This is a genomic window from Luteimonas huabeiensis HB2, from assembly GCF_000559025.1.
Taxonomy (GTDB): Bacteria; Pseudomonadota; Gammaproteobacteria; order Xanthomonadales; family Xanthomonadaceae; genus Luteimonas; species Luteimonas huabeiensis.
Window position 1 is genome coordinate 1 of record NZ_JAAN01000045.1, and the last position, 109,932, is coordinate 109,932.

At 72.3% G+C, this 109,932-nt stretch carries 89 protein-coding genes, 2 tRNA genes, 3 rRNA genes and 1 pseudogene; 37 read left to right on the forward strand and 58 right to left on the reverse strand.

Translation table 11 applies throughout. The annotated features are described in order from the left end of the window. Nucleotides 1-1,368 (reverse strand): ESPR-type extended signal peptide-containing protein (locus Z164_RS0117700; protein ID WP_269079020.1); only part of this gene is annotated, 1,368 nt, incomplete at its 3' end. A gap of 211 nt (nucleotides 1,369-1,579) precedes the next feature. Between Z164_RS0117700 and Z164_RS0117705 the strand changes: the two genes are divergently transcribed. Continuing rightward, nucleotides 1,580-2,956, forward strand: a complete 1,377-nt coding sequence (locus Z164_RS0117705) for a sensor histidine kinase (protein ID WP_024892014.1) — start codon at nucleotides 1,580-1,582, stop codon at nucleotides 2,954-2,956. Here Z164_RS0117705 and Z164_RS0117710 read toward each other — a convergent pair. From Z164_RS0117710 to glnA, 4 genes are all read right to left on the reverse strand, one after another. Next, on the reverse strand, nucleotides 2,941-3,639 hold the full coding sequence (locus tag Z164_RS0117710; RefSeq protein ID WP_043690805.1) for a response regulator transcription factor: 699 nt from the start codon (nucleotides 3,637-3,639) through the stop codon (nucleotides 2,941-2,943). The two genes, Z164_RS0117705 and Z164_RS0117710, sit on opposite strands and share 16 nt — an antisense overlap. Before the next feature lie 79 nt (nucleotides 3,640-3,718). After that, on the reverse strand, nucleotides 3,719-5,080 hold the full coding sequence (locus Z164_RS0117715) for an ammonium transporter (protein WP_052338515.1): 1,362 nt from the start codon (nucleotides 5,078-5,080) through the stop codon (nucleotides 3,719-3,721). Then, the gene (locus Z164_RS0117720; protein ID WP_024892017.1) at nucleotides 5,064-5,402 is read right to left on the reverse strand and encodes a P-II family nitrogen regulator; all 339 of its coding nucleotides are present in this window, start codon (nucleotides 5,400-5,402) and stop codon (nucleotides 5,064-5,066) included. The genes Z164_RS0117715 and Z164_RS0117720 overlap by 17 nt, the downstream gene beginning before the upstream one ends. A 643-nt stretch (nucleotides 5,403-6,045) precedes the next feature. Beyond that, a complete protein-coding gene (gene glnA / locus Z164_RS0117725) occupies nucleotides 6,046-7,455 on the reverse strand; it encodes a type I glutamate--ammonia ligase (RefSeq protein ID WP_024892018.1) in 1,410 nt (469 codons plus the stop codon). A 234-nt stretch (nucleotides 7,456-7,689) separates the two neighbouring features. Between glnA and Z164_RS0117730 the strand changes: the two genes are divergently transcribed. From Z164_RS0117730 to Z164_RS23140, 3 genes are all read left to right on the forward strand, one after another. Further along, nucleotides 7,690-8,487 (forward strand): undecaprenyl-diphosphate phosphatase, encoded by a 798-nt coding sequence (locus Z164_RS0117730; RefSeq protein ID WP_024892019.1) that lies wholly within the window; start codon nucleotides 7,690-7,692, stop codon nucleotides 8,485-8,487. Between the two features lie 103 nt (nucleotides 8,488-8,590). After that, a complete protein-coding gene (locus Z164_RS0117735) occupies nucleotides 8,591-9,418 on the forward strand; it encodes a DUF4377 domain-containing protein (RefSeq protein ID WP_024892020.1) in 828 nt (275 codons plus the stop codon). A gap of 259 nt (nucleotides 9,419-9,677) precedes the next feature. After that, complete coding sequence (locus Z164_RS23140) at nucleotides 9,678-10,001, forward strand: IS481 family transposase (protein ID WP_024892021.1); 324 nt, start codon at nucleotides 9,678-9,680, stop codon at nucleotides 9,999-10,001. Nucleotides 10,002-10,249: 248 nt separating this feature from the next. Here Z164_RS23140 and Z164_RS22670 read toward each other — a convergent pair whose 3' ends face one another. The 13 genes from Z164_RS22670 to Z164_RS0117805 form a co-directional block, all read right to left on the reverse strand. Beyond that, entirely contained in the window at nucleotides 10,250-10,639 is a 390-nt protein-coding gene (locus Z164_RS22670) for a hypothetical protein (RefSeq protein ID WP_152541034.1), read from the reverse strand. Continuing rightward, entirely contained in the window at nucleotides 10,636-15,552 is a 4,917-nt protein-coding gene (locus Z164_RS21540) for an RHS repeat-associated core domain-containing protein (protein ID WP_152541037.1), read from the reverse strand. The genes Z164_RS22670 and Z164_RS21540 overlap by 4 nt, the downstream gene beginning before the upstream one ends. A 169-nt stretch (nucleotides 15,553-15,721) precedes the next feature. After that, the gene (locus Z164_RS0117755; RefSeq protein WP_024892022.1) at nucleotides 15,722-16,336 is read right to left on the reverse strand and encodes a YbhB/YbcL family Raf kinase inhibitor-like protein; all 615 of its coding nucleotides are present in this window, start codon (nucleotides 16,334-16,336) and stop codon (nucleotides 15,722-15,724) included. Nucleotides 16,337-16,350: 14 nt separating this feature from the next. Continuing rightward, nucleotides 16,351-18,426: a tetratricopeptide repeat protein gene (locus Z164_RS0117760; RefSeq protein ID WP_024892023.1), complete on the reverse strand. Its 2,076-nt coding sequence runs from the start codon at nucleotides 18,424-18,426 to the stop codon at nucleotides 16,351-16,353. 82 nt (nucleotides 18,427-18,508) lie between these two features. Further along, complete coding sequence (locus tag Z164_RS0117765; protein ID WP_024892024.1) at nucleotides 18,509-19,510, reverse strand: YheT family hydrolase; 1,002 nt, start codon at nucleotides 19,508-19,510, stop codon at nucleotides 18,509-18,511. After that, a complete protein-coding gene (locus Z164_RS0117770) occupies nucleotides 19,500-20,351 on the reverse strand; it encodes a lysophospholipid acyltransferase family protein (RefSeq protein ID WP_024892025.1) in 852 nt (283 codons plus the stop codon). The genes Z164_RS0117765 and Z164_RS0117770 overlap by 11 nt, the downstream gene beginning before the upstream one ends. Nucleotides 20,352-20,436: 85 nt before the next feature. Next, a complete protein-coding gene (locus Z164_RS0117775) occupies nucleotides 20,437-20,895 on the reverse strand; it encodes a hotdog fold thioesterase (protein WP_024892026.1) in 459 nt (152 codons plus the stop codon). A gap of 52 nt (nucleotides 20,896-20,947) precedes the next feature. Then, a complete protein-coding gene (locus tag Z164_RS22880) occupies nucleotides 20,948-21,112 on the reverse strand; it encodes a hypothetical protein (protein WP_160170702.1) in 165 nt (54 codons plus the stop codon). A gap of 36 nt (nucleotides 21,113-21,148) precedes the next feature. After that, entirely contained in the window at nucleotides 21,149-21,355 is a 207-nt protein-coding gene (locus Z164_RS0117785; protein ID WP_024892027.1) for a hypothetical protein, read from the reverse strand. Nucleotides 21,356-21,624: 269 nt separating this feature from the next. Then, nucleotides 21,625-23,661 (reverse strand): phospholipase D family protein, encoded by a 2,037-nt coding sequence (locus Z164_RS0117790; RefSeq protein WP_024892028.1) that lies wholly within the window; start codon nucleotides 23,659-23,661, stop codon nucleotides 21,625-21,627. Next, nucleotides 23,658-24,239, reverse strand: coding sequence for a YceI family protein (locus Z164_RS0117795; protein WP_024892029.1), 582 nt, complete (start codon nucleotides 24,237-24,239; stop codon nucleotides 23,658-23,660). Before Z164_RS0117795 ends, Z164_RS0117790 begins: the two co-directional genes overlap by 4 nt. Beyond that, nucleotides 24,236-24,715, reverse strand: coding sequence for a SixA phosphatase family protein (locus Z164_RS0117800; protein WP_024892030.1), 480 nt, complete (start codon nucleotides 24,713-24,715; stop codon nucleotides 24,236-24,238). Before Z164_RS0117800 ends, Z164_RS0117795 begins: the two co-directional genes overlap by 4 nt. Before the next feature lie 100 nt (nucleotides 24,716-24,815). Next, a complete protein-coding gene (locus Z164_RS0117805; protein ID WP_024892031.1) occupies nucleotides 24,816-25,451 on the reverse strand; it encodes a ParA family protein in 636 nt (211 codons plus the stop codon). A gap of 139 nt (nucleotides 25,452-25,590) precedes the next feature. On the opposite strand from Z164_RS0117805, the gene Z164_RS0117810 reads away from it, so the two are divergent. Then, nucleotides 25,591-27,078: an AAA family ATPase gene (locus Z164_RS0117810; RefSeq protein WP_024892032.1), complete on the forward strand. Its 1,488-nt coding sequence runs from the start codon at nucleotides 25,591-25,593 to the stop codon at nucleotides 27,076-27,078. Nucleotides 27,079-27,165: 87 nt separating this feature from the next. Here Z164_RS0117810 and Z164_RS0117815 read toward each other — a convergent pair whose 3' ends face one another. After that, nucleotides 27,166-28,191, reverse strand: a complete 1,026-nt coding sequence (locus Z164_RS0117815; protein ID WP_024892033.1) for a hypothetical protein — start codon at nucleotides 28,189-28,191, stop codon at nucleotides 27,166-27,168. Between the two features lie 36 nt (nucleotides 28,192-28,227). Further along, nucleotides 28,228-29,937: a gamma-glutamyltransferase gene (gene ggt, locus Z164_RS0117820; protein ID WP_024892034.1), complete on the reverse strand. Its 1,710-nt coding sequence runs from the start codon at nucleotides 29,935-29,937 to the stop codon at nucleotides 28,228-28,230. Between the two features lie 400 nt (nucleotides 29,938-30,337). Here ggt and Z164_RS0117825 point away from each other — a divergent pair, with 400 nt between their 5' ends. The 4 genes from Z164_RS0117825 to Z164_RS0117840 all read left to right on the forward strand — a co-directional run bounded on the left by Z164_RS0117825 (nucleotide 30,338) and on the right by Z164_RS0117840 (nucleotide 35,007). Then, the gene (locus Z164_RS0117825; protein WP_024892035.1) at nucleotides 30,338-31,882 is read left to right on the forward strand and encodes a Tle-like phospholipase domain-containing protein; all 1,545 of its coding nucleotides are present in this window, start codon (nucleotides 30,338-30,340) and stop codon (nucleotides 31,880-31,882) included. Nucleotides 31,883-31,946: 64 nt separating this feature from the next. Then, nucleotides 31,947-32,678 carry an ankyrin repeat domain-containing protein gene (locus tag Z164_RS0117830; protein WP_043690833.1) on the forward strand — a complete coding sequence of 244 codons (732 nt, stop codon included), beginning with the start codon at nucleotides 31,947-31,949 and terminating at the stop codon, nucleotides 32,676-32,678. 104 nt (nucleotides 32,679-32,782) lie between these two features. Next, a complete protein-coding gene (locus Z164_RS21545; protein WP_024892037.1) occupies nucleotides 32,783-34,135 on the forward strand; it encodes a Tle-like phospholipase domain-containing protein in 1,353 nt (450 codons plus the stop codon). Nucleotides 34,136-34,350: 215 nt separating this feature from the next. Further along, nucleotides 34,351-35,007 (forward strand): ankyrin repeat domain-containing protein, encoded by a 657-nt coding sequence (locus Z164_RS0117840; protein ID WP_024892038.1) that lies wholly within the window; start codon nucleotides 34,351-34,353, stop codon nucleotides 35,005-35,007. Between the two features lie 6 nt (nucleotides 35,008-35,013). Here Z164_RS0117840 and Z164_RS0117845 read toward each other — a convergent pair whose 3' ends face one another. Continuing rightward, nucleotides 35,014-35,643, reverse strand: coding sequence for a tetratricopeptide repeat protein (locus tag Z164_RS0117845; protein WP_024892039.1), 630 nt, complete (start codon nucleotides 35,641-35,643; stop codon nucleotides 35,014-35,016). A 209-nt stretch (nucleotides 35,644-35,852) separates the two neighbouring features. Between Z164_RS0117845 and Z164_RS0117850 the strand changes: the two genes are divergently transcribed. Further along, complete coding sequence (locus Z164_RS0117850; protein WP_024892040.1) at nucleotides 35,853-39,626, forward strand: indolepyruvate ferredoxin oxidoreductase family protein; 3,774 nt, start codon at nucleotides 35,853-35,855, stop codon at nucleotides 39,624-39,626. 186 nt (nucleotides 39,627-39,812) lie between these two features. Then, nucleotides 39,813-41,192, forward strand: coding sequence for a type II toxin-antitoxin system HipA family toxin YjjJ (yjjJ, locus tag Z164_RS0117855; RefSeq protein ID WP_043690817.1), 1,380 nt, complete (start codon nucleotides 39,813-39,815; stop codon nucleotides 41,190-41,192). A gap of 225 nt (nucleotides 41,193-41,417) precedes the next feature. Here yjjJ and Z164_RS0117860 read toward each other — a convergent pair whose 3' ends face one another. Further along, a complete protein-coding gene (locus tag Z164_RS0117860; RefSeq protein ID WP_024892042.1) occupies nucleotides 41,418-43,076 on the reverse strand; it encodes a M28 family metallopeptidase in 1,659 nt (552 codons plus the stop codon). A 73-nt stretch (nucleotides 43,077-43,149) separates the two neighbouring features. After that, a complete protein-coding gene (locus tag Z164_RS20970) occupies nucleotides 43,150-44,298 on the reverse strand; it encodes a DNA topoisomerase IB (RefSeq protein WP_052338518.1) in 1,149 nt (382 codons plus the stop codon). 77 nt (nucleotides 44,299-44,375) lie between these two features. Between Z164_RS20970 and Z164_RS0117870 the strand changes: the two genes are divergently transcribed. Both Z164_RS0117870 and Z164_RS0117875 read left to right on the forward strand, forming a co-directional pair. Beyond that, the gene (locus Z164_RS0117870) at nucleotides 44,376-44,705 is read left to right on the forward strand and encodes an I78 family peptidase inhibitor (protein WP_024892043.1); all 330 of its coding nucleotides are present in this window, start codon (nucleotides 44,376-44,378) and stop codon (nucleotides 44,703-44,705) included. A gap of 93 nt (nucleotides 44,706-44,798) precedes the next feature. After that, a complete protein-coding gene (locus tag Z164_RS0117875; RefSeq protein ID WP_024892044.1) occupies nucleotides 44,799-45,107 on the forward strand; it encodes a hypothetical protein in 309 nt (102 codons plus the stop codon). Between the two features lie 103 nt (nucleotides 45,108-45,210). Here the strand turns inward: Z164_RS0117875 and Z164_RS0117880 are convergent, their stop codons facing one another. The 16 genes and pseudogenes from Z164_RS0117880 to Z164_RS0117955 form a co-directional block, all read right to left on the reverse strand. Beyond that, nucleotides 45,211-45,657 carry a hypothetical protein gene (locus Z164_RS0117880; protein ID WP_152541044.1) on the reverse strand — a complete coding sequence of 149 codons (447 nt, stop codon included), beginning with the start codon at nucleotides 45,655-45,657 and terminating at the stop codon, nucleotides 45,211-45,213. Then, nucleotides 45,654-46,403, reverse strand: a complete 750-nt coding sequence (locus Z164_RS23445; protein ID WP_081770259.1) for an RHS repeat-associated core domain-containing protein — start codon at nucleotides 46,401-46,403, stop codon at nucleotides 45,654-45,656. The genes Z164_RS0117880 and Z164_RS23445 overlap by 4 nt, the downstream gene beginning before the upstream one ends. Further along, a complete protein-coding gene (locus Z164_RS0117890; RefSeq protein WP_024892047.1) occupies nucleotides 46,400-47,395 on the reverse strand; it encodes a transglutaminase family protein in 996 nt (331 codons plus the stop codon). The genes Z164_RS23445 and Z164_RS0117890 overlap by 4 nt, the downstream gene beginning before the upstream one ends. A gap of 543 nt (nucleotides 47,396-47,938) precedes the next feature. Then, a complete protein-coding gene (locus tag Z164_RS0117895) occupies nucleotides 47,939-48,724 on the reverse strand; it encodes a hypothetical protein (protein WP_024892048.1) in 786 nt (261 codons plus the stop codon). Nucleotides 48,725-49,065: 341 nt separating this feature from the next. Continuing rightward, nucleotides 49,066-50,418, reverse strand: coding sequence for a lytic murein transglycosylase (locus Z164_RS0117900; RefSeq protein WP_024892049.1), 1,353 nt, complete (start codon nucleotides 50,416-50,418; stop codon nucleotides 49,066-49,068). Continuing rightward, nucleotides 50,415-51,386: an L-histidine N(alpha)-methyltransferase gene (egtD, locus tag Z164_RS0117905; RefSeq protein ID WP_321166291.1), complete on the reverse strand. Its 972-nt coding sequence runs from the start codon at nucleotides 51,384-51,386 to the stop codon at nucleotides 50,415-50,417. Before egtD ends, Z164_RS0117900 begins: the two co-directional genes overlap by 4 nt. Beyond that, the gene (gene egtB, locus Z164_RS23450; protein ID WP_024892051.1) at nucleotides 51,383-52,660 is read right to left on the reverse strand and encodes an ergothioneine biosynthesis protein EgtB; all 1,278 of its coding nucleotides are present in this window, start codon (nucleotides 52,658-52,660) and stop codon (nucleotides 51,383-51,385) included. The genes egtD and egtB overlap by 4 nt, the downstream gene beginning before the upstream one ends. 48 nt (nucleotides 52,661-52,708) lie before the next feature. Further along, the gene (locus Z164_RS0117915) at nucleotides 52,709-53,086 is read right to left on the reverse strand and encodes a YchJ family protein (RefSeq protein WP_024892052.1); all 378 of its coding nucleotides are present in this window, start codon (nucleotides 53,084-53,086) and stop codon (nucleotides 52,709-52,711) included. Further along, nucleotides 53,086-53,691, reverse strand: coding sequence for a GTP cyclohydrolase I FolE (gene folE / locus Z164_RS0117920; protein ID WP_024892053.1), 606 nt, complete (start codon nucleotides 53,689-53,691; stop codon nucleotides 53,086-53,088). The genes Z164_RS0117915 and folE overlap by 1 nt, the downstream gene beginning before the upstream one ends. Before the next feature lie 54 nt (nucleotides 53,692-53,745). Continuing rightward, nucleotides 53,746-54,195 carry a hypothetical protein gene (locus tag Z164_RS20975; protein ID WP_024892054.1) on the reverse strand — a complete coding sequence of 150 codons (450 nt, stop codon included), beginning with the start codon at nucleotides 54,193-54,195 and terminating at the stop codon, nucleotides 53,746-53,748. Nucleotides 54,196-54,197: 2 nt separating this feature from the next. Next, entirely contained in the window at nucleotides 54,198-54,554 is a 357-nt protein-coding gene (locus tag Z164_RS21550) for a hypothetical protein (protein ID WP_024892055.1), read from the reverse strand. Between the two features lie 177 nt (nucleotides 54,555-54,731). Beyond that, nucleotides 54,732-56,183, reverse strand: a complete 1,452-nt coding sequence (locus Z164_RS0117935) for an efflux transporter outer membrane subunit (RefSeq protein ID WP_201769613.1) — start codon at nucleotides 56,181-56,183, stop codon at nucleotides 54,732-54,734. After that, entirely contained in the window at nucleotides 56,180-56,929 is a 750-nt protein-coding gene (locus tag Z164_RS0117940; RefSeq protein WP_024892057.1) for an SDR family oxidoreductase, read from the reverse strand. Before Z164_RS0117940 ends, Z164_RS0117935 begins: the two co-directional genes overlap by 4 nt. A 32-nt stretch (nucleotides 56,930-56,961) precedes the next feature. After that, nucleotides 56,962-60,126, reverse strand: coding sequence for an efflux RND transporter permease subunit (locus tag Z164_RS0117945; protein WP_024892058.1), 3,165 nt, complete (start codon nucleotides 60,124-60,126; stop codon nucleotides 56,962-56,964). Nucleotides 60,127-60,262: 136 nt separating this feature from the next. Beyond that, nucleotides 60,263-61,471: pseudogene (locus Z164_RS20985) on the reverse strand (efflux RND transporter periplasmic adaptor subunit). Continuing rightward, nucleotides 61,468-62,259, reverse strand: coding sequence for an SDR family oxidoreductase (locus tag Z164_RS0117955; RefSeq protein ID WP_024892059.1), 792 nt, complete (start codon nucleotides 62,257-62,259; stop codon nucleotides 61,468-61,470). Before Z164_RS0117955 ends, Z164_RS20985 begins: the two are co-directional and overlap by 4 nt. Before the next feature lie 354 nt (nucleotides 62,260-62,613). Here Z164_RS0117955 and Z164_RS0117960 point away from each other — a divergent pair, with 354 nt between their 5' ends. From Z164_RS0117960 to Z164_RS0117970, 3 genes are all read left to right on the forward strand, one after another. Next, nucleotides 62,614-63,654, forward strand: coding sequence for a LysR substrate-binding domain-containing protein (locus Z164_RS0117960; protein ID WP_024892060.1), 1,041 nt, complete (start codon nucleotides 62,614-62,616; stop codon nucleotides 63,652-63,654). Nucleotides 63,655-63,755: 101 nt separating this feature from the next. Next, nucleotides 63,756-65,618 (forward strand): DUF885 domain-containing protein, encoded by a 1,863-nt coding sequence (locus tag Z164_RS0117965; RefSeq protein ID WP_024892061.1) that lies wholly within the window; start codon nucleotides 63,756-63,758, stop codon nucleotides 65,616-65,618. A gap of 77 nt (nucleotides 65,619-65,695) precedes the next feature. Further along, a complete protein-coding gene (locus Z164_RS0117970; RefSeq protein WP_024892062.1) occupies nucleotides 65,696-66,130 on the forward strand; it encodes a YcxB family protein in 435 nt (144 codons plus the stop codon). A gap of 239 nt (nucleotides 66,131-66,369) precedes the next feature. Here the strand turns inward: Z164_RS0117970 and Z164_RS0117975 are convergent, their stop codons facing one another. Continuing rightward, a complete protein-coding gene (locus Z164_RS0117975; RefSeq protein WP_024892063.1) occupies nucleotides 66,370-67,755 on the reverse strand; it encodes a serine hydrolase domain-containing protein in 1,386 nt (461 codons plus the stop codon). Between the two features lie 86 nt (nucleotides 67,756-67,841). Between Z164_RS0117975 and Z164_RS0117980 the strand changes: the two genes are divergently transcribed. The 4 genes from Z164_RS0117980 to Z164_RS0117995 all read left to right on the forward strand — a co-directional run bounded on the left by Z164_RS0117980 (nucleotide 67,842) and on the right by Z164_RS0117995 (nucleotide 71,007). Then, nucleotides 67,842-68,303, forward strand: coding sequence for an Rrf2 family transcriptional regulator (locus Z164_RS0117980; RefSeq protein ID WP_024892064.1), 462 nt, complete (start codon nucleotides 67,842-67,844; stop codon nucleotides 68,301-68,303). Further along, nucleotides 68,296-69,186 carry an NAD(P)/FAD-dependent oxidoreductase gene (locus Z164_RS0117985; RefSeq protein ID WP_024892065.1) on the forward strand — a complete coding sequence of 297 codons (891 nt, stop codon included), beginning with the start codon at nucleotides 68,296-68,298 and terminating at the stop codon, nucleotides 69,184-69,186. Before Z164_RS0117980 ends, Z164_RS0117985 begins: the two co-directional genes overlap by 8 nt. An 80-nt stretch (nucleotides 69,187-69,266) precedes the next feature. Further along, nucleotides 69,267-69,815: a DUF1190 domain-containing protein gene (locus Z164_RS0117990; RefSeq protein ID WP_024892066.1), complete on the forward strand. Its 549-nt coding sequence runs from the start codon at nucleotides 69,267-69,269 to the stop codon at nucleotides 69,813-69,815. 10 nt (nucleotides 69,816-69,825) lie between these two features. Next, on the forward strand, nucleotides 69,826-71,007 hold the full coding sequence (locus tag Z164_RS0117995; protein WP_024892067.1) for a glutathionylspermidine synthase family protein: 1,182 nt from the start codon (nucleotides 69,826-69,828) through the stop codon (nucleotides 71,005-71,007). 41 nt (nucleotides 71,008-71,048) lie between these two features. Here the strand turns inward: Z164_RS0117995 and Z164_RS0118000 are convergent, their stop codons facing one another. From Z164_RS0118000 to Z164_RS0118015, 4 genes are all read right to left on the reverse strand, one after another. Next, nucleotides 71,049-71,573 carry a ClbS/DfsB family four-helix bundle protein gene (locus tag Z164_RS0118000; RefSeq protein WP_024892068.1) on the reverse strand — a complete coding sequence of 175 codons (525 nt, stop codon included), beginning with the start codon at nucleotides 71,571-71,573 and terminating at the stop codon, nucleotides 71,049-71,051. Between the two features lie 97 nt (nucleotides 71,574-71,670). After that, entirely contained in the window at nucleotides 71,671-72,384 is a 714-nt protein-coding gene (locus tag Z164_RS0118005) for a hypothetical protein (RefSeq protein WP_024892069.1), read from the reverse strand. 177 nt (nucleotides 72,385-72,561) lie between these two features. Further along, on the reverse strand, nucleotides 72,562-72,771 hold the full coding sequence (locus Z164_RS0118010) for a hypothetical protein (RefSeq protein WP_024892070.1): 210 nt from the start codon (nucleotides 72,769-72,771) through the stop codon (nucleotides 72,562-72,564). 62 nt (nucleotides 72,772-72,833) lie between these two features. Then, the gene (locus Z164_RS0118015) at nucleotides 72,834-73,301 is read right to left on the reverse strand and encodes an FKBP-type peptidyl-prolyl cis-trans isomerase (protein ID WP_024892071.1); all 468 of its coding nucleotides are present in this window, start codon (nucleotides 73,299-73,301) and stop codon (nucleotides 72,834-72,836) included. 289 nt (nucleotides 73,302-73,590) lie between these two features. Between Z164_RS0118015 and Z164_RS21555 the strand changes: the two genes are divergently transcribed. Next, the gene (locus Z164_RS21555) at nucleotides 73,591-74,067 is read left to right on the forward strand and encodes a hypothetical protein (protein WP_024892072.1); all 477 of its coding nucleotides are present in this window, start codon (nucleotides 73,591-73,593) and stop codon (nucleotides 74,065-74,067) included. Nucleotides 74,068-74,305: 238 nt separating this feature from the next. Next, nucleotides 74,306-75,688: an ATP-dependent RNA helicase DbpA gene (gene dbpA / locus Z164_RS0118025; protein ID WP_024892073.1), complete on the forward strand. Its 1,383-nt coding sequence runs from the start codon at nucleotides 74,306-74,308 to the stop codon at nucleotides 75,686-75,688. Nucleotides 75,689-75,712: 24 nt separating this feature from the next. Here dbpA and Z164_RS0118030 read toward each other — a convergent pair whose 3' ends face one another. Together Z164_RS0118030 and Z164_RS0118035 are read right to left on the reverse strand one after the other, a co-directional pair. Continuing rightward, nucleotides 75,713-76,732, reverse strand: coding sequence for a PTS sugar transporter subunit IIC (locus tag Z164_RS0118030; protein ID WP_024892074.1), 1,020 nt, complete (start codon nucleotides 76,730-76,732; stop codon nucleotides 75,713-75,715). Nucleotides 76,733-76,840: 108 nt separating this feature from the next. Beyond that, nucleotides 76,841-77,230 (reverse strand): barstar family protein, encoded by a 390-nt coding sequence (locus Z164_RS0118035; protein WP_024892075.1) that lies wholly within the window; start codon nucleotides 77,228-77,230, stop codon nucleotides 76,841-76,843. Nucleotides 77,231-77,334: 104 nt separating this feature from the next. Between Z164_RS0118035 and Z164_RS0118040 the strand changes: the two genes are divergently transcribed. The 5 genes from Z164_RS0118040 to Z164_RS0118060 all read left to right on the forward strand — a co-directional run bounded on the left by Z164_RS0118040 (nucleotide 77,335) and on the right by Z164_RS0118060 (nucleotide 82,682). After that, nucleotides 77,335-78,072: a helix-turn-helix domain-containing protein gene (locus Z164_RS0118040; RefSeq protein WP_201769614.1), complete on the forward strand. Its 738-nt coding sequence runs from the start codon at nucleotides 77,335-77,337 to the stop codon at nucleotides 78,070-78,072. 53 nt (nucleotides 78,073-78,125) lie between these two features. Next, nucleotides 78,126-79,085, forward strand: coding sequence for a DMT family transporter (locus Z164_RS0118045; RefSeq protein WP_024892077.1), 960 nt, complete (start codon nucleotides 78,126-78,128; stop codon nucleotides 79,083-79,085). Between the two features lie 212 nt (nucleotides 79,086-79,297). Beyond that, nucleotides 79,298-81,070, forward strand: a complete 1,773-nt coding sequence (locus tag Z164_RS0118050; protein ID WP_024892078.1) for a hypothetical protein — start codon at nucleotides 79,298-79,300, stop codon at nucleotides 81,068-81,070. 122 nt (nucleotides 81,071-81,192) lie between these two features. After that, nucleotides 81,193-81,624: a DUF3597 domain-containing protein gene (locus Z164_RS0118055; protein WP_024892079.1), complete on the forward strand. Its 432-nt coding sequence runs from the start codon at nucleotides 81,193-81,195 to the stop codon at nucleotides 81,622-81,624. Nucleotides 81,625-81,815: 191 nt separating this feature from the next. Continuing rightward, nucleotides 81,816-82,682 (forward strand): hypothetical protein, encoded by an 867-nt coding sequence (locus Z164_RS0118060; RefSeq protein WP_024892080.1) that lies wholly within the window; start codon nucleotides 81,816-81,818, stop codon nucleotides 82,680-82,682. Nucleotides 82,683-82,701: 19 nt separating this feature from the next. Here the strand turns inward: Z164_RS0118060 and yczR are convergent, their stop codons facing one another. After that, on the reverse strand, nucleotides 82,702-84,144 hold the full coding sequence (yczR, locus tag Z164_RS21560; protein ID WP_024892081.1) for a MocR-like transcription factor YczR: 1,443 nt from the start codon (nucleotides 84,142-84,144) through the stop codon (nucleotides 82,702-82,704). 61 nt (nucleotides 84,145-84,205) lie between these two features. Between yczR and yczE the strand changes: the two genes are divergently transcribed. Together yczE and Z164_RS0118075 are read left to right on the forward strand one after the other, a co-directional pair. Then, complete coding sequence (gene yczE / locus Z164_RS0118070) at nucleotides 84,206-84,916, forward strand: membrane protein YczE (protein ID WP_024892082.1); 711 nt, start codon at nucleotides 84,206-84,208, stop codon at nucleotides 84,914-84,916. Between the two features lie 92 nt (nucleotides 84,917-85,008). Continuing rightward, entirely contained in the window at nucleotides 85,009-85,560 is a 552-nt protein-coding gene (locus Z164_RS0118075; protein WP_024892083.1) for a DUF2058 domain-containing protein, read from the forward strand. Between the two features lie 90 nt (nucleotides 85,561-85,650). Here Z164_RS0118075 and recD read toward each other — a convergent pair whose 3' ends face one another. The 3 genes from recD to recC are packed head-to-tail and all read right to left on the reverse strand — an operon-like array spanning nucleotide 85,651 to nucleotide 94,573. Further along, a complete protein-coding gene (gene recD, locus Z164_RS0118080; protein ID WP_024892084.1) occupies nucleotides 85,651-87,576 on the reverse strand; it encodes an exodeoxyribonuclease V subunit alpha in 1,926 nt (641 codons plus the stop codon). Then, complete coding sequence (locus Z164_RS0118085) at nucleotides 87,573-91,178, reverse strand: UvrD-helicase domain-containing protein (protein WP_024892085.1); 3,606 nt, start codon at nucleotides 91,176-91,178, stop codon at nucleotides 87,573-87,575. The genes recD and Z164_RS0118085 overlap by 4 nt, the downstream gene beginning before the upstream one ends. After that, nucleotides 91,175-94,573, reverse strand: coding sequence for an exodeoxyribonuclease V subunit gamma (gene recC, locus Z164_RS0118090; RefSeq protein ID WP_024892086.1), 3,399 nt, complete (start codon nucleotides 94,571-94,573; stop codon nucleotides 91,175-91,177). Before recC ends, Z164_RS0118085 begins: the two co-directional genes overlap by 4 nt. Before the next feature lie 83 nt (nucleotides 94,574-94,656). Between recC and Z164_RS0118095 the strand changes: the two genes are divergently transcribed. From Z164_RS0118095 to Z164_RS0118125, 7 genes are all read left to right on the forward strand, one after another. Then, entirely contained in the window at nucleotides 94,657-95,877 is a 1,221-nt protein-coding gene (locus tag Z164_RS0118095; protein WP_081770262.1) for an MFS transporter, read from the forward strand. 153 nt (nucleotides 95,878-96,030) lie between these two features. Further along, nucleotides 96,031-96,816: an ABC transporter ATP-binding protein gene (locus Z164_RS0118100; RefSeq protein WP_024892088.1), complete on the forward strand. Its 786-nt coding sequence runs from the start codon at nucleotides 96,031-96,033 to the stop codon at nucleotides 96,814-96,816. Beyond that, the gene (locus Z164_RS0118105; protein ID WP_024892089.1) at nucleotides 96,816-97,568 is read left to right on the forward strand and encodes an MlaE family lipid ABC transporter permease subunit; all 753 of its coding nucleotides are present in this window, start codon (nucleotides 96,816-96,818) and stop codon (nucleotides 97,566-97,568) included. The genes Z164_RS0118100 and Z164_RS0118105 overlap by 1 nt, the downstream gene beginning before the upstream one ends. A 44-nt stretch (nucleotides 97,569-97,612) precedes the next feature. Beyond that, a complete protein-coding gene (gene mlaD / locus Z164_RS0118110; protein ID WP_024892090.1) occupies nucleotides 97,613-98,140 on the forward strand; it encodes an outer membrane lipid asymmetry maintenance protein MlaD in 528 nt (175 codons plus the stop codon). Continuing rightward, a complete protein-coding gene (locus Z164_RS0118115) occupies nucleotides 98,137-98,799 on the forward strand; it encodes an MlaC/ttg2D family ABC transporter substrate-binding protein (protein ID WP_024892091.1) in 663 nt (220 codons plus the stop codon). Before mlaD ends, Z164_RS0118115 begins: the two co-directional genes overlap by 4 nt. Next, nucleotides 98,783-99,079, forward strand: coding sequence for an STAS domain-containing protein (locus tag Z164_RS0118120; protein ID WP_024892092.1), 297 nt, complete (start codon nucleotides 98,783-98,785; stop codon nucleotides 99,077-99,079). Before Z164_RS0118115 ends, Z164_RS0118120 begins: the two co-directional genes overlap by 17 nt. 45 nt (nucleotides 99,080-99,124) lie before the next feature. After that, complete coding sequence (locus Z164_RS0118125; RefSeq protein WP_024892093.1) at nucleotides 99,125-100,195, forward strand: MlaA family lipoprotein; 1,071 nt, start codon at nucleotides 99,125-99,127, stop codon at nucleotides 100,193-100,195. Nucleotides 100,196-100,250: 55 nt separating this feature from the next. Here Z164_RS0118125 and Z164_RS0118130 read toward each other — a convergent pair whose 3' ends face one another. Then, nucleotides 100,251-101,765, reverse strand: a complete 1,515-nt coding sequence (locus Z164_RS0118130; RefSeq protein WP_024892094.1) for a DNA recombination protein RmuC — start codon at nucleotides 101,763-101,765, stop codon at nucleotides 100,251-100,253. A gap of 81 nt (nucleotides 101,766-101,846) precedes the next feature. On the opposite strand from Z164_RS0118130, the gene Z164_RS0118135 reads away from it, so the two are divergent. After that, complete coding sequence (locus Z164_RS0118135) at nucleotides 101,847-102,092, forward strand: hypothetical protein (RefSeq protein ID WP_425477241.1); 246 nt, start codon at nucleotides 101,847-101,849, stop codon at nucleotides 102,090-102,092. 38 nt (nucleotides 102,093-102,130) lie between these two features. On the opposite strand, the gene Z164_RS0118140 is transcribed toward Z164_RS0118135, so the two are convergent. From Z164_RS0118140 to Z164_RS21000, 7 genes are all read right to left on the reverse strand, one after another. Further along, nucleotides 102,131-103,264, reverse strand: coding sequence for an aldo/keto reductase (locus tag Z164_RS0118140; protein WP_024892096.1), 1,134 nt, complete (start codon nucleotides 103,262-103,264; stop codon nucleotides 102,131-102,133). Between the two features lie 250 nt (nucleotides 103,265-103,514). Continuing rightward, nucleotides 103,515-104,474: an IS1595 family transposase gene (locus Z164_RS0118145; protein ID WP_024892097.1), complete on the reverse strand. Its 960-nt coding sequence runs from the start codon at nucleotides 104,472-104,474 to the stop codon at nucleotides 103,515-103,517. Between the two features lie 144 nt (nucleotides 104,475-104,618). After that, nucleotides 104,619-104,732, reverse strand: a 5S ribosomal RNA gene (gene rrf, locus Z164_RS0118150). A 123-nt stretch (nucleotides 104,733-104,855) separates the two neighbouring features. Continuing rightward, nucleotides 104,856-107,735 (reverse strand): 23S ribosomal RNA (locus Z164_RS0118155). Nucleotides 107,736-107,959: 224 nt separating this feature from the next. Next, nucleotides 107,960-108,036, reverse strand: a tRNA-Ile gene (locus Z164_RS0118160). A gap of 67 nt (nucleotides 108,037-108,103) precedes the next feature. Continuing rightward, nucleotides 108,104-108,176, reverse strand: a tRNA-Ala gene (locus tag Z164_RS0118165). A 95-nt stretch (nucleotides 108,177-108,271) separates the two neighbouring features. After that, nucleotides 108,272-109,816: ribosomal RNA gene (locus tag Z164_RS21000) — 16S ribosomal RNA — on the reverse strand. Together the 16S, 23S and 5S rRNA genes with 2 tRNA genes alongside form the textbook arrangement of a ribosomal RNA operon. Between the last annotated feature and the right edge of the window lie 116 nt (nucleotides 109,817-109,932).

The window sequence follows — 109,932 nt, forward strand, 5'->3', positions numbered from 1 at the left end:
GTTCGCGACCGCTGCGCGCATTTGCTCCAGGTTCACCGCGTCGGTGTCCTCGGTGCCCGCGGCGACGTTGACGATCTGCCGGGTGAGCCCGCTCGAGGCGTCTCCGATCGAGACCGTGTTGTCGCGATCGGCCAGCGAGCCGGCGCCGAGCGCGACCGCGCCGTCCACCGGCGCCCACAGCCCGCTGTCCTCCTGCACGCCCACGATGGCGCGGGAGCCGAGGGCGATCGAATCGGAGCCGTGCACCTCCGCGCCGGTGCCCATCGCGATGCTGTCCACATACAGGATCGGATCGCCTTCGCCCCAGAAGTAGCCGTTCCAGACGGTCGCCTGGCCGATCGCGAGACTGTTTCGACCCGCGGCCCAGGAGCCGACGCCGATCGCGGTACTGTTCTGGTTGTTGGCCATCGCACCGTTACCCACGGCGGTCGAACCCTCGGCCCAGGCGTTGCTGTTGCTGCCCAGCGCCACCGCGCCTTGCCGCAGCGCACGCGCCCCGGAACCCATCGCGGTGGTGAAATCCGCCTCCGCCGATGCGCGATCGCCGATCGCCGTGGCGTCGTAGCCGGTCGCCTGCGTCGCGTAGCCGATCGACACCGAACGGATGCCGGTGGCTTCCGCCAGCCCGCCGATGGCGGTCGCGGCGTACTCGGTGGCCTGCGCGCCGCTGCCGAGCGCCGTGGCCAACCGGCCCGACGCCCGCGTGCTGCGCAGGTCCTGGCCGGCGAAGCCGCTGCCCAGCTGATCCTCCAGCAAGTCGGCGATGCCACCGATGGCCACGGCCGACTTGCCCTCGCTTTCGCTGCCGGCGCCGATGGCGGTGTTGAAATCCCCATGCGCCTGCGCGCCGGCGCCGAGCGCCGTGGCCGCCAGGCCGCCGGCCAGCGTCTGCTGGTCGAGCACGACGCCGTAGGGATTGCCCTGGCTGTAATCCACCCGCAGCGCGCCGCCGAGCGCCGTCGACGAATCCGCCAGGGCGAGGCTGTCGCTGCCCACCGCCGTCGCCGATTCGGCATAGGCCACCGCACCGCCGCCCAGCGCGGTGGTGCCGTCGCCGATCGCCGAGGCCGCCTCGCCCGCGGCCAGCGCATTGTCGCCTTCGACCCAGGCGCCCGCGTCGCTGTCGGCGCTGCCGCTGGCCTGGAAGTAGTAGGCCATATCCGCCGCCGCCGGCGTCGCGTTGCCGGCCGCCTCGTGGACGTCGGCACCGACGGCGGTGGCCTGCGCGTGCGCGAGCGCCGGTACCGCGAGCGCGCCGACCAGGATCGTCGCGCAGGTACGGCGGCCGCGGCGGGCGCCGGCGAGTTCGGAAGCCACCACCATCCGGCCCAGCGCGGCGTTCCAAAGGACCCTGTAGATTCTGTTCATCGAGAAGCTCTCCAGCATGACTTGAAAACGAGCAGGCGCCTGCCGCGGATCGGAATCCGCGCCATCAGCGTCCGTGTCTTGGCCCTGTCACCGAGAACAGGTAGGGCCATCCCCGCCGGCGACCGTACGAAACCCGTCGGCGGCTTGTCACCCGCACCCTCTCGCCGGAAGATCACCGGCTTCTCACCGACCCAGGCCGGCAGGCGCGACGATGTTCAAGGCCCTCATCGGCTGGTTCGACCGGCTGCCCATTCCCGACGCCGTGGACAGGCGCAACGCCCGGGTGATCCAGGCGCTGCTGCTGTTCCTGGCGATCACGATCCCGGCCATGCTGCTGTTCGGGCTGGCGGTGTCGTGGCCGGTCCTGAGCCGCGGGCCGTTCCCGTGGCAGCTGGCGATCTCGCTCGGCTTCAGCCTGGGCATCGCGATGCTCGCGCTGGTGGGCGTGCGCATGATCCGCCGCGGCCGGTTCCGCCCAGCGGTGCGGATGCTGCTGGTGGTGTTGCTGGTCATGCTGTGCGTCAACGCCGCGGCGAACGGATTCGAGCGCCAGCTGCCCGACCAGCTCGCGCAGATGCTGGTGCTGATCCTCAGCGGCCTGGTGTTGGGGCGGCGGACGCTGTGGACGGTGTTCGCGGTTCTGCTGGCCGTCGTCGCGATCGGCGCCCTGCGCGATGCTTTCTCGCTGTTCGCCGACACCCCCCTGCGGGCGTTCTACAACGTGCCGCAGACCGCCTTCAGCTACCTGCTGGTCGCGATCCTGATCGACCGTACCACCGAGGCGCTACGGGAAAGCCTGCGCGAATCCAACGCCCGCGGCACGCGGCTGGAGGCGGAGATGCGCGAGCGCGAGCGCACCCATGCGCAGCTCATCCATGCGCAGAAGAAGGAAATCACCGAACGCATGGCCGCGGGCGTCGCCCACGACGTCAACAACATCTTCGCGGTGATCGCCGGCTTCGCCGCCGAGCGCCATCACGACGACGCCGGCAGCGATCGCGAACGGGCGATGCAGCTGGAACGCGGCCTCGAAGCGGTCGAGGCGGCGGCGCGGCGCGGCATGGCCACGAGTCGCCGGCTGCTGCGCTTCAACCGCCCCGACCGCGCCCAGCCCGAGCGCTTCGACGCCTCCGACGCCGCGCAGGCGCTGCGGCCGATGCTGGTTCAGCTGCTGGATGCCGGCATCGCGCTGCGGATCGAGCCTGCGCCGATGCCCACGCCGATCGAGTTCGACCGCAGCGAATTCGAGCTCATGCTGCTCAATTTCGCCTCCAACACGCGCGATGCCATCGAGGGCGAGGGCCGGTTCTCGATCCGCATCGGCCGCGAGGGCGCGATGGTCCGCATCGACATCGCCGACGACGGCCCCGGCATGCCGGAGGCGGTGCTCCGGCGCGTGTTCGAGCCGTTCTTCAGCACCAAGCCGGCCGAGAGCGGGACCGGGCTGGGACTGGCCGTGGTGCACGACCTGGTGCGCAAGGCCGGGGGCGACATCTCGGTGGCGTCCCAGCCCGGCACGGGCACCGCGTTCGCGGTCCGCCTGCCGCTGGCCGGCGCCACCGGCGGCCGGGATCAGGCGAGGATGTAGCCGTGCCCGTGCACCGCGGAAAGCGACAGCGGCACGCCGCAACGCTTGAGCACCTTGCTTCGCAGCCGGTGGATCATCGAGTCGAGGCGGTGGGCGTCGAATTCGTACACCTGGTCGGTCAGCGCGGCGATCAGCTCCTCCCGCTCGACCAGCAGCCCGCGCCGCTCGAACAGCTTCGCGCACAGCTTGCGCTCGCTGGCGGTCAGCGCCACTGCGGCGCCGGAAGCGGCGATCAGCCGCCACCCGTCCGCGGACAATGCCCAATCGCGGATCGTCGGCTGCGGCGCCTCCCCGCCGAGCCGGCGCGAGACGCTGTGCAGGGTGGCGGCGAGCAGATCGATCTCGACCGGCTTGGTCAGATACGCGTCCGCGCCCTCGCTCAACCCGCGCACCTTGTCCTGCGTTTCCATGCGGCTGGTCAGCATCACCACGCCGATGCGGTGGTGGTGCGCGTGCAGGTCCCGGGCGATGCTGAATCCGTCGCGGTCGGGGAGGCCGACGTCGACGACCGCCAGATCCACCGTGCCCGCGCGCACGCGGCGCTCCAGCGCCGCGGCGGTCCCCAGCCCCTCGGCATCGAAGCCGAACCGCCGCAGCCCCGGCAGCAGGATGCCGTCGCGCAGCATCGCGTCGTCTTCCAGAACGACCACGCGCAGAGCGGAATGGGCGGCGGGGAGCTTCATGTCTCGGGCAGGAGCCGGCGGGCCGCCGATGCTAGCGCAGATCGGGCGGCGCGGTGGCCGCGCCGCCCGATCGCCCGCCTCAGCCCTCGTAGGCGCGCTCGCCGTGGGAGACGATGTCCAGGCCCTGGCGCTCGTCCTCCTCCGACACCCGCAGGCCCACCAGCAGCCGCACGACGAGCATCGCCAGCGAGGTCACCACCGCGCACCAGCCGACGGTGAACAGCACGCTGACCAGCTGCACCCAGACCTGCGCGCCGATGGCGAGGCCGGCCTCGGTGCCGCCGAGCGACTGCGCGCTGAAGACGCCGGTGAGCAGGGCGCCGACGATGCCGCCGATGCCGTGCACGCCGAACACGTCGAGGCTGTCGTCGGCGCGCAGCAGGCGCTTGAGGCCGTTGACGCCCCATACGCACAGCGCGCCGGCGGCCAGGCCGATGACGATCGCGCCGATCGGCCCGACGGTACCGGCGGCCGGGGTGACGCCGACCAGGCCCGCGACCGCGCCGGAGGCGCCGCCCAGCGCCGAGGGCCGCTTCTTGGCGATCGCCTCGACCAGGCTCCAGGCGACCACGCCGGCCGCCGTCGCGACCATGGTGTTGAGCATCGCCAGCGACGCGCTGGCGTCGGCGGCGAGCGCGGAGCCGGCGTTGAAGCCGAACCAGCCCACCCACAGCAGCGAGGCGCCGACGAAGGTGAAGGGCACGCTGTGCGGCTTGATCGGCTCGCGGCCGTAGCCCAGCCGCTTGCCGAGGAAGTAGGCGCCGACCAGGCCGGCGACGCCGGCGTTGATGTGCACCACGGTGCCGCCGGCGAAGTCGATCACCCCGCGATGGGCGAGGAAGCCGCCCTCTCCGCTCCACACCATGTGCACCATCGGCAGGTAGGCGAAGGTCACCCACAGCACCGCGAACAGCAGCACCGCGGTGAACTTGATGCGCTCGGCGAAGGAGCCCACCACCAGCGCGGTGGTGATGCCGGCGAAGGTGGACTGGAAGGCGACGAACAGGAATTCGGGCAGCCCGCCGGCGTCGGTCTCGGCGGCGATGCCGCGCAGGAACGCCTTCTCGGTGAACGAGCCGAAGAACGCGTTGCCGTCGGTGAACGCCGCGCTGTAGCCGTAGGCGACCCACACCAGGATCACCACGCAGTAGACCACCAGCACCTGCATCAGCACCGACAGCACGTTCTTCTGCCGCACCATGCCGCCGTAGAACAGCGCCAGGCCGGGCACCACCATCAGCAGCACCAGCAGGGTCGAGGTCAGCATCCAGGCGACGTTGCCGCTGTCGAACGCGGGGGCCGCGGCCGCGGCGGCATCCTGCGCGAAGGCGGCGCCGCTGGCCGACAGCGCGAACGCGGCCGTCAGCGCGCGCAGGGCGACGCCGGAAGGGGTCGGAAGGCTCATGGGTCGGTTCTCCTGGCGGTCAGAGGGCGTCGGCATCGAGTTCGCCGGTGCGGATGCGCACCACGCGCTCGAGCGAGGTGACGAAGACCTTGCCGTCGCCGACCTTGCCGGTGCCTGCGGCCTTGGCGATGGCCTCGATCGCGGCGTCGAAGGTGTCGTCGGCGACCGCGCACTCGATCTTCAGCTTGGGCAGGAAATCGACCACGTACTCCGCGCCGCGGTAGAGCTCGGTGTGCCCCTTCTGGCGGCCGAAGCCCTTGACCTCGGTGACGGTGAGGCCGGTCACGCCGGCCGCGCCGAGCGCCTCGCGGACCTCGTCGAGCTTGAACGGCCGGATGATGGCGGTGATCAGTTTCATGGAAGTCCTCCGTTGGAATGCGGGCATCGCGCCGCGGCGCCGGCGGCGGGCGGCGGCGAGACGGGCGGTGGTGGCGGGATCGGGCGACCGGTGCGGGCCGGCGGTGGCGCGCGCAGCGCGCGGCGGCGGGCTGCCGGAGCCATTCGCGGCCCGGCGGACGGGCGACGCGGCGTGCGTCGGGCACGACGCTGCGGATCGCCGGGGAACGCGGCGGGCGATCGCCAGTGGCGAGCGGATGCCGGGCCGCACCCCGAAGGCCGCGGGCGAGGCGCGCTCGGATCGACGTGGCTGCATGCAGGCTCCCCGTGCGATGGAACCCCCCCGGTCGTCGCGATGCGCTGGCGCACCGCGTGGAAGTGTCGCGTGCATCGTCCGGGCGGGCCGACCGCCTCTGTCCCGGATGGTGCCTGGTCTTGGGGCGTCCCGGCCCGGTGCATCCTCGTGGCGCCGGCCCGCGCAGGCGCCGGCGCCACGAAGCTGCAGTCCGCACGGATCGCGCCCTGCGCGAGCCGTGTTCCCCCGGATCAAGCGATGGACTGGTGCGGGCACGCGGACGGGCGAGGAACGCGCACCCGTCCGGTGCCCCGCGCCGGTCCGGACAGCGGCCGGGGGAAATGGCCGATGCCCGGGTACCGGCGCAGCGTCAGACGGTGTAGTACAGCTGATACTCGAGCGGATGGGTGGCCGCGCGGAACTTGGTCACCTCCTGCATCTTCAGGTCGATGTAGCCGTCGATGAAGTCGTCGGTGAACACGCCGCCGGCGGTCAGGAAGGCACGGTCCTGGTCGAGCGCTTCCAGCGCCTGGTCGAGCGAATGCGCGACCTTCGGGATGCCCTTCTCCTCCTCGGGCGGCAGGTCGTAGAGATCCTTGTCGCTCGGGCCGCCCGGGTCGATCTGGTTCTTGATCCCGTCCAGGCCGGCCATCATCAGCGCGGCGAAGATCAGGTAGCCGGACTGCATCGGATCGGGGAAGCGGACCTCGATGCGGCGCGCCTTGGGATTGGCCACGTAGGGAATGCGGCACGAGGCCGAGCGGTTGCGCGCCGAGTAGGCGAGCATCACCGGCGCCTCGAAGCCCGGCACCAGGCGCTTGTAGCTGTTGGTGGTGGAGTTGGCGAACGCGTTGATGGCGCGCGCGTGCTTGAAGATGCCGCCCACGTACCACAGCGCGGTCTGCGAGAGGCCGCCGTAGCCGTCGCCGCTGAACAGGTTGGTGCCGCCCTTGGCCAGGCTCTGGTGCACGTGCATGCCCGAGCCGTTGTCGCCGACCAGCGGCTTCGGCATGAAGGTCGCGGTCTTGCCGTTGCGGAAGGCCACGTTCTTGATGACGTACTTCATCGCCAGCAGCTCGTCGGCCTTCTTGACCAGCGAGTTGAACTTGGTGCCGATCTCGCACTGGCCGGCGTTGGCGACCTCGTGGTGGTGCACCTCGACCTCGATGCCGATCTGCTCGAGCGTCTTGCACATCTCCGCGCGCAGGTCGTGCAGGGAGTCCACCGGGGGGGTCGGGAAGTAGCCGCCCTTGATGGTCGGACGGTAGCCGCTGTTGCCGCCCTCGTACTCCTTGGCGGAATTCCAGTGCGCTTCCTCGGAATCGACATGGAAGAAGGTGTGGCCCATTTCCACGCCGAATCGCACCGAGTCGAAGACGAAGAACTCGGGCTCCGGGCCGAAGAAGGCCTGGTCGGCGATGCCGGAGGACTTCAGGTAGGCCTCGGCGCGCTTGGCCACGCCGCGCGGATCGCGCGAATAGGACTGCATCGTCGACGGGTCGAGCACGTCGCAGACGATGTTGAGGGTGGGATCGGCGGTGAACGGATCGATGAAGGCGCTGCCCGCGTCGGGCAACAGCACCATGTCCGACTCGTTGATGCCCTTCCAGCCGGGGATCGAGGAGCCGTCGAACATCTTGCCCTCCTCGAACAGGCCGGGCTCGAAGATGGACACCGGGTAGGTGACGTGGTGCTGCACGCCGCGCATGTCGGCGAAGCGCAGGTCGATGAATTCGACCTTGTGATCCTTGATCAGCTTTTCGACGTTGTCGATGGACATCGGGAACTCGAGCTCCGGGGAAGGGAATGGCGCAGGAAGACAAGCAATCCCCGTGCCAACCGCAAGTCGTTGATTTCAGGAGCGCACGGGAGCTCTCCGGCGCACATTTGCACAAGAGCGGTGCACCATTGCGCGCGCCCCGCACCACTAAGGTGCAAGGCGGCGCACCCGGCCCGCGGGGTCCCGTTCTCGCCGGTCGCGTATCCTTGCGCCTCGCTCCCCGCCTGCCCGCCCGTGTCCGACCTGCTCTCCGCCCTGCTGCTGGGCATCATCGAAGGCCTCACCGAGTTCCTCCCCGTCTCCAGCACCGGGCATCTGCTGATCGCCCAGCACTGGCTGGGCGCGCGCTCGGACTTCTTCAACATCGTCATCCAGGCCGGCGCGATCCTCGCCGTCACCCTGGTGTTCCGGCAGCGGCTGTGGCGCCTGGCGACGGGCCTGCACCAGCCGGACCAGCGCGACTACGCGATGAAGCTGGCGGTGGCGTTCCTGGTGACCGCAGTGGTCGGCCTGCCGGTACGCCTGGCCGGCTGGGAACTGCCGGAGACGGTGACCCCGATCGCCTGGGCGCTGGTGCTGGGCGGGCTGTGGATGCTCATGGCCGAGCGCGTGGCCGAACGCCGCGGCGACGACAGCGCCTCGGTCACCTGGAAGGTCGCGATCCTGGTCGGCCTGGCGCAGGTGGTGGCCGGCGTGTTCCCCGGCACCTCGCGCTCGGCGGCGGCGATCTTCATGGCGATGCTGGCGGGGCTGTCGCGGCGCTCGGCGGCGACCGAATTCGTGTTCCTGGTCGGCATCCCGACCATGTTCGCCGCCAGCGGCTATGCCTTCCTGGAACTGTGGGCCGAGCAGGGCCTGGCCGGCGAGGCCTGGGACGAAGTCGCGGTCGCGTTCCTCGCCGCCAGCGCGACCGGCTTCGTGGTGGTGAAGTGGCTGCTGGGCTACATCAAGCAGCACCGCTACACCGGCTTCGCGCTCTACCGCATCGCCCTCGGCGGCCTGCTGCTGCTGTTCATGCCCTCGGGCAGCTGATCGCCCCGCAATTCCGCCGGCCGACGCCGAGGCCGCAGCCGGCGCGCGCAACCCCACGCGCGCATCTGATACGTTCGCACGCGCCCCTGTCCCGGAGACGCGCATGCGCCGCCTCGCCCTGATCGCCGCCCTGCCCCTCGCCCTCGCCGCCTGCCAGGCCGAATCCCCGGCCGATCCGCCCGCGGACGCCCCGTCCACCGAGACCGCGACCCCGGGCCCGCGGACCGCCGAGCGCGCGACGCCCGAACTGTCCGCCTACCACTGGCGGCTGACCGAAGCGCACGATGCGCACGGCCGTCGTCTCGACGCCCTGTTCGTGGACGGCGCCGAACCGCTCACCATCGACTTCGCGAACGGCCACCTGGGACTGTCGGGCGGCTGCAACCGCGGCAGCGCAGCCTACGCCGTGGAAGGCGACACCCTGCGCGTGCAGCAGTTCGTCAGCACCCAGATGGCCTGCGCCGACACCCGGCTGATGGCGCTGGACACCGCCGCCGCGGACGCCCTGCAAGGCAGTGCCGAGATCCGCCGCGAGCCCGCCGCTGGCGACCGCCCGCCGCAGCTCACGCTGGCCGGCACGCAGGGCACCCTGGTCTTCATCGGCGAGCCCACCGCCGAAACCCGCTACGGCGGCCCCGGCGAAATCGTGTTCCTGGAGATCGCACCGGAGCGCGTGGCCTGCCAGCACCCGCTGATCCCCGACCACCGCTGCCTGCAGGTGCGCGACGTCCGCTACGACGGCCAGGGCCTGCGAGTGGGCGAGCCGGGCGAGTGGCGGCCCCTGTACGAGGAGATCGAGGGCTATACCCACGAACCCGGCGTGCGCAACGTGCTGCGGCTCAAGCGCTTCGAACGCCCCGACGCCCCCGCCGACGCCTCGTCGTCCGCCTACGTGCTGGACATGACGGTGGAGACGGAGGCGGTTCGGTAGTAGGTACGGGATCGCAATCCGTTATACGCCACGCATGCCTTTGCGCACGGAGCGTGAGACAGTGTGTTTGTGTTGAGTATTTATCCGACAGTCCGCCCCCCTCATAGCTTCCTGAGGGGCGGACACCTGGGTCTTCAGTAGATTGGCGGTTACCACACCGTCCAAACCGAGCCGGAGAACCCAGATGTCCGCTTAATCCCAGCGCACCAAGCGCAAGCTCTCGCTGGCCTTCGCCAAGGTCTACACCAGCAAGACGCCGGTGACCGCCGCCGATACCCTGTACGAGCGCGTGCTGCCGTTCTACGAGGCGCTCGACGTGCCGGTGCGGGCGATCCTGACCGACAACGCCCGCGAGTTCTGCGGAAAGCCCGACAGCCATCCCTACGAGCTGCTGCTGGCCTTGGAGGGCATCGAGCATCGCACTACCAAGATCGCCACCCCGCGCACCAACGGATTCGTCGAGCGCATGAACCGTACGCTGCTGGACGAGTGCTTCCGCGTCGCAGGGCGCCAGACCTGGTACATCACCCCCACCGAGATCCAGCGCGACCTCGATACCTTCCTGCGCTACTACAACCTCTAACGCAGCCATCAGGGCTACCTCCTCAAGAGCCGCACGCCGGCTCAAGCCCTGCGCGAGGCGCTCAAGCGCAAGGCCCTGCCACCGATCGTTCCAGAGCCCGAGCAGACAACCGAAAACGAAGCTGAGAAACTCATCGCCTGACCGCCGCTACCGACGGCCCAGTGTCGGGTAATTACTCAACTTGTACGCCCCGCACCGTGCGGAGCTTCGGTGTTCTTACAGCGCAGCGTGGCAGATCAAGACCAGCCCTACGGTTCCTGCATCATCGTTGAACTAGGGTCGTTCTCGACAAGCGTTCCCAGATCAAATTTCCTGCTGTATGAGCTACGGCTACTGATGGTGACTTCATCCGAGCGAAAATTGCGGCCATCTTCGCATTCAGCCACGAAGTAGTAGGATTTCGGCCTCGGGCCAGCAACAACCATCATTGTTGTAGAGAAGTCAGCAGGGATATCCCTTGTTGGCGACTGCTCACCCGTCTCGGCTGAAACCATGCCAAGTTGGCACGGCTCACCCTGTTTATCCGCCAACCCCGGCGCTGGCACTGAGCCAGACACCCGAATAATCATATCGCCACCGAAGGCCGTGCATCCCGTGACCATCAATCCGCCCATGAAAATTGGCAGCGCCATCTTCATTTGCTGCACTCCTCCTTCTTCTGTTGCAGGCAGTCCTTGAGCGCCTGGGCATGGTTCTTAGAAAACGCATTTGCAGCATCCTCGAAGCGGTTTCCATCTGCTGATCCATTCCGCATGAACTCTGCCGCATAAGCCCTGCGAGACAACTCACCTGTATTCCACTGCCGCAGAACATGGTAGTACTCATGCAGAACCAAGCTGTGATCAGAAAAGAACTCATCGACTGATAAGGTAGGCGGAAGACGGATTGAGTTCCTTCGTGTCGTTATGAAATCGTTGTTGACGACAGTCTTATTTCTGACGTTCACGCCAGCGACTGACTCACCAAAAGTCTGCTCCAAACAATCCGCCATCGCGCCCGACGCGGGTGCCAAGCCGAGCGGATCAATGCGCGACATGGGATTCCCCCCCACATAGGCATACGTATTCAACCCACCCGCCAGCCCGATCGGGTCCGACTGCAGGTAGCGCCCGGTCCGCCCGTCGTAGTCGCGGAAACCGTTGTACCAGTGCCCGCTCTCCGCGTCGAAATACTGCCCGGGCAGTCCCAGGTTCAGACCGCCGATCGTGTCGCGGTCCACCCGGCGGTCGAACGCGAAGTTCGACGCGACCCAGCGGTGCACCTTCGCGCTGTCGGTCGCCACGATCGGGCGGCCAAGATGGTCGTTGTGCAGGTGGTACAGCTGGCCGTCCCGCACCAAGCCCACCGGCGTGCCGCCCAGCCACAGGTAGCTCGACCACTTGCCGTCGCTGTATTCGGCCAGCAGCGTGTTCTGCCCCGCGTACACGAACCGGCTGCTGCCCAGCGGGCCGCTCTTGGCCACCCGCTGATCCAGGGCGTTCACCGTGTACGTGGTCGTGCCCGCCGGATAGGTGCGCGTTTCGTAGTTGGGGCTCAGGTACGTGCTGGCAACGTCGCGGTGCAGTGTCTTCAGGCGGTTGAACGCGTCGTAGCCGTAGGTCGCGGTCGAGCCGCCCCACGACTGCGTGGCACGGTTGCCTCGGCCGTCGTGGCTGAAAGCGATGTCCGTCGCCAGCAGCCGGTTGCTGCCGGCGTCCACGAGGTACGGCTCGGGGTGATGCCAATGGTGGCGAGTCCGATTGCCGTTCGGGTCGTACTCGAACGCCTGGTTGCCCACCTGCGACTCGTCGCGCACCAGCCGCGAGAGTACGTCGTAAGACAGCGTGCGGCTGTTCCGCGGGCGCCCCCAGTCCAGGATCTGCACGATCTCGTCGGCGGCGTTGTAGTCGTAGCTGTGGCCGATCACGCTGGTGTCCACTCGACTCGTGAGCCGACCATCGAGGTCGTATTCGCTGGTCTGCGGCACGCCGTTGCCATGCGTCCACTGCAGCACCGCGCCGGTGGGCGAGTAGCGGATGTCGCGCACCACATCCAGGCTGGACTCGCCGATCAGCGCCTGCACCAGCGCCAGTCGGCCCTGGGCATAGCCGTAGCCGACCGCTACGCCGCTCGGATACGCGATACCGCCCAGCCGGCCGAGGCTGTCGTAGGCATAGGAGGTGTAGTCGTTGCTGCCCAGTCCCAGGTCGCGCGTGGCCGCAAGACGGCCATCGGGCCGGTAGCCGAAATTGCGCTGTCCACCAGGATAGGCGGCCACGCACAGGCGCCCGACGCCATGCTCGCAACCGTCGTAACTGAAGGTGCGCACCTCCGCTCCGCTGCCGATCTGGGTCGGCCGCCCCAGTCCGTCGTACTGGTAGCTCAGCGCGCTGCCATCGACCCGGACCATGGCCGTCAGCAGGCCCGCGGCGTCGTACGCGAACGTGGTCGTGCCGGTATCCGGGCTGTTCTGGCGCCGAAGCTGGCCGAAGCCGTCGTACTCGTAGGTGGTGGCGTTGCCCTTCGGGTCCACGACGCGGATCAGGTGATCCTGGACATCGTAGGCGAACGTGGTCACGCCGCCTGCGGCGTCGACGGCGCGGACCACGCGGCCGAGCGCGTCGTAGGCCAGGGTCGACGTCCGGCCGAGCGCGTCGGTCGTGGTCAGCAGGTTGCCGTTGCCGTCGTAGGTATACGCGATCCGCTGGCCGTTGTTGCCGCGGCGCGCGCGGACCCGGCCGAGTTCGTCGTAGTCGGTGTAGCTGCGGTAGACGACGTCGGACAGCGTGACCTGCTGCACCGCCAACGGGGCGAGTACCGCGCCCCCGCCCCGGGGGACGCAGGTGTAGCCGGGACCGCAGGGGGGTTCCGGCGGTGGCGGAGGTGGTGGCGGCGGCGGAGGGGGTGGTGGTGCCGGCGGGGGAGCGCTGGGCAGCGCCGGGATCTTGAACTGCCCCGACCGGGCGATCGTCGGATTGCCCGCACCGATCGGCGAAATCCCGTGGATGTGGATGGCCTTGCCGCCGTGCTGCTCGCGCATGGCCCGGGTGATGCCGATGCGGAAGCGATAGGCGTTGCCCGAGGCGCTGCACGCGCGTGCGACCGCCGACTCGCTCGACAGGTTGGCCGTCGTCGCCAGCACGCCGGTACCGCTGCCCGCGGGGCCGCCGGCGTAGACATGCACGTCGATCGACGCGTCGGAGTACAGCGAGCAGGCCCAGCCGCCGATCGAATATCCGTTGGCCTCGTCGCCGGTCACCCCGTCGATGATGCCGGTCACGACCGAGCCCGGTGGCGCCGCCGCGCTGCCGACGCGCTCTTCGATCGGCAGCGACATCGCGTTGTACACGGTCTGCCGCACCGCGTAGCCGCTGCCGTGCCGGGTGGACTGCGCCACCAGGCGCCGCGCGGCGTCGTAGGCGTAGACCGTCCGCTGCCCGTCGGGGTGCTCCACCGATTCCAGCAGGCCCGATTCGCCATAGACGTAGCGCGTCTCGACCAGCGTGCCCTCCGGCCAGTTGCGCTGGCTGAGGACGCGGCCGCGCGCGTCGTAGACGTATTCGGTCGCCTCGCCGTTGGGGCCGACCACGCGACCCGGTTGCCCGAGACCGTTGTGGGCCGAGTAAGTCGTCTTGTGGCCCAGGCCGTTCTCGGCGCTGAGCAGGTTGCCGAGCGCGTCGTAGCGGTAAATCGTCACCGACTCCGGGGTGCCCAGCGGACCGCGCTCGGTCACCGATGCCAGCATGCCGTTGGCATGGCGGGTATAGCTGTACGTGGTGCGCCGGATCTGCCCGGTCTGGCCGTGCGAAGTCAGGTCCTTGACCGAAACCGCCGCGACGCGGCCGTCGGCGGTGTATTCGTAGGTGGTTTCCTGACGGCCGACGAGCGTCTCGCGCAGGATGCGGTTGCGAGCTTCGTCCCACTGGTACTGAGTCGTGCGGGCAGCGGGCGTCCCGACCCCATCGACCACCCGCTGCAGCTGTCCGCGCGGGTTGTAGTCGAAGTCGGTCAGCCGATCCTCGAAATCGCTGACGATGTCGCGGTAGCCGTTGGCATCGTAGGTCTGTTCGCGATAGGAGGCCGGGCAATTGGGCGAGGCCTCGCCGGTCACCGAGACCTTGCGGCCGTCCTCGTACAGGTGCACGGTCTTGCGCCCGAGCGGATTCGTCTCGGTCACCCGAAGGCGGACCGGCCGGGGCTTGGTCGTACCCGTGGACATCGGCGCGACGATCGGGCCGGTTTCGCTGCGCGGCTGATAGCACACCTGTCCGGTGCCGGGCTGGTACTCGCACCAGCCGCGGCCCGGATCGTCGACGCCGGGAACGAAGCCGCCCGGCGGCGGCGGCGCGGGCGGTGGCGCGACCTGCTCCACCGCTTCGATCGCGTAACTGAAGGTGTGGCGGTCGGCCCCGCCGGCGTGCTCGCTGAGAACGGCGCGGCCTTGCGCGTCGTAGGCGAACGTCGAATAGCGCACGCCGCCGATCGACTTGCCGGTGAGCGCGCCGGGCCGGCGGCTGTCCTCGTAGTGGTAGCGGATCGTGGTCGCGGGGCTGCCCGGCAGCGTGGTGCTGGCCAGGCGGCCGCGACCGCTGCCGAAAACGTTTGCGTCGTAGGTGTAGGCGTACACCGCACCACCCGGATCGGTGACGCGCACGAGCTGGCGGTCCTGCCAGGTGAGCGCGATGCGCTTGCCGGAGGTATGCACCACTTCCTGCAGGAACTTGCCCTGGTAGTGGAAGTTCCAGGCGATGCCCTGCTCGTTCCTGCGTTGCAGGATGTAGCCGTCGGCGTTGTAGCGCTCGATCTCATGGGTTTCGCTGTGCAGCAGGTAGTCGCCGTTGGCCTCCCGGGTCACATAGGCCACCGGATGGGCCTTTTCTTCCAGCCAGCGGTCGCCCTGCGCATTGAGGATGAACTTGATGCGCCGCCCGTCCGGGCGCTGCGCCCAGAGCCAGCGGCCGCCATTGGAGGAGGCGAGCGAATAGTCGAGGTTGCTGATCCAGTGCCGGCCGAACAGACCGGTCGCGCTCCAGAAATGGTTGTAGGTGCGCTCCAGGTACAGGCCCATCTCGCCCCCGGCGGCGAAGTCGAGCTCGTGCTCGACCTTGTTGCCGGTGGACAGCACCACCGGATTGCCGGAGCGCTCCTGGTCGGCCTCGCAGGGCGAGGGATCGCGCTTGTCCTTGGTGTCTTCCTGCGCGCTCGATCCGGAGCTACCGGAGAACGTCGTGCCTAAGCCGCTCGGCGTATTGGACCAGAACAGGGCCGTCGACGTCGGAAACGATATGTAACGCGTTCCCTGAGCGACAACCGTCTCCAGGGTGTTGATGGATCCGTCTCCCGCGCCACCGCTACCGCCGCCACCTCCGCCGTTGTTGAGGTAGTAAACGGCAACCGGCCCCTTGTAGAAGTTCTCTCGCGCGTCCGCTCGGACGTCCTGGACCAGCGCATGGCCCGCCACGATCCCGGCGAGCAGGGATACCGCCAGTCGGCGGCCCCGCGTTTTCTCCCACTTCGTCCCTGCCCCCACAGCCCCACGCGCCGTCCCGCCGGCGCAAGCGTCGATCGCCATTCCCAAGCCCCTGATTGTTCCCCGGCGCATGGCGCCGGCCTTCCGTGTTCGGCCCGAGGGCCGTCCCCCAACGGCGTCGTGCGCCGTCGAGGCAGTCTATGCGGTCCTGGGCGGCTCGGGAATGGGGACGGAGGCGATCAATGGGCTCGACCGCGCCCGCCCCGCTGGCTCAGGCGCCAGCCTTCGGATTCAACGAATAGGTGCCGTGCACCGAGGCTTCGGCGAGCACGTGGCCGTGCATGGCGGCGAAGACCTCGGCGGCGCCGAAGTCGTCGGGCAGGTCCAGGCGCGGGACGTCGAGCGCGAACACGCGGAAGAAGTAGCGGTGCACGCGCAGGTCGTTGGGCGGTGGATAGGGACCGTCGTAGCCGCGGTAGGTGCCGCGCAGCTCGGCGTCGCCGGCGAACCAGCCGGTGTAGTCGTTGCGGCCCTGGCGCGCGCCGGCGGGCCCGGGCGGCGCGGCCTTGCCGCCGCGGGTGAAGCCGTCGCTGAAGCTGCCGGCGGCGATCTCGGCGACGTCGGGCGGGATGTCGGCCATCGCCCAGTGCACGAAGTCGGTGCGCGGCTGCTCGGACGGGATCTCGACGCCCGCCTGGCCGGCCATCTCCGGGCGCGTCGGCGCGTCCGGGTCGATGCACAGCAGGACGAACGAGCGCGTGCCCTCGGGCGCGCCGTCCCAGGCCAGGTGCGGGTTGCGGTTGCCGCCGAAGCCCTGCGGCGCGCCGAGCGCGAAATCGGCGGGGATCGGCTTGCCGCGTTCGAAGCTGTCGCTGCGGATGCGCATGGTGGTGTCCTCGATCAGTGGTCCGGATAGCCCAACCGTACCGCGACCGGGGTGAGCGTCGCGAACGGGCCGGCCAGCGACCCGGCATAACGGCGCCAGTGCCCGGCGGGGAAGCGGCGGCCGCCGAACAGATCGGGCGGCGGCGCGGGCAGGGCCACGCCCAGCGCCTCGCCGACCGACAGCGCGAGCGCGGCGGGATCGTTGACGGCGTCGTCGGTGCGCAGCACGCGCACCGGCTGCAGATCCTGCTCCAGCAGCGCGGCGACGTGCTCCAGGCCCTGCGCCAGCCAGGCCGCGCCTTCTTCCGGCGTGCCGAGCCGCAGCGGCACCGGCGAGCCGAAGGCGAGCCAGTTGACCAGCATGTCGCGCGGGTCGCGGATCACCATCAGCAGTTCGGCATGCGGCAGGTGGGCGCGGGTGACGTCGAGCAGGGCGTTGTCCCACCACAGCAGCCAGTCGATCAGCGCGCCGTCGGCGGCGCCGCGTGCGGCCAGCTGCGCGCGCCACTCGTCGTGGACGGCGCGGGGCGTGGTCTCGCCGCGCAGGAGGCGGCCGACGGTATGCAGGTTCTGCATGGGGTCGCGCGGCGGCGATGCGCCCAGGCGGTCGGCGCGGAAGGCGCCGACCACGCCGTCGAGCAGGCGGCCGACGTGCTCGTGGCCGGAGCCCGGCAGGCCGGCCATGAACATCAGCCGCGGCGCGCCGGCGGCCGGTTCGGCCCGGGCCGCGCGCGGCGCGTCGGCCGGCGACCAGGCCGGCAGCGCGACCAGCCGCTCGGCCCAGTCGGCGTGCATGCGCGCCCAGTGCGCCACCGCTTCGTCGTGATGGCCGGCGTTCTCGTGCGCCATCGCCGTCCAGCCCTGCAGCTGGCGGCGGCGCGCTTCGTCGCCGGCCGCGGTGGCGGCCTCCAGTTCGCGCAGGTAGGCGATCGCGGCCTCGGGGTCGCGCGCGGTGAGCAGGTCGAGCAGTTGCGAGTGCGCGCGCGGGTCGTCGGGCGCCCGCCGCGCGATCTCGCGCGCGGTGGCTTCCGCGTCGGCCGCGGCGCCGGCGGCGAGTTCGAGATTCAGCCGCGCCTGCAGCGGCGCGGGCGAATCGGGCATGGCCGCGAGCCAGCGCTCGACCAGCGCGCGCGCGGCGGCCGCGTCCGGCTCCACCCCGAGCCGCGCCTGCCACAGGGCCGCGACCTGCGGCGCGGTGGCGAGCGCGGCGTCGAGGGTCGCGCAGGCGTCGTCGCGGTCGCCCAGCGCCTGCCAGGCGCGCAGCAGCAGGTCGATGGCGACCACGTCCTCCGGCGTGGCGGCCAGCACCCGCTTCAGATGCGCGACCGCCTGCCCGGCGCGGCCCAGCCGCAGCGCCAGCGCGCCGGCGAAGCGCAGGTGTTCGGGCGAGGGCGACGCGCCTTCCAGCGCCGGCGCGATCTGCCGGGCGGCGTCTTCCGGTCGCCCCTGGCGCAGCACGATCTCGGCCAGCAGCCGGCGCGAGGGCAGCGCCTGCGGGGACAGGCGCAGCAGCCGCAGCAGGGTCTGCTCGGCGAAGGCCAGGTGGTCCTTGGCGATGTAGGCGAAGGCGAGCGCGTTGAGCAGTTGCGGATCGTCGGGCGCGCGCTGCGCGGCCTGCGAGAGGATCGACAATGCGCGATCGGACTCGCCGCGGCGCAGCGCGATCATGCCGCGCACGGTGGACAGCGCCGGGTGTCCTTCGCCGAGGCGCGCGGCCAGGGTCGCCAGGCGCTCGGCCTCGTCGAGGTCGCCGCGGGCGATCGCCAGCTCCGCCTGCACGATGTAGGCGCCGAAGCGGTTGGGGTCGAGTTCGAGGGTGCGCGCGAGCGAGGCCTGCGCGCCTTCCAGGTCGCGGGCGCCGAGCAGGGCCGCGGCGCGCTGGAAATGCAGGCTGGCGTCCTCGGGCGCGAGCGCGATGGCGCGGTCGAAGCTGTCGAGCGCCGCGGCGTGGTCGCCGCCGGCGCGCTGCGCGGAGGCCAGCAGCTCCCATGCGCGCACGTCGTCGGGGTGGGTTTCCAGCACGGCGCGGGCGGCGGCCGCGGCCTCGTCGTGGGCGCCGCGGCGCAGGGCGTCGAGAATCGGGTCGTGCATCGGGTGCGGATCCGCAGGCGACGGCCGGGCGGCCGGGCCGGCCATTGTACGGAAGCGGCCCGGCTCGACGCGGGCGAGCGCGCTACCGCGCGCCGTCCAGGCGCGCGGCCACCCAGCGCTCGGCGTAGCCGTCCAGGCGCGCGTTCTCCAGGAAGCCGCAGTGGCCGCCCCAGCGCGCGATCTCGATGCGCAGCAGCGGGTGGTCGGGCAGCGCGCGGAAGCCGTCGGCGGGGATCACCGGGTCGTCCTCGCTGGTCAGCACGTGGGCGGGCACCTGCAGCGCGGCCAGCCGGTCGCCGGCGATGGCGTAGCCGGCGAAGTAGGCGTCCAGCGAGCCGAAATCGGTGTGCCGCAGCACCAGCCATTCGGTGAGCTCGCGCATGCCCAGGCGCAGGGTGGCGTCGTCCACCTGCAGCCGCTCGGGGAACAGGGCCCGCTTGCGCAGCAGCGACTCGCGCCACTTCTGCTCGAAGTGCCGCAGGTACAGCGGCATCCCCTCCTCCATCTTCACCAGGGTCAGCGCGGGATCGAGCACCGGGCACACCGCCGCCACCGCGGCCAGCGGCAGGCCGGCCTGCGGCGCGCGCAGCGCCAGGCGCAGGGCGAAGTTGCCGCCGAGCGAGAAACCGGCCGCAACCAGCGGCCGCGCCGGGAAGCGGCGGGCGATATCGAGCGCGGCCTGCACCACCTCGTCGATGCGGTTGGAGTGGAACAGTTCCTCGTTGAGGTGGTGGGTGGGGCCGTGGTCGCGGAAGTTCAGCCGCACCACCTCGTAGCCGCGCCGCAGCAGGTGCGCGGCGGTGAAGCGCATGTAGCTCGACTCGGTGCTGCCCTCCCAGCCGTGCAGCAGCAGCGCGAGGCCGCGCGCGCCGCCGCCGGGCGGCGCGCTGTGCAGCCCGAGCAGGCGCACGCCGTCGCCGCCGTCGAACAGGTGCTCGGTGGCGACCGCGCCGGTGGCGGCCAGCGCCTGCGCGCCGCGGCGGCGGCGCCAGGGACTGGTGCCGAGCGCGGACTGCAGGTGCGGATTGCGCAGCCAGCGCGGCGGCGCGTAGACGCCCGGGGGCGCGGACGGGCTAGCCCGCATCCGCCTCGGCCCGCTCCTGCGCGCGGCGGGGGCGCCGGCCGGGCGCCTGGCCCATCGCCTCCAGGATGCGTTCGCGCGCGACCTCGGCGATCCGCCGGCGCCCCTCGGCGTCGCCGGGCAGCACCGGCGGCAGGAACACGATGTCGGCCGAGCGCGACGGCTCGCCGAGCAGGCGCAGGAAGTTGGCCGCGAAGCTTTCGCGCGCGCCGAACGCGACCACGGTCTGCGCCTCGCCGTGCGCGCCGTAGCGCAGCGCCACCGGCTGCACCGGCACGCCCGCCTCCACCGCGGCCAGGAAGATGCGCGCGTGGAAGGGGCCGATCTCGCGGCCGTCGCGGGTGCGCCCCTCGGGGAACACGCCGACCGACCGGCCCTCGCGCAGGCGCGCGCGCATTTCCTCGAGCACGCCGCCCAGCGATTCCTGGTTGCCGCGCTGGTGGAAGATGGTCTCCCCGCGCGCGGCCAGCCAGCCGACCACCGGCCAGCCGGCGATTTCCTTCTTCGCCACGAAGCCCATCATCCGCTGGCTGTGCAGGGCGACGATGTCCACCCAGCTGACGTGGTTGGCCACGAACAGCGTGGCGCCGGGCAGCGGCGTGCCGACCCGGCGCACGCGGAAGCCGAACACCCGCATCAGCCCGCCCTGCCAGGCGCGGATCATCCGGTGGTCGAGGCGCTCGCCGCCGGCGACCCGGATCCGGCCCACCGGCAGCAGGATCGCCAGCAGCACCACCGGCAGGTGCACCAGCACGTGCCACAGCAGCAGCGGCACGCGCCAGGCGTAGCGCAGCGCGCGCGCGCCGCGACCGGCGGAGACGGCGGTAGAGGATGGGGGCTTCATCGATCGCTGCGGCCGGCCATTCAGGATTCGCCGGAAGGGGCTGCGATTATGGGCCAGAAGCGGCCGGTGCGCCGGTCGGGGCGCGTCAGCCGCCCGGCGGGCGCGGGATCACCGCCAGGGTGAGGCGCGAAATGCACACCAGTCGCCCGGCCTCGTCCTCGATGCGGATGTCCCAGACCTGGGTCTGGCGGCCGATGTGGAACGGACGCGCGGTGGCGGTGACCGTGCCGTTGCGCACCGCGCGCAGGTGGTTGGCGTTGATCTCCAGGCCGACGCAGGCACGATCCTCGTCCAGCGCGAGCATGCCGGCGGTGCTGCCGACGGTCTCGGCCAGCAGCGCCGAGGCGCCGCCGTGGAGCAGGCCGTAGGGCTGGCGGGTACGCGCATCGACCGGCATGGTCGCGCGCAGGAAGTCGGGGCCGATCTCGGTGAAGACGATGTCCAGCGGCTCCATGGCGGTGCCGCGCGACAGGGCATTGAGGGCGTCGAGATCGAGACGACGGCGGAACGGGGAGGCGGCGGGAGCCGGGGAATCTGCCTTCATCGCGACAAGATACCGGGGCCGGCCGCGTCCGGCCAGCGTCGTGCGTGCCCCGTCAGCCGATGCGGAAGCGGGAAACGGCGGAACCGGCGGCGTAGCGGCGGTGGGTGTAGCCGCTGCTGCGGCCGTAGCCCTGGCCGGAGTCGCGGACCGGGCGCTCGCGGCGCGCGGGGCTCGCCGGGACGGCGGGGGCAGGCGGAGCGGGATTGGCAGTACGCATGGCGATGGCCTCGGAGAAGGGGGGGGGCGGAACGGTTCAGGACAGGCGGAAACGCGACGCCATCGCCGGGACGGCGGCGTAGCGGGCGGCGTGGCGGTAGCCGCTGCTCTCGCCGTAGCCGACGCCGAAGTCGCGGGCGCGGCGGACGTTGCGGGGGACGGCGGACGGCGCCAGCAGGCGGGCGGCCTGGAGGGCCTGGGCGAGCAGTTCGCGGCGGGCGGAAGCGGCGTGGACGTCGTACATGGCGATCTCCTTTGGGGATGTAGTGCTGCGGTGTGCTGGTAGACTACAACACCACAACGATAAACCATGTGCCGGAAGTCATGGGATGCGGGGCACCCCTCATAAGTCGTTGTTCCGACTGGCCGAGCGGGCGCGAAAACGGCCCCCGGCACGGCGGCGGCCGTGCGGTTCGCGCGGCCGGTCCTGGATGGATGCTCGCGGCGGGGCGAAGGTTGCGGCGGGCGCAGACCCTGCGCAGGCGCCGGGCCGTCGCGTGCCCGCGCGGGGCTTCAGAGGATCGGGGCGAGCCCGGCGCCGAAGGCGGTGAAGATGCGCGTCAGCAGCGATTTCATGCCCAGGCTGACCTCGGGGAAGTCGCCGACCGGCTCGTAGCAGCGGCGGAAGCCGGGATCGTCCGGCGGCAGCGGCAGCGGGCAATCCGGGCCGGGCACGAACTCGTAGCTGGTGGCGTAGCGCACCGGCCACAGGTCGAACACCGGCAGGTGCTCGGACACCTTGGCCAGCGAGTACTCCAGCCCCGAGAACACCGGCGGCTTGTCGCGCGGCGCGATCACCCAGGAATTCTCCGGCCGCATGTCGTTGCGGATGCTGGCGGCCAGCGCCTGGGCGAAGGTCGCGTCCTCGATCACCACCGCGCTCTCGGTGTTGAGGTTGTCGCCGCGCGGGTCGAAGTTGTGGGTGCCGACCACGCCGATGCGCTCGTCGATCACCAGCGACTTGGAATGCAGGCCGATGCGCAGCCCGGCGCGGCGCAGCGGCACCGGCCGGTTCACGCCGACGCCGGCGTAGCGCAGCGCCGAGTACTCGCTTTCCAGCGGCAAGCGTTGCTGCTGGGTGCGCTGACCCGGCGGCAGCGCCGCGGACGATCCGCGCCCGGGCCGCGCGCGCGGCGAGGCGCTGGCATCGGCCGGCGGCCGTGCGCCCCGCGCCGCCGTCTGACCCGCATCGTCGCGGTGGGCGGCGTCGAGGTCGCCCAGCGCACGCGCATCGGCGTCCTCGGCCAGTCCCCAGCCCGGCGCCAGCGCGCGGGTGGCGTCGAGGTCGATCGGCGCGTTCTGCGGGAACGGCTTGTATTCGTAGATGTGGAAGCCGAAGTCGCGCAGGTAGCGGCGCTTGTACTTGAACGACATCGCGTAGGTGATGAAGGAGTCGGTCGCGGCGAGGCTGTTGGTGGAGATCGTCACCTGCGGCCCGTCGGGCCGGTCGTGCAGCGCGCGGAACATGTGCTGCGCCGGCTGCGACAGGACCAGGTAGGGCGTCTGCAGCAGCACCTCGCGCTCGGCCGATTCGATCAGCTCGCGCATGCGCCCGGTGGAAGGCGCGACGCGCTCGCTGCCGGGCCGGTGCTTGTCCGGGGTGTCGGCGATGAACTCCACCGCGCCGACCGGGATCGCGGCATCGATCAGCCGCGCCTTCAGCAGCAGCGGATCGTCGGCCTGGCGCGAGACGGCCGCGACGCGGTCGGGCGCCTCGAACGGCTCGTGCGGCATCGCCGGCGCGCCCTCGCGCAGCAGCCGCCGGCCGACGTCGCTGAGCTGGGCGACCGGCACGCTCAGCGGCGCGTGCCAGAACGCGTCGAAGTTCGACCGCATGACCCGGGTCACCGGGCCGCCGACCAGGATGTCGCGGTCGCGGAAGTTGTAGCTGGCGTCCCAGTCGAAATAGGTGTCCTGGTAGTTGCGCCCGCCGGTGACGCCGACGATGCCGTCGACCAGCAGCATCTTGTTGTGCATGCGCCGGTTGAGCTGGCGCCAGCAGCAGGCGGCGGCGGCGACGTACATCGGGTAGCTGATGCGCGCGCGGCCGAGCACCGGGTTGTAGACCTTGAGCTCGAAGTTGACGTGCGCGGCGGCCAGCGCGGCCAGGGTGTCGACGCTGCGCAGCGCCGAGAGCTGGTCCACCAGCACGCGCACGCGCACGCCGCGGCGGGCGGCCGCCAGCAGCTCGTCCAGGACCAGGTGGCCGGCGTCGTCCTCGTCGAAGATGTAGGTCTGCAGGTCGATGGTCTCGCGCGCGCTGCGGATCAGGTCCAGCCGCGCCAGCAGCGCGTCCTGGCCGTAGTCGAGCAGCAGCGCGTAGTGGCGCGGCGCCTCGGGCGCGCTGGCGACGTAGGCGCGCGAACCCAGGGCGCGCAGCGGCGAGGGCCGCGCGCAACGGGTGGCGGGGTCGTCGCAGTCCAGCGCGGTCTGCCGCGCGGCCTCGGCCACGCGCTGCGCCTCGGCGCGCTGCACCGGGCCCAGGCCCGCGCACCCCGAGGCCGCCAGCGCCAGCAGCGCGAGCAGCAGACCGCGCCCGAATGCGGTCACGGGGCGTCCGCCTCCCGGCCGCGCAGCGCGAGGCGGAATTCGACGCGCTCGCCCAGCGCGAAGCCCCAGCGGTCCATCGCGTAGTCGCCGCGATCGACGGTGCCGGCGGCCACCACCGGGCAGTCCAGCACCGGCCGCTGGCAGGCGGCCGGCTCGATGCGGAAGGTCTCGCGCCGCTGCACGCCGCGGATCTCCAGCACGCCCACCAGATCGCCGCCGGTGCGCACCAGGCCCTCGTCGAAGGGATCGGAGACGAACGCCACGTGCGGGTGGCGGCTGGCGTCGAAGAACGCCTCGCCGCGGGTCAGCCGGGTGTAGCGGGGATGATCGACGATCTCGACCTCCCGCGCGGACAGCTCCAGCCGCACCTGCTTGCGCCCGTCCTCCAGGCCGCGCACCTCGCCGCTCAGCTGCGGAAACCGCCCCTCCAGGCGCTGGCCCCAGCGCGTGCGCAACAGGAAACCGGCCTCGGAGCCGTCGGCATCGATGCGCAGCGCGCCCTGCGCGACCGCCGCCGCGGGCCAGGCCATGGGCAGCGCCAGCAGCCCGGCGCACCAGCGCGCCAGGCGGCGGCTCACGGCCACCAGAACGCCGACAGGCGCGCGCTGCCGGGCTCGATCGGCGCGCCGTCGTCCACGAATTCCAGTACCGCCACCCCCGCCGGCGGCATGCCGCGGTAATCGCCGGACTGGCCGCTGTGCAGCAGCGCGGCCAGCCGCTCCAGGCCCGGGTTGTGCCCCACCAGCAACACCCGTTCGGTGTCGCGGTAGCGCTCGAGCAGCAGCGCCAGCGCGCCGGGCGTGGCCTCGTAGATCGACGATTCCAGCCGTTGATCGACGTAGCCCACGGTGGCGAGCACCACCTCCAGCGTCTCGCGGGTGCGCCGCGCCGGCGAGCACAGCACCTGGTCGGGCACCAGCCGGCGGTCGCGCAGCCAGCGCGCGGCGGCCTCCGCCTCGGCCAGCCCGTCCGCCGACAGCGGGCGGTCCAGGTCGGACTGCCCGGGCAACGCGGCTTCGGCGTGGGCGTGGCGGAGCAGGATCAGTTCGCGCATCGGGCGGGGTCGGGGGGAAGGTTCGCGGTGGAAGGTACAGGATCGCGGCTGCGCGTTGCAGGCGGCGTCGCGCGGCGGGTCCGGGGGGCGGACGGCCGCCTCAGCCGCGGCGGGTCCACTTCAGCAGCGGCGCCCAGTCGGCCTGGTGCTCGCGGACCTGCCGCGACTGGTAGTCGAACAGGCTGCGCCCCAGCGCCACCAGCACCACGTAGGCCTGGCTGTCGCGCAGTTGCGCCACCAGCGGGTACGGCCACTGCGCCAGCAGGGCCATCGCCTGCTGCGAGGCCGTGGTCCAGGGGCGCAGGCGGTTGCCGACCAGGCCCACCCGCAGGTCGCCCTTGCGCACCCGCGGGTGCCCGGCCAGGCCGTTGAGGAAAGGCACGGTGGCGTCGATGTCCAGCGCGGAAGGCAGGACCGGCACCACCACCGCGTCGGCCCGCTCCAGCCACGGTTCCAGATCCTCGCGCATGGCGCCGGCGGCGCCGTCGATCACCACGGTCTGCGCGTCGTCCGGCACCGACTTCCACGCCTGCTTGCGCCGGCGGCTGCCGTCCACCGGCAACACCGCGCTGTCGAGCTCGGCGCGGCGTTCGGCCCAGCGGATCGACGAGCCCTGCGGGTCGGCATCGATCAGGACCGTGCGCCGGCCGGCCAGCGCCGACTCCGCCGCGAGATGGGTGGCGATGGTGGTCTTGCCCACGCCGCCCTTCGAACCGGCCACCAGGATCGTCTTCATCGCGCCCTCCGGTCAGTGCCTGCCGGCAGCGTACACCGGCTGCCGCCGCCGGGGCGACCGCGCGAGCGGGGCGGAACGTCCCGGCGCCGCTGCGCGCGGCGGCGAAACTGCTATCGTCGGTCGGGATTCGGGGGACCGCATGAGCGAACTGCAGGACCTGGTGGCGCTGATCCGCGCCGATACGCCGCTGATCGTGATCGAGACGCCGGACGAGCCCGGCGTGGTGGCCCTGTTCCGCCAGACCCTGCGCCACGTCTGGCGGGCGATGTACCGCTGGACGATCACCGAAGGGCTGCGCCGGCTGGACCTGGACCGCGAGGACGCCGCCGAGACCGCGCCCGACACCGGTGCCACCCTGCAGGCGATCCGCGGCGCGACCCAGCGCGGCGTGTACCTGCTGCTCGATTTCCACCCCTACCTGGACTACGCCGGCACCCAGCGCCAGCTGCGCGACATCCTGCAGCGGCGCGACTGCCTGCCGCACGTGATCGTGCTGGTCGGGCACCGGATCGAGCTGCCGCCCGGCCTGGAGGCCAAGGCCGTGCGCTACCGGCCGCGCCCGCCCGACGCGACCGCGCTGGCGCGGCTGGTGCGCGAGGTGGCCGAAGCCTACGCCGCCGAGCACGGCGGGCGGCGGGTGCGCACCGACGACGCGACCATCGCCCGCATCGCCGCGAACCTGCGCGGCCTGAGCCTGCCGGACGCGCGCCGCATCGCCCGCCACCTGGTGTTCGACGACGGCGCGCTCGGCGACGACGACCTGCCCCGGCTCAACCGGCTCAAGTTCGAGCTGCTCAACCGCAGCGGCCACCTGCACTACGAGTACGACACTGCCCGCTTCGCCGACGTGGCCGGCGCGCGCCGGCTCAAGCGCTGGGTCGAGCAGCGCCGGCGCGCGTTCGTCGAGGGCGACCCGCCGCCGGGCCTGGACCCGCCCAAGGGCGTGCTGCTGCTGGGCGTGCAGGGCTGCGGCAAGTCGATGCTGGCCAAGGCGGTGGCCGGGGCGCTGGGCGTGCCGCTGGTGCGGCTGGACTTCGGCGCGCTCTACGCCAAGTACCACGGCGAGACCGAGGGCAACCTGCGCACCGCGCTCGCCTCCATCGAGCAGCTCGCGCCCTGCGTGCTGTGGATCGACGAGATCGAGAAGGGGCTCGCCGCCTCCGGCGAGGACGGCGACGGCGGCGTGTCCAAGCGCGTGCTGGGCTACCTGCTGACCTGGATGGCCGAGCGCCGCTCGCGCGTGTTCCTGGTCGCCACCGCCAACCAGGTCCACGCGCTGCCGCCCGAGCTGCTGCGCAAGGGCCGCTTCGACGAGATCTTCTTCGTCGACCTGCCGGGCGCCGACGTGCGCCGCGAGGTGTTCGCGCTGCACCTGGCCGCGCGCGGCTTCGACCCGGCCGCGTTCGACCTCGAGGCGCTGGCGCAGGCTTCGGAAGGCTTCTCCGGCGCCGAGATCGAGCAGGCCATCGTCTCCGCCCTGTACGCCGCGCACGCCGCCGAAGCCTCCCTCAACGATTTCCTGCTGCGCGCCGAACTGAAGCAGTCGCGCCCGCTGTCGGTGCTGATGCGCGAGCAGGTGGACGCGCTGCGCGCCTGGGCCGCAGCGCGCACGGTGCCGGCGGACTGAGGATCCGCCGCGCACGGTCGCCATGCTGGATCGATGCGATCGCTCAGCCGCCGCAGGATCGCGCCGGCGCGTCGGCGACCGTACGGCTCAGCGCGCCGGAGGATCGAGCGGGATGCCGGCTTCGCGCAGTTGCCGCTCGTCGAGCGCGGCTTCTCGGGTGCCGGCGGGCTCGGCCATCAGCAGCGCGGCGAAGGCATCGACGCCGCCGGCGGGCCGACCGGCGCTCAGGCGACCCAGCGCCACCATCTGCCAGTCGAAGCGGCGCAGGGCGGCGAGGGCGGCGCGCCGGGCCTCGGCGTCGCGGGCGAGATCGGCGGCGAGCGCCAGGCCGACGCTCTCCAGGGCGCGGGTGTCGGCGCGCTGCAGCGCCTGCGCGGCGTGGCGGCAGTCCTCGGCCTGCACCGAACCCGGGGCCTGCCGCGCCGCGGCGGCGCAGGCCTCGGCGAATGGCGCCAGCGCAGGCACGGCCAGCGGACCGAGCAGGCCGGTGCCGTGCAGCACCGCGTAGCCGTCGAGTCCGCCGGGCTGGCCGTCGCCGCCGATCAGCGCGGCGCGCTCGGCCTCGGTGGGCGGATGGCGACGCTGCGCCTCGACCAGTACGCGCACCTGCGCGTAGAGATGGCTGTCGGCGCTGCGCGCGCGGCGCGCGGCCTCGAAGCGCGCGGGCGCATCGACGTCGCCGTGCAGCCAAGGCACCAGGTTGGCCGGTTCCAGCTGCCGCCAGCGCGCCAGCGCCGCGTCGCGGGTGCCGGCGTCGCCTTCGGGCGCCAGGGCCAGCAGCGACAGCGCCACGACGTCCGTGCCCGCGCGCTGGAGGGCCAGCGCCCGCCACTGGCGCGAAGTCGGGTCGGCGCGCGGCACGGCGGGGTCCGCAGCCGCAGCCGGCGCCGCGCTCGCCTCGCGCAGCAGCGCCGCCAGCGCCAGCCCGCGCGGCTCGCCCTCGGCGGTCAGTCGCTCGGCCAGGCGCGCGGTATAGGCGCGGTGCGCGGCCAGCTCCGCGGCATCCGCGGCGGGTGCGCCGGCGGCGCCGGCGGGCCGGTCCTGGGCCGGCGCGGACACCGGCAGCAGCAGCCATGCGGCCAACAGCCCGGCCATCGCCTTGTGGATCGTCATCGTGGTCTTCCCCCTGTTCCCGATCAGGGCCGGCGGTCAGTAGCCGGCCGCCTGCCCGTCCTTGCGCGATTCGCTGGCGCCGACCCAGCCGCCGTGCGGGTTGACCATGATCGCCTGGTAGCCGCCGTAGGGGCCGTCGGCGAACTGCACCGAGTGCCCCAGACGCATCAGCGCGCGCACGGTGGCGTAGGGGAAACCGCTCTCCAGCTCGATGCGGCCGCCGTCGGTCATCGCCCGGTTCTGGCCGACCGGCTCGGTGGAGCCGTCGTGGTGGATGCGCGGCGCATCGCCCGCCTCCTGCAGGTTCATGCCGAAGTCGATCATGTTGATCAGGATCTGCACGTGCCCCTGCGGCTGCATCGCGCCGCCCATCACCCCGAACGACAGCCACGGCCGCCCGTCCCTGGTGGCGAAGGCCGGGATGATGGTGTGGAACGGGCGCTTGCCCGGCTCGTAGCGGTTGGGATGGTCGTCGCGCAGCACGAACTGCTCGCCGCGATCCTGCAGGATGAAGCCCAGCCCCGGCGGCGCCATGCCGCTGCCCATGCCGCGGTAGTTGGACTGGATCAACGAGACCATCATGCCGTCGGCGTCGGCGGTGGTCAGGTAGATGGTGTCGCCCTCGTCGAGCTGCGCCGGCGTGCCCGGCTGCACCTCGCGCAGCGCGCGCTCCATCGAGATCAGCGCGCCGCGCTCGCGGGCGTAGTCCTTGGAGATCAGCCGCTCGACCGGCGCCGGGTGGAAGGCCGGGTCGGCGTACCAGCGCGCGCGGTCGGCGAAGGCGAGCTTCTTGGCCTCCACGAACAGGTGCACGTGCTCGGGGCTGCCGAAGCCGTAGGACGCGAGATCGTAGGGTTCGAGCAGGTTGAGGATCTGCAGCGCGGCGATGCCCTGCCCGCTGGGCGGCAGCTCCCACACGTCCACGCCGCGGTAGTTCGTGGAGACCGGATCGACCCACTCGCCGCGGTGGGCGGCCAGGTCCTCGTAGGACAGGAAGCCGTCGTTGGCGGCGAAGTAGGCGTCGATGACGCGCGCGATCTCGCCCTTGTAGAACGCGTCGCGGCCGCCGTCGGCGATCTTCTGCAAGGTGTCGGCGAGGTTGGGATTGCGCCACATCTCGCCGGTGCGCGGCGCGCGGCCGTCGATCGTGAACTGCTCGGCGAAGCCGGGCCAGCGCGACAGCCGCGGCACCGAGCGCGCCCAGTAGTGGGCGATCACCTCGTGCACGGGATGGCCCTCGCGCGCGTAGCGGATCGCCGGGGCCAAGTTCTCGGCCATCGGCCGCCGGCCGAAGCGCGCGTGCAGCGCGAACCAGCCGTCCACCGCGCCCGGCACGGTGACCGGCAGCGGGCCGTGCGAGGGGATCTCGGTGAGGCCGCGACGGCGGAACTCCTCGAGCGTCAGCGAACGCGGCGAACGGCCGGAGCCGTTGTAGCCGTGCAGGCGCTGCGTGGCCGGGTCCCAGACGATGGCGAACAGGTCGCCGCCGATGCCGTTGCCGGTGGGCTCCATCAGGCCCAGCGCGGCGTTGGCGGCGATGGCCGCATCCACGGCGGAGCCGCCGGCCTTCATGACGTCGAGCGCGATCTGGGTGGCCAGCGGGTGCGAAGTGGCCGCCATCGCGTGCGGCGCATAGACCTCGCTGCGGGTGGCGAAGGTCTCGCCGGAGATGCGGTCGGCGGCGACCGCCGGCAGGGACAGGGACAGCAGCAAGGCCGCGGCGGCGCGGAGACGGCTCGGAGACATCGGGACTCGGACGGCGGACGAAACGACCGTCACGATACCAAGCCGGGCGCCCGTCGGGCGGTGCGCCGCCGCGAGCCCCAGGCCGTACCGGCCTTCAGCGAGCGAAAGCACCTACCCCCGCAAGCGGGGGGCACTCTGTTTTTCCCTTCCCCCGCAAGCGGGGGGGCATCCTGCTTTTTCCTTCCCCCACAAGCGGGGGAAGGTGCCGAAGGCGGATGGGGGCACGCGCGGGAGAAGGAACAACATGCGCCCGCTTGCGGGAGAAGGGATGACATGAGCCCGCTCGCGGGAGAAGGGACGATATGCGCCCGCTTGCGATACACCCTAGGGTCGGTCCCGGATTGCGGCGTCGCGCACCGGCGCGGCAAGGTCGCGGCAGGGATCCGAACGGGACGCCAGCATGGCCCTGACCATTTCCGACGGCGGCAGCGTCTCGAGGCTGCAGCCGCCTCCGCCCGAGCCCCCGCCCCATGCGCCGGCGCAGGTGCCGCGGCACGCGCCGTACCAGGGCGGCTACCGCGCGGAGATCAGCTACCCCCCCCAACTGGCCGCGATCGTCGGCGGCGCGGCGCCGCAATGCGGCCCCGCGGCGCCGACGCCCTACGGGCCGGGCGGGTTCTCCAGCTATGTCGCCGGCACCCAGGCCCGCGAGCTGGACGTCGACTTCATGCGCATGTCCTACGCCACCTACGACGACGGCCCGCAGACGGTCTGCGGCTGGACCGAGGTCGGCCAGGACGAGCTGGAGGCGCTGGGCTGGAACGCCGACGTGCGGCTGGACGTGCCCGGCAGCCAGTTCCGCGCCGAGGTGTTCACCGACGGCCAGGGCAACTACGTCCTGGCCTACCGCGGCACCCAGGCCGAGGGCGCGCCGCTGACCGGGCCGGACTGGGAGACCAACTACGCGCAGGGCGCGGGCCTGGAGACCGACGAGTTCGACCGCCTCGCGCCGCAGGTCGCGCAGGAATTCCTGGAGACGCTGGGCCGGTACGGCGCGGACGGCGAGGTCGCCAACCTGGCCATCACCGGCCACTCGCAGGGCGGCGGGCTAGCCACGGTGGGCTCCATCGTCACCGGCATCCCGGCGGTGACCTTCGATGCCTCGGGCGTCCATCCCGACACCTTCGATCGCCTGGGCATCGACATCGCCGCCGCGCGCGAGACCGCCGCCGACGGCCAGATCCGCCGCTACTCGATGTTCGAGGACGTGCTGACCCAGCTGCAGGAGGCCTTCCCGCCGACCGCGCCGATGATGCCCGACGCGCTCGGCGCGCCGATCGTGGTGCGGCCGGAGGGCGAGCTCGACCGCAGCCTGGTGGAGCGCGCGCTCGACTACGCCGGCGCGCCCGACTGGCTCGATCCCGCCCTGATCGACGGCATCCCCGTGGTCCGCGACGTGGTGCGCGCGGCGATCAGCCACGAGCAGCAACTCATGATCGACACGATGCTGCAGCAGCAGCCGTGGCAGGCCGGCTACGAGAACCCCAGCACGCCCATCCGCGATCTGCTGGGCGCCATCCCCGACGCCATGCAGGACGACTACGCGCGCAACGTCGGCGACTTCGCGCGCGATGTGACCGGCGTGGTCGACGGCGCCTACGCGCGCGGCGACTACGTCGAGGGCACCGCCCGGATCGTCGGCGACTTCGGCGAGGGCTTCTTCAACTCCGCCGGTGACACCGTGGACGGCCTGGCCGATGCCGCCGCCGGCGGGATCGAGCACGGCAGCGCCGACGCGGCGCAGGGCATCCGCGACCTCGGCTGGGGCGGCTTCGGCGAGTTCGCCGCCGGCGTGGTCGAGGGCGGCGGCGGCGCGGTCGCCACCGGCGCGGACCGCCTGGGCGACGGCGTCGAGGCGCTCACCGACGTCGTGGGCCAGGGCGTCGAGACGCTGGCCGACGGCGTCGGCGACGTCGGCCAGCGCATTGTCGACTTCTTCCGATAGGCCCCCGCCGGGCGGCGGCCCTGCCGTCGCCATGGCCCGCGCCCCGGCGTGGCAGAATCCGGCCGTGAAGACGTCCTGGCCTTCCGCGGTGCTGTTGGCCGCCACCCTCGCCACGGCCTCCTGCCACGGGAGCTCCATGCAGACCGGTCCGTTCACCGATGCCGCCACCGCCCGTCTCGCCGATGCGGTGGAGGCGGGAGACGCCTACGTCGTGCGCACCCTGCTGTCGGAAGGGGGCGACCCCGATGCCGCCGGCGAGGGCGGGCTGAACCTGCTGCAGCACGCGATCTTCAAGCGGAGCCCGGAGGGGCTGGAGGCGCTGCTCGCCGCTGGCGCCGACCCCAACCGGCCCGGCTACGGCGGCAGCACCGCCATGCACACCGCCGCGCTGGTGGACGACCCGCGCTACCTCGACCTGCTGCTGGCGCACCGCGGCGACCCCGACGTCCGCCACGCCCGCAACGGCGAGACGCCGCTGGCGCAGGCCGTGGGCCCGCGGACCGACGCCACCTTCCGGCGCCTGCTGGCCGCCGGCGCCGACCCCAACCTCGCCGACGGCACCGGCAACACGCCCCTGCACCGCGCGGCCATGATCAACGCCGGCGCCCACGTGCTGGCGCTGCTCGAGGCCGGCGCCCACCCGCAGGCGCGCAACGCCCAGGACGCGAGCTTCCAGCGCTACTACTTCCGCATCCCGGACAACGTCCTCAGCGCGCGCGCGCGCGCCGAGCGCGCCGCGATCGTCGCCTGGCTGCGCGCCCACGAGGTGCCGCTGGAGGCGGGCACCGGGGGCTGAACCCGCGGCGGCGCCGGTCCGACCGACTCGGGTACGCCCTAGCTGCGCGCTGGTGTCCGCCCCGCTAACGTGGCGCGAAGGGAATTCAGCGTGGGAGCGAGGCCATGACCGTCCATCTCGACAATGCGTCGATCCTCCAGCGTTACCAGCTGCCGCCCCACTTGCTGCAGCCCGTCCAGGGCCAGCCGGCGCAAGCGCCGCAGGTGCCGTTCGCGGATCAGGTGCGGGGACAGGATCCCCAGCCCGGCATCGACAAGGATCTGGCGCTGCTGTCGCAGGACGTCTACCAGACCGACGCCTCGGGCCCGATCGGCGCGGCCGGGTGGACCCGGGTCGAGCACCTGCCGCCCGGCATCACCACGCCCCTGCAGAGCGACGCCAGCGGCTTCCAGGCGCAGATCTACACCGACGGCAACGGCAACTACGCGCTGGCCTTCGCCGGCACCGAGTTCACCAGCGGCGCGGACTGGCTCGCCAACCTCGGCCAGGGCCTCGGCTTCGAGACCGCGCAGTACCGCGATGCGATGGCGCTGGCGCAGGAGGCGTCCGCGGAGTGGGGCGACAACCTGGTCATCACCGGGCATTCGCTCGGCGGCGGCCTGGCCTCCGCCGCGTCGCTGGCGACCGGCAACCCGGCGGTCACGTTCAACGCCGCGGGCCTCAGCGACCAGACCCTGCGCGACCTGGGCTTCACGCCCAACGGCGCGCGCGAACTCGCCGCCGACGGACAGGTCCGCCGCTACACGGTGGAGAACGACATCCTGACCGCAGTGCAGCAGAACGGCTCGCCGCTGCCCGATGCGCTCGGGCATCAGCTGCAGCTCGAGAACACCCACTTCATCAAGGACCCCATCCGCGCCCACATGATGGATGCGGTGCTCAACGGGCTCGACGCCGGCGATCCGACCGTGGTCGAGCGCACGCCGCTGGATCGGGCCATCGAGCGCCCGGGCGAGGCGGCGCTGGATCTCGCCGGAAACGCGCTGCGCGAAGGCGGCGGGCTGATCGCCGACACGCTCGGCGACGGCGGCGAACTGCTCGCCGACCTTGGCGATTCCGGCCGCGATCTGCTCGACGGCCGGCCGATCGACGCCGTCGCCGGCGGCGTGGGCGACACGGTCGAGTTCGCCCTGCAGGGCAGCGGCAATCTCGCCAACCGGACCTTGTCGCTGGCCGGCGACACCGTCAATGCCGCCGGCAACCTGGCCGGCGGCCTCGTCCGCGACCTCGGCGAGCTGGTGGGCCTGAAGGACGCCGGCAACACCGCCGGCGGCTGGATCGAGAACGGCACCCAGTGGCTGGGCGACGGGCTCGACACCCTCGGCGGCTGGGCCGAGAGCGGCCTGGACACCGTGGGCGGCTGGGCGAGCGACGGCCTGAACACCGCCGGGGAATGGGCCCAGGACCGCTGGAACGACTTCAAGGCGAGCAACTGGAATCCCGGCAACTGGTTCTGATCCGCGAAGGCGGCGAACCCGCCGGGCGCGATCGTCGCGCTGCCGCGAGCGGGTGATCCGTACCATCGCCGTCGTCCACCGCGCCCGCCCCCTCCCCCATGAGCCGCCTTCCCCATCGCCGCCCCGTATCCTCCGCCCGGCGCCGGGCCTGGGCGCTGGTCGCCTCGTTTATGCTGGTATCGGGCGTGGCCTGCGCCCGACAGGGAGCCCCGTCCGTGGATGCGAACCAAGTCTTCTCCGATCCCCGCGTCGCCGAACTGGCCGATGCCGCCGCCCGGGGCGAATCCGGCGCGGTGCGCAGCCTGGCGGAGCAAGGCGTGCCGCTGGACGCGCGAGGCGATCGCGACGTCACCCTCCTGCAGTACGCCCTGCTCAACCAGTCGCTGTCCGGTCTCCAGGCCCTGCTCGAAGCCGGTGCCGACCCCGCGCAGCCCGGCATCGATGGCGATACCGTGGTCCACCTGGCCGCGATGGCGGACGATCCGCGCTACCTGGCGCTGCTGCTGCGCGAAGGCGCCGACGCCGATGCGCGCAACCCGCGGACCGGCGCCACGCCGCTGTTCTCCGCCCTGCGCGGCAAGCGCGAACCCCAGCTCGAGGCGCTGCTGGCCGCCGGCGCCGATCCCAACGCCGAGGACAGCGGCGGCAACACGCCGCTGCATCAGGCCGGCAAGTACAACGATCCCGGCCATGCGCTGAAGCTGCTCGAGGCCGGCGCGGATCCGACGCGCCGCAACGTCCAGGGCGCGACCTTCCAGCGCTTCCTCTTCAAGGCCAACGAGGCTGCGCTGAGCGTCGCCGCGAAGCGCGACCGCGAGGCGGTGCGCGCCTGGCTGCGCGCGCACGACATCGCGATCGAGGACGCCGGCTGAGCGGCCTCAGGGCCAGCCTGGCGGATCCTCCGCCCACGCCGCGCGTACCTCGGCCAGGGTGGCGCGCTCGTCGTCGCGCCAGCCGGGCAGCAGCGCCGGCCAGTGCGCGGCGTCCGGCCAGCGGTCGGGATAGGTCCGCACCGCGGCGGCGAACCAGGCGACCGCCTCGTCGCGGCGGCCGAGCCGCCACAGCGCCATCGCCAGCGTCGGCGGCAGCCAGTCGGGGGCGATGAAGCGCCCGTCCATCAGGCCCGCCCAGTGTTCGAGCGCGGCCTCGGTCTCGCCCAGCCGCAGCAGATCCCAGCCGTAGTTCCACTGGATCGTCTGCCGGTGCGCGCTGCGCGGCGCGGTGGCGTCCAGCGCCTGCCGGTACAGCGCGCGGCCGGTGTCGGTGCGGCCCTGGGCGATGGCCAGGTGCGCGAGCTGGGCGGCGGCGAGCGCGGCGTTGCGGTGGCCGCGCTCCATCATGCGCGCCATCCGCTGCATCGCGGCCTCGTCCTCGCCCTCCACCACCCGGATCGGCCGGGCGACCGCATCCTCGTCGAAATAGAACTCCCGGATCGCCGGGACGGCCTGCGCCTGCACCGCGCCGCACAGCAGCCACAGCGCCAGGCCCACGATCGCGCGAAACCCCATCGTCCTCTCCCCCGTTGGCGTCGCGCCGCATTCTAGCGGCACGGCGCCGGGGCGCCGGGGCGCCCGGGGGGCCGCTGATACAATCGCGCCCGGTTTTCCGGCCGTTCCGGCCGCCGAACCCGTCCCGGCCGCCGCCCGGCGGCCGCGCCATCCGGCAATCCCGCCATGGCCCGCCAGCGCCGCGCGCGCAAGCCCGAACGACGTCCGCCATGACCAGCACCGCCGAACTGTCCTCGCCCGATTCCGCCGGCACCGCGCTCACCCGCGGCGCGGTCGATCCCGACTACACCCTGGACCACAAGTACACCCGCACCCAGGGGCGCATCTACCTGTCCGGCGTACAGGCGCTGGTGCGGCTGCCGCTGATGCAGCACCTGCGCGACCAGGCCGCCGGGCTGAACACGGCCGGCTTCGTCTCCGGCTACCGCGGCTCGCCGCTGGGCGGCTTCGACCTGGAGCTGTGGCGCGCGCGCAAGCACCTGGAAGCGGCGCGGGTGAAGTTCCAGCCCGGCCTCAACGAGGACCTGGGCGCGACGATGGTCTGGGGCACCCAGCAGACCGGACTGTTCCCGGGCGCGAAGGTCGAGGGCGTGTACGCGATGTGGTACGGCAAGGGCCCGGGCGTGGACCGCAGCGGCGACGTGTTCAAGCACGCCAACGCCGCCGGCACGAATCCCCGCGGCGGCGTGCTGGCGCTGGCCGCCGACGACCACGCCTGCCGCTCGTCCACCCTGCCGCACGGCTCGGAGGGCGAGTTCACCAGCGCGATGATGCCCATCCTCAACCCGGCCGGAGTGCAGGACATCCTCGACATGGGCCTGCTGGGCTGGGCGATGAGCCGCTACACCGGCCGCTGGGTGGGCTTCAAGACCATCGCCGAGACCGTGGAGTCCTCGGCCTCGGTGGAGGTGGATCCGTTCGCGCTGGAGATCGCCACGCCCGGGGACTTCGAGCTGCCGCCGGGGGGCTTGAACATCCGCTGGCCGGACCCGCCGATGGAGCAGGAGATGCGCCTGCACCGCTACGCGGTGAAGGCCGCGCAGGCGTTCGCGCGCGCCAACCGGATCGACCGCGTGGTGATCAACTCGCCCAACGCGCGGCTGGGCATCGTCACCACCGGCAAGAGCTACCTCGACGTGCTGCAGGCGCTGGAATACCTGGGCCTGGACGCGCGCGCCTGCGCGGAACTGGGCATCCGCGTCTACAAGGTCGGCATGACCTGGCCGCTGGAGCCGGTGGGCATCCGCGCCTTCGCGCGGGGGCTGGAGGACATCCTCGTCGTCGAGGAGAAGCACGCCTTCATCGAGAGCCAGATGAAGGAGCTGTTCTACAACTTCGAGGGCCGACGGCCGTCGATCGTCGGCAAGTACGACGAGGACGGGCACTGGATCCTGCCCTCCACCGGCGAGCTGACCCCGGCCACCATCGCGGCGGTGATGGCGCGCCGCATCCAGAAGTTCCACGACTCCGAGCGCATCCGCGAGACCCTGCGCTGGATGGAGCGCAAGGAAAGCGCGCTGGCGCTTCCGCGCGCGCAGTTCCCGCGGGTGCCGCACTACTGCTCGGGCTGCCCGCACAACACCAGCACCCGGGTGCCGGAAGGCTCGCGCGCGCAGGGCGGCATCGGCTGCCACTACATGGTCACCTGGATGGACCGCCGCACCGACACCTACACCCACATGGGCGGCGAAGGCGTCACCTGGGCCGGGCAGGCGGCCTTCACCGAAACCCCGCACATCTTCCAGAACCTCGGCGACGGCACCTACTTCCATTCCGGCTCGCTGGCGATCCGCCAGGCGATCGCCGCCCAGGTCAACATCACCTACAAGATCCTCTACAACGACGCGGTCGCGATGACCGGCGGCCAGCCGGTGGACGGCACCCTGACCGTGCCCGACATCGCCCACCAGATGCGCGCCGAGGGCGTGCGCACGATCGTGGTGGTCAGCGACGACATCGCCAAGTGGTCGAAGCCCGAGATCTTTCCCGATGGCGTGGAGTTCCACGACCGCAAGGATCTCGATGCCGTGCAGCGGCGCCTGCGCGAGGTGCCGGGCGTCTCGATCCTGATCTACGACCAGACCTGCGCCACCGAGAAGCGCCGCCGGCGCAAGCGCGGCAAGCTGCCGGACCCGGCCAAGCGCGTGTTCGTCAACACGCTGGTGTGCGAGGGCTGCGGCGACTGCGGGCAGAAGAGCTTCTGCGTCTCGGTGCTGCCGCAGGAGACCGAGTTCGGCCGCAAGCGCGCGATCGACCAGTCCAACTGCAACAAGGACTACAGCTGCGTCGAGGGCTTCTGCCCCAGCTTCGTCACCGTGCACGGCGGCAAGCCGCGCAAGGGCCGCAAGGTGGACGCCGCCGAGCGCCTGGCCGCGCTGCCGCAGCCGGTCTTCGCCAGCGATCTCTCGCAGCCCTGGAACATCCTCATCACCGGCGTCGGCGGCACCGGCGTGGTCACCATCGGCGCCCTGCTCGGCATGGCCGGGCACCTGGAAGGGCTCGGCTCGACGGTGCTGGACCAGACCGGGCTGGCGCAGAAGGGCGGCGCGGTGACCACCCACATCCGCTTCGCCCGCACCCCGGCCGACCTGCACGCGGTGCGCATCGCCGCCGGCGAGGCCGACCTGGTGCTCGGCTGCGACATGGTGGTGGTCAACGACTACTGGGCGCTGTCGAAGATCCGCGAGGGCCGCACCCGGGTGGTGCTCAACAGTTACGAAGCGATGCCCGGCAGCTTCACCACCCAGCCGGACCTGCGCTTCCCCGCCGCCGAGATCGTCGATGCGGTGCGCACCGCGCTCGGCGGCGAGGCCGCCGCCGGCGACGCGCTCGACGTCATCGACGCCACCCGGCTGGCCACCGCGCTGATGGGCGACGCGATCGCCGCCAACCTGTTCATGCTGGGCTACGCCTGGCAACGCGGCTGGGTGCCGCTGTCGTTCGAGGCGCTGATGCGCGCGATCGAGCTCAACGGCGCCGCGGTGGAGATGAACAAGACCGCCTTCGCCTGGGGCCGCCTGGCCGCGGTCGATCCCGCCGCGGTGCGCGAGGCTGCCGGCATCGAGCCCGCGCCGCGCTCCCCCGGCGATGTCCCGCACGTGCTCGAAGCGCTGCCGCCGGGCGAGTGGGAAGGCCACGAATGGGGCGCCAACGCCGCGCCCAAAGGGACGATGGCGGCCGCAGGCCGCGCACCGATGCCCCTCTCACGCCCTGCGGGAGAGGGGAGGACCATCGGCGGAGCCGATGGTGGGGTGAGGGCGACCGAAAGCGACAACGTCGCCTTCCTGCCCCTGGACGACCTGCGCCTGTCGCGCTCGCTCGACGAGGCCATCGCCCGCCGCGTCGCCTTCCTCACCGACTACCAGAACGCGAAGTACGCGCGCCGCTACGCCGGCTTCGTCGAGCGCGTGCGCAAGGCCGAGGCCGAGCGCGTCCCCGGCTCCACCGCGCTGACCGAGGCGGTGGCGCGCTACTTCTTCAAGCTGATGGCCTACAAGGACGAATACGAAGTCGCGCGGCTGTACACCAGCGGCGAGTTCCGTCGCCGGTTGGAACAGCAGTTCGAGGGCGACTACACCCTGCGCTTCCACCTCGCCCCGCCGCTGCTGGCGAAAAAGAACGATCGGGGCGAGCTGCAGAAGCGCGAGTACGGCCCCTGGGTGCTCAAGGCGTTCGGCCTGCTGGCCCGGCTGCGCGGCCTGCGCGGCACCCCGCTGGACGTGTTCGGCTACACCGCCGAGCGCAGGATGGAACGCCGGCTGATCGCCGACTACGAGGCGACCGTGGGCGGGCTGCTGGAGCGGCTGGACGCCGGCAACGTGGCCCTGGCCGCCGAGATCGCCGGCATCCCCGAGCGCATCCGCGGCTACGGCCACGTCAAGGAGGCCCACCTGCAAAGCGCCAAGGCGCGCGAGGCCGAACTGCTGCGACAGTGGAACGACCCGCTGCGGGTGGTGGCGCCGGCGCCGGCGCAGGCCGCCTGACCGCCGGGACGCCGGACGCCGGGACACGCGCCGCACCGGCACGAACCGGGGCCGGCGCGTCGGTCCGGAATCAATACCTTTATCTATTCACAATGATCCGATCATCGGCGCCGAATCCTTTCTATTTGGACGAGATTCCTCGCCTTCGCCCTTGACTATCCATTCAAGTATCTATTCAATCCAGGGATGCCCGATCCTCGCATCCCACGCTTGGAGCTGCTGCTGCGCGAGCGTGGGCTGCTGACCGCCCGCGAAATCGCGGCAGCGCTCGGCATCAGCCAACCGACCGTGTCGCGGACGATCGCCGCCGCGCCGCGCATCCTGCGCATCGGCCGCGCCCGGGCCACGCGCTACGCGCTGCTGCGCGACGTCGCCCGCGCCGGCCATCGATGGCCGCTCTATCGGCTCGACGCGCAGCAGCGCACCGAACAGCTCGGCGAGCTGCGGGCGCTGGCGGGCGGCGGGTTCCATTTCGAGCCCGCGCGGCCGCTGCCCGCCTTCCTCCACGGCGAATTCGCCGACGGCCTGTTCCCGGGCCTGCCCTGGTTCCTGGACGATCAGTGCCCGCAGGGGTTCCTCGGGCGTGCGTTCGCTCGCCGCCTGGCGGCCGACATCGGCGCGCCCGAGGATCTGGCGCGCTGGGGCACGGACGACGTGCTGCTCGCCCTGCTCCAGCACGGCCAGGATCTCCCAGGCGACCTGCTGCTGGGCGAACGCGCGCTGCGATCGGCCGCCCGACAGGCGCTCGACGGCGCCGGCGCCCTGCCCGTCGCGCAACGCGCCGAGCGCTATCCGGCGCTCGCCGAAGCGGCGCTGCGGGGCGACCCGGTCGGATCGTCAGCCGGCGGCGAGCAGCCCAAGTTCGTCGTCCGCCTCGACCCGGGCGACGGCACCGTGCGCGAGGCGATCGTCAAGTTCAGCGAGGCCGGCGACGCGCCGGCGGCGCAACGCTGGGCGGATCTGCTGCGGTGCGAGGCGATCGCGGGCGACGTGTTGCGCGCGCACGGTGTCGCGGCCGCGCAGTCCTCGATCCTGGTCGCCGGTGGGCGCACCTTCCTGGAATCGATCCGCTTCGACCGCACCCCGGACGGCGGGCGCCGCGGCTTCGTGTCGCTGGCCGCCCTCGACGCCGCGTTCCACGGCCACGGCCGGATCGACTGGTGGCGCTACGCGCCGCAGCTCGAACGCGAGGGCTGGATCAATGCCGACGCCGCCCGCCGACTCGCGGTGCTGGGCTGGTTCGGGGCGCTCATCGCCAACAGCGACATGCACCTGGGCAACGCCGGGCTCGTGCTCGACGATCGCCGGCCGCTGGCGCTCGCCCCCGCCTACGACATGCTGCCGATGCTGTTCCGCCCTGCGGTCTCCGGCGAGGTGGTCGCACGGCCCTTCGAGGTCTCGCCGCCGCTGCCCGAGCAGCGTGCGGAATGGTCGATCGCCGCGCGGGCCGCCGCCGAGTTCTGGCGGCGGATCGCAGATACCGGCGAAATCGGCAAGGCGTTCCGATCGATCGCCGCCTCAGCCGCCGCCCAGATCGACCGGGTGCGCTCCCGGCACGGCGACTGAGCGCTCGCCTTGCGCCGGTCCCTTCCCGCGCAAGCGGGGAGCACCCTGTTTTTCCCTTCCCCCGCAAGCGGGGAGCATCCTGTTTTTTCCTTCCCCCGCAAGCGGGGACCATCCTGTTTTTTCCCTTCCCCCGCAACCCGCTTGCGGGAGAAGGGCCCGCTTGCGGTGGACGGAACCGCTACGGCGCCGCAGGCCGAATGTCGATGCGGCCCAGGGCCCCGGCGCTCATCTCGCGCGGGCGGCGTCGGTCGCGGCGCGGCGGGCGCGGAACTCGCTGTCGGCGTCCCACTGCGGCCAGTCCTCGGCATCGGCCAGCGAGCGGGCGAGGCGGTAGACCACGCGGGTGTCCTCGGTCGGGCCGCGCATGTCCCAGCTGTCGTCGAACTCGTCGCCGGGCTGGTGATAGCGGTGGGCGAAGTAGTCCGCGCGCGCGGCGCGGCCGGCCTCGACGCCGCCGTCGAGCTGGTCCATGCCGGGGCCGATGGTGATCGCCGGCACGCCGGCCTGGGCGAAGGCGAAATGGTCGGCGCGGTAGAAGAAGCCGGCCTCGAGGTCGGGATCGGGCGACCAGCGCCGGCCCTCGGCCTGCGCGGCCGTCGCGAGGTCGCGCTCCAGCGAGACCTTGCCCGTGCCCCAGGACGAGATGTCGCGGGTCGGCCCGTCCGGGCTCCACATCTCCATGTTGAGCAAAGCGGCGGTGGTCTCGAGCGGGCGCAGCGGATGGGCGGCGTAGTGGTGCGCGCCCAGCAGGCCGTTCTCCTCGGCGGTCAGCGCCAGGAACAGCAGGCTGCGTGCCGGCCGCGGGCCCTGCGCGAAGGCGCGCGCCAGTTCGATCAGCGAGGCCACCGCGGTGGCGTTGTCGACCGCGCCGTTGATGATCGCGTCGCCCTGCGCATCAGGCTCACCGATGCCGAAGCTGTCCCAGTGCCCGGAGAGGATCACGGTCTCGTCCGGCCGCTCGGCGCCGGGCAGCAGGCCGGCCACGTTGTGGCTGCGGATGCGGCTGCGCTCGACGTCGAAGGCGATCGACAGGCGCGCGTCTTCCAGCGCGAAGCCGCGGAAGCCCGGCTGTTGCGCGCGCTGCTTGAGCGCGTCGAAGTCGTGGCCGGCGTCGGCCAGCAGCCGCGCGGCCGCGTCGCGCTGGATCCAGCCGCGCACGCGCAGGTGATGCGAGCGCGCGTTGTCGCGCACGATGTCGAATTGCGGCCCGGCGCGGCCGTTGCGCACGGTGGCCCAGGGGTACGCGGCCGGGGCGTCCTCGTGCACGATCAATACGCCGGCCGCGCCGCGGCGCGCGGCCTCCTCGTACTTGTAGGGCCAGCGCCCGTACCAGGTCATCGCGCGGCCGCCGAACGCGCCCTCGCCGGCCTCGAAGTCGGGATCGTTGACCAGCACCACGACGATCTTGTCGCGCACGTCCAGCCCGGCGTAGTCGTCCCAGTCCAGCTCGGGCGCGGTGATGCCGTAGCCGGCGAAGACCAGCGGCGCGTCGCGCAGGTCCACGCGGCCATCCGGGTGCAGGCTCTCCACCGCGATGTCCTCGCCGTTGGCCAGCGCGCGCTCGGCACCGCCCACGCGCAACGTCGCCGCCACCGGCCCGGCGATCGCGCTGCGCTCCAGGGTCACCGCCTGCAGCCAGCCGCCGTCCTCGCCGGCCGGCTCCAGCCCGGCGGCGGCGAACTGCTCGGCGATGTAGGCGATGGTCCGCGCCTCGCCGGGCGTGTTCGGGGCGCGGCCCTCGAACGCGTCGGAGGCCAGCACGCGCAGGTGCGCGGCGAGGCGCTCGCCGTCGATCGCCGCGGGGTCGGCGGGCGGCGATCCGGCATGCGCGCACGACAGGCCGAGGACCAGCGGCAACGCGAGGGCGGGGAAACGACGGATCATGCGGCGATCGCTCCTGGACTGGGATCGGCCCAGGATGCGCTACCCGCGCCGCGGAATCCACGCACGGGCCGGCTCAACGCCGCTTGCGGCGCTCGCGCTCGCAGCTGGCCAGGAACTTCAGCGCCGCCTGTTCCCATTGCCGCGGCCCGCGCGCGCCCGCCGCGGCGCGCTCCAGGCGACCGTCCTCCCAGCCCTCGAACACGCGCGGGTCGATGTACGCCTTGCGGCACACCGCCGGCGTGTTGCCCAGCACCCGCGCCACCTCGCAGATCGCCGCGTTGCGCGCCTGGTTCAGCGCCCGCTCGCTCGGCCGGCCGGTGCGCGGCGACGGCGGCGGCCGCGGGGTGCAGCCCAGGACGCGGAAGGCGTGCACGGTGCCGCCCCAGGTGCGGAAATCCTTGGCGGTGAACTGCTCCCCCATCGCCTCGCGCAGGTAGTCGTTGACGTCGCCGGAGGACACCGGCTGCAGCGTGCCGTCGTCGCCGCGGTACTGGAACAGCGCCTGCCCCGGCAGCTCCTGGCAGGCGCGCACCAGCTTCGCCAGGCGCGCGTCGTCGATCTCCAGGTCGTGCTCCTGCCCGCCCTTGCCGCGGAACTTCAGCCGCGCGCGGCCGCCGCGCAGGAAATCGACGTGGCGGTTGCGCAGCGTGGTCAGGCCATAGGAGCGGTTGCTGCTGGCATAGGCCTCGTTGCCGACGCGCACCAGCGTGTCGGCCATCAGCGACACCACGATCGCCAGCACCTTGTCGCGCGGGAATCCGGGCAGGCGCAGGTCGGCGCGCAGGCGGCGGCGCAGCCGCGGCAGCGCGCGGCCGAAGGCGATCACCCGCTCGAACTTGCCCAGCCCGCGCGCCTGCGCCCATTGCGGGTGGTAGCGATATTGCTTGCGCCCGCGCGCGTCGCGGCCCGTGGCCTGCAGGTGGCCCCGCGGGTGCGGACAGATCCACACGTCGGTGTACGCCGGCGGGATCGCGAGCGCGCGGATGCGCGCCAGCGTCTCCGGATCGCGCAGCGTGCGGCCGTCGGGCAGGCGGTAGCTGAACCCCTTGCCGGCGCGCCGGCGGCGGATGCCGGGCTGCGCATCGGTGACGTAGACCAGCCCGGCGAGGCGGGCGTCGGCGCGCGGATCCGCGCACGGGACGCGGTCGGCATCGGAAGCGCGCGCGGTCGGCATGCGCGCCAGCTTGTGCACGAGGGCGTCAATGCGGCGAAAACCCAGCATGCCATGCGTCGGTTAACCGGGCCGACACGAACGCACGGGCACACTGAACGCCCGCCCGCGCCCCCGAGGAGCCCCGCATGCGCATCGCCACCGCCCATACCGTCCCCGTCCTGGGCCTGGCCGTCCTGGTCCTGGCCGCCTGCGCGCCCGCCACGCGCGACAGCGGCGCCGGCGACGGCACGACCGCGTTGCCGCCCGTCGCCGGGGCCTGCGATGCCGGCCGCGTGCAATCCTTCGTGGGGCAGGCCGCGAGCGACGACGTGGTCGAGCGCGCCCGCGTCGGCGCCGGCGCTTCGGTCGCGCGCACGCTGAAGCCCGGCCAGGCGGTGACCCTCGAATACATGGAAGGCCGCCTCAACCTGTACCTGGACGAGGCCGGGACGATCGCGGAGCTTCGCTGCGGCTGACACAGGCCTTTGCGTTTCGTTAGCGCCGCCGTAACGCCCGCCATACGCGCGAACCCGCACGCTGGCCATCGATCCCTGGCCGCAGGAACCGACATGTCCCCTCTGATCCGCCTGTCGCTCGCGTCTGCGTTCGCCCTGGCCCTGGCGGCGTGCCAGCCGCAGTCGCCGGAACCGACCGACACCCCGCCCCCGCCCGCCAGCGGGAACTCGGCAGTCCCACCGCAACCGCCCGCATCGACCGGCCCGAACGCGCCGGAACCGGTCCAGGCCGACCCCATCGACGGCACCACGCCGCCGAGCCAGAACGCCGACCGGCCGCCGACGCTGGCGCAGCCCCCCTCGACGGATCCCGCCGACGAACAGATGCCACCCGAGGATCCCGAGTCTCCGCCGACCCGCTAGGCGCCCTGCGCCCATCTCTCTCTCCAAGGTCGTCGACTTGCCGCCCCTCGCGGGGCGGCATTTCTTTCAAAGTCGCCTTCAGCTCGCCGGGGAGCGGACCGCGTCACCGCCGGCAGTAGTGGGGCATCACCGAGAATTGAAGGCGCTTGTCGGCATCGGCCGCCAGCTGCGACGCATCACCGAACGCGTCGTAGGCGATGAACCCACGCAGGGTGCCGCCCGGTTCGATGCGGTGCTCACCGCAGCCGCCCGGGCAGTAGCCGAAGTTCTCGTCGCGAGCCGGCAGCGAACCGGCTGCCGTCTGCAACGTGGCGAGGTTGCTGCCCATGTGAAGCTGGCCGACGCGACTGGGCCAGCTCTCGACCGCAACGCATAGCGGGAGAGTGTCGTGGGATTGAAGCGCCAGGTCGAAACGCTGGTCCGCTGCGTTGTCGACGACCTGCAGCGCGTACCGATCCGGCGTCGCTCGCGTTGAGGTTTGCGCGCATGCGCCGGCCAGGAGCACGGCAGCCGCCAGACCCGCCACCCGCGCCATGCCGATTGCTCTCACCGGGAAAAATCCATGATGTGATCGGGATTGATGAGGCGCTGCTGGCCGGGGAGCGACCTGAAACTGCCCTGTTCGTCCGGAGAGCCGAACTTGTAGGCCGGATATCCGTTGAACACCTGATCCTTGTAGCCGAGCACGGCGTGTCCCATTTCGTGTCCGACGCCCCACGTGACCAGGTTGCGATTGCCCAGCTGTGCGTGGTCGAGGTTCACGATCACCTGCTTGGGACCGGTGGTGGGCACGCCCATCATGGCGCTGGGCGTCATGTTGCTGAAGGCGGCCGTCATCGCTTGCGCCGACATGCCGTTGGCCGGGATCGCGGACGGGCTGGTGTCGCGCAAGGCAGCGGCCATCGCGCCCATGTCCGATGCGGCCTTCGCCATGTTCTCCGGCGTCGCGGAGCCGGCGCCGAACGTGCGCTCGAACGAGCGCTCGACGCGACCCAGCCCCCTTCCGGATTCCAGGGCGTTGGTGATCCGGCCCGCGGCCTTCTCGAGGCTGCCGGCGGCGCTCTGCTGCGCGCTGTCGAAGTTGCGCCATTGCCGATCGGTCCAGCCGGTCCCGCGCGAAAGCCGCCCATCCGGATCGGTGAAGCGATAGGGATTGTTGTTGGCATAGGAGTAGCGGTTGAAGTTCTGCCCGGTGTTGGGATCGGCCTTCACCGGGTCCGTCGATACGAAACGGGCCTGCGCAACGCCTGTCGCAAGGCACGCCACGATGCCTGCTGCCGCGAGTGTCTTTTTCATAGCTGCCCCCTCTTTTCCTTTTCCTGGTCGATGGATTGCAGATAGCGAGATCGGTTCTGTGCGGTCGGCGGGTGCCATCCAAGAGCTTCGGCCTTCGCGAACCATTCCAGGTTCGCGCGGCTGCGCATCGCGTAGTCGGCTTGCAGCTCGGGCGGGATGTCAGCCGGTCGCGCGTAGCGGCTGTTGTAGCGCTGTTGCAGCTGCAAGTAGTACGCGTTGGCCTTCTGGATGATCGCTACGACATCGGTCGGATTGGCCGCCAGCACCATGTCTGCCACGACCATCAGGTCGTCGGCACGACGGTTGGCGGCCAGCGCTTCCATGAGCGTGCTCGCCATCACGCCAACCGCTTCGCGCGGGGCGAGCGGCCGCAGGTAGATTTCGTTCTCGAGCGCGAGCGCACCGATGTCCAGGTCGCGCTCGTAGCTGCTGTCCCACTTGTAGCCGCCGGAGGTCGCTTCGACGTTCAGCCAGTCGTGGCCATCGGCGAACTTGGTCATCACGTGCTCGGGGCCGGTTGCCAGAGTCACAACCAGGCCGAGCCGCTGGCCGATGATCGTCACCAGAGTCGGCATCGACACGCAGTTGCCCTTGCGGGTGCGCAGGTACGTGGAAAGCAGCTTGTTCTCGCGCTGCCGGCCCATCGGGTCGTCGAGGTCGTAGCGGAAGGGTCGATGGTCGTTCCAGTCGCCGGCGGTGTAGAGCGTGGACAAGAGCACGTCCATCCGCGCGCGCGGCGTCAGGCCGGCCGGCGTGCGGGCAGCGACCGCGCGGGTCAGCCGGTCCAACTCGCGCTGGACGGCCGCGACGTCGATGCTCGGATCGATCAGGCGGTCGATCGCGATCTTGGCGGCCGCGAAGTCCACGGACTGATCGGGCTGGGTGAGGTGCCGCTGCAGGTCGGCGTAGGCCGAACCGGGCGTGGCCTGGGCGACGTAGGCGCACGCGAGGAGGAGGCCAATGCCCCCGAGCGTCCGAGCGAATGATCGCATCCCCATGCCTTCGTCCCTGGCAACCCCTGCTGCCACCTTACCCCCGGCGCGGGCGCTGGGCAATCGCTGAAGAACGCCCCATCCCGACGCCGGGCCGACGCATCATCGACGCGTCGTGCACAAGCGCGACCCCGGTCGCCCCCAACGCCGCCCCAGACAACCGCCTCCCGCCACCGCGCCCAGTCGACCGGTTCCGTCCTGGCGAACGAAACGCCGCGCCCAGACACCGAGATGGCCGCGCCCAGGCAGCCCGGTGTCGTGAAGAGCGCCATGCGCGCGCGCGCCGGAACGGAATATCCCGACCGAGGGAACCGCGCGTCCCAGCCACTTAACAGGCTGCTGAAATACTGTTTCTGAGGCTCGAAAAAGAAACAAATCGAATCAATTCGCGTATCCCTGGAACGAATAATCAATGGTTGGGTGGGTGTCGTAGGGATTCTTGAAAGGTGTCAAACAGTACTTCAGCAGCCTGTTAAGCGCGGCATGCCAGCAGGATCGCGCAGTGCCGCTTCTTGCCCCCGACGCAGGGAAGCCTTGCCGACGTCAGCGGTTGAGCAGCACCCGCGCGGTGTCGATCGCCAGCTGCTCGACGCGGCCCTCGAAGCCGCTGCGGCCGGAGGGATGCACGCCGTGCCCGTTGGCCACGGCACCGGCGACCGCTGCGGTGACGTCGCGGGCGGTGGCGAGCTGCGACTGCAGGCTGCCCTCCAGCGCGCCCACCGCATCGGCGGCGCTGGCGAAATCGCCGCGGGTCGCGCTGTCTAGCGCGCTGCGCGCGGCCGAGGCGACCTCGGAGAGCGAGCGTGCGACCGCGCCGATGTCGCCGATACCCGGCGCGCGGCCGTTGGTCAGCGCACCGGAGGCGAGCGCATCGACCGCCGACTGCAGCGACATGCCGGCGCCCGGCACGCGACCCGCGAAGGCATCGAGCGCGAGGTTGGCCGCCTGCTGGAAGCCCGCCGGCACATTGGTCGAGATCGCATCGCGCGCGGCCTCGGTCAGGCTGCCGCCGACCAGGCCGTTGGCCACGCCCATGATCGCGCCCGGCAGGCCGCCGGTGGCGAAGCCGACGACCGCCGCGCCGAGGATGCCCTGGTCGATCCCCAGCGCATCGGCCAGGTCGCCCAGCGCGCCGGCCAGGCCGGTCGCATCGGCCAGCCCCCCGAGTGCCTCGCCGATGGCGGCGCCGAGGGACTCGGCCATGCCGCCCAGGGCGTCCGCCGCCGCGCCGAGCGAATCGGCCGCGCTCCCGGTCCCGCTGGTTCCGTTGCTGCCGCTGCTGCCGCTGCTGCCGCCGACGCCGCCGGCACCATCGCTACCGTCGCTCATGTCGTCCGCTCCACCAGGTCTCCCGGGCGAAGCTAGCGCCGCGCCAGCGCGCCGGTAAGCTGGGACCGACCCTAGGCGGTATCGACGCCCAGCGCGCGGGAGCCTTCTTTTCCCCGCAGGCGAGGGCCACCTTGTTTTTCCCCTTCCCCCGCAAGCGGGGGCGGGAGAAGGGACGATGTGCACCCGCTTGCGGGAGAAGGGACGATATGCACCCGCTTTGCGGGAGAAGGAACGACATGGGCCCGCTTGCGCGGAGAGGGGGCAGCGTCGCGCTGCAGGTCGAGTATCGATACCCCTGGAGCCCGCGCGGCGGCCGGCGCCGACGCGCCCGGACGGCGCCGCTACGATCCGCCCGCCGCGCCGCGCTCGCGCGACAGGGCGTCGAGGATGCGGCGGCCGGCGCGGCCGTCGGCGGGGGTCAGGCCCAGGCGCCGTTGCTCGGCCTGGATCGCGCGCCGGGTGTTGGTGCCGATCATGCCGTCGACCTCGCCGATGTCGTGCCCGCGCGCCAGCAGCAGGGTCTGCAGTTCGCGCCGCTGCGCGCGCGACAGGCCCGGGTCGTCGGTCGGCCACGGCGCGCGCGGCACCTGTCCGCCGCGCAGACGTTCGGCGAGGAAGGCGATCGCCAGCGCGTAGCTCTCGGCGGCGTTGTAGGCATAGATCGCGTCGTAGTTGCGCAACACCACGAAGGCCGGTCCCTCGCGCCCGGCCGGCAGCAGCAGCGCCGAGCGCGTATCGGCGACCAGGCCGCCGGCGACCAGCGGCGAGCCGTCGTGGCGGCGCACGCCGCGCGCGGCCCAGTCCGAGAGCGGGCGCCGCTTCGTGCGCCCGGCCTGGGCGGCGTCGAATCCGGCCGGCACCCGGACCTCGAAGCCCCAGGGCTGGCCGCTGCGCCAGCCCGACTGCTTGAGGTAGTTCGCGGTCGAGCCCAGCGCATCGGCGATGTTGCCGACCAGGTCGCGGCGGCCGTCGCCGTCGAAATCGACCGCGATGCGCGCGTAGGTGCTCGGCATGAACTGGGTGTGGCCGAAGGCGCCGGCCCAGGAGCCGGTGAGCCCTTCGGCGCGGATGTCGCCGGCCTGCAGCAGTTTCAGCGTGGCGATGAATTCGCCGCGGAAGAACGCTTGCCGGCGGCCCTCGCACGACAGCGTCGCCAGCGAGACCAGCAACGGCCGCTTGCCGAAGACGCGGCCGTAGTCGCTCTCCACGCCCCACACCGCCACCACGGTCGCCGGATCGACCCCGTAGCGCGCCTCGATGCGCGCGAGCAGGTCGGCATGGCGGGCGAGCATGGCGCGGCCGTCGGCGACGCGCTCGTCGTCCACCAGCGCGGCCAGGTAGTCCCAGATCGGCGTGGTGAACTCCGGCTGCGCGTCGAGCAATTCGAGCACGCTGCGGTCCGGCGCGAGACCGGCGGTGAAGCGGTCGAAGGACGCGGCGCTGACGCCCTGGGCGCCGGCCGTGGCCTTGAGCCCGGCGAGGCAGCGCGCGAACGCCGGATCGGGCGCGGCGACGGGCGAGACGGCGGAGGCGGCGGGCGCCGGGGCCTGCGCGTGAACGGCGGCGGCCGGCGCGGCCAGCAGCAGGGCGAGGGCGAGGGCGAGGCGATGCGACGGGGCGGAGCGGTTCGACGTCATGGCCGGCAGCATACCCAGGCGGCCGTCGCGCTGCCCGCCGCGCCGCGCGGCGTTCATGCCGGCGCCAGCAGCGCCAGCGCGAAGTCGCCCTGCGGATCGGTCCACCATGCGCGCAGCGCCAGGCCGGCCTGCGCGGCCAGCGCCGCGGCGCTGTCGCGGGTGTACTTCTGGCTGATCTCCACCGCCATCGCCTCGCCCGGCGCGAACGCGAACGTGCGCCCGCCCACGCGCACCGTCTGCGCGCGCAGGCTCACCAGGTCGGTTTCGATGCGCATGCGCTCGCGCGCGTAGACCGCGCGATGGGCGAAACCGCCGAGGTCGAAATCGCTGCCGATCTCGCGGTTGAGCCGGGCCAGCAGGTTGAGGGTGAACTCGGCGGTCACGCCGGCGGCGTCGTTGTAGGCGGCCTCCAGCCGGCGCGGGTCCTTGTCGAGGTCCAGCCCGATCAGCGCGCGCCCATCGGCGCCGGCCGCGTCCCGCATGCCGCGCAGCAGGGCCACCGACTGCGGGCCGTCGAAGTTGCCCAGCGTGGAGCCGGGGAAGAACAGCAGCGTGCGCGCGGGCGCGCGCGCCGGGACCGGCAGCGCGAACGGCCCGGTGAAGTCCGCGCACACCGGCAGCATCTCGATCTCCGGGAACAGGGCGCCCAGCCGCGCGACGCTGTGCTCCAGCGCGCTGCGCGAGATCTCCACCGGGGTATAGGCCACCGGCGCGTCCAGCCCACCCAGCAGCAGCTCGGTCTTGCGCCCGCTGCCGCTACCGTACTCCACCACGTGCGCGCCGGCGCCGATGGCGGCGGCGATGTCGGCCATGCGCGCCTGCAGCAGCGCCAGCTCGGTCGCCGTCAGGTAGTACTCCGGCTGCCGGGTGATGCGCTCGAACAGCGCCGAGCCGCGCGCGTCGTAGAAGTACTTCGAGGGCAGCCGCTTCGGCGTGGCCGACAGCCCCTGCACGACGTCGGCGAGAATGCGCGCCGGGGTGGGCTGCAGATCGACCAGCCCGCCCCGCTCCACCGCCCCGCTCACGGATCGCGCGCCAGCCGCAGGCCGGCGAACTGCCAGCGCGCGTGCGGGGGAAAGAAATTGCGGTAGCTGGCGCGCACGTGGCCGCGCGCGGTGGCGCAGCTGCCGCCGCGCAGCACCCACTGCCCGACCATGAACTTGCCGTTGTATTCGCCGAGGCTGCCGGTCCAGGGCCGGTAGCCCGGCCACGGCCCGTAGGCGCTCGAGGTCCATTCCCAGACGTCGCCGAACAGCTGCGCCGGTCCGGGCCCGGGCGGATCCTGCGCGGCCATCGGCTGCAGCACGCCGTCGTCGGCGAAGTGACCCTGCGGCGTTCCCGCGGCGGCGGCGGCGCGCTCCCACTCGAACTCGGTCGGCAGCCGCGCGCCGGCCCAGCGCGCGTAGGCGTCGGCCTCGTAATAGCTGAGGTGGCAGACCGGCGCCGCGGCATCCAGCGCGCGCCGGCCGCCGAGGGTGTGCGCGTGCTCCAGGTCCTCGTCCCAGTACAGCGGCCGCGCCCAGCCCTGCGCCTGCACCACCGCCCAGCCGTCGGACAGCCACAGCGCGGGCTCGCGGTAGCCGCCGTCCTCGACGAAGGCGCGGTACTCCAGGTTGCTCACCGGCCGCGAGGCCAGCGCATGCGCGGGCACCAGCACGCGGTGGCGCGGCGATTCGTTGTCGTAGGCGAAGCCGGCCTCGCCCGGCCACGGCTCGGCGCCGATCTCGACCACCTCCTCGCCGGCCTCGCACCAGGCCATCGGCCACGGCTCGGCGCTGGGGCGCGGCAGGTCCTGGCGGTAGGCCGGGCGCAGCGGATTGCACGAGAAGGCATGCAGGATGTCGGTCAGCAGCAGCTCCTGGTGCTGCTGCTCGTGCTGCAGGCCCACCAGCAGCCGGCGGCGCGCCTCGTCGTCGAGATCGTCGTCGCGCAGGCGGGCCTCGATGCGTGCGTCCACGACGTCTCGGTAGTCCAGCACCTCGTCCAGCGACGGCCGCGAGAGGTGGCCGCGGCAGGGGCGCGGGTGCGCCGGGCCGAGGCTCTGGTAGTAGCTGTTGAGGACCGCGTCCCAGGCCGGCGCGTGGGCGCGGTAGCCGGGCCGCGCGGCCAGCACGAAGCGCTCGATGAACCAGGTCGTGTGCGCGAGATGCCATTTCGCCGGGCTGGCGTCGGGCATGCTCTGCACCATCGCGTCCTCGGCCGACAGCGGCGCGGCGAGCGCGCGGGTCCGCGATCTGACGTGGGCGAACAGGCGCTGGAGTTCGTCGGGGTCCGGGGCGGCGTGCGGAACGGCATGCATCGGCCAAGCGTGCGGCCGCCGCGGTGACCGCAGCGTTACGGCGCGCGCTCAGCCGATCGCGTCGAGGTAGTACCAGCGGCCGTCCTCGCGCACGAAGCGGCTGCGCTCGCGCATGCGCACCGCGCTGCCGCCGCCGATCCGGTAGCGGGCCACGAACTCCACCTCGGCGGCGTCGGGGCCGGCGGGGTCGTGGCCCAGCACCTTCAGGCCGAGCCAGACCGGGCGCTCGCCCGCTTCGAGCTCGCTGCGCGACGGCCGCGTGGAGGGGTGCCAGGTGCGCAGCAGGTAGCTGCCGTCGCCGCGCGCGTAGGCGCTGTAGCGCGAGCGCATCAGCGCCTCGGCATCGGCCGCCGGCGCGCCGGCGTGCAGCGGGCCGCAGCAGGCGGCGTAGGCGCCGCCGCTGCCGCAGGGACAGTCCGCGTCCATCAGCGGCGGGGGCCGCTGGCCTCGACGAAGCGCAGGAACTCGGCGCGCGTACGGGCATCCTCGCGGAAGCTGCCGAGCATGGTCGAGGTGATCATGCTGACCCCGCGCTTGTGCACGCCGCGGGTGGTCATGCATTCGTGCGCGCCCTCCACCACCACGCCCACGCCCAGCGGCCCCAGCGCGCGCTGGATGCAGCCGGCGATCTGCGCGGTCATCTTTTCCTGGACCTGGAAGCGCTTGGCGTAGGCATCGACCACGCGCGCCAGCTTGCTGATCCCCACCACCCGGCCGGCGGGCAGGTAGCCCACGTGCACGCGGCCGATGATCGGCGCCATGTGGTGCTCGCAGTGGCTTTCGTACTCGATGTCGCGCAGCACGATCATCTCGTCGTAGCCCTCGACCTCCTCGAAGGTGCGGGCCAGGTATTCGTCGGGGTCGAGCGCGTAGCCGCTGAACCACTCGCGGTAGGCCTTGACCACCCGCTTCGGCGTGTCCTGCAGGCCCTCGCGGGCCGGGTCGTCGCCGGCCCAGCGCAGCAGCGTGCGCACCGCCTCCTCGGCCTGCTCACGGGTGACCTCGGGCGGGGTGTCGGATGGTTCGGCCATTGCGCGGCTCTGTCGGCGAGAGGGCCGGACATGTTAACGCGCCGTCGCCGCCGCTCAGCGCTCCTGCGCGCGCTCGCGCTCGGAGAGCTGCCGCCAGGCGTGCTGGATGGCCGGGTAGGCCTGCGCCCACTCCAGCCGCGAGCGCCCGCGCAGCGAGGGCCAGTCGGCCTCCAGTTCGGCCGCGACCAGTTCGGGATCGCGCTGGCGCCGCGCGTAGGCGTCGAGCGCCAGGCCGTAGGCGGGCGCGTAGTCGTCCCAGGTCATGCCCTCGACGTAGTACTCGGCCCGCCGGTAGATCTGCTCGAAGTGGCCGAGATCGCCGCGCGGATCGGCCGATTCGGACAGGCGGTGGCCGAGCAGCGCGCCCAGCGCCACGCCGGCGACCACGCCCGCCACCAAGCCGGGCGGGCCGAACGGCAGGTAGCCGATGCCGCCCAGCAGGACGCCACCGATCAGGGCGCAAGCGCCGGCACCCAGCACGTGGACCTTCTGCAGGCGGGCCATGGTCAGTCCAGCATCCGGCCGTCGCCGCGGCGGCGGCCGGCCGCGTCCTCGAAGACGTGGCGGATCGCCGCGCGCGCCTCGGTCCAGGTCAGCCGCGAGCCGTCGCGGGCGGCCTCCCAGCCCTGCTCCAGCCGCGGCTCGATGGCCTCGAAGGAGGCGGCGGAGACGCCGAGCGCCGTGGCCTGCTCCATCGCGTAGCGATAGGCCGGCGCATAGTCGGACCAGGCGCGGCCGCTGGAGAAGTAGGGGGCGTCGCGATAGCTGCGGCGGTAGTACTCGTAGGGGGATTCGTCGCCCGGGCGACGGCCCGATTCGACCGGCGGACCGGACGGCACGGCGTGGGCGTGAGACTTGTCCATGGCGGGGGGAACGGCGCGCGTGGGGGGCTGGGGCACACCGTAGGCCACGGGCCGGTCCGCGAGCGGTGAAATCGGCGCGCGCCGCGCCCGCGGCGACACGCGCCGTTCAGAGATGCGCAGACGGTGCAGGCGCGCTCGCCGCGCCGGGTGGGACGGTGCGCGCCCGCCGGCGAGCGCCTAGCCGCGCCCGGCGATCGGCTGCGGCATGGCCTGCGGCCAGCCGCCGGCGAAGCTGCGGAAGACCCCGGCCGCGGCGGCCACGCTGCGCGCGCGCGCCGCGGCGGCGGCGTCCTCGGCCTGCAGGCGGGTGCGCTCGGCCTCGAGCACGTCGAGCAGGCCGACCGCGCCGGCGTCGAAACGCAGCCGCGCCAGGGTCGCCGCCCGCGCGCTGTCGCGCGCGGCGCGCTCGAGCAGGGCGTCCTCCTCGCGGCTGCGCGCGTAGCGCAGCAGCGCGTTGCCCGCGTCCTCCAGCGCCAGCAGCACCGCCTGCCGGTATTCGGCCAGGGCGAGGTCGGCGCCCGATTCCGCCGCGGCCAGGCGCGCGCGCACGCGGCCAACGTCCAGGAACGACCAGTCGATGCCCAGCGCCACCCGCCGCGTCTCGCTGTCGCGCTCGAACAGGCCGCCGGCATCCACCGCCTGGCTGCCGATCAACCCGGACAAGGTGAAGCGCGGGAACAGGTCCGCGGTGGCGATGCCGATCCGCGCCGTTGCCGCGTGCAGCCGCTGCTCGGCGGCGGCGATGTCGGGCCGGCGCCGCAGCAGGCCGCCGGGCGAGTCCGGGTCGAGGCCCGCGGGCAGCGCCGGCAGCGGCCGCGCCGCGGCCAGGCGCGGCGCCCAGGCGTCGGGCGCCTGGCCGGTGAGCACGCCCAGGCGGTGCATGGCCGCGCCGAGCTGCGCTTCCAGCGCCGGCACGGTGGCGCGGGTGATGTCGAGCTGGGCGCGCGCGCGCGCGCCGTCGAACTCGCTGCCGCCGCCGGCGGCGATGCGCGCCTCGACCAGGCGCAGGGTGTCGGCCTGGTTGGCGACGTTGTCGCGCGCCACCCGCAGCCGCGCCTGCAGCCCGCGGACCTCGACGTAGGTGGCCACCGTCTCGCCGACGATCGCCACCTGCAGCGCCTGCAGGTCGGATGCCTGCGCGGCCGCGTCGGCGCGCCCGGCCTCCACGTTGCGGCGCACGCGGCCGAACAGGTCGAGCTCCCAGGAAGCGGCGATGCCGGCGCCGTAGCCGTCGGCGTCGCGGGCCTCGCGCGCCGCGCCCGGCGCCTGCGAGGCGGACGCGCGCGCGGAAGCCGCCTCGCCCTGCGCGACGATCGTGGGCAGCAGGTCGAAGCGCGCGCCGCGCAGCAGCGCGTTGGCCTGTTCGTAGCGCGCCAGCGCCGCCTGCAGATCGTGGTTGCGCGCCAGCGCCTCGCCGACCAGCGCATCGAGCAGCGGATCGCCGAACGCGTTCCAGAACGCCGCGTCGGCGGCGACGACCGCGCCGGCGGGGTCCGCCGCCGCGGTGCCGTCGATCGGGTCGCGGAACGTCTCGGCGAGCGTCGGCGGCGCCGGGCGGACGTGCTCGGGCCCGACCGCGCAGGCCGCCAGCAGCGCCGCCGCCAGTGTCGCGATCAGCGGACGGGTCACCACGGCAGCGCCTCGTCCAGGTAGAAGTAGCCGCCGGTCGGGCCGTCGTCGTCGATCAGCGCCAAGCGCACGCTGGTGCGCGCGCCGTCGGCGACCTCGAGCTCGCCGTTCTGCTCGTCGCCGGCCTTGTTCATGTCGGTGCGCACGTAGCCCGGATGGATCGTGTTGACCTTGATGCCGGCGTCCTTGAGGACGTGCGCCAGATGCACGGTCCACGCGTTCACCGCGCTCTTGGACACGTTGTAGGCCGGTATGCCCTTCATGTCGTAGATCATCGACGCCGGGTTCTGGTGCTGGCTGATCGAGCCGAGCAGGCTCGACACGTTGACGATGCGCGCCGACGCCGACTTGCGCAGCAGCGGCAGCAGCGCCTGCGTGGTCGCGATCAGGCCGAACACGTTGGTCTCGAACGTCGTGCGCCAGGTCTCGAGCGACTGGCCGGCCGCGCCCTTGGCCGGATCGTCGACGAGGATGCCGGCGTTGTTGACCAGGATGTCGAGGCGTCCGTGGCGCGCCTCGATGGTCCTCGCGGCCTCGGCGATGCTGGCCGCGTCGGTGACGTCGAGCGCGATCGCCTCGACCGGCAGGCCCTCGGCCTGCAACTCGAGCGCGGCCTCGACCGCGCGGTCGCGGTTGCGGCCGGCCAGCAGCGTGTGCACGCCGGCCTCGGCCAGCTGGCGCACGGTCTCGAGGCCGATGCCGCGGGTGGCGCCGGTGACCAGCGCGATCCTGGAAGTGGAGTTCATGGGAGGTCCTCTGGGTCTTGGGGGATGGGGGGTCAGGCCTGGGCGGCATGGACCGTGGGCGGGCCGTGCGAGACCAGCGGCCGGTTGGCCAGCTTGCGCAGGGCGACGTAGAACACCGGGGTCAGGAACAGGCCGAACAGGGTCACCCCGACCATGCCGGCGAACACGGTGATGCCGGTGGCCGCGCGCACCTCGGCGCCGGCGCCGCTGCCCAGCATCAGCGGCACCACGCCGGCGATGAACGCGATCGAGGTCATCACGATCGGCCGCAGGCGCAACCGGCACGCCTCCAGCGCGGCCTCGACGATGCCCTTGCCCTGCAGTTCCAGCTCGCGGGCGAACTCGACGATCAGGATCGCGTTCTTGCACGCCAGCCCCATCAGCACCACCAGGCCGACCTGCACGAACACGTTGTTGTCGCCGCCGGCCAGCCAGACGCCGAACAGCGCCGACAGGATCGTCATCGGCACGATCAGGATCACCGCCAGCGGCAGGGTCCAGCTCTCGTACAGCGCGGCCAGCACCAGGAAGGCGAGCAGCACCGCCAGCGGGAACACGATCAGCGCGGCGTTGCCCTGGGTGGCCTGCTGGTAGCTCAGGTCGGTCCACTCGATGGTCATGCCCGGCGGCAGCACCTGCGCGGCCAGCCCGGTCAGCGCGTCCATCGCCTGCGCCGAGGACAGCTGCCGCGGATCGGACTCGCCGGCGAGATCGGCGGCCGGGTAGCCGTTGTAGCGCAGCACCGGGTCGGGGCCGTAGGTCTGGCGCACGTCGACCATCGAGCCGATCGGCACCATCTCGCCGTGCTCGTTGCGGGTGCGCAGGTTGGCGATGTCCTCGACGCTGTCGCGGAACCGGCCGTCGGCCTGGGCGATGACCTGCCAGGTGCGGCCGAACTGGTTGAAGTCGTTGACGTAGGCCGAGCCGAGGTAGGTCTGCAGGGTGTCGAACAGCTCGGTCAGCGGCACGCCCTGGGCCTTGGCCTTCTCGCGATCGACGATCGCGTCGAGCTGCGGCACGTTGGCCTGGTAGCTGCTGATGGGAAAGCCCATGCCGGCAGTCTGCGAGATCGCCCCGGTCATGCCGTCGACCGCATCCTGCAGCGCGCCGTAGCCCAGGTTGCCGCGGTCCTGGATGAACAGCTGGTAGCCCGATCCGTTGCCCAGGCCGAGGATCGGCGGCGGCATCATCGCGAAGGCGAAGCCCTCCTGCAGCGCGCCGATGCGCTGGTTGATCTCGGCGTTGATCTCCGCCGCGCTGCGCGAGCGCTCGCTCATCGCATCGAGCACGACGAAGGCGACGCCGGTGTTGGGCGTGTTGGTGAACTGCAGCGCGTTCAGGCCCGGGAACGAGATCACGTGGGCGACGCCCTCGGTGTCCATGGCGATGTCGGCGACCTGGCGCAGCAGCGCGTCCGAGCGCGCGATCGACGCGCCTTCGGGCAGCTTCACCCCGGCGATCAGGTACAGCTTGTCCTGCACCGGGATGAAGCCCGGCGGCACCGCCTTGAACAGCCCGCCGGTGGCCAGCAGCAGGCCGGCGTAGACCAGGAACACCAGGCCGCGGCGACCGAGGATGCGGCCGACGCCGCGCTCGTAGCGCGCGGCGCTGGCGCCGAAGAAGCGGTTGAACGGGCGGAACAGCCAGCCGAACGCGCGCTCGATGCCGCGCGAGAGCCGGTCCTTGGGCGTACCGTGCGCCTGCAGCAGGCGCGCGGCCAGCGCCGGCGACAGGGTCAGCGAGTTGATCGCCGAGATCACCGTGGAGATCGCGATGGTCACCGCGAACTGCTTGTAGAACTGCCCGGTCACCCCGTCCAGGAACGCCATCGGCACGAACACCGCGCACAGCACCAGCGAGATCGCCACGATCGGCCCGGAGACCTCGCGCATCGCCTGGTGCGCCGCGGCCAGCGGGCTCAGCCCCTCCTCGATGTTGCGCTCCACGTTCTCGACCACCACGATCGCGTCGTCGACCACGATGCCGATCGCCAGCACCAGGCCGAACAGGGTCAGGGTGTTGATCGAAAAGCCCAGCAGGTGCAGCACCGCGAAGGTGCCCACGATCGACACCGGCACCGCCAGCAGCGGGATGATCGAGGCGCGCCAGGTCTGCAGGAACAGGATCACCACCAGCACCACCAGCAGCACCGCCTCCAGCAGCGTGGAGACCACCGCCTTGATCGAATCGCGCACGAAGATCGTGGTGTCGTACACCGCCTCGTACTTCACGCCCTCCGGGAACGAGGCCGACAACTCGTCCATCGTCGCGATCACCTGGTCGCGGATCTGCAGCGCGTTGGCGCCGGGCGCCTGGAAGATGCCGATGCCCACCGCCGCCTTGCCGTCGAGCTGCGCGCGCAGGGTGTAGTCGCCGGCGCCCAACTCCAGCCGCGCGACGTCCGACAGGCGCACGATGGTGCCGTCGTCGCCGCGCTTGAGCACGATGGTGCCGAACTCCTCGGGCGTGGTCAGCCGGCCCTGCGCGTTGATCAGGGTCAGGAAGCGGCTGTCGGGGATCGGCTCTGCGCCGAGCTGGCCGGCCGAGACCTGCACGTTCTGCTCGCGCATCGCCCGCACCACGTCGCTGGCGGTCAGCCCGCGCGCGGCGATCTGCTCGGGATCGAGCCAGGCGCGCATCGCGTAGTCGCCGCCGCCGAACACCTGCGCGTCGCCCACGCCCGGGATCCGCGCCAGCGCGTCCTTGACGTGCAGCCGCGCGTGGTTGCGCAGGTACAGGGTGTCGTAGCGGCCGTCGGGGGAGGTCAGGTGGACGACCATCAGGAAGGTCGGCGACTGCTTCTGGGTGGTCACGCCCTGCCGGCGCACGTCCTCGGGCAGCCGCGACAGCGCCTGCGCGACCCGGTTCTGCACGCGGACCGCGGCATCGTCGGGATCGACCCCGGGGCGGAAGGTCACCGTGGTCACCAGCACGCCGTCGGAGCCGGCGACGGACTTGATGTACATCATGTCCTCGACGCCGTTGATCGCCTCCTCCAGCGGCGTGGCCACCGTCTCGGCGATCACCTTGGGATTGGCGCCCGGGTACACCGTGCGCACCACCACCGAGGGCGGCACCACGTCCGGGTACTCGCCGATCGGCAGCACCGGGATCGCGATCAGGCCGGCGGCGAAAATGACGATCGACAGCACCGCGGCGAAGATCGGGCGGTCGATGAAGAAGCGGGAGAAATCCATCGCAAACGGTCCTGTGGAGCCGCGCCGTTCGACGGCGGGCGGAAAGGGTCCCGCCCGGTGCGCCGGCGCGCCGGGGGAAGGGGGCCGGCGGGGAGGCCGGCGGGTCGCACGGGCGACCGGGCGGGAGTGAGCGGACTCAGCCGGCGGCAGCGACGGCGGGCGCGGCGGGCGGCGGCGCGTCGCCCATCGCCACGGCCACCGGGCGTACCGGCATCCCCGGCATGAACACCTTCTGCACGCCGTGGACGATGATCCGGTCGCCGGGGGCCAGGCCCTCGTCGACCACGCGCAGGCCGTCGACCATGCGGCCGGGCACGATGTCGCGCCGCTGCGCGGTATCGCCCTCGCCGATCACGTACACGTACTTGCGGTCCTGGTCGGTCAGCACCGCGCGGTCGTCGATCAGCAGCGCCTGGCGCTAGCGGCCGGCGGCGAGCTGCACGCGCGCGAACAGCCCCGGGGTGAACACCCGGTCCGGGTTGGGCACGACCGCGCGCGCGCGGATGGTGCCGGTGCCCGGGTCGACGCGGTTGTCCACGAAGTCCACGCGGCCGGCATGCGGATAGCCGCGCTCGTTGGCCAGGCCCACGCGCACCGGATTGCCGTCGGACTCGCGCGCGCCGTTGCGCATCAGCGACTGGTAGTGCAGGTAGCGCTGTTCGTCGGTCTCGAAGTACACGTGCACCGGGTCCAGCGAGACCACGGTGGTCAGCGCGGTGACGTCGGCGGTGGCGAGGTTGCCGACCGTGGCCAGCGCGCGGCCGGCGCGGCCGTCGATCGGCGAGCGTACCTCGGTGAACTGCAGGTCCAGCCGCGCGCTGGCCACCGCGGCTTCCGCCGCGCGCACCGCCGCCTGCGCCTGCGAGGCGCCGGCCTCGCGCGATTCGAAGTCCTCGCGCGAGATCGCGCTGACCGCCACCAGGTCGCGGGCGCGCGCGTTCTGCGCCTCGGCCAGCCGCGCCTGGCTGCGCGCCTGCGCCAGCTGCGCCTCGGCGCGCGCCAGCGCGGCCCGGTACGGGCGCGGGTCGATGACGAACAGCAGGTCGCCCTTGCGCACCGCGTCGCCCTCCTCGAAGGCCACGCGATCGACGTAGCCGCTCACCCGCGGGCGCAGCTCGACGGTCTCCGGCGCGACCACGCGGCCGGTGTACTCGTCCCATTCGACCACCGGGCGGGCGATCACCTCGGCCACGCTCACCTCGGGCGGCGGCGGCGCGCCGGGTTCCGCGCGGCCGCTGCAGGCCGCCAGCAGGGCCGCTCCCAGCAGGATGAGGCCCGCGGCGGCCGCGCGTGCGCCCGGCCGGCGCGGGAAGGATCGGGAAGGAAGCGGAAGCGTGCGGTTCATGGAGAAGGATTCCGGAACGTGGGAGAGGACAGCAGACGGTCGAGCCAGGCGCGCGCATCGGGCGCGGCGGCGGAGGATGCGACCTCGACTTCGGTCGAGGTCAACGGCCGCGGGACGAACGGGATCACCGCGCGCCCGCGCGCGGCGGCGGGCGCGTCGACCAGCGCCAGCGCGCGGCGCCCGACCGCGCGCGCCTGCGGCCAGGCCTCGCTGGCGTGGGCGCAGTTCTCCGGCGTGCGCACCGGCGCATCCACCGACAGCAGATGCACGTCCACGCCCTCGCGGCGCGCCTCCTCGTGCAGCACGCGCGCGAGCATGCGCAGCGCCGCGGCGGCGATGGAGCGATGGCCGTAGCCGGCCCAGGGATAGCTGGCGCCGGGGCCGCCGACCAGGACGTAGGCCGGCCGCGTCTCGCGCGGCAGCAGGCCGAACAGGTGGCGCGCCGCGGCCAGGTGCGGCAGCAGGTCTTCGTCGAGCGTGCGGCGCAGGACGTCGGCGGGCTGGTCGAGCAGGCGCCCGCAGGCGCCCTCGCCGCCCAGCGCGGCGATCACCCCGCGCGGCCGGTAGCCCAGCGCGCGCAGGCGCCTGGCCAGGCGCGCGGCGTCCGGCTCGCTGGCCAGGCGCGCGACGCGGGTGTGCAGCGGGCCGCCGGGATGGCCGCGGCGCAGCGCGTCCAGTGCGCAGGCGTCGTCGGCCACCGCCAGCACCGGCTGCCCGGCTTCCAGCGCGGCCTCGACGATGCCGCGGCCGAGCGCGCCGGCGGTGCCGAGTACGAGGATCGGCTGCATTGTCCCGATATCGGGATTATCCCTCCCATGGGCCGATCCAATCGGTGCCGCGCCCGCCTGAGGATGCCGCCGGGCGGAATCCGCCGGCGGCATGCCCGATCCCCGAGACGCGGCCGGGCGCCCGCCGCCAAGCCCTTGATCGCCATGAGAAAAAGGCGACTTTTCCGGGCCGGAAGCGGGATCGGAGCGGCCGTCCGGGCGGACGGCGGTGGAGACGGAAGGGTGGGCCACGACAGGCTCCCATGACGACAGGCCGCTACCTTAGGCCCGCCGGCGGCACTTGATTAGCCCCGATGTCGAGGACTTATTATCCCTTTCCCGGGCCAATCCCTGCCCGCACCGCCGGAGGCCCGCATGTCCCGCGATCTCAACGACACCCTCGTCTTCGTCAAGGTGGCCGAGCTGGGCAGCTTCATCGCCGCCGCCCGCGCGCTGCGCCTGCCCAAGACCACCGTCAGCCGCAAGGTGCAGGAGCTGGAGACCCGGCTGGGCGCGCAGCTGCTCCACCGCACCACCCGGCGGCTCGGCCTGACCGAGGCCGGCAACGTGTACTTCGAGCATTGCCAGCGCATCGCCCGCGACCTCGCCGAGGCCGAGAGCGCGGTGACCCAGTTGCAGGCCGGCCCGCGCGGCTGGCTGCGCTTCACCGCGCCCTACTCCATCGGCATCGACAAGATCGCGCCGCTCTTGGGCGAGTTCCACGCCCGCCACCCCGAAGTGCGGGTGGAGATGCTGCTGGCCAACGAATCGCTCGACCTGATCGGCGGCGAGATCGACGTGGCGCTGCGCTTCGGCAACCTGCCCGATTCCAACCTGATCGCGCGGCCGCTGGGCACGCTGCGCACGCAGGTGTTCGCCGGCACCGAGTACCTGGCCCGGCACGGCGAGCCGCTGCACCCGGACGACCTGCAGTACCACCGCGTGGTCGCGATGACCAAGCAGCGCCAGGGCAACGGCTACCGCTGGACGCTCGACGACGGCAACGGCGCGCGCGACTTCCCGGTCAACCCGATCCTGGTGGCCAACGATCCCGCCGCGCTCAAGGGCGCGCTGCTGTGCGGCGAGGCGCTGGCGATCGCCGCCGACGTGATGGTCAAGTCCGCGGTCGAGCACGGCCTGGTCAAGCGCGTGCTGGCGGGCTGGTCCGGCGGCGAGTACCCGCTGAGCGCGGTGTTCCCGCGCGGCCACGTGCAGTCGCCCAAGGTGCGCGCGTTCGTCGACTTCCTGCTGGAACGGCTCAACCTGGAGATCGACTACATGTCCGCGCACTGCCCGATGTCCGGCCACCGCTACGTGCCCGGGCAGGAGGCGCCGATCCCTGCGCCGACCGCGCCGGCGCAGGACGACGCGAGCGAAACCGGCCGCCGCATCCTGGCCGAGGCCACTGCCGGCTGACCGGTGCCGGGCTCGGCGCCCGGCATGACATCCTGCAGGGGCACGGGCGCTGCCGGTCGCGCAGAATGGCGGTCCGATCCCGTTTCCGTGGAGAACCGCCCGTGCGACCCGCATTCGCCTGCAGCACCCTGGCCTTCGCCCTGGCCCTGGCGGCCTGCTCGCCGTCCCAGCCCGAGGCTTCGCAGGCCGCGGGGACCGCCCAGCAGCAGTCCGAGCAAGACCCGTCGGCGCGCCTCAACGCCTGGTTCGACGCCCAGTACGAGCAACTGCTGCGCTTCAGCCCGATGCAGCTGACCTTCCTCGGCCGCAAGGAGCTCAACGACCAGCTCGACGACGTCTCCGAGCAGGCCGCGCGCGAGCGCCTGGCCTGGCTGGAAGCCTCCGTGCGCGAGATGGAATCCACCTTCGACTACGACCGCCTGGACGACGAGGCCAAGCTGTCCTGGGCCCTGTGGAAGCGCCAGTACGAGACCGCGCGCGACGGCATGCCGTTCCTCGCCGACGGCTACGCGTTCGACCAGATGAACGGCATGCAGAGCTCGCTGCCGACCTTCCTGATCAGCATCCACAAGGCCGACGACGAGCAGGGCTACCAGGCCTACATCGCGCGCCTCAACGCCCTGCCGCGGCTGTTCGACCAGTTGCTCGAGCGCGGCCGCGCCTCCGCCGCGCAGGGCATCCGCCCGCCGAAGTTCGCCCTGGAGGGCGTCGTCGAGCAGGCGCGCAAGGTGATCTCGGGCGCCCCCTTCGACGACGGCGAGGACAGCGCGCTGTGGGCCGACCTGCAGACCAAGGCCGACGCGCTGGTCGAGAAGGGGGCCATCACCGCCGAACGCGCCGAGGAACTGAAGCAGCAGGCGCGCACCGCGCTGCTGGAGCAGGTGCGTCCCGCCTACGAGCGGGTGATCGCCTGGAGCGAGGAGGAGCTGCCCAACGCGCTCGAGAACCCCGCCGGCGTCGGCACCACCCATCCCAACGGCGCCGCCTACTACGCCTACCAGCTGCGCGACAACACCACCACCGGCATGAGCGCCGACGAGGTGCACCAGCTCGGCCTGGACGAGGTGGCGCGCCTGCGCGGCGAAATGGAAGCGCTGAAGGCGCGCGTGGGCTTCGAGGGCGACCTGGCCGCCTTCTTCCGCTTCCTGGACACCGACCCGCGCTTCCGCTTCCCGAACACCGACGCCGGGCGCCAGGCCTACATCGACGAGGCCACCCGCGTCATCGACAACATCGAGCGGCACCTGCCCGAGTACTTCGGCCTGCTGCCCAAGGCCGAGCTGGTGGTCAAGCGCGTGGAGCCGTTCCGCGAGCAGCCCGGCGCCGCGCAGCACTACTACCCCGGCACCCCCGACGGCTCGCGCCCCGGCATCTACTACGCGCATCTTTCGGACATGAACGCCATGCCGAAGACCGAGCTGGAGGTCATCGCCTACCACGAGGGCCTGCCCGGCCACCACATGCAGATCTCGATCGCGCAGGAGCTCGAGGGCGTGCCCACCTTCCGTACCCAGCAGTTCCACACCGCCTACACCGAGGGCTGGGGCCTGTACGCGGAGTGGCTGGCCAAGGAGATGCCCGACACCTACCAGGACCCGTATTCCGACTACGGCCGGCTGATGTCGGAGATGTGGCGCGCGATCCGCCTGGTGGTGGACACCGGCATGCACGCCAAGGGCTGGACCGAGCAGCAGGCGGTGGACTACTTCCGCGAGAACAGCTCGATCCCGCTGACCGCGATCCGCTCCGAGGTGCGCCGCTACCTGATCATGCCCGGCCAGGCCACCGCCTATAAGGTCGGCATGATCCGCATCCAGGCGCTGCGGCGGAAGGCCGAGTCCGAACTGGGCGAGCGCTTCGACATCCGCGGTTTCCACGACACCATCCTCGGCGGCGGCGCGCTGCCGCTGGACCTGCTGGAGCAGCGCGTGGACCGCTGGATCGCCCAGAAGAAGGCGGGCTGACGCATCGCGCCGTCCCGGGCGCAGGCCGATCGCGGCCGCGCCCCGGGGCGGCCCTGCGCCGCACGTCGCCGCACCGCATGGCCCCGCAGGTGCCGCTCGCGTTCGAGGTCGCCTACCGGCTGCGCGAGTACCTCGCCTTCGCCGTCGACCACGCCGTGGACACCGACGCCTTCGTGCGTCGCGCCCCGCGCTGGAAGGTCCGGCTGTTCCGCATCGCGCTGGCCGGGGTCGCGAGCGTCGCATTCCTGGTCAAGACGCGCCGCCACGGCGCCTGCCGTTTCGAGATCGACGCCGACGGCCTGCGCCGCACCACGCGTCGCGGCACGTCGGGCGTCCCCTGGACGCGGGTCAAGGCGGTCCACCTCTACCGCCCCGGCTACCTGATCGAACTGCGGGAAGGCGCCGTGCCGATTCCCTTCCGCGCACTCGACCCATCGCAGCGCGCCGCCTTCGAAGCGTTCGCCGGCCCGCGGCTCGCGCGCAGCCGCCCCGGGGCCTGTCGCGGAGCGTGAGAGCGGATCATCCCTTTTCCCGCAAGCTGCGGCGTGCCCCCATCCGCCTTCGGCACCTTCCCCCGCTTGCGGGGGAAGGAAAAAGAGAATGCCCCCCGCTTGCGGGGGAAGGGAAAAACAGAGTGCTCCCCGCTTGCGGGGGAAGGGAAAGAGAGCATGGCCCCGCTTGCGGGGGAAGGAAAAGACACGCTGAATGCCGACGCGACCCAAGGCTCCGCACGCGCGCGGGCCGCCCTGGCTCATTCGAGCGCCGCCAGCACCGCGGCGGCGAACGCGGCGACGTCGAAGCGCTGGCCGGTCGGGTCTTCCCCACGACGCACCAGCACCAGATCGCGCGAAGGCACGACGACCACGTACTGGCCGCGGTTGCCGAACGCGGCGAAGGCGTCGGCGGGCACGCCGGGCGAGCGCTGCAGCAGCCACAGCGTCGCGCCATAGCCGAACGCGCCTTCGGGCTGCGGGCCGGAGGGCGTGGTCGCCCAGCGCACCCAGCCTTCGGGCAGCAACCGGCGGCCGTGGGCCACGCCGTCGTTGCTCAACAGCAGGCCGAAGCGCGCGAGGTCGCGCGCGGTGGACCAGACCTGGCTCGACAACACGTAGCCGCCCTGCCAGTCGGTCTCGGCGTGGGTCCGGGTCATGCCCAGCGGCCAGAACAGGTCGGTGTACGGGCGCGCCAGCGCGCGGGCGTCGTCGCCGGTGGCCGCGCGCAGCGCGTGCGCGGCCAGCACGATGTCGTTGTTGGCGTAGCGGAAGCGCGTGCCGGGCGGCGCCGCCAGCGGCCAGCCGGCGGCGGCCTCGGCGACGGTGGCGCCGCCGAAGTACAGCGCATCGGTGCGGTTGCCGGCGGTGTCGCTGTACAGGCCGCTGGCCATGCGCAGCAACTGCTCCACGGCGATCGCCGCGCGCGGATCGCCCGGCCGCTGCCATTCGGGCACCGGCGCCGGCGCGGCGGGGTCCAGCACGCCCTGCGCCTCGGCCACGCCGAGCAGCGCGCCGGCCAGGCTCTTGGCCACCGACCAGGTGCGCTGCGGCACGTGCGGGCCGAAGCCCTCGCGGTAGCGTTCGGCCACGATCTTCCCGCCCTGCACCACGACCACGGCGGTGGTCGCGTGGCCTTCGCCGAAGGCGGTGCCGTCGAACGCGGCGGCGAGCGCAGCGTCCAGCGCGCGGGCATCGCCATCCACCGGCGCGGTGGCATCGCGCTCGCCCAGCGGCCAGGGCCGCGCGTCCAGGTCCGGTGCCGGCGCGTCGAAACGCGGCAGCGACGCGACCGCCGCCGCGTCGGCGCCGATCGGCAGCTGCGCGCAGCCCAGGTTCGGCCGCCACGCCGCGATCCGCGGCGGCAGCGCGGGATCGAACGCGACCGAGACCGTGCGCGCGGACGCGTCGATCGACGCCGGCAGCGCCTGCACCTGCGCCTGGTACTCCGGGTAGATGCCGCGCAGCTCCACCGCCTCCACCTGCGCCGGATCGCGGCCGGCGACGAAGTGCGCGCTGCACAGGGTCAGCGCCTTGTAGCCGGCGGCGACGGCGCGCGCGTGCGCTTCGGGCGAGGCCGGCGGCACGGTCTGCGCCGGGGCCGCCGCGGCGGCGAGCAGAAGGGCGGGCAGCAGCAGAAAGCGCATCGAAGGCTCCGGCGTCACGGAACGCGCAGTCTGCCCCAGCGCGCCCGCGCTTGCCTCCCGGCGGTTATCGTAATATTCTGAGTTACATGAAACGCGACAGCCGCCTGTCCTCGGTCCTGCACGTGCTGCTGCACATGGCGCAGCACGACGGCCCGCTGACCTCCGAGACCCTGGCGCGCATGCTGGGCACGAATCCAGTGGTGGTCCGGCGCACCCTCGCCAGCCTGCGCGAGCGCGGCTACGTGGCGTCTGCGAAGGGCCCGGGCGGCGGCTGGACGCTCGCCCGCGACCTCGGCACCGTGACCCTGCTCGACATCTACCGCGCGGTCGGCGAGCCGACGGTGTTCGCGATGGGCCACCGGCTGGAACACCCGGAATGCGCCGTCGAGCAGGCCGTCAACGCCGCCCTGGACAGCGCCTTCCGCGACGCCGAGGCGCTGCTGATCGCGCGCCTGGGCGAGGTGACGCTGGCCGAACTGGCCGCATCCTTCGCCCGGCGCATGCCGCGCCGCCCCCTTCCCGCCTGCGAGCGCCCTCACCATGCCTGAGACCTTCGATGCCGTCGTCGTCGGCGGCAGCTACGCCGGCCTGTCGGCCGCCATGCAGCTGGCGCGCGCGCGCCGGCGCGTGCTGATCGTCGACGCCGGCCAGCGCCGCAACCGCTTCGCCACCGCGTCCCACGGCCTGATCGGGCAGGACGGGCGCGCACCCGAGGCCATCGCCGCCGACGCCCGCGCCCAGGTGCTGGCCTATCCGACCGTGCAATGGCGGCAGGCGACCGCGCTGCGCGCCGACGGCGCGATCGATCGCTTCGAGTTGGAGGACGACGCCGGCGCGCGCGTGGCCGCGCGGCGGCTGGTGCTGGCCACCGGCGTGGTCGATACCCTGCCGGAGATCGACGGCCTGCAGGCGCGCTGGGGCCGCAGCGTGTTCCATTGCCCGTACTGCCACGGCTACGAGCTCGACCGCGGCCGCATCGGCGTCGTCGCCGTCGGCGAGGTCTCGATGCACCACGCGCTGATGCTGCCGGACTGGGGCACGGTGACCTTCTTCCTCGACGGCCGCTTCGCGCCGGACGAGGCGCAGCGCGCCGCGCTCGCGGCGCGCGGGGTGGCGGTGGAGCCGGCGCGGATCGCCCGCGTCTGCGACCGCGCCACCGTCGAACTGGAGGACGGCCGCCGGATCGAGCAGGACGGCCTGTTCGTCGCCAGTCGCACCCAGGTCGCCAGCCCGCTGGCCGGACAGCTCGGTTGCGCCTTCGAGGACGGCCCGCTGGGCGCCTTCGTGCGCACCGACGCGATGCAGGCCACCTCGGTCCCGGGCGTGTTCGCCTGCGGCGACGCCGCGCGCGGCGCGCACAGCGTGGCGCTGGCGATCGGCGACGGCGCGATGGCCGGCACCGCGGCCCACCGCAGCCTGATCTTCGGCTGATCGGCCGGCGCCGCGCGCGTCCCGGCCGGCGGCCGCGCAGTATCATGTCGGCCGGATTCCGAAGCCCCGAGGGAGCGCGCATGAAGCGATCGAAGACCACGGCCCTGCTGCTGATGAGCGCGGCGCCGCTGCTGCTCACCGCCTGCCAGCGCGAGCAGCCGGCCGAGGCCCAGGTGCAGGTGCGCGAGGGGCTGTACACCTCGGTGGCGCGCTGCATCGAGGTCACCGGCGAACCCGACACCTGCCGCACCGCGTTCGAGCAGGCCCGGCAGCAGGCCGCCGATGCCGCGCCGCAGTACGCCAGCCGCGCCGAGTGCGCGCAGGACTACCCGGCCGAGCAGTGCGTGGAGCAGCGCACCACCGCGGGCCATTCCTTCATCGGCCCGATGATGGCCGGCTTCTTCCTGTCGCAGATGATGAGCGGCAACCGCGCCGGCCTGGCGCAGCCGCAGGCCGCGCAGGCCACGCCGGCCTGGCGCGACAAGAGCGACGGCTGGCTGCGTCCCTCCGGCGCGGCGGGCGCCGGCCGCGCCGCCCTGACCCCGGTCGCCGCCACCCCGGACCGCGCCACCACCGTCAACCGCGGCGGCTTCGGCGCCAGCAGCCGCGGCCGCAGCGTCGGCGGCTAAGGCGCGCGCGGTGCGGCGGGTTGCGATCGTCGAGCGCGGCGACTGGCGCGCGCGCGCCGCCGAGAGCGGCTTCCGCTTCCACACCATCGGCGGCGAGCGCTACTGGGACGAGCGCGCCTACTACGCCTTCACCCTGCGCCAGATCGAGGACGACCTGGAGGATCCCAGCGCCGAGCTGCACGCGATGGCGCTGGCCCTGGTCGACGAGATCGCCGGCAGCGAGGCGCTGATGCAGCGCCTGGCGATCCCGGAACCCTTCCGCGACTGGATCGCCGACAGCTGGCGCCGGCGCGAGGGCCATCTCTACGGCCGCCTCGACTTCGCCTACGACGGCCGCGGCCCGGCCAAGCTCTACGAGCTGAACTACGACACCCCGACCTCGCTGTTCGAGGCCGCGTTCTTCCAGTGGCAATGGCTGGAGGACCAGCGCGAGGCCGGCCGCCTGCCGGCCTCGGCCGACCAGTTCAACTCGATCCACGAGGCGCTGGTCGAACGCTTCGTCGCGCTGTCGGCGCAGCTGCCGCCGCCGCTGCTGTTCGCCGCGGTGCGCGAATCCGAGGAAGACCAGGGCACGGTCGCCTACCTGCGCGACTGCGCCGCCCAGGCCGGCCTGCACGGCGAGGCGATCGCGATCGAGGACATCGGCCTGTCCGAGGACGGCCGCTTCACCGACCTCGACGACACGGTGATCGGCTCGCTGTTCAAGCTGTATCCGCTCGAAGACCTGTTCGCCGACGACTTCGGCCGCGCCCTGCCCGGCTCCGGCCTGCGCCTGCTGGAGCCGCCGTGGAAGGCGCTGCTGAGCAACAAGGGCGTGCTGCCGCTGCTGTGGGAACGCCACCGCGGCCATCCCAACCTGCTGCCGGCCGCGTTCGACGACGGCGGCGCCCTGCCCGCCGGCTGGGTGCGCAAGCCGCTGCACTCGCGCGAGGGCGCCAACGTCGCCATGCATCTGCCCGACGGCCGCTGGCTGGAGAGCGACGGCCCCTACGCCGGCCCCTGCATCCGCCAGGCCCTGCACCCGTTGCCGCAGTTCGACGGCCGCTACCCGCTGGTCGGCAGCTGGGTGGTCGGCGACCGCGCCTGCGGCATCGGCATCCGCGAGGACGACGGCCCGATCACCCGCGACAGCGCGCGCTTCGTCCCGCACGCCATCGTCGAGGACGGCGCGCCGGCCACGCTCTACGCCTGAGGCGCGCGCGGGCCGGTGCGGTCCCCCGAACGCCTGCGTCTTCAGCGCGCCGGTTGCGCGGTCTCGCGCGCCTGGCGCCAGCGGCGCAGGCGGCCACGCGCATTCGCGTAGGGCGAGGCGGTGTTGAACTGGATCATGCGCCCGCGCGTCCACTTGCCGTGCCAGGGGCGGCCATACAGCGCGTCGTCGTCGAAGCCCGTCACCAGCGCGACGATGCGGTCCTTGGACGCCTGCAACCGCAGCACCAGCGCATCGAACGGCACGTCGCCGTACGCTTCGTAGAACGACTGCGCCAACCGGCCCAGCTCGTTCCACTTGAAGCCGGGCGCGGGAAACGCGATGTCCGCCCCCCGCGCCTCGGCGTCGTGCCAGGCGAGCACGCGCTCGTTCCAGCCCACCAGGTAGGCGACCAAGTCGCGCGGCCGCATCCGGCTGCCGGCGACGTGGCCGTCCATGGTGGCCTCGTCGACGGCGTCGGGCGGCAGCGTCGCGAGCTCGCGCAGGAGCGCGGAGAATTCCTTGTCGATCGCTGCGAGCAGGGCGGCGCGATCCTGAGGGATGGGCATGCAGGTCTCCTGCGCAGCGCGCGCCGCCGAGTGTAGCGTGTCGGCCGCACCCGCCCGGCCCGGGGACGCGTTTGCACGCAAGGTGCCCGGCGATTCCTCAGGCAGAAGCCGCGTCGCCGCGACGCGCATCGGCGGGAGCGTTGCCGCTTCTCGCCGAACGCGACGCCTCGCCGAGCAGGAATTCGTAGAGCTGCAGGCGCCTCCGGAATTCCGCGCCCGCCCAGCCGATCAGCCAAAGCCCTGCCGCCATCGCTGCGAGCAATGCCAGCCAGAAGGGCAGCCCGAGCAGATCGCGCCAATTGCGCAGCACCACGAACAACGAAAGCAGCACCGGCAGCAAGCCCAGCCGCTCGACGCCGCCGACCATCATGCTCAGCCGCGAAGCGAGCCGCTCATGGCCCATCCGCGCGTACCGCATCCGTTCGTCCAGCACTTCGCACGGATAAGCGGCCAACCGGGCGACGAGCGCACGGAACTGATCCACGTCATGGTCGAACTGCTCGATCAGTCCGCGCCGATGATGGCGGAATTCCTGCAGCAAGACCCGGACGTTACGAACGAATCCCGGCAGGAGGCCGGCGATCATCGTCGCCAGGCCCATGCGCGCCATCCACAGCATCCAAAGCTGGGGCTGCAGCCATTGGATCAGCATCGAGGGCGACAAGGCGAGCGCCATGCCGGCCATACCGACCAGGTTGCAACGTACGATCCAGCGCGGCGTACCGCGTGCGGCCACCGGCCCGACGGGCAATGCCTCGATCCACGCCTCCATCTGCGCAAACGTCAGCCGCGGCCGCTCGCTCCCATCCATCGCGCCTCCTCCTTGCGCCACCACAGCACGGCGAAGATAGCGCACTCGAAGGCATTCGCAGGAGCACGCGCGCAGGGCCGCAGACCTCCTGGTCGCCATGCCCGCGGACAGAACGCGGGCCGACGATTTCGGCCGCATCCAGCACCACCGCCCCGATGCGAAGCGATGGCGCGAAGGTCAGCGCCGGTAAGCGGGATCGGCCGGCGGGATCGGCGCCGGGTTCGCGGCGACCCAGCGCATGGCGAGTTCGGCCATCCGCGCGAATTCCTCGTCGTCGCCGGTGCCGGCGCGCAGGGCCCGCGCCAGCGCTTCGGCCCAGGGCAGTTCCGCGGGTTCGATGCGCTGCCCGAAGTCCTCCGGCGACGTGGCGCGCTTGCGCTGGGCCATTCCGATTCGTCCTGCGGCGAGCGATGGCGCGGATCGTACCGGCCGGTCCCGCGCGCGGACGCTCAGGCCGCCAGCGCGCGCCCGCTCTGCCGCTCGTCCTCGGTGGATTCGCGCACGTCGGCCACTTCCACGTCGAAATGCAGCGTGCGCCCGGCCAGCGGGTGGTTGCCGTCGATCCGCACCTGGTCGCCGGCCACGTCCACCACGGTCACCAGCAGCGGCCCGCGCTCGCTCTGGGCCTGGAACTGCATGCCGGGCTGGATCGTGTCGATGCCCTGGAAGACCTCGCGCGGCAGCGACTGCACCAGCGCCTCGTTGCGCTCGCCGTAGGCCTGCTGCGGCGGCACTTCGACCTTCAGCGTGTCGCCCGCCTGGCGGCCTTCGAGCGCGTTTTCCAGGCCGGGAATGATGTTGCCGGCGCCGTGCAGGTAGCGCAGCGGCTGCGCGGGCGGCGACTTGTCGAGCACCTGGCCCGCGTCGTCGGTGAGGGTGTAGTGGATGCTGGCGACGCGTGCGGCGGCGATCTCCATGGGGAGCTCCTTGGAATCGAGGGAAGGGGAGGGTGTAGACGACGGGAAGGCACCGGCATGCCCACGGTGCGACATCACGCGGCCACCATAGCCAAGGCCAGGCAGGCGCGCAAACGCGGCGATGCACGCCCCGCGCCCGGCAAGGGAGGACTGAATGCGCCTTCTCCACCTAGGGTGATCCCTAGATGGCAGGCCGGCGGCCGGCTTCTAGGGTGGGTGCCGGTCCGTCGCCCCCGGCCTCATGGGCGGCGCCAGATCCTTCCCACCCCCAAGATTGGAGTGAACCCCCATGACGGATGGAGCTTCCGGCGCTTCCGGCGCCAATGCTTCCGGAGGCGCCGGCGACGCCGGCAGCGCGGCCGACAACGCCGCCAACGACGCCGCCGTCAGCGCCGTCGAGAGCATGGGCCGCGCGTCGTCGGAAGCGACGAGCGAGGCGCAGAACGCCACCCAGGCCGCACAGGCGGGCCTGGCTTGCGACGCCGAGGCCGCGCTGTCGCGCGCGGAAGCCGCCGCCGCGCAGACGCAGCAGCAGGCGCAGGCGGTGGCCGACCTCGCCGCGGCCAACCCCACTTCGGTGACCCAGGCGGCCGCCGAGTTCGCCGCCGAGGACGCGCGACAGGCTGCCGATGCGGTGGCGACGGCCCGCGACGCCGTCCAGCAGGCGCGCGAGTCGCTCGGCGTGTCCGGTTGCGTCTCCGAGGCGCAGCCCACCCACCCCACCCAGGGCCTGGCGCTCAACACCATCGACCAGCTCTGGTCCTGAGCGCAGTCTTCGCCCGCGAGCCCTGGCGCGATCCGCTGAGCGCCACGGGGCCGTAGGCGCGCGCTGGCGGGCGACCACGCGTCGCAGGCGCCGTGCGGACGTGTGCCATCGCTGCGCATGCGCCGCGGCGGCAGGACGCCGGCATCGGCACGCGCAGCCCGGCCACACGCCCCGGGGCGCGGCCCGCACGATGGCCGGCCCTCCACCTGCCCGCGCTCCGGCCTGCGATCATGTGCGCATGACCGAGCCCGCCGCCTTCGACACCCTCCCGCTGTCGCCCGCCCTGCTGCAGGGCGTGGCCGCGCTCGGCTACACGGCGATGACGCCGATCCAGGCGCAGGCGCTGCCGGCGATCCTCGCGGGCCGCGACGCGATCGCGCAGGCGCCGACCGGCAGCGGCAAGACCGCCGCCTTCGGCCTGGGCCTGCTGCAGCGGCTGGACCCGATGCGCATCGAGACGCAGGCGCTGGTGCTGTGCCCCACGCGCGAGCTCGCCGACCAGGTGGCGCGGCAATTGCGCCGGCTGGCGGTCGGCATCCCCAACCTCAAGGTCTCGGTGCTGTGCGGCGGCATCCCGCTGGGCCCGCAGCTGGCCTCGCTGAGCCACGATCCGCACGTCGTCGTCGGCACGCCAGGGCGCATCCAGGAGCTGGCGAAGAAGAAGGCGCTGCACCTGCGGCACGTGCGCACGCTGGTGCTCGACGAGGCCGACCGCATGCTCGACATGGGCTTCGAGGAGGCGATCCGCGACATCGTCGGGCGCACCCCGGAGACCCGGCAGGGGCTGCTGTTCTCGGCCACCTTCCCCGACGACATCCGCGCGCTGGGCGCGGCGATGCTGCGCAAGCCGGTCGAGGTCGGCGCCGAGGGCGAGACGCGGGCGCCTGAGATCGAGCAGCGGTTCTTCGAGGCCGACCCGGCGCGGCGCGCGCCGCTGCTGGCCGCGCTGCTGCTGCGCTTCCGGCCCGAATCGGCGGTGGTGTTCTGCAACACCCGCGCGGACGTGGCCGAGGTGGCCGGCTCGCTGGCGCACTACGGCTTCGCCGCGCTGGCCCTGCACGGCGACATGGAGCAGCGCGACCGCGACGAGGTGCTGCTGCAGTTCGCCAACCGCAGCTGCACGGTGCTGGTGGCCAGCGACGTCGCCGCGCGCGGGCTCGACGTCGAGGACCTGGCCGCGGTGATCAACTACGCGCTGCCGCACGATGCCGACACCTACGTGCACCGGATCGGGCGCACCGGGCGCGCGGGCCGCACCGGCCTGGCGCTGAGCCTGGTCGCGCCGCGCGAGCTGCCGCGCGCGGCCGCGATCGAGGCGCGCCTGGGCCGGCCGCTGCGCTGGGAGCAACTGGCGCCGTTGTCGGGCAGGGCGGCGAACGTGCCGCCGCCGGCGATGGCCACGCTGCGCATCGATGCCGGGCGCGGCGACAAGCTGCGCCCAGGCGACATCGTCGGCGCGCTGACCGGCGAGGCCGGCCTGCACAAGGACGCGATCGGCCGCATCGACGTGTTCGCGACCCGCAGCTACGTCGCCATCGCCCGCGCGCAGGCCGCGCAGGCGCTGGCGCGGCTGCGCGAGGGCAGGATCAAGGGACGGCGCTTCCGGGTCGCCCGGCTGTAGCCGCGCCCGCGGCGAAGAAGCGCCTCACAGCCTGGCGTCCACCTTCAGGTCGCCCGGCCGGATCCAGCCCCAGCGCCGCAGCGGCAGCGCGATGAGCAGCGTCAGCAGCGCCGGCGCCAGGAAGTGCAGCAGCCCGATCGACAGCCACACCGATGGCGCATCGCCCATCGCCGCCAGCGTGCCGACCTGGCCGACGAAACCGCTGGTGCCCATGCCGGAGCCGGTCGGTACGTTGCGCATGCCGAAGCCCAGCGTGGCGACCGGGCCGAGGATCGCCCCGGCCAGCGTCGGCGGAATCCAGATGCGCGGATTGCGCACGATGTTGGGCAGTTGCAGCATGCTGGTGCCCAGGCCCTGGCTGAGCAGCCCGGAGGCGCCGTTCTCGCGCCAGCTCATGACCGCGAAGCCGACCATCTGCGCCGCGCAGCCCACCGTGGCCGCGCCGCCGGCCAGGCCGCCCAGCCCCAGCGAGATCGCCAGCGCCGCGCTGGAGGTCGGGCCGGTCAGGATCATGCCCATCGCCACCGCGATCAGCACGCTCATCAGCAGCGGCTGCAGCGTCATCGCCCACTCGATCGCCTGCCCGGTCGCCGCCATCACGCCGCCGATCAACGGCGCCAGCGCCTGCGCGGTGGCGAAGCCGGCGACCAGCGCCGCGGCGGGCGTGGCGATGATGTCGATCGGCGTCGTGCGGCTGACCAGCTTGCCGATCTCGGTGCCCACCGCGACCGCGACGAAGCAGCCGACCGGGCCGCCGAGCTTCGCGCCCAGCAGCCCGGTCGCGGCGCTGGCGAAGATCACGATCGGCGGGCCCTTCAACCCGTAGGCGACCGCCACGCCGATCGCCGCCCCCATCGCCTGCTGCGCCATCGCGCCGGCATCGATCAGCCAGGCCTGCCCGGTCCAGCCGCCCACGGTCTTGAGGATCAGCCCGATCACCAGCGAGCCGAACAGGCCCAGCGTCATCGCGTTGAGCGCCTCGATGCCGTAGCGGCGCAGCGAGAACTCGATGTCGCGCGCGCGCAGGAAGGCCTTGAACGACATGGACGCCGGACGCGGGAGGGGCGGCTACGTTACCAGGGCCCCGGGGCGGTCGCCTCGTGCGGACCGGGCGGCCGGCGCACGCGCGGCCGATGCGTCCGGCGATCGCCCTCAGCGCGCGACCAGCGCGATGTTCGGGTGCGAGGCGAGGATTTCCAGCACGATGTCGAAGAAGGTCGGCCCGGTGCCGGCCTCCAGCGCGTCCAGCTCGCGGCGGATGCGCGCCACGTCGTACCCGGGCCGCGCCAGCTTGTCTTCCAGCATGCGCCGCGTCGCTTCCACGCCCAGGGCCTGCCGGTTCCGCTCGAAGTCCGCCCACACCAGCGTCACCGGCGCCGTGCCCTGCAGCGCGCCGTAGCCGCCGTACAGCAGGTCGTCGAGGGCGTCCAGGCTGTGGCCCAGCGGCCAGTCGACGCCGGCCATGAGCACGCGCTCCACCTCGGCGTAGAACGAGGCGATATCGTGGATGCGGCGGCCGTCGAGAACGAGCGTCTGGGACATGGGGACACGGGCTGGCGCCGGGGCGCCCATCCTGCCATCGCGCCGCGGCCGGCGCGTTAGCATGGCCCCGCCCTTCCCCGCAGGCCCCGCCCATGGCCGCTTCGATGACGACCAGCCCCATCGCCATCCGCTCCTACGGCGCGGACAGCACCCTGGACCGCCACGACTTCGCGCAGATCGTGCTGCCGCTCGCCGGCTCGCTGGCCATGGACATCGCCGGGCGCGAGGCCACCATCGACCGCGCGACCGCGGCCTACGTGGAGGCCGGCGCCCGCCACGACCAGGTGAGCCGCGCCGCCAACCGCTCGATCATCCTGGACCTGCACGCCGGCGATCTGGACGACCGCACCGCGGAACGGCTGGCGCGCCGCCCGTACATCCCGCTGGCGCCCGAGGCCGGCGGCCTGGTCGACTACATGGCGCGGCTGGCCGCCCGCGGCCCGGTGCCGGCGCACCGCCTGCGGCTGTGGACGGCGCTGCTGGTGGACGCGCTGCTGGGCGACGAGCCGCGGCCGCGCTCGCGGCTGGCGCCGCTGCTGGCCGCGGTGGAGAGCCGGCTCGCGCAGGACTGGACCGTGGAGGCGATGGCGCGCGCGGTCGGCGTCGGTCCCAGTCGCCTGCACGCGATCTTCCAGGCCGAGCTGGGCAGCACGCCCCGCGCCTGGCTCTCGGCGCGGCGGCTCGAGCGCGCGCGGCATCTGCTGGCCCACACCGCCGCGCCGATCGCCGAGGTCGCCTACCGTTGCGGCTATGCCGACCAGAGCGCGCTGACCCGCGCGATGCGCCAGGCCACCGGCATGACGCCCGCCGCGTGGCGCCGGCAGGCAGGAGCCCGCGACTAGAACGCGCGAGTCCCGGTCAAGACGGGGCTCCGGCACGGCCCTACCCTGCCGGCATGAGCGACCACGGCCATCGCAACACGATCCTCGGCGTCGCCTGCGGCATGGGCGCGGGCGCCCTGTGGGGCCTGGTGTTCCTGGCCCCGGAGCTGGTGCGCGAGTTCGCGCCGCTGCAGCTGACCATCGGCCGCTACCTGTTCTACGGCCTGTTCTCGGCGCTGTTGATCGCCCCGCTCTGGCGCGCCCTGCGGCCGAAGCTGGGCCGGCGCGAGTGGATCGCGCTGGCCTGGCTGGCGCTGACCGGCAACGTCCTCTACTACGTGCTGCTGGCCAGCGCCGTGCAGCTGGGCGGCATCGCGATGACCTCGCTGGTCATCGGCTTCCTGCCGGTCGCGGTCACCCTCGTCGGCAGCCGCGACGCGGGCGCGCTGCCGCTGCGCCGGCTGGGGCTCTCGCTCGCCTGCTGCGCTGCCGGCGCGCTGTGCATCGGCTGGCAGGCGCTGGCGGCGCCGGCCTCAGGCTCCGCCGGCCGCCAGCTCGCCGGGCTGCTGTGCGCCGCCGGCGCGCTGGCCTCGTGGACCTGCTACGCGGTGGGCAACCGGCGCTGGCTGGTGCGCCTGCGCGACGTCTCCATGCACGAGTGGAACCTGCTCACCGGCGTGGTCACCTGCGCGCAGACCCTGCTGCTGGTGCCGGTGGCGCTGCTGCTGCATCGCGAGCCGCACGACGGGCAGGCCTGGGCGCTGCTGGCCGGCGTGTCGGCCGGCGTCGCCCTGTTCGCCTCGATCCTGGGCAACGCGCTGTGGAACCGCATGAGCCGGCTGCTGCCGCTGACGCTGGTCGGGCAGATGATCCTGTTCGAGACCCTGTTCGCGCTGCTCTACGGCCTGCTGTGGGAGCGGCGCGGCCCGACCGCGCTGGAGCTCGCCGCCTTCGTGCTGGTGGCGCTGGGCGTGGCGACCTGCCTGGCCGCGCACCGCCCCCGGCGCGTCATCCCCGCGCCGCCGGGCGCGTAGAAGCGCGCGCAGCCGCCCGCTTCGCGGAGAAGGCCGCGGCATGGGCGAGCGCCGGCATGCCGCACGCTCGGTCCGTGCCGGCTGTCACGGAGCCGGCGATGCCGCTGTCTGCCGGCCCAACGCAGGCCGCGCGCCTAGGGATTTCCCGAGCTGTCGATCGCCGGCGGCTTCCGCAAGCTTGTGCACCGCCCCTCGCACAAGGAGACCTCGCCATGGCGCTCGCCCCGGACAGCCTCAAGCTCGTCGAATCCCTGAAGCGGATCGCGCAATCCCAAGCCAGCCTGGACGCGCTGGCGAGCGACGACACCTCGCCCAGCAAGTCCGAGCTGCAGGACCTGGCCAAGGAGTTGCATTCGGTCGGCGACATCAAGGGCAAGAAGGACGACTACGACAAGCGCCTGACCGCGCTGGCCAACGACTTCCTGCCCGGGCTCAGCGTGGAGGACCGCGGCCGCTTCATCGGCGCCATCCTCGAAAACGACAAGGGCGCGACCAAGTCCGATTCCTGGCTGCAGGGCGCGCGCCTGGACAAGCTGGTCGATGCCGGCAAGATCACCGCGGACCAGCGCCAGCAGGTACTGGAGGCCTTCGGTGCCGGCTACAACGCCGGCGAGGTGGACAGCGAGAACGCCTGGCGCTTCCTGGAGATGGACGGGGTCAGCGGCGAGGTGGTGAACAAGGCCACCGCGTACCAGAGCAGCCGCGGCCTGAGCCGGGTCGAGAACGAGAACACCTCGGGCGAGGTGTTCCAGCGCTTCCTGCATGGCCTGGGCGAGGGCGACGGCCGCAGCAAGCACTTCGCCGACTTCATCGAGAAATTCACCGTCGACCAGTTGCAGGAAGGCAAGGTCGGCGCCGGCAAGACCGACAAGAACGACCGCGCCGACTACCTGGGCCTGCTGCTCAACGCCGCCGACCGCGCCGGCAAGGACGGCGCCGTGGTCAACAGGATCCTGCACGGCGTGGACAGCGAGACGCGCGCGCGCGCCATCCAGGACGTCAGCGAGGGCTTCAGCAAGGTCACCACCGAGAACGCCTGGCTCGACCGCGAGGACAGCAAGCTGCCCGACAGCTACAACCGCGACCCGATGGAGATCCTGATCCGGGCGGTGGCCAACGACCGGGAAAGCGTCTACGCCGGCGGCACGCGCAGCCACGCCGCCGACATGGCGGAGCTGGTCCTCGACCAGTCCAGGAACGACCCCTGGGGCGACAACGGCTTCTTCGACGACCGCAACATCCCCAAGGAAGGGCGGCAGGAGGCGCTGAACGAGCTGGTGCGCAAGAAGGCCGGTGAGATCTTCGAGTTCAACGGCCTGGGCGAGTCCGGCATCCACGAGGGCAGCAACGTCGACAACGTCACCCGCAACGTGATGACGATGGCCAACCTGACCCGGCTGACCGGGCTGTCGCCGACCAACGAGGCCGCGCCGGACGTGCTCAACTCGCTGACCAAGCTCTCCGACGGCTGGGCCAAGGACTACCTCGACGCGCGCGAGGCCGGCAACGACGATCGCATGCTGCAGAACGAGCACCAGCTGACCCACATGGTGGCCTCGGTGGAGCAGGCCGTGCTCAACGGCTTCTCCGACAAGGCCGAGGACGACGCCGCGCGCAAGGCCGACCTGACCAACATGCTCAACTTCTTCATCGGCCTGGTGCCCTCGCCGGGCGGGGTCCTGACCGATGGCCTGAAGGACGGGTTCACCCAGGTGTTCGGCGAGGACAGCCGCGCCAAGGGCGTCTTCGACAAGGTCGTGGACGAGATCGGCGGCCAGGTCGACGGCAACACCGTCGGCAAGTTCAAGGACGCCATGATCGACAAGCTGACCCGCGACGAGTACCAGGACCAGTACCTGGCCACGTTCCGCGACAACGCCAACCGCTTCGTCGAGGACCAGGTGCTGCGCGGCCTGAACGGCGAGGGCAACAAGGGCATCCGCGCCGAGATCGTCAAGGAGGCCTCGCAGCTGCTGACGACCTGACGCCGCGCGGCGCCCGCAGGCCCGGCCCGCCATCCTCCGCGCGGGATGGCGGACGGGCGCTTTAATACGATGTTACGAAGCCGCTGGCACAATCCGGCGTCCCGTCCTCAGGAGTGTCGCGCATGGGCCTGTTCTCCAAGATTTCCGATCGCATCTTCGGCCGCAAGACCGCACCGGCGCAGGCGCCGGCGGCCAAGACGCCCGAGCCCGTCATCTTCACCGGCAGCGAGCACGATCCCAAGGTCTCGCCGCCGGCGCGCAACCCCGCGCCCGCGCCGGCGCCCGCGCCCGCCGAGCCGGTGGACGTCGAGGCGGTGCTGACCGCGCTCGCCGCGGAGAAGGGCGGCAAGAGCGACTGGCGCCATTCCATCGTCGATCTGCTGAAGCTGCTGGATCTCGATTCCAGCCTCGACGCGCGCAAGGAACTGGCCGCCGAACTCGGCGTCGCCGCCGGCGCCCACGGTAGCGCCGAGCAGAACATCGCCCTGCACAAGGCGGTGATGCGCAAGCTGGCCGAGAACGGCGGCAAGGTGCCGGACGCGCTGAAGGACTGAGCCCCCGACCCCGCGCGCCCCGGCCCTGCCCGGGGCGCCGGCGTTGCGGCGCCCGGCCGCGCGGCCGGGCGCTCGCGGCATGATCGCGGCCGGCCGCGATCCGGCCATCGTCCGCGCTACGATGCGCGCTCTCCCGCCGCACGTCCCTTCCCCCTCATGAAGGCCCGCACTCCCGACGTCCCGGCGCCGGCATGAGCCCGCCCGCGCACCGGCCGGACCCCAGGGCCGAGCCCACGATCGAACGCCTGCAGCCGTGGATCGCCGCGCTGCTGAGCGCGTTGTGGCACCTGCTGTTCCTGCTGCTGCTGATGTCGTCGCCGGAGGTCGTGGTGACCGCACCGCAGGGGGCCGCGGCCGGCAGCCGGATGGTCGTGGACTTCGTTGGCGTGGCGCCGCCGCAACCCGCGCACCCGTCGCCGGTCCCGCCCCGCCCGCGCCCGCCGGCCCCCCGCGCCGCGCCCGAGGCCGCCGAATCCCCGGCGATATCCCGCCTGCGGACCACGCCGGTCGCGCGCGCCGACGATGCCCTGCCGGAACCCGCGCCGCGCCCGGCGGCGACGCCGCCATCGCCGCCCGAACCCGCGCAGGCGGCCCCGCCCTCCCAGGCGCCTGCGGCCAGTCCGCCGCAGACCACCCGGCAAACCGCGCACGTGTGGGGCCAGCCGCCCGGCATGCTGCCGCAGGAGACCGCGCCCACGAACGCGGGCCTGGCCCGCAACCCCGCGGTGGACCGCGGGCGCGGCCGCGACGTGGCCTCCTCCGGCCCCAGCCTGGGAGTGGGCGGCTACCAGGTCCTGTACGACCAGCGCAGCGAAGCCCGGCTGCGCGCCTGGAAGGCGCAGGGCATGACCGAACTGTTCCTGCCGCTGCCCGGCACCCGCCAGTACATGGTCTGCCCGCTGGAGACCGCGCTGCGGCGCGAATCCGGCCCCTGCCGCCTGCTCGATCCGGACGACCCGCAGATGGCCGCCATCGGCGACGCGCGCGAGGTCATCAACATGCAGCGCGTCTACCGCCGCGGCGAAGTGGTCTGGCGCGGCCCGGGGCCGTACCGCTGAGCGGCCGGCCCGGCGCGGCTCAGGCGATCAGCGGCCGCGCCGCCGCCGGCCGCCGCCGGCCCTCGCGCGGCAGCGCCGACCAGACGCGCGCCATCCGCTCCACCGCGTCCACCAACTGCGCCTCCGGCTTGGCATAGGGAATCCGCAGCCAGCGGTCGAAGCCGCCCTCGGCGCCGAACACCGGCCCCGGCGCCAGGTGCACGCCCTCGCCCTCCAGGCTCGCCGCCAGTTGCGTCGCGCTGCCGTGCGGCAAGCGCACCCACAGGCTCAGGCCCCCATCGGGCAGGCGGAAGCGCCAGTCCGGCAACCGCGCCCGCAGCGCCCGCGCCAGCGCGTCGCGCTGCCGGCGCACCTGCGCGCGGCGAGCCGCGAACACCGCCTCGGCATCGAGCAGTTCCGCCACCACCAGTTGGTCGAACAGCGAGCTGCCGAGGTCCAGCTGCACGCGCGCGGCGACCAGGCGCTCCACCAGCGCGAGCGGCGCGCGGATCCAGCCCACCCGCAGGCCGCCCCAGCACAGCTTCGACGCGCTGCCGACGGTGACCGCCTCGCCGGCGAAGGCCGCGAACGGCGCCGGCATCGGCGCCTCCGACAACCGCGTCGCCTGCAGCGTCTCGTCGACGACGGCCCGCGTGCCCGCCGCCTCCAGCGCGGCGGCATAGCGCGCGCGTTGCGCCTGGTCCATCAGGAAGCCGGTGGGGTTGTGGAAATCGGCGATCACGTAGGCCAGCCGCGGCGCGGCCTCGCGCAGCGTGGCCTCGATGGCGTCCAGATCCCAGCCGCCATCGCCGAGCGGATCGCCCATCGGCGCGCCGACCAGCCGCGCGCCGCCGAGCGTCAGCGCGGCCATCGCGTTCGGGTAGCCCGGCGTGTCCACCAGGATGCGGTCGCCCGGCCGCGATAGCGCGCGCGCAACGATGGCCAGCGCCGACAACGCGCCGGAGGTCACCACGATCTGGGCGGCGCGGGTCGGCAGGCCGCGCCGCGCGTACAGCGCCGCGATGCGCGCCTGCAGCGCCGGCAGCCCGGACGGCAGGTAGCCGTCGCCCGACAGGTAGGCCGGCAGCGCGGCCACCGCGCGCGCATACGCGGCCGCGGTGCCCGGCGTCGCCGCGCCCGCGGCGCAGGTCAGGTCGATCGCCCCCTCGGCGACCTTCGCCGCGCCCAGCGCGCGATCGTGCGCGCGCCGCCGCTCCATCGGCACGGTGGCGAAGGTGCCCGCGCCCTGGCGCGCGCTGGCGAAACCGGCCGCGACCAGCTCGGCATACGCACGCGCCACGGTGTTGCGCGACACGCCCAGCGCGCCCGCGACCGCGCGCTCGCTGGGCAGGCGCGTATCGATCGGGATGCGGCCATCGCCGATCAGCTCCTGCAAGGCCAGGCACAGGCCGCGGTAGGCCGGCGCGCGGTCCAGCCGGCCGACCAGCGCGGCCAGGCGTTCGGGGGCGAGCGATCGCTGCATGCGGTCCACTATCCCACGATTGGCGCTATCGGAAAGGTCCAATTCGCCGCATCGTGGCCCCATGTCCGCCGCCGAACCGCCCGCCCCCTCCCTTGCCAACCTCGGCCCGCTCGCGCAGTTGCGCGCCGGCCGCCTGCCCGAACGCCTGGCCCGGCTGCTGCTCGGCCTGTGGCTCTACGGGCTGGCGATCGCGCTGATGATCCAGGCCGCTGTCGGCGCCGCGCCCTGGGACGTGTTCCACCTCGGCCTGGTCCGCCACCTGCCCGGCTCGTTCGGCATGGCGATGGTCGCCACCGCGCTGGCGGTGCTGCTGGCCTGGATCCCGCTGCGGCAGATGCCGGGCCTGGGCACGCTGGCCAACACCTTCCTGCTGGGCCCCTTCGCCGACCTGCACCTGCTGTGGCTGCCCGCGCCCGACGGCCTGGCGCTGCGCTGGGCCTACCTGCTCGCCGGCGTGGTCGTCTGCGCCTTCGCTACCGCGCTGTACGTCGGCGCGCAACTCGGCCCTGGCCCGCGCGACGGCCTGATGACCGGCCTCGCCCGCCGCACCGGCTGGTCGATCCGCCGCGTGCGCACCGGCATCGAAGTCTTCGTCCTGGGAGCCGGCATCCTGCTCGGCGGCACCGCCGGCCTGGGCACCCTCGTGTTCGCCTTCGGCGTCGGCCCCCTGACCCAGCGCTTCCTGCGCCGGCTGACGGTGCCGCTGGCGTCGCCCTGCGACCGCGCGAACGCGCCCTGCCCCGCGGCGCCGCCGGACGCGCCCGCGTCGTGACGCGGAGCGCGCCCGGGAGGGCGCGCACATCCGCCGGCCGCCCCGCACGCGGCCCGTATCATGGCGCCGGCATCCCCACACGGTCCCGACGCATGGCCAAGCCCAACCCGCTCCAGGAACAGTTGCTCAAGGCCGGACTGGTCAAGAAGAGCAAGGTCGCCGAGGTGGCGCGCGAGCAGCGCAAGGCGCGCCAGGACAAGGCGCCGACCGCGGCGCAGGAGATCCAGCGCGAGGCCGAGCGCGCACGCGCGGAGAAGGCGGAGCGCGATCGCGCGCTGGCCGCGGCGCAGAAAGAAAAGGCGCGCACCGCCGAGCTTGCGGCGCAGGCGCGGCAGATCGTCCGCGACAAGCAGGTGCCGCACACCGGCGAACTGGAATACCGCTTCACCGCCGACGGCGCGATCCGCAGCCTGCTCGTCGACGACGCCCAGCGCAAGCAGCTCGCCGCCGGCGCCCTGGTCATCGCCCGCCTCGGCGACGGCTATGCGCTGCTGCCGCGCGCCGCGGCGGACCAGATCCGCGAGCGCGACCCCAGTCTGATCCTGCTCGACCACGGGCAGGCCACGGATACCCCGGCCGAATCGACCTCCGAGGACGACGCCTACTACGCGCAGTTCAAGGTGCCGGACGATCTGATGTGGTGACGCGGCTGGGGCTGCGCTGGTATGAGCGCGAGCCCTTGCCGTTTGCGCCGTTGTCGCCGAGGGTTCGGAGCCGTTCCCGGCGGGCAGGCGTCAGAACAGCGAGCCCTGCATGGGTCCTGCCGCTTCGGACGGCCGTGGGTCCGCTTGGGCGGTCGCCCCCAGCCGCCACGCCAGCCCCGACATCCGCACCGCATGCCGCGCGAGCGCGTCGCGCAGCACCTGGGCGCTGCCGGCGACGTGCAGGCGGCGGCGGGCGCGGGTGATGGCGGTGTAGACCAGTTCGCGCGAGAGCACGCGGCCGGCCTGGCGGGGCAGTTGCAGCCAGACCTCGTCGAATTCGCTGCCCTGGGCCTTGTGCACGGTCATGGCGAAGGCGCTGTCGTGGGCGGGCAGCGCGGCGGGGTGGAAGGCGCGCACGCTGCCGGGCCCGTCGCCGGGGAACCAGGCCATCGGGACGCCATGCTCGTCGGGCAGGCACAGGCCGATGTCGCCGTTGAACAGCCGGTGGCGATAGCTGTTCTCGGTGACGAGCAGCAGGCGGCCGGGGAACCAGGCCGGCGCGGGGCCGGTGCGTCGGCCGGACAGCAGGGCTTCGATGCGGGCGTTGAGGCCGCGGGCGCCCTGCGGGCCTTCGCGCAGGGCAGTGAGCAGGCGCAGGCGCTGGGCGCGGACGAGGCCGGTGGTGGGGTCGGGGGCGTCGGCGAGGCTGCGCCAATGCGCGAGCAGGTCGTCGCGGTGCGATTCGAGGGGGTCGAGCGCGTCCTCGTGGAATTCGACGCCGCGCAGGGTGCCGCCGCGCAGCAGCGCGAGCGCGGCATCGGCGTCGCCGCTGCGGGCGGCATCGGCGAGCGGGGCGAGATCGAAGCCGGCGTGCTGGCGGTAGCCGCGCAGCAATCGCACGCGGTGGCCGCGCAGACCAGCGGTGTCGGGGTCGGTGGGCGTGGCGTCGCCGAGCAGCGGGCGAAGGGTCTCGGCATCGGCGGGCGGCAGGGCGTCGCCGGGGCCGGCGGCGGCGAGGATGGCGGCGAGCACGTCGCCGGCCTCGACCGAGGGCAGCTGGTCGGCGTCGCCGAGCAGGATCAGCTGGGCGCCGTCGGCGACGGCATCGACCAGCTTGCTCATCAACGGCAGGTCGACCATGGAAGCCTCGTCGACGACCAGCAGGTCCAGCGGCAGCGGGTTGTCGGCGTGGTGGCGGAAGGCGGGGCTGTCGGGGATGGTGCCGAGCAGGCGGTGCAGGGTGCTGGCGGTCTCGGGCAAGGCGCCGGGCAGCGCGGCCCGAACGGCCGGGTCCAGACCGGCGGCGGCGATGGCCTGCACGGCGCGGCGCAGGCTTTCGGCCATGCGCTCGGCGGCGCGGCCGGTGGGCGCGGCCAGGGCGATGCGCGGCGGGGGCCGGCCGTGGCGCAAGGCCAGGGCGATGCGCAGCACCAGCAGGCGGGCGATGGTGGTGGTCTTGCCGGTGCCGGGGCCGCCGGTGATCAGCAGCAGCGCACGGCGCAGGGCGAGCGCGGCGGCGCGGGCCTGGCGGTCGCCGCCCTCGCCCGCGGCCCCGGCGCGCGCATCCGGGAACAGCGCGGCGAACACGTCGACCACGGCGGCGGGATCGCCGGCGTCCAGCGGCCGGGCGGCGATGCGCGCAAGGCCGGCGGCCAGGCGCGCTTCGTATTCGCGGTAGCGGCGCAGGTACAGCAGGCCGAGGCCGGGCTCGAAGACCAGCGGGGCGTCGGCGGCCGAGGGCGCGAGGGCATCTTCGGGTTCGGCGACCCAGCGCGAGGCGCGCAGCTGGGCGATCCAGTCGGCGGGCTCGGGCCAGTCGAGGGCGGCATCGACCAGCAGGCGCGGGCGCGCGGGGTCGAAGCCGGCGTGGCCGTCGGCGACGGCGCGCGAGGCGAGCGCGGCGGCGGCGAGCACGGCATCGGGGGTGGCGGGATCGAGCCGGCGCAGGCTCTGCGCGAAGGCGTGGTCGAGGGTGCGCAGGGCGCCGGCTTCGGCGAGGGCCTGGAGCAGGGTCATGCGGCCGCCTCGTCACGGGCGCCCGCGAACAGCGCATCGACGGCGTGCACCAGCTCCGGCGCGAAGCGCCAGGCGCGGATGCCGGGGGAATCGGGGCGGGCCGCGTCGAGGCCGCGGCAGAACAGGTAGCGCGCGCCGCCGAAGTCGCGCGCGTAGTCGTACGCCTCGCCCAGGCGGAAGCGCAGCCAGCGGTGCAGGGCGAAGGTGTAGATCAGCGCCTGCAGGTCGTACTCGCTGTGCGCCATCGCGGCGTCGAGCTGCGCGGGGCCGTAGCCGGGCAGGCGGTTGGACTTGTAGTCGAGCAGGTACCAGCGGCCGTCGTGCAGGTAGGTCAGGTCAATCAGGCCGGTCATCAGGCCTTCCAGCCGGCGCCGCGCGCCGAAGCCCTGGCGGCCGCGCAGCAGGCCGTGGCGGTGCAGCAGCGCGAGCAGATCGTCGGTGCGGGTGGGCGCGAGCGCGAACTGGAACTCGATCTCGGGCCGGCGCGCGTCGGCCGGCAGGTCGGCCAGGCGCAGGCCCTCGGGCAGGGCGACGGTGAGGGTGTGGCCGACCAGCGGCAGCAGGGCCTCGACGCCGGCCTCCAGATCCGCGGCGGAGTAGCCGCTGGCGCGCAGCGCGTCGAGGGCGAGCGCGCGTTCGCCCTCCGGCGCGGGCATGCCCGGCGTCCAGCCGGCCCACTGCGCGAAGTCGCTGCGCTCGAGGACCGCGTGCAGGGCGACGCCGAAGCGGCTGCCGGAAAAGCGCGGGTCGAAGGCCTCGGGCGCGGGGTCGGCATCGGGCTCCGGAGCGGCGGGTTCGTCGCGGCCGCCCGGCACGGGTTCGGTGGCGGCGCTGGCGACCTCGCCGCCGGCCTCGGCGTTGGCGAGCTGGGTGAAGCTGTAGACCCACCAGTCGGGCGCGGGCAGGCGCGCGGCGGTGCGCGCGGGCGGCACCGCGCCCTCGGCCTCGGGCGGCAGCCAGGGCAGCGCGGCGGGCGGCGGCGCGGTGTCGATGGCGATCGCATCGCGCGCGCGCGCGGCGAGCGCGTCGGGATCGGCGACCATCGGCCACAGCGGCGAGCGCGAATGGTTGAAGAACGGCCCGGTCGCCAGCCACAGCGCGTGCTCGGCGCGGGTCAGGCCGACGTAGAGCAGGCGCGCGTCCTCGGCGCGCTGGGCCTCGGCCCAGCGATCCCTGGCATCGTTCCAGCCGGAGGTCCCGGCCTGCAGCCGCCAGTGCAGCGTGCGGCCGCGCTCGCCGGCGACGACCACGCGCTGGCCGGCCTCCGGCGGCCTGCCGCCGATGCCGGCGAACGGCAGGAACACCAGCGGGTATTCCAGGCCCTTGCTCTTGTGCAGGGTGACCACCTGCACGCGGTGGGCATCGGATTCCAGCCGCAGCAGTTGCGCCTCGTCGTCGGGATCGGCCTCGGCGATGCGCCGCGCGAGCCCGTCGACCAGGCCGTGCAGGCCCAGCGCGCGCGCCTGCGCTTCCTGCAGGGCTTCGGCCAGCTGCAGGTAGTTGCTGAGCCGCCGCTCGCCGTCGAGCAGGCCGAGCAGGCGCTGCGCGTGCTCGGCGCACAGCGCGCCGACCAGGGCCAGCGGGCCGCCGCGCTGCAGCCGCTCGCGCCAGGCCAGCGCGCGCGCCTGCCAGCCGCGCAGAGCCTCGCCGTCGGCGTCGAGCGCGGCGATGCCGGCCGCGTCCACGCCGACCAGCACCGTGGCCAGCGCGGCGCGCAGGCGGCCGTCGTCGCCGCCATGCAGCAGGGCCAGCAGCAGGGCGTGGATCTCGCGCGCCTCGGCCGTGGCGAACAGGCTCTGCTTGCCGGCGGCGACGGCGGGGATGCCGACCGCGGCCAGCGCCTGGCGGATGCGCGTGGCCTCGCGGTGGGTGCGTACCAGCACGGCGATGTCGCCGGGCCGCAGGGGACGGCCGGCGAGCTGCGCGCGGCCGGCGCGCGCGTCGGCCAGCAGGCGGTGGATCGCGGCGACGCAGGCCCGGGTGGCCAGCGCGCGCGAGGCCTCCGCATCCCAGGCGCCGGCCCGGCCTTTCTCGTCGGGCGGCGGCGCGGATGCGCGCCACAGCGTGAGCGCCGGGGCGGGCGCGCCGTCGCGCAGGAAGTCGGCATCGGTACGCACGCCGCCGGGAGCGACGTCGCGGAAGCCGATGCGCGCATCGACGAAGGCGGCCTCGCCGGCCTCGGCGTACAGCGCGGCGATCGCGCGCAGCAGCGCCGGCCGCGAGCGGAAATTGCGATCGAGCGCGGGCGCGGCCTGGGCCTGCGCGCGCGCGGCCAGATAGGTCTCGACGTCGCCGCCGCGGAAGCCGTAGATCGCCTGCTTGGGATCGCCGACGACGAACAGCGCAGGATGATCGCTGCCGGCGCCGAACACGCGTTCGAAGATGCGCCACTGCCGCGGGTCGGTGTCCTGGAACTCGTCCACCAGCGCGACGCGGTACTGCGCGCGCAGGCGCCGCGCGAGGGCGTCGGCGTTCGGCGCGTCGTCGGCCAGCGCGTCGGCGAGGCCGTCGATCAGGTCGTCGTAGCTGCGTACGCGCCGCTCGCGCTTGCGCAGGGCGAGGCGTTCGCGCGCCTCGGTGCGGATGCGATGCAGCAGGCGGGTGCGCCGCGCCTCGCGGTAGGCGCCGGCCGCGGCCAGCGCGGCGCGGTAGGGCGCGATCGCCGCGCACAAGGGCGAATCCGGGGTGCGCCCGGCGTGGGCCTTGTTGGTCCTGGCGGCGAGCGACTCGGGCAGCAGGCGCTCGAGCCTGTCGTCGTCGAAGGGTTCGTCGGCATCGCCGCGCCCGCACCAGGCGGCGAGCGCGTCGAACAGCGCCTCGATCCAGGCGGCCTTGTAGCTCTGGCCGTTGAGCACCTTGCCCTCGACCGCGGCCAGCAGCGCGGCGCGGAAGTCCTGGCCGTGGTCGCGGAACGCGGCGGCCAGCGCGGCGGCGGCGGCGCGCAGCGCGGGCAGTGGATCGGGCGGCAGCGGCGCGTCGGGCGGACGCAGGTCGGGTTCGCGCACCAGCAGCGGCAGGTCGCGGGCCAGCGCTTCGGGCCCGTTCGGCCACAGCGCGAGCAGGTCGTCGGCGTCGTCCGCGTCGGCGGCGCGCGCGCGCCACAGGTCGGCGGCGATCTCCTCGCGCAGCGCGCGGTCGCTGGCCAGCAGTTCGGGCGCGTCGAAACCTTGGCCGCTCTCCAGCGCGTGCTCGCGCAGCGCGCGCGCGCAGAAGCCGTGGATGGTGAAGATGGCGGCGAGGTCGATCTCCTCGGCGGCCGCGCGCAGGCGACGGCGCAGCGCCACGGGCGATTCGCCGCCGCGGGCGAGGTGGGCGTCGAGCAGCGCGCGCGTGGGCGCGGCCTCGGGCGAGGCGGCGCCGGCGCCATCGAGCAGGCGCGCGGCCAGCAGCAGGCGGGCGCGGATGCGCGTGCGCAGCTCCTGGGTCGCGGCCTCGGTGAAGGTGACCGCGAGGATCTCGCCGATGCGCAGGCCGCGCTCGACCACCAGCCGCAGCACCAGGGTGGCCAGGGTGAAGGTCTTGCCGGTGCCGGCTGACGCCTCGATCGCGCGCACGCCGTCGAGCGGCAGCGCCAGCCAGGGATCGTCGGGGACCGCGCTCATGCGGCGTCCTCGTCGGCGCCGGCAGGCGCGGCGGCGAACGCGTCGGCATCGAAGGTCGCCTCGAGCCCGGGGTGCGGGTGGCCGGTGGTCACCAGCGCATAGACCTGCAGCGCGGTCTCGGCGAAGGCGCGCAGGCTTTCGGCATCGGCGAAGGGATCGCGCCCGCGCAGGGCCAGCCGCAGCGCCTCGCCCTGGCCTTCGCTCCACTGGCGCTCGCCGCCATGCCAGACCTTCGCGGCCTCCCGCAGGCCGCGTTCTGGCGTGGGCGCGCAGAACAGCGCCCAGGCGCTGTACGGCGCGAACGGCAGCGGCGCGCGCAAACCTTCCGCGCGCAGCGCGAGCAGCCGCTGCAGCGCGTCGCGCGCCTGCGCGGGCGGCAGGGGCGGGCGCGGATACGGGCCGGGTCCGGCCGCGCCGCCGTCGTGGAACTCGACCAGCGGCAGCGCCAGCCCGGCGGCGCTGGCGAACAGCCAGTCCAGGCCGTTGCGCAGCGCGCCGGGGCCGTTGGGCGGGTCGAAGCGCAGCCGCGCCAGCCCCTGCGGGTAGCGCGCGCGCAGGCGGCCGTGCAGGCGCAGGCCGTCCAGCTCGACCTCGGCGCGCGGCGCGTCCTCGGCCGCGTCGCCGCGCCAGGCGGCGAAGGCTTCGGCATAGGGGGCGAGCGCGGCGCGCTGCGCGGCGAGCGCGCGCCGGCCGATCGGCCCGGAGGGCAACAGCCCGCGCGCGCGTAGCGCCGGGTACAGCGCGGCATCGCCGGTGCCGGCCAACAGCGCGTCGAACACCGCGCGCTGCAGCGCGTGCCGGCCCAGGCCGCGGGCGGGCGCGAGCAGCGGCTCGACGTCCGGCGCGGCGTCCTCGATCTCGGCCAGGCGCAGGCCGAGCCGCTGGCGCAGGAAGCCTTCGGCCGGCGCGAGCAGGAAACGGCGCAGCGCCTCCAGCGGCAGCGCGCCGCCCTCGGCCTCGGCGTCCGGCGCGGCCGCCACCGCGCCGGCCGACCACGGCGCCAGCGGCGCGCGCGCGGCGGCGGCGCGGCCGGCCGCCGGCCACCAGTCGCCGCGGTAGGAGAACCGCCGCGGGTCGGCGGGCGCATCCGCGCCGGCGGCGCCGAACGCGGCCGCGGCGAACGGCTGCAGCGGATGGCGCACCACCAGCTCGCGGGCGGCGGCCTGCGGATCGACGTGCTGGCGGGCGGCGGCGTCGAGCAGTTCGGCGACCAGCAGCGAGGGCTCGCGCGCGCTGCCGTCGCGCGGGTCGGCGCCCTGGTAGCTGACGTAGAACACGTCCTGCGCGGCGGCGAACAGCTGCAGGAACAGGAAGCGGTCGTCGTCGCGGGTGGAGCGGTCGCCGGCGCGGCGGCGCTCGGTGCCGAGTTCGGCGGTGAGGCGGTTGAGGCCGGCGGCCGGGTCGCGGCGCGGGAAGTCGCCGTCGTTCATGCCCAGCAGGCAGATCGCCCGGAACGGCAGCAGGCGCATCGGCACCATGCGGCCGACGCTGACGCCGCCGGTCAAGAGCGGCGCGCGGGTGTCGGCCTCGCCCAGCACGGCGGCGAAATGCGCGCGCACGGCCTCGGCCGGCACCGGCGCGGCGAAGCCGGCGCGGCGCGCGTCGGCGGCGAAGGCATCGATCAGCGCGCGCAGGCGTTCGAGCGCGCGCTGGGTGGGGGCCGCCGCGGGCGGCGCGGGCAGCAGCGCGTCGAGCAGGCCGAGCAGGCGCTCGCGCCAGGCCTCCGGCGGCATCGCCTCGCCGAGCAGGCGCGCGTGGCGGGCCAGCACGCGCAAGAGGCGCAGCAGGGTGTCGAGCGCATCGAGCGCGCCGCCTTCGAGCTCGGGCATCGGCGCGACCGCGGCGCTCTCGCCGGCCGCGACCAGCGTGTCGCTGCCGGTGGCATGGCCCAGCAGCAGGCGATCCAGCGCGAAGGCCCAGGTGTAGGCGTCGTCGGCCGGGGCGCGCAGGCGATCGCGATGCGCGGCGTCCAGGCCCCAGCGCGCGCCGGCGGCGGCCAGCCACGCGTGCAGGCGCTCGAACGCGGCGGCATCGAGCCCGGCGGCCTCGGCCAGCGGCGGGCTGGCGAGCAGGTCCAGGGTTTCCTCCAGCCCGAAGCGCGCGACCGGCAGCGCCAGCAGGCGCAGGAACACGTCGGCCAGCGGTTCGCCGGCCAGCGGGCTGGCGTCGGCCAGCGCGTAGGGGATGGCGTCGTCGTGGCCGCGGCCGCCGAACACCGCGTCCAGGTACGGGATGTAGGGATCGATGTCCGGCGCCAGCACCGCGATCTCGCGCGGCTGCAGCGGCGGGTCGAAGCGGCGGCCTTCGGGCGATGCGGGATCGAGCAGCGCGCGCAGGCGATCGTGCAGCACCTGCAGCTCGCGCAGGCGGGTGTGGCAGGCATGGATCTGCAGCGTCGGATCGCTGCGGTCCACCTCGGCGCGCAACGGCGCGCCGGGCGCGGCGCGGCGGTGGAACAGGTCCGACTGCAGCCGCCGCAGCAGCGAGGCACCCGAACCCGGGCGTTCGTCGGGATCGACGTGGGCGGCGATCTCGCCGGAGGGGTGGATCACCTCGTAGCTGCCAAGCACGGCCATGAAGTCGCGTCCGGCCGCGCCCCAGGCCTGCAGCAGCGGGTTGTCGGGCGGGGTGACGTCGTCGCCGGCGCGCGCGCGCTGCAGGTCGCCCCAGTAGGCGCGCGTGGGCGAGGGCACGTAGAGGTGCAGGGTGCCGGCGCGCGCCTGCGTGGCCAGCACGCGCAGCACGTCGGGCGAGACGTTGAGGGTGGCGAAGGCGAACAGCCGCGGCGGCAGGCCGGCGGGCGGCGGCGCGCCGGCGGGCTCGAAGCGGTCGAGGTACTGCTGGATGCGCCGCGCGCGATGCGCTCGGCCGCGCGCCACGCGCCGCCACAGGATCGCCTGCGGGTCGTCGGCCTCGGCACCGGCCTCCCAGCGCAGCAGCCAGTCGCGGCGCCAGGCCTGGTACTTCTCGAACACCGCGGCCAGCTCGCCGGCCAGCGCCCAGGCGCGCAGCGGGTCGGGGCCGGCGACGTGCGCGGCCAGCGCGGCGAGCGCCGGCCGCGCCATGAAGCCGGCATCGGTCAGCGCGGCGTAGAGGTGCCAGCGCAGCGCGGCGGCGTCGAGCTCGTCGTCGGCCGGGCCGAGATTGGCGGCCAGCGCGCGGGCGACGAACTCGCCCGGGGTCAGGAACGCCAGGTTGGCGGCGATGCCGTGGCGCGCGGCCAGCGTGGCCTGCAGCCAGCGGCGCATCGCCACCTGCGGGATCAGGATCGTGTCCGGCGCCAGCAGCGGCCGCCCCGGCGCCGGCGCGCGCACTTCCTCGGCCAGCAGGCCGGCCAGCACCTCCAGCGCGTTCGAGTGGTAGAGGCGGACGTCGGCGGCGGGCGTGTCGGGCATGGGCGCCGGGCATTGTGCAGGAGGCCGGTCCCGCGCATCGCGACGCAGCGTTCCGGTGCCCGGCGCGGGCCATCGCGCGGCGCATGGCCGATAATGCCGGCATGTCCCCCTCCTCCCCCTGGCGCGGCCGGCTGGTCGCGCTGGCCGGCATTCTGCTGTCGGCCTTCAACCTGCGCACCGCGGTCACCTCGCTGACACCGCTGTTCGATCCGATCAGCGCCGATCTCGGCTTCGGCCCGACCGTGATCGGCCTGTTCGGCATGCTGCCCACCGCCGCGTTCGCGCTGGTCGGCGTGCTGACGCCGCGGATCGCGCGCCGCTTCGGCCTGGAAGCGACGGTGCTGCTGGCGATGCTGCTGAGCGCGGCCGGCTCGCTGCTGCGCGGCGTGTCCGGCGATACGGTCTCGCTGCTGCTGGCCTCGACCACCGCGCTGGCGGGCATGGGCATCGGCAACGTGGTGCTGCCGCCGCTGGTCAAGCGGCACTTCCCGGACCGGGTCGGCCTGCTCAGCGTGGCCTACATCTCGGTGCTGCAGGCGGGCACCTTCCTGCCGGCGTTCGTGGCGGTGCCGCTGGCGGAGCGGATCGGCTGGCCGGCCTCGCTGGCGAGCTGGGCGATCCCGGCGTTCGCGGCGGCGATCCCCTGGCTGTGGCTGCTGCGGCGCGACGGCGATGCGCCGGCGCTGCCGGCCGACGCCCCGGCGGGCCATGCCGGCCGGCGCGCGCTGTGGCGGCTGCCGCTGGCCTGGGGCATGACGCTGATGTTCGGCATGACCTCGCTGGCGACCTATACCCTCTTCACCTGGCTGCCCGCGATCCTGGCCGATGCCGGCGGCGACCGTGCGCTCGGCGGCAACATGGTCGGCCTGTTCTCGCTGCTGGGGCTGACCTCGTCGCTGACCATGCCGATGCTGGCGATGCGGGTGCGCAGGCCGGTGTGGCTGGTGGCCGGCTGCGTGGCGATGCTGGCGCTGGGCTACCTGGGCCTGCTGCTGTCGCCGCTGCGCGGCACCCTGCTGTGGGTGACGCTGCTGGGGCTGGGGCCGGCCACCTTCCCGCTCTCGCTGACCCTGATCAACCTGCGCACCCGCAGCGCCGAAGGGGTGGCCGCGCTGTCGGGCTTCACCCAGGGCGTGGGCTACGCGCTGGCCTGCGCGGGACCGCTGGTGTTCGGCTGGCTGCACGATGCGACCCACGGCTGGGCGTGGCCGTTCGCGTTCCTGGGCCTGTGCCTGCTGGCGCTGCTGGCCGGCGGTGTGCTGGTGAACCGGCCGCGGCAGCTGGAGGACGAGTGGGCCGGCTGACCGGCGGGCACCGGGACGCGAGCCGCTCCATCCCGCACCCGGGCCAATTTCTGTACTCATCGGTTCAGTGGCTGGGTTAACATTCAGCGATCCCGACCGATCCTTGCGCGTTTGCGCCGCGCGATCCGCGCCTCGCGCCGTCCCCGGAGCCGCATGACCGATTCCACCGCCGCCGCCGTCCGCCTGCAGGGTGTCCGCCTCGACCGCGGTCGGCGCACGATCCTGTCCGGCATCGACCTGACCGTGCCGACGGGGTCGGTGACGGCCGTGCTGGGCCCCTCCGGGTCCGGCAAGTCGACGCTGCTGGCGGCGCTGACCGGCGAGCTGCGCCCGGCGGCCGGCACCGTGGAGGTCTTCGGGCGGCCGCTGCCCGAGCGCCAGCGCGAACTGCTGGAGACCCGCAAGGGCATCGGCGTGCTGCTGCAGGGCAACGGCCTGCTGACCGACCTCACCGCCGCCGAGAACGTGGCCCTGCCGCTGCGCGCGCACACCCGCCTGCCGCGGCCGGTGATCGACCGGCTGGTGGCGATGAAGCTGCATGCGGTGGGCCTGCGCGCGGCCGCGGACCTGTACCCGCGCGAGCTGTCCGGCGGCATGGCGCGCCGGGTCGCGCTGGCGCGTGCGCTGGCGCTGGACCCGCCGCTGATGGTCTACGACGAGCCGCTGACCGGGCTGGACCCGATCGCCAGCGGCGTCATCATGAGCCTGATCGCGCGCCTCAACGCCAGCCTGGGCCTGACCAGCATCATCGTCACCCACCACGTGCACGAGACCCTGCCGGTGGCCGACCGCGCGCTGGTGATCGCCAACGGCCGGATCGTCTTCGCCGGCAGCCCGGGCGAGCTGGAGCGCAGCCAGGACCCGCTGCTGCGGCAGTTCCTCGATGGCCGTCCGGACGGCCCGATCGCCTTCGATGCGGCCCGCCGGGAGGTGGCCTGATGGCCGCGGCCTTCGACGCGATCCGTGCGCTCGGCCGCGCCGGGCTGTTCTCGCTGTCGGTGCTGCGGGCCTCGAAGCCGACCGCCGACTTCTTCGCCGAGCTGGTGCGCGAGATCTACAAGATCGGCGCGCGCACGCTGCCGATCATCGCCGTGGGCGGCGCGTTCGTGGGCCTGTCGCTGACCCTGCTGGGCTACCGTGCGCTGGAGACCTACGGCGCGGCCGACCAGGTCAGCGTGCTGATCGGCCTGGGCCTGTACCGCGAGCTGGCGCCGGTGCTGACCGCGCTGCTGTTCGTCGGCCGCGCCGGCTCCTCGATCGCGGCCGAGCTGGGCCTGATGCGCGCCACCGACCAGATCACCGCGCTCGGGCTGATGGCCATCGACCCGGTGGCCAAGGCGGTGGCGCCGCGCTTCTGGGCGGCGGTGCTGACGGTGCCGCTGTTGACCGGCTTCTTCTGCAGCCTGGCGATCGCGGCCAGCTACTTCCAGGCGGTGCACGTGCTGGGCATCGACAACGGCACCTTCTGGCAGGCGATGAAGGACGCGGTGGATTTCCGCGACGACTTCCTCAACGCGTTCCTGAAGTCGGCCGTGTTCGGCGGCACCTCGGCGCTGGTGGCGGCCTACGTGGGCTACCACGCCGAGCCCACCATCGAAGGCACCTCGGTGGCGACCACCCGCGCGGTGGTGAACGCCTCGCTGCTGGTGCTGATGTTCAACTTCGTCATGTCGGCGTTCCTGTTCCGCTGAGGCGGCAGGACGACAATGGCCCCCAATCCGCAAGGTGAGTCCCGATGAGCAGCGCCCGTGGTCCCCGTCTCGAATTCGCCGTCGGTGCGTTCCTGCTGCTGGCGCTCGCGTCGCTGCTGGTGCTGGCGATCGCCTCCACCAACAACCGCTTCGGCTTCGCCCGCGACACCTACGAGCTGACCGCGCGCTTCAGCAACCTGGGCCAGCTGCGCACGCAGGCGCCGGTGCGCATCGGCGGCGTGACCATCGGCCGGGTGACCCGCATCGAGCTGGACCCGGTGAAGTTCGATTCGATCGCCACCCTGGCCATCGACCGCCGCTACCAGGACCTGCCGATCGACACCTCGGCCTCGATCCTCACCGGCGGCCTGCTCGGCGAGAGCTACGTCGATCTGCAGCCGGGCGGCGACGTGGAGACGCTGCAGCCGGGCGAGGAGATCGCCTTCACCACCCCCGCGGTCGATCTGATCCAGATGGTCGGCCGCTACATGTTCAGCGGTCCCGGCGCCGGCGCGAACGATGCCGCCGCCGAGCCCGCCACTTCCCCCGCCCCCCGCGAGGATCAGCCATGACCCGTTCCCTCATCGCCATCGCCATCGCCGCCGGCCTGCTGGCCGCCGCCCCGGCCGCAGTGCACGCGCAGCAGCAGCAGCGCCCCGCCGCCGCCACGCAGGCGGCGGATTCCCCCAGCCGGATGGTGCTCGACAACACCCAGCGCATCCTCTCCGAGCTGGAGCGCCGCCGCGCCGAGTTCAGCGCCGACCGCGACGCGCTGAACGCGTTCGTCAAGCGCGAGTTCGACGCCATGTTCGACCGCGACTACGCCGCGCGCCAGGTGCTGGGCCGTCACGGCCGCGGCGCCGACGAGGGCGACATCAAGCTGTTCGCCGATGCGCTGGCCGACAGCCTGCTGCGCCGCTACGGCGCCTCGCTGCTCGATTTCAACACCCGCCTGCAGGTGCGCATCCGCTCCGAGAGCCCGCTGCCGCGCGGGCTCGGGGTCAAGGTGTCGAGCGAACTGCTGCGCCAGGGCGGCGACCCGATCCCGGTGGACTACCTGATCCGCCAGTCCGGCGGGCAGTGGAAGGTGTTCGACGTGCAGGTGGAGGGCGTGAGCTTCGTCAGCACGTTCCGCCGCCAGTTCGACGCCGAGCTGCAGAGCAAGTCGATCCGACAGGTCGCCAACGAGCTGCGCAGCGGCCGGCTGCAGGCCGATGCCGACGTCGACTGAGCCGGTGCTGCGGCGCGAAGGCGACGCGCTGGCGTTCGCCGGCCCGCTGCTGCGCGAGACCGTGCCGGCGCTGTGGCCGGCGGCGCTGCGCGCGCTGGACGGCGCGCGCCGGTTCGACCTGCGCGCGGTGCCGCGCATCGACAGCGCCGGCCTCGCCCTGCTGGCCGAGCTGGCCGCGCGCGCCGGCGGCGGCATTTCGATCGACGGCGCGCCCGCCGGACTGGACGAGCTACTGGCGGCCTACCGGCTGCGCGCGGACCTCGACTTCAACCACGCCTGAGATCGCACCGGCGCCGCTCGGCGCCTCCCGACCCTGGAACCGCCCATGCCGCTCTCCCGTCTCCTCGCTCCCTGCCTGCTGATCGCGCTCGCCGGCTGCGCCGGCGGCCAGCAGGCCACGCGCGCGCCCGCGCCGACCGCCCCCCAGGAGACGGCCGCCACGGCGGCGACGTCCGCCGCACCGCCAGCGGATGCCGCGGTGCCGGACGCGGGCGCCCCCACGCGCGGCCGGCCCCCGGGCGAGATCGCGCAGGTCGCCCGCGAGGCCCGGGCCGCCGGCGCCTACAAGCACGCCGACGGCGGCCGGCCGGTGCTCGCCCCGACCCAGGCCGAGCTCGACTACGCCGCCATCTACGGCGAGGTTCCCTACGATCCCGTCGCCGATCCGACGCTGCCGGAGGCGGCGCAGATGGCCACCGCCTACGACCCGTGGGAGCCGTTCAACCGGCGCATGCACCGGTTCAACAACGTGGTCGACCGGACCGTGGCGCGTCCGCTGGCCACCGCCTACATGAAGGTGGTGCCGCGGCCGATCCGGCTGGGCGTGTCCAATTTCTTCAGCAACCTGGGCCAGCCGGTCAGCGCGCTCAACGCGCTGCTGCAGGGCCGGCCGAAGCAGGCCGGCCAGGCGCTGGGCCGCTTCGTGGTCAACGCCACGCTGGGCATCGGCGGCATCTTCGACCCGGCCAGCGACGCCGACATCCCGTTCCGCAGCGAGGACTTCGGGCAGACCCTGGGCGTATGGGGCTGGCGCAATTCGCGCTACCTGGAGCTGCCGCTGTTCGGGCCGCGCACCCTGCGCGACACCTTCGGCCTGGCGGGAGACGCCCCGCTCTCGCCGACGCGGCAGATCGACGACGACGGCGCCCGCTGGGCGGTGCAGGGCCTGCAACTGGTGGACGTGCGCACGCAGCTGTTCGCCGTGGATCGCATGCGCGAGGGCGCCGCCGACGACTACGCCCTGGTGCGCGATGCCTGGATGCAGCGCCGGCAATACCAGATCTTCGGCGACCGCGAGGGCGACGAGACGCTGCCCGACTACCTGCTCGACGACGACGCATTGCCGACGGTGCCCGCCGACGCGATCCCGGTGATCCCGGGCGTGCCGGTCAACTGATCCCGCGCGCCGCCGGCAGCGCGGGCGGGGCGCGGCCCCGCCCGCGTCGCCGCGCCTACGGCTCCGACCCCGCGTCGCCCAGCAGGCTCTGCGCCTGCTCGCCCGGCAACGCCTCGACGCCCTTGAGCTGGCGCTCGATCGCGCGCGTGCGCACGCCGGCGGCCTTGATGCTGTTCTGCACCGTGTCGAGCTGGCTGTGCGCGCGCTCGAGCACGGTGGCGAACTTGCCGAATTCCGCCTTCACCGCACCCAGCAGCCGCCGTACCTCGCTGGAGCGCTTCTCGATCGCCAGGGTCCGGAAGCCCATCTGCAGGCTGTTGAGCACGGCCAGCAGCGTGGTCGGCCCGACCAGGACGACCCGGAAGTCGCGCTGCAGGGCCTCGAACAGCCCCGGGCGCCGCAGCACCTCGGCGTACAGGCCCTCGGTGGGCAGGAACAGCATCGCGAAATCGGTGGTGTGCGGCGGCGCGATGTACTTCTCGTGGATGCGGCGCGCCTCCACCCGCACCTGCCGTTCGAGGGCGACGGCCGCGGCGGCGGCGGCATCGGCATCGGCGCGCTCCTGGGCGTCCAGCAGGCGCTCGTAGTCCTCGCGCGGGAACTTGGCGTCGATCGGCAGCCGCAGCGCCACGCCGTCCTCGCCGCCGGGCAGCAGCACGCAGAACTCCACGCGCTCGGCGCGGCCGGGCACCGGCGCGCTGTTGCGCTCGTACTGCTCCACGGTGAGCACCTGCTCCAGCAGCGCCGCCAGCTGCACCTCGCCGAAGATGCCGCGCGTCTTGACGTTGGTCAGCACGCGCTTGAGATCGCCCACGCCGGTGGCCAGCTGCTGCATCTCGCCCAGCCCGCGCTGCACCTGCTCGAGGCGCTCGGAGACGAGCTTGAACGACGCGCCCAGCCGCGCCTCCAGCGTGCTCTGCAGCTTCTCGTCGACGGTGGCGCGCATCTGCTCCAGCTTCTGCGCGTTGTCGGCCTGCAGGCGCTGCAGCTGCTGGTCGAGGGTGGCGCGCATCTCGCCCAGCCGCTGCTCGCTGCGCTGCGTAGATTCGGCCAGCCGCTGGCTCAGCGCCTCGGCCGCGCGCTGCTGGGCCTCGCCGCTCTCCTGCCGCGCCTTGCGGGCATCCTCGCCCAGCGCGGTGCGCAGCTCTTCCAGGCGCTGGCCGAAGCCCTCCAGCCGCTGATCGGTGCGCGCGGTCAGTTCCGCCATCCGCTCGCCGAGCTGGCCGCCGAAGCGCTGCTGCGCCTCCGCCGCCTCGGCACGGGCGCGGCGCGCGTCCTCGCCGATCGCCTCGCGCATCGCGGCCAGCCGCTGTTCGGTGCGGTCGGTGAGCGCATCCAGCCGCTGCGCGAACGCATCGATGCGCTGTTCCTGCGCCGCCGACAGGCCGTCGATCAGCATGCGCAGTTCCAGCCGCGCCTCGCGTTGCTCCTCGCGCAGCGCGTCTTCCAGCCGTTCGCGCAATGCCTCCATGCCCGCATCCGGGCGCCGCGCCAGCAATGCGAGCAGCAGCGCGACCGCCACCAGGACGGCCAGGAACACACCCGCGAGCAGAAACAGTTCGATCTCCATCCCGCCAGTGTAGCGGCGGGCGTCGCAACGCCTGCGATGGCCTCGACGGCGGACTCACGGCGCCCGCCGGAGGCTGCGCGCATGGACCTGCCGACCCTGCATCGCTACGCCGACCGCTCCGGCCGTTCCGGGGTGAGCGCCTACGCCCTGCTGCCGGACGCGCTGCTGGTGCGATTCGCGGATGGCGGCCTCTATCTCTACGATGCCGAGCGCCCCGGCGCGCGCCACGTCGCACGGATGCGCCGGCTCGCCGCCGAGGGCGAAGGGCTGGCCACCTACATCAGCCGGCACGTGGGTACGAACTACCGCGCCCGGCTGATGGACTGAGCCCGCGCGGAGCGGGCGGGCAGTGCGGCGGCCGCCGCTCAGGCGGGCACCGGCGCGTCCGGCTCGATCAGGCCCTCGCGCTTGAGTTCGGCCCAGAAGCCGGCGGGGATGGAGACCTGCATCGACCGGGCGTTCTCCCGCGCCTGCTCCGGCGTGCGCGCGCCCGGGATTACCGCCGAGACCACGTCCGGCGCGGCGGCGAATTGCAGCGCCGCGGTCCTGGGATCGATGCCGTGGCGCGCGGCGATCGCCGACAGCCGCTCGCGCTTGCGCGGCACCCACGCCGGGATCGTGCCGTCGTAGAGGTAGCGTTCGCGGCCGACCACGTAGCCCGCCGCCAGCGGCGAGCCCACCACCACCGAAACGCCGCGCGCGGCCAACCGAGGGAACGTCTCGCGCAGGGCCTGAGCGTGGTCGAGGATCGAATACTGGCAGGCCAGCAGCATGATGTCGGGATCGCCGACCTCCAGCGCCCGCAGCGCCGGCGCCGGATGGTTCACGCCCATGCCCCAGGCGCGGATCAATCCTTCCGCGCGCATCTTCTCCAGCTCCGGGATCGCGCCGCGCTCGGCCTCGGCGAAGTACTCGGTCCAGCGCTCGCCCATTTCGCGGTTGTTCGGCGCCAGGTCGTGGATGAAGACGATATCGATCCGGGGAATGCCCATGCGTTGCAGGCTGTCCTCCACCGAGCGGCGGGTGCCGGCGGCGCTGTAGTCGTAGCGGTAGTCGAAGGACGGCGGATCCTTCCAGCCGACCTGGGGCGGCGCCGGCGCCGCGGTCAGCAGCCGCCCGACCTTGGTGGAGATCACGTAGTCGTCCGGATCGAACGCGTGCAGCACGCTGCCGAAGCGGCGCTCCGACAGGCCCAACCCATACCAGGGCGAGTTGTCGAAGTAGCGCACGCCGCTGTCCCAGGCCGCCCGCACCATGTCGCGCGCCTGCTGGTCGGGGATCGCCTCCCAGTTGTTGCCGGCGGGGCCGCCGCCCAGCCCGAGCTTGGTCGGCGGCCGGAACCGGCCACCGGCGGGATTGCGCGGCGGCTCGCGGTCGCCGATGGTGCCCAGCGTGGGCATCAGATCGCCAGGGCGCAGTTGCGCACCGGCGATGCGCGCGGTGGCGAGCGCCGCCGCACCCAGGGCGGCAGCGGACAGGACGTGGCGACGGGTCGGCATCCTCGGCTCCTTGCGGTGTGGGTGGAGCCGAATGTCGCACGTCAGGATCGCAACTTCCGTGACGAACGCGCCCATTGCGCGAAGATGACGCCTGTTGTCGGCCGATGGCGGCGGGCCGCGTGTGCCGCTCAAAAACGAGGGCGTCGCGTCGACGGCGGAATGCGCAATCCGGCGGTGCCCGGCGGACGCGGGCCAGCGCGGTTTCGTCGGACAAAGAAAAAGGCGCTGTTCGCGTTGAGTGTGGATGAAGTCATCCAGCGATCGCCAAGGCCAGCAATGCCGAGGCATTTGCGCCGGTCCTGCGGTTCCGGTCCAATGCCCGGAACCAGCCCAGGTAATTGGTCAGATACGAGGTGGCCACGCCGCGGAAGCGGTGCAGCCAGCCCTTCAGGCGGCTGTGATAGGCATTGACGTTCTGGATGTGCCAGGCGCCGCGACGGCGCTCGCCGCGCAGGGTGTTCAGGCCGTGGTGTTCCAGCCCCAGTTCGCGTGCGACGGCGGCCAGCATGGCGCTGCCATCCGTGCACAGCACGGCATCCCCCATCACCGCCTGTCGCAAGACCTGGACCAACCCGGCCTTGTTGGCCGAAGCCAGACCGAAGTCGGCCGTGTGCCCGGAGCGGTTGCGCACGACCAGCACGGGGACTTGTTCGTCGGACAGCCCGCGCTTGGCCGCGCGGCCACCGCGGCGACGGGCCGGGCGTGAAGTCGCTTCCCGCAAACGCCGCGGCTGGCCCTTGTAGGACCGTAGGAAGTAGGTCTCATCGGCTTCCACCACGCCGCTCTGTTGCCGGTCCATGACTTGGTTGGGCACGCTCAGGAAGCGATGCCTCCAGCGAAACGCGGTGGTGCGGTGCACGCCCAGCCGGGCAGCGGCCTTGCGCACGCTCACCCTTTCCTCCAGCACCTCGGCCTGCTCCAGCCATTTGCCGCGATGACGCAGGCGCGCCAGCGGCGTGCCCGTCAGTGCGTTGAAGGTGATGCCGCAACCCCGGCACTTGAACCGTTGCAGGCCATGGGCCTGTCCGTTGCGGACCAAGTGGGAACTTGCACATCTCGGGCACTGCGTGGGTGCTGCGCGTTGGGCGATCAACTCGGTGACCGCGTCCTGCCCGGACAATGCCTGCAACTGGGCCTGGAGCTGGGTTCGCTGATGCGGGGTCAGGCTGGGCAGACGCGCCAGCCAGCGGGTCAGTTCACGAGTACGCATGGGGCGCCTCCCTCGCCCGAACCGTTCGGGCTTGTGGGCTCAACATGGACCCCATCCCCCTCACATCCTGCGACCGTCATTACTCAACGCGAACAGCGCCAAGAAAAACCCCCCGCCTATCGGCGGGGGGTTTCGGGGTAAAGCCCCTGGCGATGACCTACTCTCGCATGCTGAGTGCACACTACCATCGGCGCTTGCGCGTTTCACTTCCGAGTTCGGAATGGGATCGGGTGGTTCCACGCAGCTATGGTCACCAGGGAGAGGGTGGAGGGTCGCGGTTCGGGGTATCCGATCGCGCACACGCTCTCATGGGGTGGGACGTAGCGAGGTTTTTGGCGGAGTCGTCGACGCGTCGTCGAGTCCAAGGCCACTTGAGGTTATATGGTCAAGCCGCACGGATCATTAGTACTGGTTAGCTCAACACATTGCTGTGCTTACACACCCAGCCTATCAACCACCTGGTCTTGATGGTTCCTTCAGGGGAGTCAAGCTCCCGGGAGATCTCATCTTGAGGCACGCTTCCCGCTTAGATGCTTTCAGCGGTTATCGTTTCCGAACGTAGCTACCCGGCAGTGCCACTGGCGTGACAACCGGAACACCAGAGGTTCGTCCACTCCGGTCCTCTCGTACTAGGAGCAGCCCCTCTCAAATCTCCAACGCCCATGGCAGATAGGGACCGAACTGTCTCACGACGTTCTGAACCCAGCTCGCGTACCACTTTAAATGGCGAACAGCCATACCCTTGGGACCGACTACAGCCCCAGGATGTGATGAGCCGACATCGAGGTGCCAAACACCGCCGTCGATATGAACTCTTGGGCGGTATCAGCCTGTTATCCCCGGAGTACCTTTTATCCGTTGAGCGATGGCCCTTCCATACAGAACCACCGGATCACTAAGACCTACTTTCGTACCTGCTTGATCCGTCGATCTTGCAGTCAAGCACGCTTATGCCTTTGCACACAGTGCGCGATGTCCGACCGCGCTGAGCGTACCTTCGTGCTCCTCCGTTACTCTTTAGGAGGAGACCGCCCCAGTCAAACTACCCACCATACACGGTCCCCGACCCGGATCACGGGCCCAGGTTAGAACGTCAAGCACGACAGGGTGGTATTTCAAGGATGGCTCCACCGAAGCTGGCGCCTCGGTTTCAAAGCCTCCCACCTATCCTACACAGACGAACTCAACGTTCAGTGTAAAGCTATAGTAAAGGTTCACGGGGTCTTTCCGTCTTGCCACGGGAACGCTGCATCTTCACAGCGATTTCAATTTCACTGAGTCTCGGGTGGAGACAGCGCCGCCATCGTTACGCCATTCGTGCAGGTCGGAACTTACCCGACAAGGAATTTCGCTACCTTAGGACCGTTATAGTTACGGCCGCCGTTTACCGGGGCTTCGATCAAGAGCTTCGCCTTGCGGCTGACCCCATCAATTAACCTTCCGGCACCGGGCAGGCGTCAGACCCTATACGTCCACTTTCGTGTTTGCAGAGTCCTGTGTTTTTGATAAACAGTCGCAGCGGCCTGGTCACTGCGGCCCTCGAAGGCTTGTGCTCGCACGAGCCACCCTCAAGGGCGCACCTTCTCCCGAAGTTACGGTGCTATGTTGCCTAGTTCCTTCACCCGAGTTCTCTCAAGCGCCTGAGAATTCTCATCCTGCCCACCTGTGTCGGTTTACGGTACGGTCTGCGTAAGCTGAAGCTTAGGGGCTTTTCCTGGAAGCGTGGGATCGGTGACTTCGCGCCAAAGCGCTCGTCTCGGTGCTCGGTCTTGAAGGGACCCGGATTTGCCTAAGTCCCAAACCTACCGCCTTTCCCCGGGACAACCAACGCCCGGTACACCTACCCTTCTCCGTCCCCCCATCGCACTTACGCGAGGTGCTGGAATATTAACCAGCTTCCCATCGACTACGCATTTCTGCCTCGCCTTAGGGGCCGACTCACCCTGCGCCGATTAACGTTGCGCAAGGAAACCTTAGGCTTTCGGCGTGCGGGCTTTTCACCCGCATTGTCGTTACTCATGTCAGCATTCGCACTTCCGATACCTCCAGCAGACCTCTCGATCCACCTTCAACGGCTTACGGAACGCTCCTCTACCGCGCATTACAAAGTAATGCACCCCAAGCTTCGGTTCAGTGCTTAGCCCCGTTAAATCTTCCGCGCAGACCGACTCGACCAGTGAGCTATTACGCTTTCTTTAAAGGGTGGCTGCTTCTAAGCCAACCTCCTGGCTGTCTGTGCCTTTCCACATCGTTTCCCACTTAGCACTGAATTTGGGACCTTAGCTGTGGGTCTGGGTTGTTTCCCTTTTCACGACGGACGTTAGCACCCGCCGTGTGTCTCCCATGCAGTCCGTCTCGGTATTCGGAGTTTGCCATGGTTTGGTAAGTCGCGATGACCCCCTAGCCATAACAGTGCTCTACCCCCGAGAGGATTCACATGAGGCGCTACCTAAATAGCTTTCGAGGAGAACCAGCTATCTCCGGGTTCGATTAGCTTTTCACTCCTAATCACACCTCATCCCCTACCTTTGCAACGGGAGTGGGTTCGGGCCTCCAGTTGATGTTACTCAACCTTCACCCTGGGCATGACTAGATCACCCGGTTTCGGGTCTATTGCCCGCGACTATGCGCCCTTATCAGACTCGGTTTCCCTTCGCCTCCCCTATACGGTTAAGCTCGCCACGAACAATAAGTCGCTGACCCATTATACAAAAGGTACGCCGTCACCCTTGCGGGCTCCGACTGCTTGTACGCACACGGTTTCAGGGTCTATTTCACTCCCCTCTCCGGGGTTCTTTTCGCCTTTCCCTCACGGTACTGGTTCACTATCGGTCGGTCAGGAGTATTTAGCCTTGGAGGATGGTCCCCCCATGTTCAGACAGGGTTTCACGTGCCCCGCCCTACTCAATTTCATCCACATGGCCCTTTCGCATACGGGGCTTTCACCCTCTATGGCGGACCTTTCCAGATCCTTTTGCTAGAACCATGCAGACTTTTGGGCTGTTCCCCGTTCGCTCGTCACTACTCAGGGAATCTCGGTTGATTTCTTTTCCTACGGTTACTTAGATATTTCAGTTCACCGCGTTCGCCTCGTACACCTATGTATTCAGTGCACGATACCTCTTGCGAGGTGGGTTTCCCCATTCGGACATCGCCGGATCAAAGCTTGTTGCCAGCTCCCCGACGCTTTTCGCAGGCTGCCACGTCCTTCATCGCCTCTGACCGCCAAGGCATCCACCGTGTGCGCTTATTCGCTTGACCATATAACCCCAAGTCGCCTCGGAGTCTCATGTGTCCGGGGGTACAAAGCCCGGACGCGAATTCAACGACTCAAGTTTTCAGGGGATTCGCTCCCCCGCCTTAGCCTCTACGACACGTCTGGACATTCCGTCTCAAACGCTCGCTACATCCCAATTTTCAAAGATCAAGGCACCGCCTCAACGCGGATACCCATCTAATCTCTTCGTGTACGCTTCATCCAGGAATGGTGGGTCTGGGAGGACTCGAACCACCGACCTCACCCTTATCAGGGGTGCGCTCTAACCACCTGAGCTACAGACCCGTCAAGCTCTGCTCTTCTTGAAAAGTCCGCACACGCACGTGCGGCCTCTTCCGGAGGGAACCGGGAATGGAGCCAGTCGGGATCGAACCGACGACCCCCTGCTTGCAAAGCAGGTGCTCTCCCAGCTGAGCTATGGCCCCGCTAAGGGACTGGTGCCAGCGCAACCTCGTTGCGCGGCTTCCTGGATGCAGGTGACTTGTGCGGACGCCTGGTCGGGCGCGAGCCTCCGGTCTCTAAAGGAGGTGATCCAGCCGCACCTTCCGATACGGCTACCTTGTTACGACTTCACCCCAGTCATCGGCCACACCGTGGCAAGCGCCCTCCCGAAGGTTAGGCTACCTGCTTCTGGTGCAACAAACTCCCATGGTGTGACGGGCGGTGTGTACAAGGCCCGGGAACGTATTCACCGCAGCAATGCTGATCTGCGATTACTAGCGATTCCGACTTCACGGAGTCGAGTTGCAGACTCCGATCCGGACTGAGAGAAGGTTTCTGGGATTGGCTTGCCCTCGCGGGTTCGCAGCCCTCTGTCCTTCCCATTGTAGTACGTGTGTAGCCCTGGCCGTAAGGGCCATGATGACTTGACGTCATCCCCACCTTCCTCCGGTTTGTCACCGGCGGTCTCCTTAGAGTTCCCACCTTTACGTGCTGGCAACTAAGGACAAGGGTTGCGCTCGTTGCGGGACTTAACCCAACATCTCACGACACGAGCTGACGACAGCCATGCAGCACCTGTCTCACGGTTCCCGAAGGCACCAATCCATCTCTGGAAAGTTCCGTGGATGTCAAGGCCAGGTAAGGTTCTGCGCGTTGCATCGAATTAAACCACATACTCCACCGCTTGTGCGGGCCCCCGTCAATTCCTTTGAGTTTCAGTCTTGCGACCGTACTCCCCAGGCGGCGAACTTAACGCGTTAGCTTCGATACTGAGTGCCTAGTTGCACCCAACATCCAGTTCGCATCGTTTAGGGCGTGGACTACCAGGGTATCTAATCCTGTTTGCTCCCCACGCTTTCGTGCCTCAGTGTCAGTGCTGGTCCAGGTGGCCGCCTTCGCCACGGATGTTCCTCCCGATCTCTACGCATTTCACTGCTACACCGGGAATTCCGCCACCCTCTACCGCACTCTAGCCCGCCAGTATCCAATGCAATTCCCAGGTTGAGCCCAGGGCTTTCACATCAGACTTAACGAACCACCTACGCACGCTTTACGCCCAGTAATTCCGAGTAACGCTTGCACCCTTCGTATTACCGCGGCTGCTGGCACGAAGTTAGCCGGTGCTTATTCTTTGGGTACCGTCATTCCCGCCGGGTATTAACCGGCAGGTTTTCTTTCCCAACAAAAGGGCTTTACAACCCGAAGGCCTTCTTCACCCACGCGGCATGGCTGGATCAGGCTTGCGCCCATTGTCCAATATTCCCCACTGCTGCCTCCCGTAGGAGTCTGGACCGTGTCTCAGTTCCAGTGTGGCTGATCATCCTCTCAGACCAGCTACGGATCGTCGCCTTGGTGGGCCTTTACCCCGCCAACTAGCTAATCCGACATCGGCTCATCCAATCGCGCAAGGTCCGAAGATCCCCTGCTTTCACCCGTAGGTCGTATGCGGTATTAGCGTAAGTTTCCCTACGTTATCCCCCACAACTGGGCAGATTCCGATGCATTACTCACCCGTTCGCCACTCGCCACCCAGGGAGCAAGCTCCCCTGTGCTGCCGTTCGACTTGCATGTGTTAGGCCTGCCGCCAGCGTTCACTCTGAGCCAGGATCAAACTCTTCACTTAAGTCTTGCTAGGGCCGAAACCCCATAACACTTGAGTGCAGTCGTCTCCAGAACCCGAATCACTCGCTTGCATTTGCATGCATTTGAATTGACTGTGTGCTCTTTCGAACGTCTGCT

Bases quoted from the DNA above. Each gene is read 5' to 3' on its own strand.
- Z164_RS0117705 (WP_024892014.1), top strand. From the start codon at position 1,580: ATGTTCAAGGCCCTCATCGGCTGGTTCGACCGGCTGCCCATTCCCGAC.
- Z164_RS0117710 (WP_043690805.1), bottom strand. From the start codon at position 3,639: ATGAAGCTCCCCGCCGCCCATTCCGCTCTGCGCGTGGTCGTTCTGGAA.
- Z164_RS0117715 (WP_052338515.1), bottom strand. From the start codon at position 5,080: ATGCCGACGCCCTCTGACCGCCAGGAGAACCGACCCATGAGCCTTCCG.
- Z164_RS0117720 (WP_024892017.1), bottom strand. From the start codon at position 5,402: ATGAAACTGATCACCGCCATCATCCGGCCGTTCAAGCTCGACGAGGTC.
- glnA (WP_024892018.1), bottom strand. From the start codon at position 7,455: ATGTCCATCGACAACGTCGAAAAGCTGATCAAGGATCACAAGGTCGAA.
- Z164_RS0117735 (WP_024892020.1), top strand. From the start codon at position 8,591: ATGCGCCGCCTCGCCCTGATCGCCGCCCTGCCCCTCGCCCTCGCCGCC.
- Z164_RS22670 (WP_152541034.1), bottom strand. From the start codon at position 10,639: ATGAAGATGGCGCTGCCAATTTTCATGGGCGGATTGATGGTCACGGGA.
- Z164_RS21540 (WP_152541037.1), bottom strand. From the start codon at position 15,552: ATGGCGATCGACGCTTGCGCCGGCGGGACGGCGCGTGGGGCTGTGGGG.
- Z164_RS0117755 (WP_024892022.1), bottom strand. From the start codon at position 16,336: ATGCGCATCCGCAGCGACAGCTTCGAACGCGGCAAGCCGATCCCCGCC.
- Z164_RS0117760 (WP_024892023.1), bottom strand. From the start codon at position 18,426: ATGCACGACCCGATTCTCGACGCCCTGCGCCGCGGCGCCCACGACGAG.
- Z164_RS0117765 (WP_024892024.1), bottom strand. From the start codon at position 19,510: ATGCGGGCTAGCCCGTCCGCGCCCCCGGGCGTCTACGCGCCGCCGCGC.
- Z164_RS0117770 (WP_024892025.1), bottom strand. From the start codon at position 20,351: ATGAAGCCCCCATCCTCTACCGCCGTCTCCGCCGGTCGCGGCGCGCGC.
- Z164_RS0117775 (WP_024892026.1), bottom strand. From the start codon at position 20,895: ATGAAGGCAGATTCCCCGGCTCCCGCCGCCTCCCCGTTCCGCCGTCGT.
- Z164_RS22880 (WP_160170702.1), bottom strand. From the start codon at position 21,112: ATGCGTACTGCCAATCCCGCTCCGCCTGCCCCCGCCGTCCCGGCGAGC.
- Z164_RS0117785 (WP_024892027.1), bottom strand. From the start codon at position 21,355: ATGTACGACGTCCACGCCGCTTCCGCCCGCCGCGAACTGCTCGCCCAG.
- Z164_RS0117800 (WP_024892030.1), bottom strand. From the start codon at position 24,715: ATGCGCGAACTGATCCTGCTCCGCCACGCCCACGCCGAAGCCGCGTTG.
- Z164_RS0117805 (WP_024892031.1), bottom strand. From the start codon at position 25,451: ATGAAGACGATCCTGGTGGCCGGTTCGAAGGGCGGCGTGGGCAAGACC.
- Z164_RS0117810 (WP_024892032.1), top strand. From the start codon at position 25,591: ATGAGCGAACTGCAGGACCTGGTGGCGCTGATCCGCGCCGATACGCCG.
- Z164_RS0117815 (WP_024892033.1), bottom strand. From the start codon at position 28,191: ATGACGATCCACAAGGCGATGGCCGGGCTGTTGGCCGCATGGCTGCTG.
- ggt (WP_024892034.1), bottom strand. From the start codon at position 29,937: ATGTCTCCGAGCCGTCTCCGCGCCGCCGCGGCCTTGCTGCTGTCCCTG.
- Z164_RS0117825 (WP_024892035.1), top strand. From the start codon at position 30,338: ATGGCCCTGACCATTTCCGACGGCGGCAGCGTCTCGAGGCTGCAGCCG.
- Z164_RS21545 (WP_024892037.1), top strand. From the start codon at position 32,783: ATGACCGTCCATCTCGACAATGCGTCGATCCTCCAGCGTTACCAGCTG.
- Z164_RS0117845 (WP_024892039.1), bottom strand. From the start codon at position 35,643: ATGGGGTTTCGCGCGATCGTGGGCCTGGCGCTGTGGCTGCTGTGCGGC.
- Z164_RS0117850 (WP_024892040.1), top strand. From the start codon at position 35,853: ATGACCAGCACCGCCGAACTGTCCTCGCCCGATTCCGCCGGCACCGCG.
- yjjJ (WP_043690817.1), top strand. From the start codon at position 39,813: ATGCCCGATCCTCGCATCCCACGCTTGGAGCTGCTGCTGCGCGAGCGT.
- Z164_RS0117860 (WP_024892042.1), bottom strand. From the start codon at position 43,076: ATGATCCGTCGTTTCCCCGCCCTCGCGTTGCCGCTGGTCCTCGGCCTG.
- Z164_RS20970 (WP_052338518.1), bottom strand. From the start codon at position 44,298: ATGCTGGGTTTTCGCCGCATTGACGCCCTCGTGCACAAGCTGGCGCGC.
- Z164_RS0117870 (WP_024892043.1), top strand. From the start codon at position 44,376: ATGCGCATCGCCACCGCCCATACCGTCCCCGTCCTGGGCCTGGCCGTC.
- Z164_RS0117875 (WP_024892044.1), top strand. From the start codon at position 44,799: ATGTCCCCTCTGATCCGCCTGTCGCTCGCGTCTGCGTTCGCCCTGGCC.
- Z164_RS23445 (WP_081770259.1), bottom strand. From the start codon at position 46,403: ATGAAAAAGACACTCGCGGCAGCAGGCATCGTGGCGTGCCTTGCGACA.
- Z164_RS0117890 (WP_024892047.1), bottom strand. From the start codon at position 47,395: ATGCGATCATTCGCTCGGACGCTCGGGGGCATTGGCCTCCTCCTCGCG.
- Z164_RS0117895 (WP_024892048.1), bottom strand. From the start codon at position 48,724: ATGAGCGACGGTAGCGATGGTGCCGGCGGCGTCGGCGGCAGCAGCGGC.
- Z164_RS0117900 (WP_024892049.1), bottom strand. From the start codon at position 50,418: ATGAACGCCGCGCGGCGCGGCGGGCAGCGCGACGGCCGCCTGGGTATG.
- egtB (WP_024892051.1), bottom strand. From the start codon at position 52,660: ATGCATGCCGTTCCGCACGCCGCCCCGGACCCCGACGAACTCCAGCGC.
- Z164_RS0117915 (WP_024892052.1), bottom strand. From the start codon at position 53,086: ATGGACGCGGACTGTCCCTGCGGCAGCGGCGGCGCCTACGCCGCCTGC.
- folE (WP_024892053.1), bottom strand. From the start codon at position 53,691: ATGGCCGAACCATCCGACACCCCGCCCGAGGTCACCCGTGAGCAGGCC.
- Z164_RS20975 (WP_024892054.1), bottom strand. From the start codon at position 54,195: ATGGCCCGCCTGCAGAAGGTCCACGTGCTGGGTGCCGGCGCTTGCGCC.
- Z164_RS21550 (WP_024892055.1), bottom strand. From the start codon at position 54,554: ATGGACAAGTCTCACGCCCACGCCGTGCCGTCCGGTCCGCCGGTCGAA.
- Z164_RS0117940 (WP_024892057.1), bottom strand. From the start codon at position 56,929: ATGAACTCCACTTCCAGGATCGCGCTGGTCACCGGCGCCACCCGCGGC.
- Z164_RS0117945 (WP_024892058.1), bottom strand. From the start codon at position 60,126: ATGGATTTCTCCCGCTTCTTCATCGACCGCCCGATCTTCGCCGCGGTG.
- Z164_RS0117955 (WP_024892059.1), bottom strand. From the start codon at position 62,259: ATGCAGCCGATCCTCGTACTCGGCACCGCCGGCGCGCTCGGCCGCGGC.
- Z164_RS0117960 (WP_024892060.1), top strand. From the start codon at position 62,614: ATGTCCCGCGATCTCAACGACACCCTCGTCTTCGTCAAGGTGGCCGAG.
- Z164_RS0117970 (WP_024892062.1), top strand. From the start codon at position 65,696: ATGGCCCCGCAGGTGCCGCTCGCGTTCGAGGTCGCCTACCGGCTGCGC.
- Z164_RS0117975 (WP_024892063.1), bottom strand. From the start codon at position 67,755: ATGCGCTTTCTGCTGCTGCCCGCCCTTCTGCTCGCCGCCGCGGCGGCC.
- Z164_RS0117980 (WP_024892064.1), top strand. From the start codon at position 67,842: ATGAAACGCGACAGCCGCCTGTCCTCGGTCCTGCACGTGCTGCTGCAC.
- Z164_RS0117985 (WP_024892065.1), top strand. From the start codon at position 68,296: ATGCCTGAGACCTTCGATGCCGTCGTCGTCGGCGGCAGCTACGCCGGC.
- Z164_RS0117990 (WP_024892066.1), top strand. From the start codon at position 69,267: ATGAAGCGATCGAAGACCACGGCCCTGCTGCTGATGAGCGCGGCGCCG.
- Z164_RS0118000 (WP_024892068.1), bottom strand. From the start codon at position 71,573: ATGCCCATCCCTCAGGATCGCGCCGCCCTGCTCGCAGCGATCGACAAG.
- Z164_RS0118005 (WP_024892069.1), bottom strand. From the start codon at position 72,384: ATGGATGGGAGCGAGCGGCCGCGGCTGACGTTTGCGCAGATGGAGGCG.
- Z164_RS0118010 (WP_024892070.1), bottom strand. From the start codon at position 72,771: ATGGCCCAGCGCAAGCGCGCCACGTCGCCGGAGGACTTCGGGCAGCGC.
- Z164_RS0118015 (WP_024892071.1), bottom strand. From the start codon at position 73,301: ATGGAGATCGCCGCCGCACGCGTCGCCAGCATCCACTACACCCTCACC.
- Z164_RS21555 (WP_024892072.1), top strand. From the start codon at position 73,591: ATGACGGATGGAGCTTCCGGCGCTTCCGGCGCCAATGCTTCCGGAGGC.
- dbpA (WP_024892073.1), top strand. From the start codon at position 74,306: ATGACCGAGCCCGCCGCCTTCGACACCCTCCCGCTGTCGCCCGCCCTG.
- Z164_RS0118030 (WP_024892074.1), bottom strand. From the start codon at position 76,732: ATGTCGTTCAAGGCCTTCCTGCGCGCGCGCGACATCGAGTTCTCGCTG.
- Z164_RS0118035 (WP_024892075.1), bottom strand. From the start codon at position 77,230: ATGTCCCAGACGCTCGTTCTCGACGGCCGCCGCATCCACGATATCGCC.
- Z164_RS0118040 (WP_201769614.1), top strand. From the start codon at position 77,335: ATGACGACCAGCCCCATCGCCATCCGCTCCTACGGCGCGGACAGCACC.
- Z164_RS0118045 (WP_024892077.1), top strand. From the start codon at position 78,126: ATGAGCGACCACGGCCATCGCAACACGATCCTCGGCGTCGCCTGCGGC.
- Z164_RS0118050 (WP_024892078.1), top strand. From the start codon at position 79,298: ATGGCGCTCGCCCCGGACAGCCTCAAGCTCGTCGAATCCCTGAAGCGG.
- Z164_RS0118055 (WP_024892079.1), top strand. From the start codon at position 81,193: ATGGGCCTGTTCTCCAAGATTTCCGATCGCATCTTCGGCCGCAAGACC.
- Z164_RS0118060 (WP_024892080.1), top strand. From the start codon at position 81,816: ATGAGCCCGCCCGCGCACCGGCCGGACCCCAGGGCCGAGCCCACGATC.
- yczR (WP_024892081.1), bottom strand. From the start codon at position 84,144: ATGCAGCGATCGCTCGCCCCCGAACGCCTGGCCGCGCTGGTCGGCCGG.
- yczE (WP_024892082.1), top strand. From the start codon at position 84,206: ATGTCCGCCGCCGAACCGCCCGCCCCCTCCCTTGCCAACCTCGGCCCG.
- Z164_RS0118075 (WP_024892083.1), top strand. From the start codon at position 85,009: ATGGCCAAGCCCAACCCGCTCCAGGAACAGTTGCTCAAGGCCGGACTG.
- recD (WP_024892084.1), bottom strand. From the start codon at position 87,576: ATGACCCTGCTCCAGGCCCTCGCCGAAGCCGGCGCCCTGCGCACCCTC.
- Z164_RS0118085 (WP_024892085.1), bottom strand. From the start codon at position 91,178: ATGAGCGCGGTCCCCGACGATCCCTGGCTGGCGCTGCCGCTCGACGGC.
- recC (WP_024892086.1), bottom strand. From the start codon at position 94,573: ATGCCCGACACGCCCGCCGCCGACGTCCGCCTCTACCACTCGAACGCG.
- Z164_RS0118095 (WP_081770262.1), top strand. From the start codon at position 94,657: ATGGCCGATAATGCCGGCATGTCCCCCTCCTCCCCCTGGCGCGGCCGG.
- Z164_RS0118100 (WP_024892088.1), top strand. From the start codon at position 96,031: ATGACCGATTCCACCGCCGCCGCCGTCCGCCTGCAGGGTGTCCGCCTC.
- Z164_RS0118105 (WP_024892089.1), top strand. From the start codon at position 96,816: ATGGCCGCGGCCTTCGACGCGATCCGTGCGCTCGGCCGCGCCGGGCTG.
- mlaD (WP_024892090.1), top strand. From the start codon at position 97,613: ATGAGCAGCGCCCGTGGTCCCCGTCTCGAATTCGCCGTCGGTGCGTTC.
- Z164_RS0118115 (WP_024892091.1), top strand. From the start codon at position 98,137: ATGACCCGTTCCCTCATCGCCATCGCCATCGCCGCCGGCCTGCTGGCC.
- Z164_RS0118120 (WP_024892092.1), top strand. From the start codon at position 98,783: ATGCCGACGTCGACTGAGCCGGTGCTGCGGCGCGAAGGCGACGCGCTG.
- Z164_RS0118125 (WP_024892093.1), top strand. From the start codon at position 99,125: ATGCCGCTCTCCCGTCTCCTCGCTCCCTGCCTGCTGATCGCGCTCGCC.
- Z164_RS0118130 (WP_024892094.1), bottom strand. From the start codon at position 101,765: ATGGAGATCGAACTGTTTCTGCTCGCGGGTGTGTTCCTGGCCGTCCTG.
- Z164_RS0118135 (WP_425477241.1), top strand. From the start codon at position 101,847: ATGGACCTGCCGACCCTGCATCGCTACGCCGACCGCTCCGGCCGTTCC.
- Z164_RS0118140 (WP_024892096.1), bottom strand. From the start codon at position 103,264: ATGCCGACCCGTCGCCACGTCCTGTCCGCTGCCGCCCTGGGTGCGGCG.
- Z164_RS0118145 (WP_024892097.1), bottom strand. From the start codon at position 104,474: ATGCGTACTCGTGAACTGACCCGCTGGCTGGCGCGTCTGCCCAGCCTG.